The sequence below is a fragment of the Flavobacterium sp. 1 genome, assembly GCF_002797935.1.
GTDB lineage: Bacteria > Bacteroidota > Bacteroidia > Flavobacteriales > Flavobacteriaceae > Flavobacterium.
The window spans coordinates 4,729,049-4,844,391 of sequence record NZ_PGER01000001.1; the positions used below are offsets into that span (position 1 = coordinate 4,729,049).

The 115,343-nt window shown below is 35.1% G+C and carries 85 protein-coding genes and 2 pseudogenes (2 of these 87 running past the window's edge); 64 read left to right on the plus strand and 23 right to left on the minus strand.

The genetic code is table 11. The features are described 5' to 3' along the window. From CLU83_RS19225 to CLU83_RS19265, 9 genes are all read left to right on the plus strand, one after another. On the plus strand, positions 1-463 hold the 3' end of the coding sequence (locus CLU83_RS19225; protein WP_369828785.1) for a dihydropteroate synthase. 1,625 nt of this gene lie to the left of the window's left edge; 463 of the gene's 2,088 nt are visible here — the last part of the coding sequence; its start codon lies beyond the left edge, outside the window; its stop codon occupies positions 461-463. Between the two features lie 101 nt (positions 464-564). After that, on the plus strand, positions 565-1,482 hold the full coding sequence (locus tag CLU83_RS22700; protein WP_369828810.1) for a vitamin B12 dependent-methionine synthase activation domain-containing protein: 918 nt from the start codon (positions 565-567) through the stop codon (positions 1,480-1,482). A 95-nt stretch (positions 1,483-1,577) separates the two neighbouring features. After that, positions 1,578-1,934: a four helix bundle protein gene (locus CLU83_RS19235; protein ID WP_100433100.1), complete on the plus strand. Its 357-nt coding sequence runs from the start codon at positions 1,578-1,580 to the stop codon at positions 1,932-1,934. Between the two features lie 65 nt (positions 1,935-1,999). After that, complete coding sequence (metF, locus tag CLU83_RS19240) at positions 2,000-2,956, plus strand: methylenetetrahydrofolate reductase [NAD(P)H] (protein ID WP_100433101.1); 957 nt, start codon at positions 2,000-2,002, stop codon at positions 2,954-2,956. 126 nt (positions 2,957-3,082) lie between these two features. Beyond that, complete coding sequence (locus tag CLU83_RS19245) at positions 3,083-3,730, plus strand: hypothetical protein (protein ID WP_100433102.1); 648 nt, start codon at positions 3,083-3,085, stop codon at positions 3,728-3,730. 549 nt (positions 3,731-4,279) lie between these two features. After that, entirely contained in the window at positions 4,280-7,345 is a 3,066-nt protein-coding gene (locus tag CLU83_RS19250; protein WP_157802148.1) for a T9SS type B sorting domain-containing protein, read from the plus strand. A gap of 72 nt (positions 7,346-7,417) precedes the next feature. Further along, entirely contained in the window at positions 7,418-8,830 is a 1,413-nt protein-coding gene (locus CLU83_RS19255) for a pyridoxal-dependent decarboxylase (RefSeq protein ID WP_100433104.1), read from the plus strand. 79 nt (positions 8,831-8,909) lie between these two features. After that, entirely contained in the window at positions 8,910-10,037 is a 1,128-nt protein-coding gene (locus CLU83_RS19260; protein ID WP_100433105.1) for an AraC family transcriptional regulator, read from the plus strand. A gap of 83 nt (positions 10,038-10,120) precedes the next feature. Next, positions 10,121-10,885, plus strand: a complete 765-nt coding sequence (locus CLU83_RS19265; RefSeq protein WP_100433106.1) for a hypothetical protein — start codon at positions 10,121-10,123, stop codon at positions 10,883-10,885. A gap of 84 nt (positions 10,886-10,969) precedes the next feature. Here the strand turns inward: CLU83_RS19265 and gldA are convergent, their stop codons facing one another. Next, positions 10,970-11,866 carry a gliding motility-associated ABC transporter ATP-binding subunit GldA gene (gldA, locus tag CLU83_RS19270; protein WP_100433107.1) on the minus strand — a complete coding sequence of 299 codons (897 nt, stop codon included), beginning with the start codon at positions 11,864-11,866 and terminating at the stop codon, positions 10,970-10,972. Positions 11,867-12,049: 183 nt separating this feature from the next. On the opposite strand from gldA, the gene CLU83_RS19275 reads away from it, so the two are divergent. From CLU83_RS19275 to dtd, 9 genes are all read left to right on the plus strand, one after another. Continuing rightward, on the plus strand, positions 12,050-12,658 hold the full coding sequence (locus CLU83_RS19275; RefSeq protein WP_100433108.1) for an outer membrane beta-barrel protein: 609 nt from the start codon (positions 12,050-12,052) through the stop codon (positions 12,656-12,658). A gap of 279 nt (positions 12,659-12,937) precedes the next feature. After that, positions 12,938-13,153: a hypothetical protein gene (locus tag CLU83_RS19280; RefSeq protein ID WP_100433109.1), complete on the plus strand. Its 216-nt coding sequence runs from the start codon at positions 12,938-12,940 to the stop codon at positions 13,151-13,153. Beyond that, complete coding sequence (locus CLU83_RS19285; RefSeq protein ID WP_100433110.1) at positions 13,150-13,977, plus strand: prephenate dehydratase; 828 nt, start codon at positions 13,150-13,152, stop codon at positions 13,975-13,977. Before CLU83_RS19280 ends, CLU83_RS19285 begins: the two co-directional genes overlap by 4 nt. A 63-nt stretch (positions 13,978-14,040) precedes the next feature. Next, positions 14,041-15,186, plus strand: a complete 1,146-nt coding sequence (locus CLU83_RS19290; protein ID WP_100433111.1) for a pyridoxal phosphate-dependent aminotransferase — start codon at positions 14,041-14,043, stop codon at positions 15,184-15,186. 122 nt (positions 15,187-15,308) lie between these two features. Next, complete coding sequence (locus tag CLU83_RS19295) at positions 15,309-16,166, plus strand: prephenate dehydrogenase (RefSeq protein WP_100433112.1); 858 nt, start codon at positions 15,309-15,311, stop codon at positions 16,164-16,166. A 66-nt stretch (positions 16,167-16,232) separates the two neighbouring features. Beyond that, complete coding sequence (locus CLU83_RS19300; RefSeq protein ID WP_100433113.1) at positions 16,233-17,312, plus strand: bifunctional 3-deoxy-7-phosphoheptulonate synthase/chorismate mutase type II; 1,080 nt, start codon at positions 16,233-16,235, stop codon at positions 17,310-17,312. 116 nt (positions 17,313-17,428) lie between these two features. Then, on the plus strand, positions 17,429-19,084 hold the full coding sequence (locus CLU83_RS19305; RefSeq protein WP_157802149.1) for a hypothetical protein: 1,656 nt from the start codon (positions 17,429-17,431) through the stop codon (positions 19,082-19,084). Between the two features lie 145 nt (positions 19,085-19,229). Further along, on the plus strand, positions 19,230-20,207 hold the full coding sequence (gene rsgA, locus CLU83_RS19310; protein WP_100433115.1) for a ribosome small subunit-dependent GTPase A: 978 nt from the start codon (positions 19,230-19,232) through the stop codon (positions 20,205-20,207). 86 nt (positions 20,208-20,293) lie between these two features. Further along, positions 20,294-20,746 carry a D-aminoacyl-tRNA deacylase gene (dtd, locus tag CLU83_RS19315; protein ID WP_100433116.1) on the plus strand — a complete coding sequence of 151 codons (453 nt, stop codon included), beginning with the start codon at positions 20,294-20,296 and terminating at the stop codon, positions 20,744-20,746. A gap of 150 nt (positions 20,747-20,896) precedes the next feature. Here the strand turns inward: dtd and CLU83_RS19320 are convergent, their stop codons facing one another. The 5 genes from CLU83_RS19320 to CLU83_RS19340 form a co-directional block, all read right to left on the minus strand. Further along, positions 20,897-22,702 (minus strand): prolyl oligopeptidase family serine peptidase, encoded by a 1,806-nt coding sequence (locus CLU83_RS19320; RefSeq protein ID WP_232727191.1) that lies wholly within the window; start codon positions 22,700-22,702, stop codon positions 20,897-20,899. Continuing rightward, positions 22,686-25,694, minus strand: a complete 3,009-nt coding sequence (locus CLU83_RS19325; RefSeq protein ID WP_100433806.1) for a sugar-binding domain-containing protein — start codon at positions 25,692-25,694, stop codon at positions 22,686-22,688. Before CLU83_RS19325 ends, CLU83_RS19320 begins: the two co-directional genes overlap by 17 nt. Before the next feature lie 10 nt (positions 25,695-25,704). Beyond that, a complete protein-coding gene (locus CLU83_RS19330) occupies positions 25,705-27,045 on the minus strand; it encodes a right-handed parallel beta-helix repeat-containing protein (RefSeq protein WP_100433117.1) in 1,341 nt (446 codons plus the stop codon). A 72-nt stretch (positions 27,046-27,117) separates the two neighbouring features. Beyond that, positions 27,118-28,242 carry a glycoside hydrolase family 88 protein gene (locus tag CLU83_RS19335; protein ID WP_100433118.1) on the minus strand — a complete coding sequence of 375 codons (1,125 nt, stop codon included), beginning with the start codon at positions 28,240-28,242 and terminating at the stop codon, positions 27,118-27,120. A gap of 12 nt (positions 28,243-28,254) precedes the next feature. Continuing rightward, positions 28,255-30,993, minus strand: coding sequence for a glycosyl hydrolase (locus CLU83_RS19340; RefSeq protein WP_100433119.1), 2,739 nt, complete (start codon positions 30,991-30,993; stop codon positions 28,255-28,257). Positions 30,994-31,344: 351 nt separating this feature from the next. Here CLU83_RS19340 and CLU83_RS19345 point away from each other — a divergent pair, with 351 nt between their 5' ends. The 15 genes from CLU83_RS19345 to CLU83_RS19415 all read left to right on the plus strand — a co-directional run bounded on the left by CLU83_RS19345 (position 31,345) and on the right by CLU83_RS19415 (position 59,989). Next, positions 31,345-34,512 (plus strand): TonB-dependent receptor, encoded by a 3,168-nt coding sequence (locus CLU83_RS19345; protein ID WP_100433120.1) that lies wholly within the window; start codon positions 31,345-31,347, stop codon positions 34,510-34,512. A 43-nt stretch (positions 34,513-34,555) separates the two neighbouring features. Then, positions 34,556-36,658 (plus strand): RagB/SusD family nutrient uptake outer membrane protein, encoded by a 2,103-nt coding sequence (locus CLU83_RS19350; protein ID WP_100433121.1) that lies wholly within the window; start codon positions 34,556-34,558, stop codon positions 36,656-36,658. Between the two features lie 499 nt (positions 36,659-37,157). Then, the gene (locus CLU83_RS19355; RefSeq protein WP_100433122.1) at positions 37,158-40,301 is read left to right on the plus strand and encodes a TonB-dependent receptor; all 3,144 of its coding nucleotides are present in this window, start codon (positions 37,158-37,160) and stop codon (positions 40,299-40,301) included. A 24-nt stretch (positions 40,302-40,325) separates the two neighbouring features. Continuing rightward, positions 40,326-42,281, plus strand: a complete 1,956-nt coding sequence (locus CLU83_RS19360; RefSeq protein ID WP_100433123.1) for a RagB/SusD family nutrient uptake outer membrane protein — start codon at positions 40,326-40,328, stop codon at positions 42,279-42,281. A gap of 144 nt (positions 42,282-42,425) precedes the next feature. Next, positions 42,426-43,931, plus strand: coding sequence for a sialate O-acetylesterase (locus tag CLU83_RS19365; RefSeq protein WP_100433124.1), 1,506 nt, complete (start codon positions 42,426-42,428; stop codon positions 43,929-43,931). A gap of 11 nt (positions 43,932-43,942) precedes the next feature. Further along, positions 43,943-44,974: a family 43 glycosylhydrolase gene (locus tag CLU83_RS19370; protein ID WP_232727192.1), complete on the plus strand. Its 1,032-nt coding sequence runs from the start codon at positions 43,943-43,945 to the stop codon at positions 44,972-44,974. Positions 44,975-44,978: 4 nt separating this feature from the next. After that, the gene (gene rhaM, locus CLU83_RS19375; RefSeq protein WP_100433126.1) at positions 44,979-45,302 is read left to right on the plus strand and encodes an L-rhamnose mutarotase; all 324 of its coding nucleotides are present in this window, start codon (positions 44,979-44,981) and stop codon (positions 45,300-45,302) included. A 372-nt stretch (positions 45,303-45,674) separates the two neighbouring features. After that, on the plus strand, positions 45,675-46,964 hold the full coding sequence (locus CLU83_RS19380) for a DUF4861 domain-containing protein (protein WP_100433127.1): 1,290 nt from the start codon (positions 45,675-45,677) through the stop codon (positions 46,962-46,964). Positions 46,965-46,997: 33 nt separating this feature from the next. After that, positions 46,998-48,326, plus strand: coding sequence for a glycoside hydrolase family 105 protein (locus CLU83_RS19385; RefSeq protein ID WP_100433128.1), 1,329 nt, complete (start codon positions 46,998-47,000; stop codon positions 48,324-48,326). Positions 48,327-48,338: 12 nt separating this feature from the next. Next, positions 48,339-49,679: a hypothetical protein gene (locus tag CLU83_RS19390; RefSeq protein WP_100433129.1), complete on the plus strand. Its 1,341-nt coding sequence runs from the start codon at positions 48,339-48,341 to the stop codon at positions 49,677-49,679. 28 nt (positions 49,680-49,707) lie between these two features. Continuing rightward, positions 49,708-51,036: a glycoside hydrolase family 28 protein gene (locus CLU83_RS19395; protein WP_100433130.1), complete on the plus strand. Its 1,329-nt coding sequence runs from the start codon at positions 49,708-49,710 to the stop codon at positions 51,034-51,036. Positions 51,037-51,369: 333 nt separating this feature from the next. Next, positions 51,370-54,534: a SusC/RagA family TonB-linked outer membrane protein gene (locus tag CLU83_RS19400; RefSeq protein ID WP_100433131.1), complete on the plus strand. Its 3,165-nt coding sequence runs from the start codon at positions 51,370-51,372 to the stop codon at positions 54,532-54,534. Between the two features lie 6 nt (positions 54,535-54,540). Continuing rightward, complete coding sequence (locus CLU83_RS19405) at positions 54,541-56,082, plus strand: RagB/SusD family nutrient uptake outer membrane protein (protein ID WP_100433132.1); 1,542 nt, start codon at positions 54,541-54,543, stop codon at positions 56,080-56,082. Positions 56,083-56,180: 98 nt separating this feature from the next. Next, positions 56,181-57,560 (plus strand): sulfatase-like hydrolase/transferase, encoded by a 1,380-nt coding sequence (locus CLU83_RS19410; protein ID WP_100433133.1) that lies wholly within the window; start codon positions 56,181-56,183, stop codon positions 57,558-57,560. 158 nt (positions 57,561-57,718) lie between these two features. Next, complete coding sequence (locus tag CLU83_RS19415; protein ID WP_232727193.1) at positions 57,719-59,989, plus strand: glycosyl hydrolase 115 family protein; 2,271 nt, start codon at positions 57,719-57,721, stop codon at positions 59,987-59,989. Positions 59,990-60,449: 460 nt separating this feature from the next. Here the strand turns inward: CLU83_RS19415 and CLU83_RS19425 are convergent, their stop codons facing one another. From CLU83_RS19425 to CLU83_RS19440, 4 genes are all read right to left on the minus strand, one after another. Next, positions 60,450-61,046 carry a hypothetical protein gene (locus CLU83_RS19425; protein WP_100433136.1) on the minus strand — a complete coding sequence of 199 codons (597 nt, stop codon included), beginning with the start codon at positions 61,044-61,046 and terminating at the stop codon, positions 60,450-60,452. Between the two features lie 140 nt (positions 61,047-61,186). Beyond that, complete coding sequence (locus CLU83_RS19430; protein WP_100433137.1) at positions 61,187-62,704, minus strand: rhamnogalacturonan acetylesterase; 1,518 nt, start codon at positions 62,702-62,704, stop codon at positions 61,187-61,189. Positions 62,705-62,758: 54 nt separating this feature from the next. Next, on the minus strand, positions 62,759-65,623 hold the full coding sequence (locus tag CLU83_RS19435) for a glycoside hydrolase family 2 TIM barrel-domain containing protein (protein ID WP_100433138.1): 2,865 nt from the start codon (positions 65,621-65,623) through the stop codon (positions 62,759-62,761). A 20-nt stretch (positions 65,624-65,643) separates the two neighbouring features. Then, positions 65,644-67,005 carry a rhamnogalacturonan acetylesterase gene (locus tag CLU83_RS19440; protein WP_100433139.1) on the minus strand — a complete coding sequence of 454 codons (1,362 nt, stop codon included), beginning with the start codon at positions 67,003-67,005 and terminating at the stop codon, positions 65,644-65,646. A 324-nt stretch (positions 67,006-67,329) separates the two neighbouring features. Between CLU83_RS19440 and CLU83_RS19445 the strand changes: the two genes are divergently transcribed. The 9 genes and pseudogenes from CLU83_RS19445 to CLU83_RS19475 all read left to right on the plus strand — a co-directional run bounded on the left by CLU83_RS19445 (position 67,330) and on the right by CLU83_RS19475 (position 80,080). After that, positions 67,330-70,926 (plus strand): DUF4450 domain-containing protein, encoded by a 3,597-nt coding sequence (locus CLU83_RS19445; protein WP_232727194.1) that lies wholly within the window; start codon positions 67,330-67,332, stop codon positions 70,924-70,926. Further along, positions 70,927-72,000, plus strand: a complete 1,074-nt coding sequence (locus tag CLU83_RS19450) for a glycoside hydrolase family protein (protein WP_100433141.1) — start codon at positions 70,927-70,929, stop codon at positions 71,998-72,000. Between the two features lie 10 nt (positions 72,001-72,010). Then, on the plus strand, positions 72,011-74,155 hold the full coding sequence (locus tag CLU83_RS19455) for a hypothetical protein (protein WP_100433807.1): 2,145 nt from the start codon (positions 72,011-72,013) through the stop codon (positions 74,153-74,155). Between the two features lie 108 nt (positions 74,156-74,263). Further along, complete coding sequence (locus CLU83_RS19460; RefSeq protein WP_304529160.1) at positions 74,264-76,123, plus strand: rhamnogalacturonan lyase; 1,860 nt, start codon at positions 74,264-74,266, stop codon at positions 76,121-76,123. Between the two features lie 1,081 nt (positions 76,124-77,204). Then, a complete protein-coding gene (locus CLU83_RS22590; RefSeq protein ID WP_232727195.1) occupies positions 77,205-77,471 on the plus strand; it encodes a hypothetical protein in 267 nt (88 codons plus the stop codon). A gap of 12 nt (positions 77,472-77,483) precedes the next feature. Next, positions 77,484-77,660, plus strand: a pseudogene (locus tag CLU83_RS22705) (phage integrase N-terminal SAM-like domain-containing protein); the annotation flags it as partial. A gap of 51 nt (positions 77,661-77,711) precedes the next feature. After that, complete coding sequence (locus CLU83_RS19465; RefSeq protein WP_369828811.1) at positions 77,712-78,248, plus strand: tyrosine-type recombinase/integrase; 537 nt, start codon at positions 77,712-77,714, stop codon at positions 78,246-78,248. Between the two features lie 642 nt (positions 78,249-78,890). Next, on the plus strand, positions 78,891-79,454 hold the full coding sequence (locus tag CLU83_RS19470; protein ID WP_157802150.1) for a hypothetical protein: 564 nt from the start codon (positions 78,891-78,893) through the stop codon (positions 79,452-79,454). A 140-nt stretch (positions 79,455-79,594) separates the two neighbouring features. Next, the gene (locus CLU83_RS19475; RefSeq protein WP_100433143.1) at positions 79,595-80,080 is read left to right on the plus strand and encodes a hypothetical protein; all 486 of its coding nucleotides are present in this window, start codon (positions 79,595-79,597) and stop codon (positions 80,078-80,080) included. Positions 80,081-80,300: 220 nt separating this feature from the next. On the opposite strand, the pseudogene CLU83_RS19480 reads toward CLU83_RS19475, so the two are convergent. After that, a pseudogene (locus CLU83_RS19480) lies at positions 80,301-81,415 on the minus strand (IS91 family transposase). Further along, positions 81,394-82,122: a tyrosine-type recombinase/integrase gene (locus CLU83_RS19485; protein WP_232727197.1), complete on the minus strand. Its 729-nt coding sequence runs from the start codon at positions 82,120-82,122 to the stop codon at positions 81,394-81,396. Before CLU83_RS19485 ends, CLU83_RS19480 begins: the two are co-directional and overlap by 22 nt. Positions 82,123-82,586: 464 nt before the next feature. On the opposite strand from CLU83_RS19485, the gene CLU83_RS19490 reads away from it, so the two are divergent. Continuing rightward, on the plus strand, positions 82,587-82,982 hold the full coding sequence (locus CLU83_RS19490) for a lysozyme inhibitor LprI family protein (RefSeq protein WP_100433144.1): 396 nt from the start codon (positions 82,587-82,589) through the stop codon (positions 82,980-82,982). Between the two features lie 280 nt (positions 82,983-83,262). Here CLU83_RS19490 and CLU83_RS19495 read toward each other — a convergent pair whose 3' ends face one another. Beyond that, complete coding sequence (locus tag CLU83_RS19495) at positions 83,263-84,264, minus strand: IS110 family transposase (RefSeq protein WP_100433145.1); 1,002 nt, start codon at positions 84,262-84,264, stop codon at positions 83,263-83,265. Between the two features lie 390 nt (positions 84,265-84,654). Here CLU83_RS19495 and CLU83_RS19500 point away from each other — a divergent pair, with 390 nt between their 5' ends. From CLU83_RS19500 to CLU83_RS19520, 5 genes are all read left to right on the plus strand, one after another. After that, positions 84,655-85,272, plus strand: a complete 618-nt coding sequence (locus CLU83_RS19500; RefSeq protein ID WP_100433146.1) for a class I SAM-dependent methyltransferase — start codon at positions 84,655-84,657, stop codon at positions 85,270-85,272. Between the two features lie 287 nt (positions 85,273-85,559). After that, positions 85,560-86,234 (plus strand): hypothetical protein, encoded by a 675-nt coding sequence (locus tag CLU83_RS19505; RefSeq protein WP_100433147.1) that lies wholly within the window; start codon positions 85,560-85,562, stop codon positions 86,232-86,234. Positions 86,235-86,700: 466 nt separating this feature from the next. Beyond that, positions 86,701-87,237 carry a hypothetical protein gene (locus CLU83_RS19510; RefSeq protein WP_100433148.1) on the plus strand — a complete coding sequence of 179 codons (537 nt, stop codon included), beginning with the start codon at positions 86,701-86,703 and terminating at the stop codon, positions 87,235-87,237. Positions 87,238-87,609: 372 nt separating this feature from the next. Continuing rightward, positions 87,610-87,792, plus strand: a complete 183-nt coding sequence (locus CLU83_RS19515) for a hypothetical protein (RefSeq protein ID WP_100433149.1) — start codon at positions 87,610-87,612, stop codon at positions 87,790-87,792. A 10-nt stretch (positions 87,793-87,802) separates the two neighbouring features. After that, positions 87,803-88,183: a hypothetical protein gene (locus CLU83_RS19520; RefSeq protein WP_100433150.1), complete on the plus strand. Its 381-nt coding sequence runs from the start codon at positions 87,803-87,805 to the stop codon at positions 88,181-88,183. 1,073 nt (positions 88,184-89,256) lie between these two features. Here the strand turns inward: CLU83_RS19520 and CLU83_RS19525 are convergent. Together CLU83_RS19525 and CLU83_RS19530 are read right to left on the minus strand one after the other, a co-directional pair. Next, positions 89,257-89,514, minus strand: coding sequence for a hypothetical protein (locus CLU83_RS19525; protein WP_100433151.1), 258 nt, complete (start codon positions 89,512-89,514; stop codon positions 89,257-89,259). A gap of 99 nt (positions 89,515-89,613) precedes the next feature. Beyond that, positions 89,614-90,024 carry a helix-turn-helix domain-containing protein gene (locus CLU83_RS19530; RefSeq protein WP_100433152.1) on the minus strand — a complete coding sequence of 137 codons (411 nt, stop codon included), beginning with the start codon at positions 90,022-90,024 and terminating at the stop codon, positions 89,614-89,616. Between the two features lie 180 nt (positions 90,025-90,204). Between CLU83_RS19530 and CLU83_RS19535 the strand changes: the two genes are divergently transcribed. The 5 genes from CLU83_RS19535 to CLU83_RS19555 all read left to right on the plus strand — a co-directional run bounded on the left by CLU83_RS19535 (position 90,205) and on the right by CLU83_RS19555 (position 94,476). Continuing rightward, a complete protein-coding gene (locus CLU83_RS19535) occupies positions 90,205-90,765 on the plus strand; it encodes a hypothetical protein (RefSeq protein ID WP_100433153.1) in 561 nt (186 codons plus the stop codon). Positions 90,766-90,800: 35 nt separating this feature from the next. Next, positions 90,801-91,652, plus strand: coding sequence for a hypothetical protein (locus CLU83_RS19540; RefSeq protein ID WP_100433154.1), 852 nt, complete (start codon positions 90,801-90,803; stop codon positions 91,650-91,652). Positions 91,653-91,654: 2 nt separating this feature from the next. Then, positions 91,655-92,416, plus strand: a complete 762-nt coding sequence (locus tag CLU83_RS19545; RefSeq protein ID WP_100433155.1) for a hypothetical protein — start codon at positions 91,655-91,657, stop codon at positions 92,414-92,416. Positions 92,417-92,448: 32 nt separating this feature from the next. Then, entirely contained in the window at positions 92,449-92,838 is a 390-nt protein-coding gene (locus CLU83_RS19550; RefSeq protein ID WP_198512314.1) for a hypothetical protein, read from the plus strand. A 735-nt stretch (positions 92,839-93,573) separates the two neighbouring features. Further along, entirely contained in the window at positions 93,574-94,476 is a 903-nt protein-coding gene (locus CLU83_RS19555; RefSeq protein ID WP_100433156.1) for a transposase, read from the plus strand. Between the two features lie 364 nt (positions 94,477-94,840). On the opposite strand, the gene CLU83_RS19560 is transcribed toward CLU83_RS19555, so the two are convergent. After that, positions 94,841-95,152 (minus strand): hypothetical protein, encoded by a 312-nt coding sequence (locus CLU83_RS19560; protein WP_100433157.1) that lies wholly within the window; start codon positions 95,150-95,152, stop codon positions 94,841-94,843. A 47-nt stretch (positions 95,153-95,199) separates the two neighbouring features. Next, the gene (locus tag CLU83_RS19565; protein WP_100433158.1) at positions 95,200-95,889 is read right to left on the minus strand and encodes a nucleotidyl transferase AbiEii/AbiGii toxin family protein; all 690 of its coding nucleotides are present in this window, start codon (positions 95,887-95,889) and stop codon (positions 95,200-95,202) included. Positions 95,890-96,088: 199 nt separating this feature from the next. On the opposite strand from CLU83_RS19565, the gene mobA reads away from it, so the two are divergent. From mobA to CLU83_RS19585, 3 genes are all read left to right on the plus strand, one after another. Further along, entirely contained in the window at positions 96,089-96,520 is a 432-nt protein-coding gene (mobA, locus tag CLU83_RS19570; protein ID WP_100433159.1) for a conjugal transfer protein MobA, read from the plus strand. A 273-nt stretch (positions 96,521-96,793) separates the two neighbouring features. After that, the gene (locus CLU83_RS19580) at positions 96,794-97,090 is read left to right on the plus strand and encodes a helix-turn-helix domain-containing protein (RefSeq protein WP_100433161.1); all 297 of its coding nucleotides are present in this window, start codon (positions 96,794-96,796) and stop codon (positions 97,088-97,090) included. Further along, positions 97,087-97,392: a helix-turn-helix domain-containing protein gene (locus CLU83_RS19585; protein ID WP_100433162.1), complete on the plus strand. Its 306-nt coding sequence runs from the start codon at positions 97,087-97,089 to the stop codon at positions 97,390-97,392. The genes CLU83_RS19580 and CLU83_RS19585 overlap by 4 nt, the downstream gene beginning before the upstream one ends. A 95-nt stretch (positions 97,393-97,487) precedes the next feature. Here the strand turns inward: CLU83_RS19585 and CLU83_RS19590 are convergent, their stop codons facing one another. Further along, positions 97,488-98,738 carry a site-specific integrase gene (locus tag CLU83_RS19590; RefSeq protein WP_100433163.1) on the minus strand — a complete coding sequence of 417 codons (1,251 nt, stop codon included), beginning with the start codon at positions 98,736-98,738 and terminating at the stop codon, positions 97,488-97,490. A 371-nt stretch (positions 98,739-99,109) separates the two neighbouring features. Between CLU83_RS19590 and CLU83_RS19595 the strand changes: the two genes are divergently transcribed. Further along, positions 99,110-100,441, plus strand: a complete 1,332-nt coding sequence (locus CLU83_RS19595; protein ID WP_100433164.1) for a BNR repeat-containing protein — start codon at positions 99,110-99,112, stop codon at positions 100,439-100,441. Between the two features lie 124 nt (positions 100,442-100,565). On the opposite strand, the gene CLU83_RS19600 is transcribed toward CLU83_RS19595, so the two are convergent. From CLU83_RS19600 to CLU83_RS19620, 5 genes are all read right to left on the minus strand, one after another. Beyond that, positions 100,566-101,123, minus strand: coding sequence for a hypothetical protein (locus CLU83_RS19600; protein WP_100433165.1), 558 nt, complete (start codon positions 101,121-101,123; stop codon positions 100,566-100,568). 2 nt (positions 101,124-101,125) lie between these two features. Beyond that, positions 101,126-101,527 (minus strand): DUF2809 domain-containing protein, encoded by a 402-nt coding sequence (locus tag CLU83_RS19605; RefSeq protein ID WP_100433166.1) that lies wholly within the window; start codon positions 101,525-101,527, stop codon positions 101,126-101,128. Positions 101,528-101,720: 193 nt separating this feature from the next. After that, entirely contained in the window at positions 101,721-102,305 is a 585-nt protein-coding gene (locus CLU83_RS19610; protein WP_100433167.1) for a hypothetical protein, read from the minus strand. A gap of 279 nt (positions 102,306-102,584) precedes the next feature. Continuing rightward, a complete protein-coding gene (locus CLU83_RS19615) occupies positions 102,585-104,276 on the minus strand; it encodes a glycoside hydrolase family 28 protein (protein WP_100433168.1) in 1,692 nt (563 codons plus the stop codon). A 21-nt stretch (positions 104,277-104,297) separates the two neighbouring features. Next, positions 104,298-105,338, minus strand: a complete 1,041-nt coding sequence (locus CLU83_RS19620) for a GntR family transcriptional regulator (RefSeq protein WP_100433169.1) — start codon at positions 105,336-105,338, stop codon at positions 104,298-104,300. A gap of 522 nt (positions 105,339-105,860) precedes the next feature. Between CLU83_RS19620 and rhaT the strand changes: the two genes are divergently transcribed. The 7 genes from rhaT to CLU83_RS19655 form a co-directional block, all read left to right on the plus strand. After that, a complete protein-coding gene (gene rhaT / locus CLU83_RS19625; RefSeq protein WP_100433170.1) occupies positions 105,861-106,910 on the plus strand; it encodes an L-rhamnose/proton symporter RhaT in 1,050 nt (349 codons plus the stop codon). Positions 106,911-106,945: 35 nt separating this feature from the next. Continuing rightward, positions 106,946-109,087, plus strand: a complete 2,142-nt coding sequence (locus CLU83_RS19630) for a bifunctional aldolase/short-chain dehydrogenase (protein ID WP_100433171.1) — start codon at positions 106,946-106,948, stop codon at positions 109,085-109,087. 114 nt (positions 109,088-109,201) lie between these two features. Then, positions 109,202-110,476 (plus strand): TIM barrel protein, encoded by a 1,275-nt coding sequence (locus tag CLU83_RS19635; protein WP_100433172.1) that lies wholly within the window; start codon positions 109,202-109,204, stop codon positions 110,474-110,476. A gap of 3 nt (positions 110,477-110,479) precedes the next feature. Continuing rightward, a complete protein-coding gene (locus CLU83_RS19640; protein WP_100433173.1) occupies positions 110,480-111,850 on the plus strand; it encodes an FGGY-family carbohydrate kinase in 1,371 nt (456 codons plus the stop codon). 86 nt (positions 111,851-111,936) lie between these two features. Then, positions 111,937-112,677, plus strand: a complete 741-nt coding sequence (locus CLU83_RS19645) for a (Fe-S)-binding protein (protein WP_100433174.1) — start codon at positions 111,937-111,939, stop codon at positions 112,675-112,677. A 5-nt stretch (positions 112,678-112,682) separates the two neighbouring features. Further along, a complete protein-coding gene (locus CLU83_RS19650; RefSeq protein WP_100433175.1) occupies positions 112,683-114,053 on the plus strand; it encodes a glycoside hydrolase family 28 protein in 1,371 nt (456 codons plus the stop codon). 10 nt (positions 114,054-114,063) lie between these two features. Then, positions 114,064-115,343, plus strand: the 5' portion of a protein-coding gene (locus CLU83_RS19655; RefSeq protein ID WP_100433176.1) for a lactate utilization protein B. The gene runs 124 nt beyond the window's last position; only the first 1,280 of its 1,404 coding nucleotides appear in the window; it begins with the start codon at positions 114,064-114,066; its stop codon lies off the right edge, out of view.

Here is a 115,343-nt window from a genome sequence, read left to right on the forward strand (position 1 = left end):
TCACAATAGAAAAATTTACGCAAGCGATATTCGTGCCGATTATGATGCGTTTAGAGAAACATTCTTGAACCGTTCTCGAGACAAGAATTTCCTAACGATCGAGCAAGCGCGTAAAAATAAATTACAATTGGATTGGAGGCATTTTGAGCCTGTAAAACCAAAAGTTATCGGGGAACAAATTGTCGAAGTAGATTTGGATGTATTGGTTCCGTATATCGACTGGACTCCGTTTTTCAGAACTTGGGAATTGTTCGGAAAATATCCGGCGATTTTGACCGATGAGGTTGTTGGAGAACAAGCGACTTCTGTTTTTGCAGATGCACAAGCAATGTTGGAAGTGATTTTGAAAGAGAAAAAATTACAAGCCAAAGGAATCTACGGAATTTTCCCTGCAAATCAAATCAATGATGATGATATCGAGTTGTACGAAGCCCCCCCGCCCCCGAAGGGGGAGCTACTTTGATAGTAGAAAAACAGTCTTGGGAAACAGCAAGTCCTGTTTTGTATGATGTTTTAAAAGAACGAGCTAAAGAGATGAGAAACAAACCAACTGAGGCTGAAAAAATGCTATGGAATGTCTTGTCTAACAAAGGAATTGAAGGTTTTAAATTTAGAAGACAGCACATAATAGGAGAATATATTGTTGATTTTGTGTGTTTAGAAAAAAAGTTAGTTATTGAAGTAGATGGCTCTATTCATAATTTGCCCGAACAAATTGAAGAAGATAAAGAGAGAACTATTTGGTTAGAATCAAAGGGTTTTAAAGTACTAAGATATACAAATCAGCAAGTTTTGAATAATTTATTTGAAACGATTGAGAATATTGGTAAAGAATTATTGAAAAAGGAGGAAGTTCCCCCTTTGGGGGTTAGGGGGCTATTCTTGACTTTGCGTCAGCAGTCACAAAAAACAAAAGGTGCGCCAAACATCGCATTAGCTGATTTTATCGCTCCGAAAGAGAGCGGGAAAGTGGATTATATGGGAGCATTTTGTGTAACCACCGGTTTTGGTGTTGACGAATGGGCAGCTGAATTCGAAAAGGATTTGGACGATTACAATTCGATTATGGTTAAAGCTTTGGCTGACCGTTTCGCAGAAGCATTTGCCGAATATTTACACGAAAAAATCCGTAAAGAAATTTGGGGTTATGCAGCCGATGAGGTTTTGAGCAAACAAGCACTTATCGAAGAAGATTATAAAGGAATTCGTCCAGCGCCGGGTTATCCTGCCTGTCCGGATCACTTGGAAAAACCAACTATTTGGAAACTTTTAAATGTAGAAAAAGAAATTGGAGTAACCTTGACCGAAAGTATGGCAATGTGGCCGGCTTCTTCGGTTTCGGGATATTATTTCGGAAACCCAGAAAGCAGGTACTTTGGTCTTGGAAAAATAAAAGAAGACCAAGTTATTGATTACGCCAAAAGAAGAAGCGTTTCAACAGATGTTGCCATGAAATGGCTGAATCCAAATATTGCAGATTAGGTTTTAGTTGTCAGTTGATGGTTGTTGGATTTTATAGTAAGCTGATTCAATGCATTCCATCAACCAATAACTACCAACCAACAACTAAATAAAAAATGGAGTACAGTAAATTAGAGGTTTGGATAGAAGCTAGAAAATTGGTGAATTTGTTATATGATTCAACTAAATTATTTCCAAAAGAAGAATTATTTGGTTTAACAAATCAAATGCGAAGATCGGCAGTTTCAATACCTTCGAATATAGCAGAAGGTTGTGGACGACAAACTTCTAAAGAGACATTGCACTTTTTGCATATTGCAAGAGGTTCTCTATATGAATTAGAAACACAATATTATTTAGCTTTAGATCAAAAATATATTATCGAAAATGATTTTAATATTGCTTTCGAACAGATGCAAGGATGCAAAAAACTATTAAACGGGTTTATAAACTATTATAAAAATAAAATTTAGTTAATGGATATAGTTACTGGCTTTCAACCATCAACCATCAACCATCAACTTTCAACTAGAAAAAAATGAAGGTAACACAGCATATAGAAAAAGCCAAAGGAAATACATTATTCTCTTTCGAAATTATACCGCCTCAAAAAGGCAAAAGTATTCAGGAATTATACGACAATATCGATCCATTGATGGAGTTCAAACCGCCATTTATTGATGTAACAACTTCTCGTGAGGAGTACATTTACATTGATAAGGGAAATGGTTTATTGGACAAAAAATTAACTAGAATGCGTCCGGGAACGTTGGGAATTTGTGCTTCCATAAAACACAAATACAATGTAGATACTGTACCACACTTGCTTTGCGGAGGTTTTACCAAAGAGGAAACCGAATATATGCTTGTAGATTGTCATTATCTTGGAATCAATAACGTGATGGCTCTTCGCGGTGATGCCATGAAGGACGAACAGTCTTTTGTTCCAAAAGCGGGAGGAAATAATTTTGCTGTAGATTTGGTTGCTCAGATCAATCAATTGAATTGCGGAAAATACCTTCACGATGTTATGGACATTGACAACAAAGCTGATTTTTGTATTGGAGTGGCTGGTTATCCAGAGAAACATTTAGAATCTCCTTCTTTAATGTCAGATTTAAAAAGACTGAAAGAGAAAGTAGATGCAGGTGCCGATTATGTGGTGACTCAAATGTTTTTTGACAATGCCAAATATTTTGAGTTTGTTGCCAAAGCAAGAGAAATGGGAATTACAGTTCCAATTATTCCGGGAATCAAACCTATAGCGGTTCAAAAACATTTACAGATTTTACCGCAGATTTTCCGAATCGATTTACCGGAAGATTTAATAAATGCTGTGGAAAAGTGCAAGAATAACGCAGAAATTCGCCAAGTGGGTATCGAGTGGGCTATTCAGCAATCCATTGAGTTGAAAGCAGCTGGAGTTCCTGTTTTGCATTATTATTCAATGGGAAAATCAGAAAATATCAGACAGATAGCAAGCCAGATTTTTTAGAACCATTCAACATATTTTATACAAAACCAGTCTTTTTAAAGGCTGGTTTTTTTTTGAAAGCCTACTGTTATTTTTGAGCTTAGCATTAAAATGCTATATTTGATTTTAATATTATAGCTTTTCCCCATGAAACCCATTTATTATACTTTCTTAGCCACTGCAATTACAATAGTTTCTTGTAAAAATAATGAAGAAACGACTAAAGCTGTTCCTAAGGTAATTACACCTTTTACGCAGCAAACTTTAGCAACTGCACAAACTGAACAGCAAGTTGCTCCACAACAACATAATTTATTTCACGAAAATAATGCTGTTAGGACACCATCAGTGGCAGCAGGAATAAATCCCGCACACGGACAACCTAATCATAGATGTGATATTCCAGTTGGAGCACCACTGAATTCTCCAGCTAATGGAACAGCAGTTACACAACAGCCTAATCAGGTGCAAATGCAGCCACAAGTGCAAACCATAACACAAGCTGCAGTTGCAAAAACAGTAACTCCAAAAGGTATGAATCCGCCTCACGGACAGCCAAATCACCGTTGTGATATTCCAGTTGGAGCGCCATTAAATTCAAAACCTGCAGCAGTAGCTACACCTGCACCATCTTCAGGTGAAATAAGCAAAAATATTACGGTACAGCCTCCAGTTCCAGCGTTATTATCTACAAGTTCAGCAAATGTTGTGACTCCAGAAGGAATGAATCCACCACACGGACAAGCAGGACACCGCTGCGATATTGCAGTTGGAGCACCTTTGCCAAAAACTTAGTTTTTTGAGAATATGATTTAGTCAAAAAATAGTGATATTTCCAAATTGTCTTTTTTTTAAAAAATAAAATAATTTTAAAAAGCCATGAATTTGGCTTTTTTTGTTGCAGAATAATTGTATTTAAATCAAAAAAAGCATCTGTTGAAAATTTAACTGCAATACAAATTTTCTTTGCAAAGGTTTCTTATTGGCTTTTTAGGAATGTTTATTTAATAACATAAACTCGATTATTAATTTTTGGAGCAGAAAGATTAGGCATTTTCAGCAAGTATCGTCCCGCTATCCGCTATAATCTTGTGATCCGAACCCCGGCTCACAAGGATTTTTGCTTCTATCGGAGCTAAAAGTAAATATTTTGTCTTTTTGCAATCATTAAAAAAATAAGACTTAACTATATGTCAACGGTTGAAATCGCTGGAGATAATAATAATCAAGTTCAGGTTAATAGATAAGGATTTAATTTTCATCGATTGATAGTAGTGACTGGTATAAGATTTTTGAGAATAAGTTTGTTATGGGGTAGTTTTACTTTAAATAAACTACTCTATTTTGAATCTAAAACATCTTATTACACTGCTGATTAGCGTTTTTTTATTCCCACAATTGCATGCCCAGCTATGTACAGGCAGTTTGGGCGACCCTGTTGTTAAATTAGATTTTGGCTCAGGAACATCGACACATGGCTCGGCTTTAGGAACGGGAATTACAAGTTATGCTTGGACAACGGCTGATTTTCCGAGTGATGGTTCTTATACGGTTGAAAAAACTACTAATACTGCTGGCACTTGGTGGACGACTACAGATCATACAGGCGGAGGTTATATGATGGTGGTGAATGCCAGTTTTTCAACCACTGATTATTTTTATAAAAATACGGTTTCAGGCTTGTGTGCAGGTACTACATATGAGTTTGCCGCTTGGATTATGAATCTTTTGAGAAGCCAAGACAATAGTCCTCCCAACATTACTTTTACAATTGAAGATACCAGCGGGACTATTCTTGGAACATATAATACAGGAAATATTGGGCTTTCAAGCAGTGCCGTATGGAAGCAATACGGATTTTTTTTCACCACGCCATCAGGAGTTTCAACGGTTGTTATTCGAATGCGGAATAATAAAGCAGGTGCCGCTCCGGGTAATGATATTGCTCTGGATGATATTACTTTTAGAGCCTGTGGACCCACTGTAACTTCGGAAATTGTAAATCAGTCAGTAACGAATCTGGAAGTATGCGAAAACGAATCAAAATCAATAACTCTTAGCGGATCCGTTTCGTCTTCTGCTTATACAACGGTTGGCTATCAATGGCAAAACAGTACTGATGGAGGGCTAACATGGACTGATATTTCGGGAGAAAACAAAGCCACTTATACTTTTGTCTCAGGTGCTGTGGGCACTTATAAGTATAGATTAGCAACTGCTGACAGTTCTAATATCAGTTCGAGTAATTGTCGCGTTTTTTCTAACAAAATAACAATCAATGTAAAATCAGGACCAATTCAGTCTACTGCAGAAACGATACAGCCCAATTGCGATGTGCCTTCGGGAACGATTACGGTTACAGCTCCAACAGGACTTTTGTATAGCGTAGATGATGTTAATTATCAATCCTCGATGGTTTTTTCAGGTTTGGCAGGAGGTGATTATAAGGTAACTTCCAAAAGGTCCAGTTGCGTTTCGAGTCCAGTTATGGCTCATATTAATTTGACAGCTATTTCTAGTGCAACTCCAATAGTAGATATTATCCAACCAGTAATTTGTAATAATCCTTATGGTACGATCACGGTTACCAGTTTGGATGCTGAGTATAGTTTTGATAATGGTTTAACTTGGCAGACCAGTAATGTGAAAACAGGATTTGTTCCAGGGGATTATTTAGTCAAAACGCGAAACAGCAGTTTATGTGAAACCACACCAATTAGTGCAACAATTAGTATCCCGCCAGGATATCCGCCAACACCTACTGTAAGTATTACTCAGCCGGATTGCAGTACACCAACCGGAACGGTGATCGTTTCAGATAATGCAGCGTCATATAGCTTTGATGGAGGTCAAAATTGGACAGCAAGCAATACTAAAACTAGTTTGGTTCCGGGAATCTATCAAGTCTTGATAAAAAATACAATTGGCTGTATTTCGCTTGTAGCAAATGCTGCCGAAATCAAAGCTTTTGTAAATACAGAACCGCTTCCGGTTACAACAACACCACAAATTTTTTGTGTGCAGCAAAATGCTACGATTAGCGGCATTGTGATTTCAGGAACAAATATAAAATGGTATGACGCTGCCACAAATGGAAATCTGCTGTCGAGTACAACAATACTGCAGAACAAAACGTATTATGCTTCGCAAACTGTAGCTTCCTGCGAAAGTTTGCGAATCCCGGCAGTAATAAATATTCAAAACACTTCAGTACCAACGGGTGACTTGGTGCAGAATTTTTGCACCACACAAAAAGCAACTATTGCCAGTTTGTCAGTTACTGGAACAAATATTATTTGGTACGACAATGCCACAAATGGTACTGTTTTGCCAAGTACAACTGCTTTGGTAAATGGCGTAACTTATTATGCTACGCAAACGGCAAATGGTTGTGAAAGTGTAAACAGATTGGCTGTTTTGGTATCAATAGTCATTCCAAGTTTGACAGTAAATGATATTGCAGATTTTATTTGTGACGATGCGAGTGATGGTTTGGAACTAGTGGATTTAACGGCTTATAATTCAAAAATAGCTTCTTGCAGTACCTGTGCTTTTACGTATTTTACATCATTATTTGGTGCAGAAAATCAAACTACAGCCGATCAAATTACAACATCAACAAACTATAATTTGGTGTTAGGAACTTCTATAGTTTATGTCAGAATTGATTCTAATGATAAATGTTATCAAGTTGGCAAGTTGAGTCTGACACTGATGAGTGAGCCTGTTCTTTCAATTCCTGAAAGTATTGCTGTCTGCGAAAATCATGATGTTACCATAAATGCGGGTTCAGGTTTTGACAGCTATTTATGGTCAACTTTAGAAACCGCACCTTCAATTACAGTTTCAAATGTTGGCACTTATTCGGTAACAGTAACCCAAAATCATGGAAGTACAGTTTGTACAGCGACCAAAAGTTTTTCGGTAGTGTTGTCAAATGTTGCTGTAATTTCGACCGAAACTCAGGATTGGACTGATACTGAAAATGTAATCGCAGTTTATGTTTCCAGTTCAAGTGTAGGGAACTACGAGTATTCACTAGACGGGATTACCTATCAGGACAGCAATACTTTTTCGGGATTAATTAGTGGCGATTATATGGTTTATGTTCGAGACAAAAATGGCTGCGGGATTGCCAGTCAGGAAGTTTATATTTTGAATTATCCAAAGTTTTTCACACCCAATGGAGATGGATATAATGATACTTGGGCTATTCGTTTTTCCGAATCAGAACCAAAACTCATGGTTAAAATATTTGATCGATATGGTAAATTTATTAAAGAATTAAATGCTGTTTCAGCTTGGGATGGCACTTATAATGGACATGAATTGCCTTCCACCGATTATTGGTTTGTTGTGACTAGAGCCAATGGCAAGGTATATAAAGGTCATTTTGCTATGAAAAGATAGATGAATGTTTTTTGTAAGTCAAGTTAGATAATTCAGTATATTCGAAGATTAAATTTTCTAACTAAAATTGAAATGAATCCAACTCTTCAACAAGATTTACAAGATATTGAGCATATTCTTGAACAAGTAAAACAACATGGAATTGATTTTCTGAATGCTATAGATACAATTCCAACTTCCACACAAAATACTATTGATACAAACGCAAATTTGAATGATTTTGGGTTAGGATCATTGTCTGCTTTGGAAGTATTCAAGCAGCGATTGGCTCCATTGATGGTTTCACAAGCTGGACCAAGATATTGGGGATTTGTAACTGGAGGTGCTACACCAGCTTCTATAGCCGGCGATTGGCTCACAACTATTTATGATCCAAATGCACAAGCAACAAAAGCACAGGGAGGAGTTTCGGCATTGATCGAAATAGAAACTATTAATAAATTGCTACAATTATTGGTTTTGCCAAAATCATTTTTGGGCGGATTTGTAACAGGTGCAACGATGTCAAATTTTACTTGTTTGGCCGTGGCTCGACAATGGTTCGGAAAAGAATTGGGTCATGATTTTGCTAAAAACGGAATTACAGGGCCCTTAAATATTTTGACAGCAGCGCCACATTCTTCTTCGGTAAAATGTTTGGCAATGTTAGGAATTGGAAGCCAGAATTTCACTAAAATAAAAACAGTTGAAGGAAATCGGGAAGCTATTGATATAGCCGATTTAGAACAAAATATAAAGAATTTAAACGGTCAGCCATTTATTTTAATATCAAGTGCAGGAACAGTCAACTCAGCCGATTTTGATGATTTTATTGCGATTTCAAAACTGAAAGAAAAATATAATTTTTGGTGGCATATTGATGCTGCTTTTGGAGGTTTTGCAGCTTGTTCTCCAAAATACAAACATTTGGTAAACGGTTGGAAAAACGCAGACAGTATTACGATTGACTGTCATAAATGGCTCAATGTTCCTTACGAAAGTGCTTTTTATTTGGTGAAAGAACAACATAAAAATCTTCAAGTTGAAACGTTTCAAAATTCGAATGCTCCTTATTTGGGAGATCCGTTGGAGAATTTTAGTTATCTGAATTTCTTGCCTGAGAATTCCCGACGCCTGAAAGCTTTACCCGTTTGGTTCTCATTATTGGCGTATGGAAAGCAAGGATTTAAAGATATAGTAGAAAATAGCGTTGCAAGAGCATTGCAGTTTGATGCTTTTATAGCTAATGATGAAAGTTTTGAATTATTAGCACCAACTCGCCTTAATAACGTTTGTTTTACTTTGGAGGGTGACCATAATCAGGAAAAAGTGAATTCATTTTTGATGCATCTCAATGATAAAGGCAAAGTGTTTATGACTCCAACAGTGTATCAAAATAGAAAAGGAATCCGAGCTTCGTTTGTGAATTGGAGAACAAACGAATTGGATGTTCAGTTGGTAATTAAAGTGATGAAAGAGAGTGTTTTGGAATTGGAAATAGAATAGTTATTTCTGAATCAATACCTAAAATGCTTTATATTTGAGATTGTTCTAGCAATACTATAAAAGCTATAATTATTTTAATATGCTGAATTTTCCAATCATAATGGGTATTACATCAGGAGCTACATTTTTGTTGGGCTTTTTGCTTCTTGCTCATTCTCGAAAAGTAAACCCGATTGCTAACAGATATCTTGGATTATTTGTTCTTACGCTTGGATTGGCAATGCTCGAAATTCCTTTGTTTTACCAAAACTTCCATTTAAAACATCCCAATATATTTGAATTGATAGGTTTGGTACGGTTTCTGACAGCTCCTTTTCTTTATATCAGTATTTTATATTTTACATCATTGCAGAAAAAGTTTGAAAAGAAAATTTTATGGCACTTTTTACCCTTTCTGATTTTTCTGCTTTTCAGATTTCCTTTTTTTATTACAGGAAAAAATTTTGAATTCAGTTATGCAGTTGGGAGAGTAGTGTTTTTTATTTTGCAAACAGCATTACCGCTTCAAGCTATAATTTATTGGTATTTGTCTTTTAGTAAATTACAAAAGCACATAAAATATATACGTCAGTTCTCGTCAGCAACCGAGGAAATAGACTTGTCTTGGTTAAGATATTTTTTATTGGTTTTGATTCTAATTATAGTTGCGTGGTTCAATCTTGTCTTTTTCGACTTGCAAAATTTAACGCAGCTTACTCCATTTTTATATCTTTCCTGTATCTTTTTTCTAGCTTATTTTTCTTTGCAGCAAAAAGAAGTTTTTGATTTTAATAAAAGTGACTTAAATGAGTTAGCCACTATTGAAATAAGCAAAAAGGAAAATCCAAAACGTGTTTCAGAAAACCGATTGAACGAATTAGACAAAAAATTGCAGGCGCTTATGAATTTGGAAAAAGTGTATTTAGAAAATGATTTAAGTCTGCCAAAATTAGCAAAAAGCATGAATGCCAGCTGTAATGAAACGTCGTTTGTAATCAACGAATTGTACCGTGATAACTTTTATAATTTTATAAATAAATACCGAGTAGAAGAAGCAAAAATACTATTGCTGTCTGAAAAATACAGTCAATTAAATATTCTGGGAATTGCTTATGAATCTGGATTTAATTCTAAAACTACTTTTAATACCACTTTTAAAAAACACACTGGTCTTTCTCCAACCGAGTTTGTGAAATCAAATATATTCTTAGAAAAAAAAGAAGCCTAAATACGTTCGAACGGATACATCGGAACATTTGACATTTGATTTATAGCCAATTTTGAGGCATATTAATTCAAATGAAAAACACCATGTTAGAACAATCAACTTTAGAATTTTCAGATTCAATTTTAAAAAAATTAGGCACTTCTATAATACTTGGATTTGTGCTTACTGCTTTAATATTAATGCTTGGTAACGGCGGAAATGTTTTTTGGCTTCCACCAATATTAGTTTTTTCCTTAGTTGGAATTGCTTTATTGAGTGCTATACTGTTTCCGTTTATCTGGCATTATTTAGAAAGAAAGCAAAAAATTAACAGCACAAAAATTTATGGATTTTTATATAGCGGAATTCGATATGCTATAGCTTTTAATATTGCCAGTTTTGGTTGGAAAAAATTTTATGGACTCCAGTTTATTGTGCCTGCTGAAATTGCAAATTTGCCTATGAATCAGCAATCGGGTGAGTGGCTGACTTGGTTTTATTTTGGCCACTCACATGCTTTCGGAATCATAATAGCAGTAATTCAGCTAGTTGGAGGTTATCTATTGTTGTTCCGAAGAACATTGCTGATAGGTTCCATAATTTTGTTTGCGCTGCTCTCTAATTTGACTTTAATTAATATTTTTTATCAAATGAATGCTGGTGCATTAGTGCAGTCTGTAGTATTGACGATTGGTGTTTTGTTCTTGATTTTATTAGAATATAAAAAGCTGGTTTTCTTTTTTCTTAAAACAAAATCCAATTTGCCTTCATTGAACTTCAATAGTGTTTTTGTAAAAAATAGTATTCGTCTTTCGGCAATAGTATTGTCGTTATTATTTACAATCTATTTAAAATCATTGGTAAAATAAAAAAAGAAAGCTCGTTTAAATTGGATTTAAATGAACTTTCTTTTTTTATCTGCAAACTGAAACTGCAAACTAAAATCTGCAAACTTATTTTGTAATTTCCCTAAACACAGTTTCTAAATTTTTGTTCTTCTGGTTGAGCTGCAAAGTCTTCAATCCATTATCGTAAGCAAAGTCAAAAACTGTTGGTCGCATATCTTTATCAGAAACAAAAGTAAGTTCCCAAGAAAATCCATGACTGTTTTTGAAAGATTTCAAATGAGGAATTTGAGCAATAAGATCTTCTTCCGCTTTTTTGTCAAATTCTACTTCGATTACCTGTTCTTTATCGGCGGAGATTAAGTTATCTAATTTTTTATCAGCGACGATGTGTCCTTTGTCAATAATAATCACTCGATCGCAAATCGCTTCTACTTCCTGCATAATGTGAGTCGAAAGGAAAACCGTTTTGTCTTTACCAACGTTTTTAATCACATTTCTGATTTCGACCAATTGATTTGGATCTAATCCTGTTGTAGGTTCGTCTAAAATTAAAACATCGGGATTGTGTAATAATGCATTTGCAAGACCTACTCTTTGACGATAGCCTTTGGATAATTGGCCAATTTTTTTATGGCTCTCGGTTTGTAAACCCGTTAGCTGAATCACTTCTTCGATTCTTGATTTAGCTACCTTATATACATCGGCGTTAAAAGCCAGATATTCTCTAACGTATAAATCTAAATACAAAGGATTGTGTTCCGGCAGATATCCAATAGAAAGCTGTACCGATTTTTCTTGGGTGTTTACATCAAAGTCATTGACAAGTGCCACACCAGAATCTGCATTGATGTAGGTGGTCAATATTTTCATCAAAGTCGATTTTCCAGCACCATTGGGCCCTAGAAAACCAACAATTTCTCCCTTTTTAACAGAAAAGGAAATATTGTCCAATGCTTTTTGAGCACCATAACTTTTCGAAATGTTTTTTACTTCTATTGACATAAAACTTTATTTGATGCAAAAGTAATTAGAAAATATATAGTTCTTCATTAATCGGAAAAAATTATGTTTTAATTGACAACGAACAAAAGGCTTAGATAAATAAAAATTGTATGAAAATTATTCAAAAACTGGCACAGTTCTTGTTAAGTGATTACTAATTTTTAACAAATCAAAAAACAAACTATGAAAAAAACATTAGTAATTCTTGCACTAGCTATGATAAGCTTTGCAAATGCTCAAAAGGGGACGTACTTGGTATCAGGAAACATGAGTTTTTGGTCTAACAAAGACTCTAGTCAAGGGAGTGAATCAAAGGATAGAAACTTTAATTTTTCTCCAAAAGTGGGGTATCAGTTCAAGGATAATTGGACAGTAGGGGTTGAAACTGGATTTTCATCTTCTAAAAATGAATACACTTATCTAGAAAATGCATCGAATAATCAGGAAAGAATAACTAAAAACTTTTCAGCAGGAGCTTTTGTTAGGTATTCAAAATCATTGAGTCAAACGTTTTTGCTATATGCTGATTTAGGTGCAGGTTACAAGAATAGTAAAGAAACTTATACTTATTTATTATACCCCGAAAATAATTCAAAAACTACTTTTGATGGTATTTATGCGAGTTTTGCACCTGGTTTGTTTTTAAATATTAAAAATAATTTTGGGTTAAATTTTGGTATTGGAGGTTTGTCATATTCAAATACAAAGAGTGATCAATATAATAGAAGTAATAGCAATTTTTATTTCAATTTTGGACAGTCATTTAATATAGGAATTTCAAAAAATTTCTAATGCCTAATTGTATTTAATGATTTCAAAAGCACTCGTTCATTGAGTGCTTTTTTGTTTTATAGTAGTGTTGTAAAATTATAAATATTTATTTTGTTTTGAAATCAATAATTTTAATCACTCAAAAATCTTTTTTTTTATGGAATAGCAATTTTAAAGCTAGTTTAACAAAGAAATCTCTTTTTGTTAAACAAAATATTATTTTTATTTTGGGCAAGCCGAAATAAGTTATACATTTGCATCAAATAATTGAAACCCACAATAAAAAAGCTTTTCTATCAAATGAAAAAAAAGTGGGTTCCTGACAACAAAAATTTAAATCCTTCTTCGGAAGAAACACAAACAATACAATGTCTAATAACCGTTTTTATTTTAGCAACTCTTTTTATTTCTTCTTTAGGAAGTAAGGGATTGTGCTATGGTTATTTGAAAAACAAGAAACAAATAAAACTAATATACAATCCTGATGAAAATCAGGATTTTTTTTTGACCCAATGAGAACGAAAATTGCAATACAAGGAATTATAGGATCTTTCCACCATCAAGTGGCTCAAGACTATTTTTATCAAAATATAGAAGTAGACGAATGTCTGTCTTTTGAAGAATTGGTAGCTAGTTTATTGTCGGGGAAATCAGATCAAGCAGTAATGGCCATAGAAAATTCCATCGCGGGACCAATAATTCCAAATTACGCACTGATTGACAAAAACAATCTTCACATTATTGGAGAGCATTATTTGGATATTCATCAAAATTTAATGGCACTCAAAGGTCAAAAAATAGAAGATATCCAAGAAGTGCATTCACATCCGATGGCTTTATTGCAATGTATGGAGTTTTTGAAAAAATATCCAAACATAAAATTGGTAGAAGACAAGGATACTGCCGAAACTGCCAGAAGAATTCACGAAAAACAATTAAAAGGGATTGCTGCAATTGCAAGCAAAACAGCATCCGAAATGTATGATCTGGAAATTCTGGCTCCCGAAATCCAAACGATAAACAATAATATGACTCGTTTTGTGATTATCAAAAAAGAAAAAGAATATGCAGAAGAAACCGAAATCAGCAGAGCTTCGATAAAATTTGAATTGGATCACAAAAGAGGAAGCCTTGCGGCAGTACTGAATGTAATGAGTGACTGCAAATTGAATTTGACTAAAATTCAGTCGCTGCCAAAAATTGAAACGCCTTGGAAATATTCGTTTTTCGTAGATGTAACTTTTGAGAAATACGAAGACTTTGCTAAAGCAAAATCACTATTGCAGATTATGGCTGAGTATTTTAAAGTATTGGGAGAATATAAAAACACCAAACCCTAAAAAAGGGAAAATAATAAAAAACTAAATTACAAATTCCAAATAGGGAACATTAAATAAATTGTCATGATTACAACAGCAAAGCGTCTCGATATCATTGAAGAATACTACTTCTCATCTAAGCTGAGAGAAGTGAGACAATTAGCCTCCGAAGGAAAACCAATTATTAATATGGGAATTGGAAGTCCGGATTTAAAACCATCACAAGCGGTGATAGATGCCGTAGTTTTGGCAATGCAGGACGAAAACGCACATCAGTATCAAAGTTATCAAGGATTGCCGGAACTTAGAAAAGGAATGGCTGATTTTTATCAAAATAATTATGGAGTTGCCTTAGATCCTGCTGTTGAAATTTTGCCGTTAATTGGTTCCAAAGAAGGGATTATGCATATTTCTATGGCTTTCCTGAATGAAGGAGATCATGTTTTGATTCCAAATCCAGGATATCCTACTTATAGTTCGGTGACAAATCTTGTTGGAGCTATGCCAGTTTATTATGACTTGAAAGAAGCAAATAATTGGGAACCTGATTTTGATGCTTTGGAAAAATTAGATTTGGCAAAAGTAAAAATCATGTGGCTGGGATATCCGCACATGCCTACAGGAGCAAGAGGAAGTTTGGAATTGTTTGCAAAATTAATAGCATTTGCTAAAAAGCACAATATATTATTAATCAATGACAATCCGTACAGTTTTGTTTTGAATGATAAGCCAATGAGTCTGTTGCAGGTAGAAGGAGCCAAAGATGTTGCATTAGAATTGAACTCTTTGAGTAAAACCTTTAACATGGCTGGCTGGAGAGTTGGAATGGTTTTAGGAAGCGCATCACTTATAGATGCTGTTCTAAAAGTAAAAAGCAACATGGACAGCGGTATGTTTTACGGAATACAAAAAGGAGCTGTCGAGGCTTTGAAAAGCGACAAGTCTTGGTTTGACTCGATGAACGAGGTTTATAAAAAACGTCGTGCGCTTACAGAACAATTGGCAGAGAAACTGAATTGTGAAGTATATAAAGAAGGAGTTGGATTGTTTGTTTGGGCAAAATTGCCTGAAGGAATAACATCGGCAGAGGATTTTATAGACAAGATATTATATGAGAAATCTATTTTTATCACTCCGGGAACAATATTTGGTTCTAATGGAGAAGGCTATATCCGATTTGCGCTTTGTGTGAAAGAAGAGAAAATAGAAGAAGCAATTAGTAGATTTTAAATCGAAAAGTTCTAAAGAAACGGGAAGCCCTAGCCCTGATAGCAGTGGAAATCCTTTTGTGCTGGGGTTCAGCACAAAAGATTGAAACGGATAGCAGGATTAGCTTCAAATAAATTTAAAAAATGAATGTACACGTAATAGGAATAGGATTGATTGGAGGTTCATTGGTGCTGGATATCAAGGGACTGTATCCTGAAGCGACTATTCACGGAATTGATACTAACGAAAAACACGTTCAAGAGGCAATTGCTTTGGGAGTGATTGATAAAGAATCCAGTTTTGAGGATTTGGCAACTGCTGATTTTGTGATTGTTTCAGTGCCAGTAGATGTGGCGATGACGATTTTGCCAAAAGTATTGGATTCTGTAGGAGAACAAACTATTGTTTTTGATGTGGGTTCTACTAAAATACCAATTTGTGAAGCATTAGCCAATCATCCGAAAAGAAGAAATTTTATTGCCGCGCATCCTATTGCGGGAACTGAGTTTTCAGGGCCTTCGGCAGCTATAAAAGGGTTGTTCCAAGGGAAAACGAATATTATTTGCGAAGTCGAAAAAACGACTTTCAAGTTGCAGGAAAAAGCATTGGAACTGTTTAAAGAACTGGGAATGAGAATTCGCTATATGGATCCAAAATCGCATGATAAACATATTGCTTACGTGTCGCATTTATCGCATATCAGTTCGTTTATGCTTGGAAAAACAGTGATCAATAAAGAAAAGGACGAGCAGGATATTTTTGACATGGCGGGTTCCGGTTTTGAGAGTACCGTTCGTTTGGCCAAAAGTTCACCGGCAATGTGGACGCCAATTTTTAAACAAAACAAAAAACAGATTGTCAAAACATTAGAAGAATATATTGCTAATTTATCTAATTTTAAAGAGCTTTTGGTAAATGATGATTACGAGGCGATTTATAATGAAATGCAAAGCGTAAATAAAATAAGAGAAATATTAAACGGAATGAATGCTAAGAAATAGCGCATTGCGTAGGAGTCAAAAAAAGAAAACTAAAATAATTAAATTAAAAGAATAAAACTAGAAAAGATGGAAAACAAGAAAGAAATGAGAGATTGGTTGAACGAATTCAAATTGTCTCATCCATTCGTAATTGCAGGACCTTGTAGTGCTGAAACTGAAGAGCAGGTGTTGAAGATTGCTCATGAATTGAAAGACTCAGACGTTAGTGTTTTTAGAGCTGGTATCTGGAAACCAAGAACTCGTCCAGGAGGATTTGAAGGTGTTGGGGAAATTGGATTGAAATGGCTTAAAAAAGCTAAAGCAGAAACTGGTTTGCTTATGGGAACTGAGGTAGCAACTGCTGCTCACTGTAAATTAGCTTTGGAAAATGATATTGATGTTTTATGGGTTGGTGCTCGTACAACTGCAAATCCTTTTGCGGTTCAAGAGATTGCTGATACATTGGCTGGAACAGATAAAATTGTATTGATAAAAAACCCGGTAAATCCAGATATGGCTTTATGGTTGGGTGGTGTAGAACGTTTGTATGCTGCTGGAATCAAAAAATTAGGAGTTATCCACAGAGGTTTTTCTACTTACGAAAAAACGAAATACAGAAACATTCCAGAATGGCAGATTGCTATCGAACTGCAAAATAAATTCCCTGATTTACCTTTAATCATCGATCCTTCGCATATTACAGGAAACCGTGATATGATTCTTGAAGTGACTCAGGAAGCTTTGGATTTAAATTATGACGGTATGATCATCGAAACTCATAATGATCCAGATAATGCTTGGTCTGATGCAGCGCAGCAAGTTACTCCAGATGCTTTGAAACAAATTTTCAAAGATTTGAAAGTGAGAAAAGTGAGCGGTGACAATGATTTTGATCAAAAAATGACCAAATTAAGAGCTAATATTGATGTGCTTGACGCTAATTTATTAGACTTATTAGGAAAAAGAATGAAAGTGGCTGACGAAATTGGACAAGTAAAAAAAGACAATAACGTAGCTATTCTTCAAAATAACCGTTGGAATGAAATCCAGGAAAAAATGATTGCCGAAGGTGCTAAAAAAGGACTGACAGAAGAATTTATCGTAAGATTATTCAAAGACATTCACCAAGAAAGTATCGAACACCAAGAAAAAGTATTAAACGCTTAATTTTAAAAAAATAAGTATTAATATTGTTAAATAAAATGAACCTTCTGTGTCATGCAGAAGGTTTTTTTATGTTATTTAAAAAAAAATATCTTATTAGTATTATTAAAAATTTAAAAATGAAAAAAATTACATTTGCTTTTTTATTGTTTGGTTTGTCTTGTATGAGTTTGTCTGCGCAAAACAAAATTGATAAACTGAATATGACTTATGGTGAAGAGTTACCAGACGATAATCAAAAAATCGTGAAAATTATTGGAGAATCCAATGATAAAATTTATGCTTTAGCGATTGCAGGCAAAGAAGATTATTTTTTGAAGATTTTCGAATCAAAAACAATGAAAATAATTTCTTCAAATCCTATTGTCATTCCTAAACTTGAAGACAAAGAAGTTGATTTTGAAGAAATATATTTATTAAACGAAAACTTATATGCTATTGGGAGTGTTTATAATAGAAAGGAAAAAATGTTTAATTTGGTAGGAGTACCAGTATCAGATAAAGGTGTTTTAGGCGAAAAATCAATCCTTTTATTTAACTCTGTTGTTGAAAAAAAATCAGAAAAAGGAATGTTTTATTTTAAGCTTTCACCTGATGAAAAAAACTTGTTGGTTATGCATACCTCTTTATTCTCGAAAGAAGATGCTGTTCAATACGAAGTGAAATTACTAGACAATAAATTAAATGTACTTTTTGCAAATGCTGAAAAAGTAAAGTTTGATGATAGTAAAAAAGATTATGAATTTACTATTTCAGATTTTGAATTAAATTTTCAAAATGATGTTTTTTTAGTTATTAATGAAAGTTATAGAGATTCTAAAAAGAAAGAGCAAATTGAGAAATTTCAGATTCATACTTTCAAACAAGCAAATGCTTATAAAAAAGAAGTTGTTGATATCAATATAAAAGGAAAAGAAATCATTAACTGTAAAATGATTTCTACATTAAAAAACACATTAAAACTTGTTGGATTTTATTCGAGTGTCCGCGAAAATGGTAAAGCGAATAAAGAGTTAAAAGGAGTTTATAATGCAACAATAGATTTTGCAAGTTCAGTAACTCCCAAAGTAATATTTAATGAGTTTGACTATGCTACAAAAGTTAAATTATTAGGGGAGAGAAGAGCAAAAAACGGAAAAGATGTGAAGCCACTTTATAATATTACAACATTAATTGAAAGAAATGATGGGGGTTTAATTGTTCTATCAGAATTACAACTTGTGTATTATGGTAAAAGTGCTGGATTTGGACCATTGCAATTTACACCGGTAACCTATATCAAAAACGAAATTATAGTAACGTCTTTAAATCCTGATGGGTCATTGGATTGGGGTAACGTTTTGCCAAAAGAACAAGTGGCATCAATTACTACAATGTCTTTGTCATTAGGGGCTATAGGAGGAAATGGGAGTTTTACTGTTGGAGCATCTTTAAACATACCATTAGTTGATTTAGGAAAAGGACCTGAATATCTTGGAGCAATTCCAATGTATCGTGATGGTAAGTTGAATGTGATTTTTAATGATAATATTAAAAACAAAGGAATTACTGATATTGAAAAAATAAAAGCACTAGGTAATTATAATAATTCAGTTCCATCTCTTTTTATATTTGATGATAAAGGTGCGATTACCAGAAAAGACCCTGAAGAAGTTGTAAAAAATGAATTAGTACTTCGTCCAGGAGTTTATTATAGAAAGAATGAAAGTGAATTTATTTTGTATTCATCAAGAAAAAAACAAGATAAACTGGGAAGGTTAATTTTAGAACAATAAAATTTTAAAAGGTTGTGATTCTTTCACAACCTTTTTTATTAAATATTTGCATGCTTTTAAATATTTAAACCTAAAACAAACTGATTATCTTTGCAAAGTCTTAGGTGTCTAATCTAATCTAAAATTTAATTTCTTAAATCAAATAATGACAGGACTCGTTTATAAATCTACAGGAAGCTGGTACACCGTAAAATCCGAACAAGGCGATTTTATAGAATGCCGTATGAAAGGGAAATTCCGAATTAAAGGGATTAAAAGCACCAATCCAATTGCTGTGGGCGATATTGTCGATTATGAACTTGAAGAAACATCAGACACTGTTACTGGGACAATCCATAAAATTCACGACAGAAAGAATTATATCGTTCGAAAATCGGTGAATCTGTCGCATCAAATGCATATTATTGCTTCGAATATTGATCGTGTTTTTCTTTTGGTAACCATAAACAATCCTCCAACTACTTTTAATTTCATAGACAGATTCTTAGTAACTGCCGAAGCCTACGGAATCGAAACGATATTGGTTTTTAATAAAATCGACACTTTTGATGACGCTACATTAGACGAACAGCTGTATATGCAGCACGTTTATCAGGAAATTGGATACCAATGCCTGCGGGTTTCCGCTACTGCAAATAAAGGAGTAGAGGAGTTGAAACAATTGATGATTGGAAAAGTGACTATGTTCTCAGGTCATTCGGGAGTTGGAAAATCAACTTTGGTCAACGCTTTAGAACCTTCTTTACATCTAAAAACCAAAACAATTTCTGAAGCCAGTAAGCAAGGACAGCACACTACGACTTTTGCCGAAATGTATGATTTGAGTTTCAATGCTCGAATAATTGATACTCCGGGAATCAAAGGTTTCGGGATTGTTGATATGGAAAAGGAAGAAATCAGCGGTTATTTTCCAGAGTTTTTTAAGTTGAAAGACCAATGTAAATTTAATAATTGCCTGCACAAAGAAGAACCGCATTGCGCCATAAAAGCAGCTCTAGAAAAAGATGAAATCGCTTGGTCTCGTTACAACAGTTACCTTAAAATTTTAGAAGGAGACGATGAGCATTACCGCGTTGATTCTTATGATGAAGAGCGAAAAGCAAGTGATGAAACTAGGAAATAGTTGTGAATTGTGAATGTCAATTCGGATAAAATAATAATTGTAGAGATGCACAGCAGTGCATCTTTTTGTTATAATTGAATTTTAAAATGAAAACAGTAATCCAAAGAGTTTCCTCTGCCTCCGTAACCATCGATTCTAAAATTGTAGCCGATATTCAAAAAGGATTATTGGTTTTGGTAGGAATTGAAGATGCAGATACTCAAGAAGACGCTAATTGGCTTTGCCAAAAAATAACTAATCTTCGTGTTTTTGGGGATGAAAACGACGTGATGAATCTTTCGGTAAAAGATATTCAGGGCGATATAATCGTTGTCTCTCAATTTACTCTTCATGCTTCCACCAAAAAAGGAAACCGTCCATCATACTTAAAAGCTTCAAAACCTGAAGTTGCCATTCCGATGTATGAAAATTTCGTAAAACAAATCGAAAAGGAATTGGGCAAGAAAGTTCAAACCGGAATTTTTGGTGCCAATATGAAAGTGGCATTACTCAATGATGGTCCAGTTACAATTATCATTGACAGTAAAAACAGGGAGTAATAAAAGGTAAAACAATTTAGTATTGTTTTAATTTTTAACCATTAAGGCATTAAGGAAATTAAGGTTTAAAAGATTTCTTAATTAATCTTAATATCTTAATGGTTTGATAAAAATTTATGTTCACAGCATATCCTGCCCCCGATAAATTAATTACTCTTTTTTCAGATTGGCAATAATTTCTGGACTAACCTTAATTACAGTTCCGTGGCGCGTTCCCTGTGGGAATGAGATTTTATCTGAAATATCATCCCAGCCCGTTTCAGTTTGCTTTATAGCTCCGTATTTTTTCTGGGTGTATTTGTCAAAATAAACAACCCAATTGTTATCAATTTTTATTGCTGTTGGTCCTTCAGCCCAGTAATTTCCAGTAATTGGAGCGCTTGCTTTTGTGTAAGGTCCAGTCAGATTATCGCTGTATGCTGCTTTAAGATTCTTTTGGACAGGTACTTTTGTCTCATCTTTTAAAAACATTACATAACCTTTGTCTTGTTTTAAAATAGTGGCATCAATCACATTAAATCCAGGCTCGTAAAGCAGTTTTGTTTTGCTGAATTTTTTAAAATCTTTTGTTGTTGTATAATAGATTCTGTGATTGTATCCTTTCTCTTCTTCGGATTTAGTTTCCAAAAATTTACCGTCAATTGTAGAAGCCCAATAGATCATGTAGGTTTTTGACTTTTCATCGAAAGTGATTTCGGGAGCCCAAGTATTACGTGTGCCACTTTCGTATTCCATTACAGGCAGAAACTCCTGTTTAGACCAATGAATTAAATCTTTGGAGGAAGCATATCCAATTCCTTTATCTGTCCAGCTCACTGTCCATACCATATGAAACAATCCGTCGCCGCCTTTAATAACGCATGGATCTCTCATTAACTTGTCTTTTCCAACTTCGGGAGTTAAAAAAGAAGTATCATTTTTCAAAGATTGCCATTCGTAGCCATCTGTACTGCAGGCAAAATGCAGTCCGTCTTCTCCGTTTCCTTTAAAATAAGAAAATAAATAAGTTGGCTTTTCGTCTAAAAATTTATTGGCTATCAGCCATTTTTTGCAGGCAGTCGGCCAATCCGTATTTGTTCCTTTTGTGCCCAAACCAAAACCATGACCTCCATTTTGATACAAATGCATCTCGGCAAGAACTTTATTTTTTTTCAAAGCCAAATAATAATTAATGCTATTTTCTACAGGAACAGCGTGATCATCTGTTGCATGAACTAAAAATGTTGGAGGCGTATTTTCGTTTACTTCTTTTTCATTTGAATATTTAGCAATCAGTTCGGCAGAAGCTGTTTTCCCTAAAAGGCTTTCTTTGGAACCATTATGAGTGATTCCTTCTTCCATTGAAATTACTGGATAGATGAGCATAGAAAAATCAGGACGTGCGCTGATATCTTCTTTACTGTCGTATACTTTATCTAAATAATGAGTGGATGCGGTTGAAGCCAAATGACCTCCTGCCGAAAATCCCATGATTCCAATTTTAGCAACATCTAGATTCCATTTTGCCGCATTTTGGCGTAATGTTCGTATTGCTTCTTGTGCATCTTGGAGAGGACCAACGGTTTTATCTGTCATAATATCATCCGAAGGCAGGCGGTATTTAAGCACAAAAGCAGAAATTCCTATCGAATTAAACCATTTTGCAACATTTATTCCTTCTTTGTCAATCGACAAAACACCATAACCGCCACCTGGACAAATGATAACTGCAGCATTTTTGCCTAAATTATTTTCGACCAAAAAAGGCATTAAAGTTGGCTCAGTAACTTTTCTGATTCCTGTTCGAATTCCTTGAGCGTCCAGTCGAGGCTCTTCTTTGTAAGCTTCATTTTTAATAGCTCCGGGAATTTGATTCCATAATGGGAATGCTGCGCTTTCCTGCGCAAAACTATTGATGGACAATCCTAAAAAAAGTATTGATCCAAAAAGTATCATTTTGTTAATTCTGTTCATCATTCTTTTTATAAAATTCTATTTCTACAATACGCAGCTGTCCTTTGGTTTTCGCTGCTTCTTTATCTTTAAATAAATCTAATTCTTTGTTTGGATCTACTTCAACAATAGTTTCGAAACCATCTTTTTCAGAATTAGATCCTGTCAGTTCAATTGTTATTTCTTTTGCCAATACTGGTTTTAACGGAATAGTGATATAGCCCAAACTCTGTTCTGTATTGCCCTGATACACTTCTTTTCCATTTGCCAATATACGAATTGGATAGCTTTTACTACGCCAGCCTGTAAATTTTACTACAGTTTCATTTACTATAGCTGGTTCGGCTAAAGTATAGATGATTTTCCCAGTGCTGATTTTTCCGTCATTGGCCCATTCAGTCAATTCATTATCATCATAGCTTTTATTCGCATCATCGGCATTTGCACTTGCTGTTGCGCTACTAATAAAAACCGGCGTTCTTTTTATAGTATACGAAGGCGTTTCCGGTGTTGCGCCTCTGCCTAAATAAGAAGGCGTTTTATCACTAGGCAATTGTTCTGTAAGTCCGTCTTTGGTTAAGAAAGGTTTTGATTTCAAAATAACTTTAGCGGACTGCAGCCCTTTAAATTTAGCCGAAACAGTAATTTCGCCAGCATTCAAAGTAGAACGAATCATAATTCGGTTTACGCCATTTTCCACAGGTAAATTTTTAGATAAAATATAATTATCTGGACCTTGAGCAATTCCGCCCAGCCATTCAGCATTTCCGTTTAAATAAAATTCGATTAAACTGTTATCGAGAACACAGCGATTTCCTTTTTTATCCACCACTTCGACATCTACCAAAGCAACATCAGCGCCGTTTGCCAGTAATCCTTGTGTACTGGTACGAGGAGTTAATCGAATTGCAAAAGGTGTTCCCGAAGTTGTTTTCTGATCTTCACTCAGCACTTTATTATTGGCATCATAGCTGACCGCTTTCACTGAACCGGATTCCCAATGAATGTTTTCGAAAGTAAATAAAAATTGTGTGCTTTGCCTGCCAAAACCTTTGGATTTACCATTAACAAAAAGCTCCACTTTAGCTCCTGAAGAGACCACATAAATATTTTTGGTAACTTCATTAGTATAATTCCAGTGTCCGATAATATGGGTTCTGTATTTTTCGATATCTACCCAGCCGTCCCACATTACCTGATGTGCATAGAAACCGTCTTTTGGAATTCTCATTGCATCAACTTCTCCGCTTCTTCTGTAATTCTCTGCACCTCTAAAATGAGTGTTGCTATCCGAAAAAATAATATTTACGCCACCAGAATTTACTCTTTTTCCAGTTCCTGGACGTTCTCGATAATAGTCAAACCAGCGCGTTACATTTTCGATGGCATGTGTATCTTGATTATGGTTATATGAACTGGCATCTGCCACTTTTGATCCGTTAACATTGGAATGGTTTGTACCGCCTGTTCCTTCTTTATGGAAAGGAGGAGAGAATTCGTCCCAATATTTCCTCAAGCCTTCGTCTCGGGAATATTCGGTTGCCCAAAGAGGTTTGCCGGCACTTTTGTTAATATACAGCATTTCACCGCCGTACTCTGCTACTTTGCTGTCCAGCATTTCGCGAGAACCGATAGCTCTTCCGCCAAAAGGATCATAAGTATCGCGCAAACTTTTCATCTCGCGCATGTGTTCTTCGCTGATTACTTCGTTTCCTGATTCATAAAATAAAATACTCGGATTATTTCGATTGTAAATTATGGCATCGCGCATTAAATTAACGCGCTGCGTCCATTGTGCTCCTTTTGAATCTTTTTCGGCATCACCAGCAGGCATGGCTTGGATTAGACCAACTCTATCGCAAGATTCTACATCTTGTTTCCAAGGCGTAACGTGCATCCATCGTACTAAATTTCCATTGCTCTCTACAATCATTTGATTGCTGAAATCACTCAGCCAAGCTGGTACAGACATTCCGATTGCAGGCCATTCATTGCTGGTGCGCTGTGCATAGCCTTTCATTTGAAGCACACGGTCGTTTAACACCACTTCACCATTTCTAAAAGCAGTTTTTCTAAAACCGGTTTTGGTAGTAACGGCATCAATTTCTTTACCGTCAATTTTCAAAATGGTTTTTACAGTGTACAAATACCCATAACCCCAACTCCAGAAATGCAGATTCTGTAATTCTTTTGATGCGTTAATAATTTTGGTTTCACCAGAATTTAAAATTGTTTTTGATCCTGAGAAATCAGCTGTTTTTTTACCTTCAAGGTCAAAAACCTGTACGTCATAAGTGAAGGTTTTAGCTGTAGGATATTCATTTTTAACTTCGGTTTCTGCGGTTATTAAAGCTGTTTTTTTGGTAATATTTATGTCAGAAGCATAAACATAAGTTCCAATTGTTTTTAGAGTAGAATACAACGGAAGCGTTTGGTATAATTTACCCGTTAAATGAAGGTAAACATTCTTTGGAATTCCTCCATAATTGGCATTAAAATTATTATTATTCCACTGAAAAGTAGATCCGGTTTCCTGTTCTTTATACTTCCAGTCATTATCAATACGAAGAGCAATAGTGTTTTCGGCTGGGTATGGTTTTACTAATGCTGAAATGTCATATCCAAAAGCCATTACTCCATTTTCGTGAAGCCCGACTTTTTGCCCATTGACATAAATAGTGCCACCTTGACGAACACCTTCGAATTCGACAAAAACTTTTTTATCATTTGCGTCTTCTGGCAGTTTGAATTTCTTTCGATACCAAACAATTCCAGTAGTTAGCTGTGTAATGTCTTTTTTGAAAGCTTCATTTTCATTAAAAGCATAGGGAAGCGTTACGGAAGTCCAATCGGCAGTTTTATAATCAATTGCTTCTGCTCCGTTTAGGTCTTCTGCCTTGAATTTCCAATCCGAATTAAAATTGTATTTCTTTCTGCTGAATTCTTGGGAATAAGCAGAAAAACAGAAAACTAAAAATAACGAAACACAAAAAAAGCGTTTTAAAACATTTATCATAGGTATTATTTTATTGTTTATTTTTTTCAAAACATCCTAAAGCAGGAGCTTTGCCATTAAATGGAAATCCAATATTGGTTCCTGCATCTATAAGTTTGCTTGAAGGTGCTAACTTTAAAAAGTCATTATTAGGAAGACTTCCGTCTGCTTGTCTTGGTGCGGTCAGCAAAGCTTCATCAAGGCTTAAGAAATCAGAAGCAGTAACTGAATTATCCGCTAAATCAAAATAATTGTTTTTCAACACGCAGCGTGATTTATCAATGTTTCCTAATTCCTTTACTTTAGCAGCAAAGCCTAAGTTGTTTGCCAATTCGTGATTCCAGCCTGGACCATCAGTTCCAAAATCGGTTGGGTTTAATGCCAGACAGTTAAGCATATCATAGTTTACTCTGTTTTTATAAGCCGTATTATTGTGCCAATAATTTCCCTCTAAATGATGATTGGCATAAAAACCGCCTTGTTTATTTCCAACAGCCAGAGAAAAGCGGATTGTGTTTTTGGGAATTGGAGTAAAATTAGCAATAAGGTTGCTATAAGGATTTCTGCCTTTGGCATAACCGCCGGATTTAAATCCGTTTCCATCAGCACGGCTTACAAAATCTGAAGAGTAGCCATTGTAAAAAGCCCAGCAGTTTTCGATTAAAACAGGTTCGGCATTATTTATTAAATCGAAACCATCGTCGCTATTGAACCAAGCACGACAGCCTCTAAAAACATTATTGATGCTTCCTTTTTTAAGGTGAGCGCCAAAACCATCAGTATTTCCGCCTTTACCTCCTTCGGAAACAGAGTCCCAGTTATTGTAAGAATCACAATTTAATATCAGGTTGTTTGAACCTGACAGCATATAAACTCCGATTGCCATATTTTCGTGCATTTTTATTTGTTCCAATGTATTATTGTTTCCTCTAATTTCGAAACATTCTGATTGGGTGTGTTTTTGAATGGTTACCTGAATGCCTATTGCTTCAATGCCTTTTATATGAATGTTATTACCGCTTAGCAAAAATGCCACTATTCTATAATTTTCGGGTTTAATATTTTTATAATCAAATACCGGAATTTCATTTTTATAGGCAAAATAAGAAATACCGTTTTTATCCAAATTAGTAACATAAGCCCAAATGCCTTTTTTTTCAGCAATCTGCTCTTCTCTCATTGCGTAAAGTCCGCCTCTTATATAAACAATATCTCCAGAACTGGCTAATTCCTGCGCTCTTTTTATAGTCTCGACGGGTTTAGTTATGCTACCATCATTAGTGTCATTTCCTTGAGGGGCAACATAAAATTCTTTGGCCGACAAAAGGAAGCTATTCAAAAAAATGAGGACAAGTAAAAATCTATATTTCATAATGATGTAAATTAATATTTATTAAAAAGGGAAGCCACTAAACTTCCCTTTTTACTATTTTAATCATTAGTACTATTTCATCTTATAAATTTCGGATCCTGCTAACAGGAAACAACCCAATCCATAATCTTCAAAATCTGGAATTTTATCATAGTTTAATGGCTGACCGTCTTTTGGCTCTTTTCCAGTTGATTGTAAAAAACCTAAGAATCCATCTGTATGCAGACTCTCTATTGTTAATGCTGTCCAAGCTTTTTGGATAACTGGCAAATAGATTTTTTTATCTAAAATTCCGCTGTTGATTCCGTAAGTGATGCCATAAACGAACAAAGCGGTTCCAGAAGCTTCTTTTTCTCCAAAATTAGCAGGATCATGTAAACTCACATTCCAGAATCCATCTGCTCTTTGAATTGGCACTAAGGCTTTTGCCATCGCTTGTAAATCTTTTACATATTGATCTCTATGAGGAGCATTCTTTGGGATTATTGTCAGCACTTTTGCAAGAGCGGCAATTACCCAGCCGTTGCCGCGACTCCAGTAGCAATCTTCTCCGTTTGGTTCTTTGTAGGGAGCATCGAAATCAGCATCTCTCCACCATAATCCGTCTTTTGCATTAAACAATCCATGATCGCCATGATTATTTCTAGAGAACATGTACATTTCATACATTTTCTCGAAATATCGGTTGTCTTTTTCCAGCACACCCATTTTTGCAAAAACAGGCATTCCCATTTGTATTGCATCAATCCATGACCAATCATTATTTTGAGGCGTATTGAGCAGCATTGCAATATTTGCTCTAGTATTTTTTAATTTTTTTGCATCTGGCTCTAAATTATACAAATCGATATAGGTTTGTGCAGCACAATAATTATCGGCATTTCTAGTTGTATTCCCGCCATTAAAACCCCATTTATGAAATTCTGACCAATCGTAAGCATAGTTATAATAGATGTCTTTTGGGCAGATTTCGTGTAATGCCATCAATCCTTCATAATACACGCTACGAGTCCAGATGTTACTGGGACGCTCTTTGTTGGTAATAATGGTTTTTCCAGTATCAGGCCATTTGTCCATAAAATATTTATTAGCCAATTCCATTTGAGATAAGACTGTTTTTTTGTCAAATGGTTGTTGTGCTTGTGCAACAGTGGTATAGGCTAAAATTGCCGTGATAAATAAAACTATTTTTTTCATTTTTGGTAATTTTTAATTCTTGATTTCATTTTTTAAAGGAGTAATAGAAACTGGACCTAACAATCCAGAAGGAGTTGGATCCCATTTGGTTGCGTCAAACTTTTTATAATCTTTGTCGACCATATTGATTTCATAAAATATTTTCCATTCAATCCCTTTGAGTTCCATATCGCGAATTCTATTGGCTCCCAGATTAGTGACTTGAATTTTAAGTTCGTTTTTTCCGGGTTTCAGTTTGCCAATATTTAGTTTATAAGGGACAGACCAAGCCGTGCCAATATAAGTGCCGTTTAACCAAACTTTTGCGCTTTCGCGAACATCACCAAGGTTTAAACTCCAATTGTCAGCGGTAACTTTTGGACTGTCGAATTGTAAAGTATAAGTAGCAGAACCGGAAAAAGCTTCGGCTTGCGGAGATAATTTTGCCCAAGATTCCAGGGTTGTTAAAGTTGCAGGCTGTGGAAGTTCGGGTCCTCCTTTGTCAAAATTCAATTGCCATTTTCCATCTAAAGGAATTGCGGTAGCTGCCGTTTCCCAATAGTTCCATTTTTGTGCACTTGGTGCATTCTCTGTAATTAATATCAATGACTCTCCTGCTTCGATATGTAATTTTACCAGTGTTTGATTATCCGATTTTTGAACGATTGCATTACCGTATTGATTCGTTAACGGGTCATAAATAACTACTTCTTTATTGCCAATTTGCAATGGGATCATTCCGTCAATAGTTTTGTTGGTATGATTTACTAAATAATACAGTTTTTCATTGTCAAGGGTTCTTCTTGTGAATTTTAGCCCTGTATTAACTAAGCTTTCAGGGTTGATGTTTTCTGAGCTCAAACTTTGTAAAATATCTGAAGTAGGTTGAGTCAAGTTTTTATTCTCAGCTATTAATTTTTGAAGCTCTGCATTTTGTTTTTCATATTCATTAAATCCAGGAACTGATTCTGGGAGTCCTTCAAAAATAATTTTGGCTCCGTTTTTCTTTAAATCGATTAATTTTTTTAATGTTTCCAAAGGCATTGTTTTGCAGACAGGAACAACCAACGATTTGAAACTGCCCCCTGGTAAAACAATTACACCGTCTTTTACAATCGCTTGTTTTATAAAAGCATCCGAAATAAAATCGACACCATATCCTTTGCTCATTAAATTTTTAGTAGTATCATAAAATGAAGTTCCATAAAGCCATTCGGATAATGAGTGAATTTTGAATTGCATAAACAAAGAGCCTTTGTCGTATTTGTTCCAAACATCATAAATAGGCCAGTACAATAAAATTTCGTTATCCGGTTTTCCTTGCTGCAGTAAAGATTGGCAATTGGCGATATAAGAGAATAAACTAGAAGTATCTTCCCAAATGGTGTTGTTGCTGTTAAAATTTACGGAAGCATAAAACTCCCATCCCGGCCATGCTGCTCTAGTTGGAGAGTAAGTAGAACCGTGTAAAAAAGCATGGTTGACTCCGTTTAAAAATAAATCTTCTACTTCGGGCTTACATTGTGATAAGGCAGTCTTGAAGTGTTCTCTCAACCATGTAAATGATTCTGAAGAGACTAATGGTTTTCCAGAAATGTGTGCGGCAGATGATGAAAATTTTAGCATTACAGGATCGGCATCGCCTTCACGGATATCTTGCTTTTCACGTCTAAAACCCGGAATATCATAAGGCATAGAGCCAAAGGTTTCGCATTCTGGAATATCTGCAGAAGCGTATAAATCGATTAAATTTCCAGGGGAGCCATGTGCCTGTAATTTGGTTTTGTAATTTTTGCTGTTAGCCCATTTTGTCCAAGGCAGATCAAATTTATTCAGTAATAAATCAGAAATAGTTTCCCTGTAATCACTTTTTATTCTGTTGCCTATTTCATTGTCGTTGTCACTTAACAGTTCCGGAAGGTGCTTTTTTAAATCATACCCTCTGCGTTTCTCAAATTTCTGTAGAAACAAAGGAGTGAAATCGGTTCCATATACTTCATAGCTATCGTTAAAAATGGCTCGTAACTTTCCTTCAAATCCTGTTAATGCTTCGTCAAAAGGAACTATATAAGAATTAAAGGCAATTTCTGAATAATGATCTAAGGTATATCCTTGACCGCCTGGCGCTGCTCGTTTTACCTGCTGTCCAGTTTTGCCGGCAAAAACGGCATAAAGAGTATAGTTTTTCTTTTTTGCTTTCCAATTCAGGATATTTCCTTTTAATTGATTTGTTAAATCGAAATAAGATCCATCAGCGCCATAAGCTAAAACCGATAATAATTGTGCGGGTATTTTCTCCTTTTCGGGATCTGTTTTTATTTCTTTATTAAACAGTTCATTTTTTTGAACTTGGTATTTTTCAATGACTAATTTAGTTGCCGCATAAGGAAGTGTAACCTGCGGACCTCCATATGGCCAGCCCGTTCCAAGAACCATATCTACCTGCATACCCAAGCTGTCTGCAACTTTTACGGTATAACCTAACATTTCCATGTACTTTGGCGACAAATAATCAATGAAGTTATTCTCTTCGCCTTTTACGCCATATATGGGAGTAATCTCTACACCGCCAATTCCTGCTTTGTGAAAATCTATTAAGTTTTTTTTGAGATTGGGTTTGTCTACGGCACTTCCCATCCACCACCAGCGAGCCCAAGGCTGATTGGTATTGTTTATTTCCTGCAGACGAAATTTAGATACTGTTTGTGCAGAAGCTACAGCAATAAAAGCTACAGTTATGACTGTAAATAAACTAGCTTTTCTGAGTATCATATATGGTTAATTAGTGTTTGATTAATTATGGATATTTAGAAAAGTAAAAATAGAATTATGTGTTCTAATAGGTGTCCTGTTGCGTCCTGTTTGATAGAATTAGATTTTTTCTAAAATTCATTTTTTTTATGATTTTTAATTTATAAAATAAATAGAAAATTATTCCTTTTTTCGAACAATTCTAAATAGCGCTTAAGTAGTTTGTTATGAATAATTTAACATTGAGTTTGTTTTGTTATGAATTTTTATAAAGAAAAATCTTGTCATCCTGCAGGATACAGCAGGATAGTAAGGATAAATAGTATAAATAATTTTGGGCATTAATAATAATTAACCAATATTTAACTTTTTATGAAAAATAAATCAAGTGTTTGGGTTTTTATGGTTTTGTTTGCCTTGCTACAAACGGTAACTTATGCGCAAAATAAAGCTATAAAAGGAGTAATTACAGACCCTGCTGGATTACCAATTCCTGGAGCAAATGTGAAAATTAAAGGAGCTGCGAAAGGAATAAGTTCTGATTTTGATGGCCATTATTCTATTGACGCTAAAACTGGGGACGTTTTAGTTTTTAGTTTTACTGGAACAAAAACAGTAGAAAGAGTCGTTGCAACTTCAGATGCTTTAAATGTAACTTTAAGAGAAGAGAGTGCAGTCCTTAATGAAGTTGTAGTTATTGGATATGCTGCTGTTAAAAAGAAAGATGTAACAGGATCAGTATCGAGTATTAGTTCAGAAGCTTTAAATTCTAGACCTGTAAATAATGCGATTGAGGCCTTACAAGGTAAAGCTGCTGGTGTGGATATTACATCAAATCAGCGTCCAGGTACTGTTGGAACAATTCGTATTCGTGGTAAGCGATCTGTAAGCGCAGGTAGTGATCCACTTTATGTAGTGGATGGAGTGCCTTTGATGTCCGGTTCTGGCATCGAAACGCTTAATCCAAAAGATATTGCAACCATAGACATCCTTAAGGATGCTTCTGCAACAGCTATTTATGGATCTCGTGGAGCTAATGGGGTTATTATTGTTACTACAAAACAAGGTAAATCTGGTCAGTTCAGCTTGAATTATTCGGGAACGATTACTACATCTGATATTGTTGACAGATCACCTTCAATGAGTGCTGAAGATTTTATAAATTTTAGACGTACGGCCGCATACAATCTTAACTCAACAACTTATGCAAGCCCGGATGCTCCTACGTTAGCAAACGACAAATTGATTTTTGACAGTGCACTCGATGGACAGACTTCAAGGGATAATGTATTGAAAGGCTGGGCTAGTGGCACTTGGGATCCATCTAAAGTAACGAATACAGATTGGACAGATTTTGTAACCCAAACAGGAATTACAACTGAACACGTTTTGAGTGCTAGTGGTGGATCAGATAAAGTGAACAGTTATGGTTCATTTGGTTATTTGAATAATGAAGGTACTCAAAAAGGGCAGTCATATAAGCGTTACAGTGCAAAACTTAGCACTAATATTACTCCTGTTGACTGGTTCAAAATGTCTTTATCGTTGAATACGTCTTGGAGTGAGCAAGATTATGGTATGTCAACTTTGGGAGCAAGCAGTACTTCGGGACCTAATTCAATCTATTTAGCTGCCAAATCAATTTATAACATGGCGGTTCCTTATGATGCAAATGGTAACTTATTAATCAATCCTGGAGGTGAAAGCACTATTTATAGTATTATGGATGAATGGAGCAAAAGTACTCAATTGTCACAAACGATGCGTATTTTAGGTAGCTTCTCTGCTGCTGTAAATATTGGCAAGATTTGGGAGCCATTGAAAGGGCTTAGTTATAAATTAAATTTTGGGCCTGATTTCCGTCATTGGAGAGAGGGTGTTTATATTGATGGAACATCTGTAAATAAAATGGGGGCGGGAGGAATTCCTGGCTCAAATTATGCAAGGCTTCAAAACCGCCGTGATTTTTCATGGACTTTAGATAATATAATAGCGTATGACCGTACTTTTGCAGAGAAACACAATTTTGGCGTTACACTTGTACAGTCTGCATCATCTTGGAATTATGAAAATTCATCGATGAATGCCAATAATATACCTTATTCAAAATTTACATGGAATGCTTTCGGTACTGTAGATGTTACTAATGCTGCTAATAAAGTAGGTATTAGTTCTGGAATTACTGAGCGCCAATTGACTTCCTACTTGGGTCGTGTGAGCTATGGATATGATGATCGCTACTTGTTGACAATGTCAGGGCGTTATGACGCGGCTTCTCAGTTGGCAGAAGGATTTAAATGGGACTTTTTTCCATCGGCTGCACTTGCGTGGCGCATCAATAAGGAGGATTTTTTTAAAGATGTAAATTGGGTTCAAAACCTAAAACTTCGCTTAGGTTTTGGTTCAACAGGGAGTGCAAGTGTAGATCCTTATGCATCAAAAGGCTCCCTTACTTCAGTGTACGTTCCTTTCAATGGGATGCCTAACGAAATAGCTTATACTACTAACGAACCATATTATACAACTCCAACGAACTTAGTTGCAATGGCTAATAAGCAGCTTGGATGGGAAATAACAACGCAATATAACTTGGGTATTGATTTTGGTATCTTGAGCAACAGAATTAGCGGTAGTATTGAGGCCTATAAAACTTATACAAGTGATTTGCTTTTGAATGTGCCTATTTCTACAGTAACAGGTTATCCTTCAACATATGACAATATGGGCAAGACAAGTAACAAAGGTGTTGAGCTTACACTTAATTTAATTCCGGTGCAGTTAGAAAGCGGATTTAGTTGGGAAACTAGTTTGATTGGTGCTTGGCAAAAAGATAAAATAGAAGAATTGGCTTATGGAAAAAATGACATGGTAGGCAGTAAATGGTTTATTGGTAAATCTATTGATGTTCAATACGGTTATGATAACCTTGGAATATGGCAAAACACTCCTGAGGATCTTGCTGAAATGGCTAAATGGAATGCTGTCCCTGGCGGAGATAGATTTACGGTAGGTAATGTTCGCCCTAAAGACCAAGATGGGGATTACAAAATGACAGAAGCTGATAGAGTAGTTCTTGGAAACAGCAATCCTAATTGGACAATGGGCTGGAATAACTCATTTAGTTATAAAGGTTTTGAATTGGGTGTTGAAATGTTTGGTCGTATGGGATATACCGCAAATTTAGGAGGAGAAGCGTTGACAGCTCATTCGAATCAGCGTGAAACGGATTATTGGACACCAACAAATACAGGTGCAGAGTTCCAAAAGCCTATTCTTGGACAGGCTACAGCCGGTTCAAAGGATGCATACTCTGCGCTTCTTGGATTCAAAGATGCAGCATTTGTTAAGCTTCGTAATATTTCTTTGGGTTATAATTTCCCTAAAGATCTTGCTTCTAAAATTGGTTTAGCAAATATGAAATTATATGCTCAGGCAATAAATCCTTGCAATATTTATCAGTCTTTGAGCTGGTACGATTTTGATGTAAATGCAACATTTTATAACAGAAGTTTTGTTATGGGACTTGAAGTTGGATTTTAATAAATAATAAGTTATAAAAAACTAACATTAAAATAATTGGAAAATGAATAAATTTAAAAATATAGGAATCGTTTTTTTAGCAATGATGGGACTATTGTCTTCCTCATGCTCAAATGATTTCCTTGACGAGGAACAAGTAAGTAAATATCCGACGAGCTATTTTGACACAGCTCAAGGACTTACAGATCTGACAGAGTCTCTTTATGGTAATATTAGATGGCATTTTGGGTATGAGTGGGCTTATGGAATCAATCTTTATGGTACTGATGAGTTTACAAACGCAAATGACTTGACAAATGAAATGTGGAATACTTATGGTAGCAGTTTGGGGCCATTAGGAGCAACTAAATCTACAGGTGCGGCCAACGATAATGCGACTTCTCCAGCTGCACTTTGGGATGAGATGTATTATGGTATTGCATCTGCTAATATGATCATTGCAAAAGCACCAACAGTTATTACTGATGTAAAAGTTCGTAATCGTTGTTTGGCTCATGCTTATTTTTTGCGTGGCTATAATTATTATCGTCTTACGGCTCAGTATGGCGGTGTAGTTCTTCAAACTGTACCTATCATCGAAACGGTTGTCCGTAATTTTACTCGTTCAAGTGAAGAGGATTGTTGGAAACAGGTTATATCTGATTTACGTAACGCTTATGGTCTTTTTGAAGGTGAAGTTTTTACTTATGGTAAAGGGATTACATGGACTAAAGCTACTGCTGCTCATTTCCTTGCAAAAGCATTATTGTTCCGTTCTTCTGAACGTAATAATGCTTGGAATAGTGCTTATAAAACGGATGATTATAAAGAAGCAGTAGATGCCTGTAGTTATGCTATTAGTTCTCGCGGGGCTTTGACGCCAAATTATAGTGATTTGTATGCTAACTGGACTGGTATTGATTGTCCAAATGAACAGCTGAATGAAATATTGATGGCAGCTGGATTCAACGGAGATGCCGTGGCAGAAGGCCGTTACGGTAATCAAACTTATAATTATTTTGCTCCTCAATTTTCAAGTTTTGCAGGAGGTTGGGTAGCTCGTGGTATCTGGATTGGATCGATGGACTTTCAGCGTTGTCGCCCTACTGAGTATAGCTATGGTGTTTTCGATCACGTAAATGATGCTCGTATGTGGAAAACATTTAAGACAGTTTACGGAGTAAATACTGTAAAGACTCCTAATCCTAATGCTGTAAAGCTTGGTGATCCGGGTATTGTAATGATTCTAAATGACAAAAATGATAATACTTATAATGGATTTACCTTTGGTTGCTTTAGTCAAAACCCAACATGGAAGGATAATGCAGGTCGTTTACCTGAATGGAGTATTGCTGGCCGCCAAAAAGCTACATCTGGATCTTTGACAAGCAAAGTGGGACAATTTGTTCCAAATGCGTCGGTTTTGTATCAAAATGGTGTTTATGTCGCACCTACGTTTAAAAATCAAAATGTTTGTAATTTCTTTGCTGGTATTAATAAAACAGATGATGGATCGCGTAACGCTGAAAAAGGAAATGCTCATCGTGACGTAATCATGGCACGTCTTGGTGAAACTTATCTTTTGCGTGCTGAATGTTATGTTCGTCTGGGACAATTTGGTGACGCAATGAATGATATTAACGTTGTTCGTAGCCGTGCTCAATGGAAAAGTGGTGAAAATAGATCTTATTATAATGATGGTTCTCAAGCATTTGAAAAGAATCCTCTAAATACAGGTGCTGCGGCAACAAATTATATTAATTCAAACTTAAATATGAATACGTATTATTTGTCTAATCCAGGGGTAGCGGTTACCACTGCGGCATCTGACTTGACATTAAAATCGTTTCCTGCTAACTTACCTGCAGAAGATGAAGCAGTTATTGCTAAAGTTGGAGCTTCAAGTGATATGGAACGTGCATTGAATTTTATTCTAAACGAACGTACCCGCGAATTGTTGGGTGAATGGGATCGTTGGGAAACATTGTCTCGTACTGGAACTTTAATAAAACGTGCCAAAGCATTTAATCCAGAAGCCAAATTTATTACTGAGAATAAGCATGAACTTCGCCCAATTCCTCAAACGTTTATTGATGGTGTATTAAATAAAGATGGATCTAACTTATCTACTGCACAAAAAGCGGCTTGGCAAAATCCAGGTTATTAATCTTTTTATTTTTTTTCCAATAAAAAAAGGCTGTCTATTTTTTTAGACGGCCTTTTTTATTGATCAATTGTCCCGTCCTGAAATAGCCTTTAAACCATTTAAATTTTTAAATGGTTTTTTTAGTTTGTGCTTACTTCAAAACCTCTCCAATGAAGTAATTAATTTCTCAATAATCTGCAAACTTATTATATGTGCCACTTTGAAAAAATGTAATAAATTTTAATTAAATTTTTAGTATGATATTTTTTTATGATTAAAAAAACATAAGTAATTTAAAAATGTATAATTTTTTACGAATTTATATTTTTTTAACATATTTTTTGGTATTTTACTTCAATTCAATCGATTGCACACTGTATAAAAGATAAAAATATAATAAAAATGGTGTAAATACTTGGTAATTATGAACGTGTAAATGTTAATACAGGACAGTACAGGATAGTGTAGGGAAGTGTTCTGGATAAATTTGGATTAACTAATTAACTAAAATTTAACTTTTATGAAAAACAAATTTATTTTTCTGCTTATTATTGCGGTGATTTCGTTGCTGGATTCATCTCTTTATGCGCAGAATAAAACTGTAAAGGGTACAGTGAAAGACGCATCAGGAATTCCAGTGCCAGGAGCAAATGTGAATATTAAGAATTCTAAAAATGGTACAAGTACTGATATTGATGGATCATATTCCATTGATGCTCCAAAAGGATCTATCCTTGTTTTTAGCTTTATCGGTTTTAAGGCAGAAGAAAGAACTGTTGGAGATGCAGCAACTTATGATGTATCATTAAAAGAAGTTGATAATACTTTGAATGAAGTTGTGGTTGTAGGTTATGGAGTAAGAAAGAAAAAAGATCTTACAGGTTCTATTGTTAGTGTGAATGCTGAGGAAATTGCTTCAAGACCTGTAGTGAATGCCGTGCAAGCCATGCAGGGAAAAGCTGCTGGTGTAGATATCTCTTCTAACGAACGTCCTGGACAAGTAGGAAGTATGACTATTCGTGGAGCACGTTCTATTTCGGCTTCTAATGCGCCTTTGTATGTAGTTGATGGTATTCCGCTGAGTTCAAGACTTGTTACCGATTCTGCAGGGAAAATTAGTGTTGATCCAAATTCAGGTGGAATTGACTTCTTGAACCCTACAGACATTGAGACGATTGATGTCCTAAAAGATGCTTCTGCTACTGCTATTTATGGTTCTCGCGGTGCAAATGGTGTAGTTATTGTTACAACCAAAAAAGGTAAAAACGGAAAGTTTACTTTAAATTATAGTTCTTCTATTGTTACCGAAGAGATTCATGAGAATGCTCCAAACATGAATGCGGCAGATTATATCGAATTTCGTCGTTGGGCAAAATATTACTCTAATCTTCCAAATACAAATACCTTTCCGAGAGGAGATCAGCCAACTATTGCAAATGATAAGACTATTTTTTCAGCTACTGCCGATCCATATGCTTGGGCAAACATTGAAAAAGGATGGAAAGACGCTGACGGAAATTTAACTACAACTTGGGATGGTTCTAAAGTAGCGACTACCGATTGGACTAAATTTGTTACACGTACTGGTATTACTCAACAGCACACCATAGGTGTTAGTGGTGGTACTGAAAAAATGAAAGCTTATGGGTCTTTTGGATATTTGGACAATACCGGGACACTAAAAGGACAAAGCTACAAACGCTACAGTGGTACTGCCAATGTTGACATTACGCCAACGAAATGGTTCTCTATGGGAGTAAGCCTTAATACAAGTTATGGGATAAACGAATATGGTCAATCCAATACAGGAAGGACTGCCGTTACAAGCTCTACTGGTATATATGCAACAGCGCGTACGAATCTTCCTTATGCAGTTCCTTATGACAATAATGGAAAACGAATTGATAATCCAGGTGGGGATTCGGCTATTAGAACTCCAGTGGACGAAGATTTATACTCACAAGATCAACGCATCACAATGCGTGCTTTTGGTAGTTTATATACTCAGTTTGATTTAGGGGCAATTTCTTCTGTACTTGACGGTTTAAAATACCGCGTAAATTTTGGTCCAGATTTAACATCATTTCGTGACGGAGTATATTTAGATGGCAAATCAGGTATTCGTGCTGGAACAAGCTTTGCTTCATTGGCTAAAGAACAAACTATCTCATATACTTTGGATAATTTAATTTTCTACAACAAAACATTAGGAAATCATAACTTCGGGGTAACTTTATTAGCGAGTCAAACGCAATACCAAAATGAAGCAAGTTCTATGTCGGCCAATGATGTTAAAAATCCAGAGAATAAATGGAATGCGCTTACTCCTTCTAATGTAACCCTTGCTGGATATTCTTCTGGTCTGACAGAAACAGGATTGTTATCTTACATGGGCAGGGTAAATTATGGTTATGCAGATAAGTATCTTATTACGGCATCTGGCCGTTATGATGGAGCTTCTCAATTGGCACCAGGGAATAAATGGGCTTTTTTCCCGAGTACTTCCTTAGCATGGGTTTTGAATAAAGAAAAGTTTTTGGAAAATGTAAGTTGGCTCGACCAATTAAAAATGAGAGTTGGGTACGGGGTTACCGGAAATGCCGCGGTTCCTGCTTACGCGACACAGCCTTCATTGATAGGAATTGTTTATCCAACTGGTTCTGGTGTGACAAATAATACTTCTTTGGGGAATATAAATTTGGGATGGGAGCAAACTTCACAGTTTAATTACGGTCTTGATTTCTCTATGTTTAACAGTAGAGTATCAGGTGCTTTAGAGTATTATACTAGTAATACTACTGATTTATTATTAAAGAGCAGCGTCCCAACACCATTGGGTGTTAAAGATACCTATCAAAACGTAGGGGAAACAGAAGGAAATGGAGTTGAGCTTACTTTGAATACAGTGAATATTAGAGCAAAAGATTTTGAATGGACTTCTAGCTTTAGCGGTTCGTATCAAAAAAGCCACATCGTTTCCCTGCAAAACGGAAAATTTGATGATATTAACAACAACTTATTCATTGGACAAGCGCAAAATGTGATTTATGGTTTCGAATCAAATGGAATTTGGAAACCTGAAGATGCAGTAGAAATGGCAAAATTTAATGCAGCTGCTGGTACTACCGTATTTACAGCTGGTAATGCAAGACCTGTTGATCAAAATGGTGATTATAAAATTGATGCCAACAATGACCGTGTCATAATAGGCAGTAAAGATCCAAAATTTATTGCAGGATTGACAAATACTTTTGTTTATAAAAATGTTGAATTCTCTTTCTTTGTATATGGGAAAATGGGATATTTTTATGATACAGGAGGTGAAAACCAAGGAGCAAGACTAAGTCAAAGAGAAATTAATTATTATAATGAAAACAACATCAATGCTGAATATCAAAAACCAATTGCTTCTGCAGGAACTGGGGATGCTTATTATCCAATATTAGGATATCGCGGAGGATCATTTCTAAAAATGAGAAACATCTCTTTGGGGTATAATTTCACAAACGAATTAGCAGAAAAAATAGGAGTTTCTAAATTGAGATTGTATTTGCAGGCAAATAACCCATTTATGATTTATTCAAAAGTTGAATGGACTGATCTTGATACACAAACAACAGCTTCAAACAGAGGGTTCACTATGGGATTAAATGTCCAATTCTAAAATTGATTTTAATTAAGATAAACTATGAAAAATTATAAAAAACCATACATAAATTTGTTGTTTTTAGCTGTATTAGCTCTTAGCAGCTCATCTTGTAATCAAGATTTTCTAGAGGAAGACTTGACGACAGCATATAGTAAAGAATATTACAAAACCGATGCAGGAATTCAAGCCTTGGCAATTGGGACATATTATCAAGTGTTAGCTGCTGAATTTGTTGGAGAAGTTCCTCTTGCGGTTTCAGAATCTGGGACAGATGAATTTCATGCTGGAGGAGATTCTTCAAACTGGATATGGAATTCGTATTCTTCAGGTTTCAAAGCTTTCGTAACAGTACAAAATGCGAATACTGTCGCTGCTAATACTAATTGGGACAACTTGTATATTGGAATTGGTAATGCTAATCAGTTAATTGAAGCCTCATTAGCAAGTACATCTACCAATGATGCTATTAAGAAAACTGCATTAGGAGAAGGATATTTTTTGAGAGCTTTCAATTATTTAAAATTGGTAAGTCAATATGGTGCAGTGCCTTTAGTATTAAAGACTTACTCAACTGTTGAATTGGAATTTACAAGAGCAGCTCCAAAAGATGTTTTAGGTCAAGTGATTGCCGACTTTACACAGGCTTATAATTTATTAAGCAACGCAGGTTATCCAGCTAAAATAACAAAAGATGCCGTAGCTCATTATTTGGCAAAAGTTTATTTGGCTCGCGCCAGTGAGATTAATGACTCATGGAATTCTACTACAAAATCTGCTGATTTACAACAGGTGGTTACTTTGTCTGATGAAGTTATTTCTCATCATCCGCTCGCTGTAAACTATGATAATTTATGGAAATATACCGTTGCCGATGATGCAAATGAAAAATTGCCAGAATTAATTTTATCAGCTCAGTTTAATGCTAGTACATTGACTACGGGTGGTAATCAGCAGCATTTGTATTTCCTTTCGACTTACGATCAGTTGCCTCAAATGAAGCGTAACTTGGCAGGAGGAAGACCATTTAGCCGTTTGGCACCTACTTATTTTATGTATGATGTATTTGATAAAGTAAATGATTCTCGTTTTTGGAAAAGTTTTCAAACAAAAAGTATTGTTAACAATGCATCGACGGTAGCGCCTATTCTTAATAAAAATGGTGATTTAGGTATTATGTACGTTATGAATAATCCTTCGGACACCCGATTTGCAAAAACTAAAAATGTAAATGTTATAATCGATCCAAAAACTGGAAAAACTATTCCAAGTGTATATGTGGCTTATGCAACTGATAAAGTTGGCTTAATGGCAGATGTAAGATTTCCGTCTTTAAGTAAATACATGGATGGGAACAGGTTAGATTTGAGTAATATAAAAGGATCACGTGATATAGTATTAGCACGTTCTGGAGAAACTTATTTAATGGCTGCTGAAGCAAAAATACGTTTGGCAAAAGCAGGAGCAGGGTCATTTAGCGACGCATTAAATTACATTAATATTGTTCGTACTCGCGCAGCATATAAATCTGGAGAAAATCGTGCAGCTTATGCTGATGGTTCAGCTGCATACACTACTACAGGACAAGCAGGAATTCCTATCTCATATATTCCAGAAAATTCATATTACGAATCTAATAATATTGCAGTTGCAACTACAGCTACAAGTTTGATTATTTCTAGTATTGGTGCCTTACCTGCTGAAGACATGGCTGTAATTGCAAAACTAGGATATAGCAGTGATTATGATCGTATGCTATGTTTAATTTTGAATGAACGTGCTAGAGAACTTTGTGGAGAGTTTCACCGTTGGGAAGATTTGAGCAGAACTCAAACATTGGTAGCTAGAGCAAAGGCTTATAATATTGAAGCAACTGCAAATATTCAAGCTTATCATAATTTGCGTCCAATCCCTCAAACTTTCCTTGATGGTATATATGCAAGTGGAAAGCCATTGACTGCAGCCGAAAAAACAGCAATGCAGAATCCAGGCTATTAATCATTTTTGTTATTTAGTTTATGTTTTAAACCGTCTCATATCATTATGAGACGGTTTGTTTTTTTATAATCAGGAGAGTACAGGACGCTTATTCAAAAGTTGTCCTGTATTTTTAAATCCTCTACTCAATGTAAAAAAGAAGATATGAAAATAGTTAAAAAAGAACTGCTGCTTTTCTGTTTTATAGCTGCTTGCCAATTGTTGCAGGCACAGATAAAATTACCGGCTCTTGTAAGTGATAATATGGTTTTGCAGCAAAAAGCAAAAGTAAACTTGTGGGGTTGGGCCGCGCCAAATGAAATTATAAAAATTCAATTGGGTTGGCAAACGGATTTAGTAGAAACAAAAGCAGATGCTAAAGGGAATTGGAAAGTTGAAGTTTCAACTCCTAAAGCAGACGAAAAAAAATATACCATAACGTTGCAAGCTTCCAATAAAATCACACTTAATAATGTTCTATTGGGTGAAGTTTGGATTTGTTCAGGACAATCCAATATGTTTTTCCCTGTAGGAAAACAAGAAGGGACTTGGAAAACAGGAGTTAAAAATTATGAAGAAGAAGTCAAAAATGCTAATTTCCCATTAATCCGATTATTTACGGTAATGACTGTCGCTTCTGAGAAGCCATTGGATGATGTTAAAGGGAATTGGAAAGAATGTTCTCCAGAAAACGTATATGATTTTTCGGCAGTAGGGTATTTTTTTGGACGTGATTTGTTTCAGAATATCAAAACGCCAATTGGTTTGATTTCTACTTCTTGGGGAGGTACTAAAGCAGAAGCTTGGACGTCAGCAAAAGTTTTAGAAGAAAATAAGGACTTAGTTCCGATTCTGATAGAAAATGTTCAAAAAGAAAAACAATATTATACGGACTTAGAAGCGTATTATACTAATTTGAAAAATGGAACTGCAGCTGCAGAACTCAAAAAACCAAAGAAAACGGAGGAGAATAAATATCCGTATGTTTTGTATAATGGCATGCTGCATCCAATAATTAATTATACGATGAAAGGGGTTATCTGGTATCAAGGGGAAAGCAATGCCGAAAAAGCATTGCTGTATCAAACGCTGTTTCCTGCAATGGTGCAAAACTGGAGAGACAACTGGAAACAAGGTGATTTCCCATTTTATTATGTTCAGATTGCACCTCATAAAGGTCAAAATCCATACATCCGTGAGGCACAGCTGCTTTCTTTGAATAAAATTAAAAATAGCGGAATGGCGGTTACAACGGATGTTGGGAATGAAACCAATATTCATCCGATAGATAAGCAGACGGTTGGTTACAGACTGTCACTTATTGCTCGTGCTCAAACTTATAATGAAAGTAAATTAGCGTTTTCTGGACCTATATACAATCACATGGAAGCGGATAAAAAACAGATAAAATTGTTTTTTGATTATGCAGAATCTGGACTTTCTCAAAAAGGAGATGTTTTGAAAGAATTTGAAGTTGCCGGCGAGGACAAAGTTTTTTATCCAGCTGTTGCTAAAATTAAAGGAAAAACAGTAGTTGTTTCTTCTGAAAAAGTGAATAAGCCGATAGCGGTTCGATTTGCTTGGAAAGCAGTTCCTGATCCAAATTTATTCAATGCCGAAAATTTACCGGCATCACCATTTAGAACAGATAATTGGGAAAATCAGAAATAGTATTTTGCCAAATGAATTACACATTTATGAGTATTATAAATAAAAATATTTTTTTCGGAATTTTGTTGTTCTTCTGTCATTTCGTCAACGCTCAAAATGCTGAAAGTAAGACTCAGAATATAGCTGGTAAACCATTGTTTCGTGATCCTGTTTTTGACGGAGCGGCAGATCCAGCAGTTATTTGGAACAAAAAACAGAAAAAATGGTTTATGTTTTATACCAACCGCAGAGCAAATGATTCTACGGCTAAAGGGGTTAGTTGGGTTCATGGCACTCGAATTGGAATTGCAGAATCAAAAAACGGCGTAAATTGGACATATAAGGATACTTGTAATATCGGATATAAATTACCGCAAATTACCCATTGGGCACCCGATGTTATTGAGTATAAAGGTTTATACCACATGTATTTGACGATTGTCCCGGGTATTTTTGACGGTTGGTATTTTCCGCGCTATATTATTCATCTGACGAGTAAAAATTTAATGGATTGGAAATTTGAGTCGAAACTAAAATTGGCTTCTGAGCGATGTATTGATGCTTCTGTTTTTCGATTGCCAAATAGAACTTGGCGAATGTATTACAATAATGAAAATGATGGAAAATCTATTTATTATGCAGATAGTCCCGATTTATACAATTGGACAGATGCTGGCAAAAAGATTGTAAAAGAGCGTGGCGAAGGACCGAAAGTTTTTCAGTGGAAAGGTAAAAACTGGATGATTTGTGATACTTGGCGCGGACTAAGCGTATATTCTTCAGAAGATTTTATTAATTGGAAAAGGCAGCCAAAAAATATACTTGAAATTCCAGGGACAGGAATTGACGATCAGGTTATAGGTGGACATGCTGATGTAGTTGTAAATGGAGGGAAAGCTTATATTTTTTATTTTACACATCCCGGAAGAACTCCCGAGAATAAAGGGAAAGACAATTACAAGACTAAAAGAAGCTCGATTCAGGTAGCCGAATTAGAATTGGAAAATGACGAGATAGTTTGCAACAGGGATAATCCTGTTTATATAAATTTAAAACAGCCATAAAAAAATGAAAAACACGCATAGAAATGCATTCAAAATGAAATTAAAAAAAGGTTTTGAAGCGGAATACAAAAAAAGACACGACGAAATTTGGCCAGAATTAGCATCCTTACTTTCCGAATCAGGGATTCAGGATTACAGTATTTTTTTAGATGAAGAAACACTTGTTCTTTTTGCAGTTCAAAAATTAAGCCCTGATTTTGATGAAGCATTTTTGCCTAATCATCCTATTGTGAAAAAATGGTGGGCGTATATGGGTGATATCATGGAGACTAATCCAGATAATTCACCGCTTTCGGCTTCGTTAAAAGAGGTTTTTCATTTGGATTAATTTGTTGATTTTATAAAAATTGGTTTGTAGCAGTATACAACAGGATACTCTTACCTGCTTTAATAGATATATTTGAATCAATGATAGGTTAATAACTCTCAAGGTTGTTTTTGGTTTGGTTAGTGGTTTTAAATTTTTTTAAAAAGAAAGTTAATTCTATAAGTGTGAGTTTTTACAAACCTTCTTTTTAAACGCTATAATCTTTATGGTTTAGCGTTTTTTTTTTGTGAATTAATTTAAAACAAATTAAAAGGATCATACTGCAGTATTTCGATGGTTTTTTTAATGGAGTAAAAAAGAAAGCTAAATTTGTGAAAGAGAAGATTTTTGAACAATAGTTCCAGTATTTTTTTTAATAAATAAGTAAATAAAATGAAAAAAAGTATTCGATTTGGTTTAACAATAACAGCTACTGTACTATTATTGAACAGTTGTAAAGCTCAAAAAAACGAAACCGCAACAAAAATTGTTCTCAAAAACACTTCGGATATTGTTTTGCCTCAAAAGGCAGTTGAAATTAAACGAAGCGCTTTTCCTTTTATAAAAAATGCATCCAATTATCCAATCATCCTGCAACAAAAGGATACTATTCCTGCCCAGCTAAACGATCTTGATGGCGATGGAAAATGGGATGAAATCTTTTTAATTGCTGATTTTGCACCCAAAGAGAAAAAAGAATTAGTGTTAAGATGGTCTGCAACTGATCCTAAATTTACGGTACGCACAAGTGTTCGTTTTGGAAAAAGAACTGGAAAAGACGAGCCAGTGAAACCCGCAACCGAAGAGGTAATGCCAGCCAATGAAGTGCATACAGCATTGGGATATCAGCGTTATCAGACAGATGGTCCATCTTGGGAAAATGATAAAGTAGGATTTAGGCATTATTTGGACGGAAGAAATGCTAAAGATGTTTTTGGTAAAAAAATCCCAGCCATTACTCCAGAAAATGTAGGCATAAACAGTAAAGGCGGTGTGGAAGATAATTACCATCAAATGTACGATTGGGGAAGAGATATTTTTCCAGTTGGAAACTCAGCAGGTTTGGGAGGTTATGCTTTATTGGTAAATAATGAAATAAAAAGATTAGGAATTACCGCAAAAGAACCTTTAAATAATATTGAAACAACAACGTTTAAAATTGTAAGTGAAGGACCTGAGAATTCGGTTTTAAGTTATAACTACCATAATTGGGATATTAACGGAAAAAAGTATCAGGTGCAGGAGACGACTTCAATCTGGCCGGGAATGTATGGATATAAAAATACAGTGACGGTAAATGGCCTTCAAGGAAACGAAGTGTTTTTAGCCGCACTTTCTAATATCAACAATACTAATCCATTAATAGAAATTAATTCGGGCGATTTTGTTTGTTTGATTCAGCACGGGCATTTAACTTATGAAAAACAATGGATATTAGGAACGGCAATTTTAGTTCCTAAAAAAATATACAATGGATATATAGAAGCTCCCAAAACGGGGCAGTTAACCGATTCGTATTTGGCTAAATTAACAGTCAAAAATAATGCCCCGATTAGTTATTATGCAGTGGCGGGCTGGGAGTTAAGCGCTGATGCAAATTTTAAAGACGCCGCTTATTTTACGAAATACGTTACTACTCTAGCGGAACAGCTTTCAGCCAAAGTTGATGTTGAAATAAAATAATGCATTTGACAAAAACAATTTAATTTAAGAATTATGAAAAAACTAAACCAAATTTTCGTTTTGCTTTTTTTGGGAGCATTTGCAGTAGCACAATCTCAAACAACTGATGCTACTGCTCCTTTGCATTTGCTACAGCCAGAATACCCTACTCCGTATGTTATTCCTGAAAAGGCAAACGTAAAAGCAGTTTTGGATAGAGTTTATACTTTTTTAGAAGCGAATACTGCTTCAAAAGTTGTAAATAAAAAGGATAATTCGGAGGTTACTAATTTCAAAAAAATTGACGGTAATATTGCTTTTGAGAAAGGTGCATTTAGGCTTACGAGTTACGAATGGGGAGTGACTTATGCAGGAATGCTCTTGACTGCAAAGGAGACTTCGGATAAAAAATACGAAAATTATGTAAACAAAAGACTGCAGCTGATTGCGGATCTTTATGCCAATACAGATGAAAAAAACATTGAAAATTCTCCAATACATTCGGTAATTAAACCACATGCTTTGGACGATGCCGGAGCGTTATGTGCTGCCTTTATCAAAGCAAAAAAAATGGGTTTAGCAGCAAACATCGATCCAGTAATCAATAATTTAATTACATTCATTAGTCAAAAACAACAGCGTTTGAGTGACGGAACTTTGGCACGAAACAGACCTCAGATGAACACGCTGTGGCTTGATGATATGTTTATGAGCGTTCCTGCGCTTGCGCAAATGGGAGGTTATACAGGAGATGTAAAATATTTTGATGATGCTGTAAAACAAGTGATTCAATTCTCGCAAAGAATGTTTAATGCCGAAAAAGGTCTTTATATGCATGGTTGGGTAGAGTCAATGCAGGTTCATCCTCAATTTCATTGGGCAAGAGCAAATGGCTGGGCGGTTATGACTATGGTCGAATTGTTGGAAACATTGCCGAAAAATCATCCAGGATATCCAAAAGTATTGGCGCAATTACAAGCTCATATTGCTGGATTGCAAAAATATCAAGATGGAACTGGTTTTTGGCATCAGTTAATTGACAGAAATGATACGTATTTAGAAACTTCTGCGACAGCAATATATACTTATGCCATCGCAAGGGCAATAAATAGAGGGTATGTAGATAAAATGACGTATGCTCCAACTGTTTTACTAGCTTGGAATGCAGTAGCTTCAAAAGTCAATGACAAAGGTCAGGTTGAAGGAACCTGCGTAGGTACAGGAATGGGCTTTGACCCGGCATTTTATTATTACCGTCCGATAAACATATTTGCTGCTCATGGTTATGGTCCAGTTTTATTGGCTGGTGCCGAAGTGATTGCGTTGTTAAATAACAGTCAATTTGAGATAAATGACAGTTCTATACAATTAAAAAAGGGATAATATTTTAGAAAGATGAAGTTAAAAACAGTATTTATATTATTTTATATTTTCTGTACAGTTACAGTTTTTGGTCAAATAGGACAGCGGTTTCCATCTGAAAAAAAGATTGTCAAAGATCCGGTAACAGGCTATGAAATAACTTTTTTGACAAGTAAATCAAAAGGAGATTCCAAAATTTATCCAACTCATCCACAATGGACTTCTGATGGTAATTGGGTTCTATTTCGCTCACATCGCGTTGAGGGGGAAATTATGGCGGTTAATGAAAAATCAGGAGAAATAGTTCAGGTTACCGAAGGCGGTTATTCAGGGACGTTTTGTATTGCTCAAAAATCGATGAAAGTCTATTTTATGCGCGATGCAGCTGAAAAGGCAATGCAGATTATAGAAGTAGATCTGGATAAAGTTTTTAAAGACAGCCAAGCGGGAAAAATGCAGGCTGTCACTGCTTACGAAAGAGTTTGCGGAAAAAGCCCGTCAGAAATGGAAGCTTCCGGAGATATGGCATTAGATGCCGATGAAGATAAAGTATATTTTAGAGTCGGTAAAACGGAAGCTTTTAAATATTTAGATAAAAATGTTACTCTCGAAAAGAATTTTGGTCCTAGAAATATGGGAGCTGGACCAGGAGGTATTTCGAGCATGAATTTGAAAACGGGAGAGTTTAAACATGTAATTTCAGTTCCTTTTCAAATAGGTCATATTCAATCAAATATATGGAATGCTAACGAAATTATTTTTTGCTGGGAAACAGGAGGTAAGTCACCACAGCGTACTTGGGTAGTTATGGCAGATGGTTCGGGTTTACGACCGTTATATCCCGAAGCTTCTTACGAGTGGGTTACTCATGAAGCAGTAATTGGAAAAGATGAGGTTGCCATGGCAATAATGGGACACAGAAAAGTTGACATTCAAAAAGAAACTCCTGCTCAAGTAACCGATAGTAAAGAAGTTAAAAACCCAGAAAACCCTGGGCAGGAAAGTAATTGGGGTGCTTCTGGAACCCGTGAAAAACCTACAGGTTTAGCAATAGTTAATCTAAGAACAAGAGAAATGATTATTGCAGGGCAAACAAATAGCGGGAGCGGTTTTTGGCATGTTCATGGTTCATCTGATGGGAGATGGGCGACAGGAGATGATTTCTCTAGAAGCTTATATCTAATAGACAGAAAAACAAAAGAAATCCTAATGCTTACTACTGGGCATAAAGAAACGGCACAAGACCATATTCATCCAACTTTTAATAGAGAAGGAACTAAGATACAATTTGAATCGGCAATGCTTTCGGAGGATAATAAAACGATGAATATTTGCATTATAAATGTGCCTGAAACATGGCTAAAAAGAAAGTAGAAAAACAGTTGAAAATTAAATTTATATAATGAAAAAAAGTATCGCATTAATTATCATGGTTATCGGATTTTGTCAAATTTCGTTAGCTCAAAAAAACGCTAAAAATGTTTTTCCTGACGGAACAAAAATCCCGGGTTGGTTTAATGATTCGTCTAAAATCAAATTAGAAAAATTAGGAAAACAATATGTTATTACAGATTATGACGTAAAAAACGACAGTACAGTAATTCAGACTGCAGCCATTCAAAAAGTGATCGATAAAGCTTCTGAAAATGGTGGAGGAGTAGTAATTATTCCTAAAGGAGTCTTCATGAGCGGAGCCTTATTTTTTAAGCCCAAAACACATTTGCATGTTTCCGAAGGCGGTGTATTAAAAGGTTCTGATGATATTTCTAATTATCCAATTATGTCTTCGCGTATGGAAGGTCAAAACTTGGATTATTTCCCAGCCTTAGTCAATGCTTATGGTTTGGACGGATTTACTATTTCGGGAAAAGGAACGATAAACGGTAATGGTTATAAATATTATGAAGCTTTTTGGGCAAGACGTAAAGAAAATCCAAAATGCACTAATTTAGAAGTTTCAAGACCGCGATTGGTTTTTGTTTGGAATTCTAAGAATGTTCAATTTCAAGATGTGAAGCTGATTAATTCGGGTTTTTGGACAAACCATTTTTACAAATGTCAAAATGTAAAATTGATTGATTTGTATATTTTTTCTCCGCATGAAAAAGTGAAAGCACCAAGTACAGACGCTATCGATATTGATGTATGTTCGAATTTTTTAGTAAAAGGATGCTATATGTCGGTTAATGATGATGCTATTGCTTTAAAAGGCGGCAAAGGACCTTGGGCAGATACTGAAGAAGGAAACGGGGAAAACACAAATATTATTATAGAAAACTGTACTTATGGATTTTCGCATTCAGCATTAACGAATGGCAGTGAATCTATACATAACAAAAATGTTATCATGCGTAATTGTTCGGTTACAGATGTATCGCGTTTATTGTGGTTGAAAATGAGACCGGATACTCCTCAAAAATACGAATACATTTTGGTCGAAAACATTAAAGGAACTGCCGTAAAAGGATTGGTTGTTTATCAATGGAATCAGTTTTTTGATATGAAAGGACGTAAAGATACTCCAGCTTCTTATGGAGAGCATGTAACTTTACGTAATATCAATTTAAAATGCGATAAGTTTTACGAAGTGCAAAAAGATCCGAACATATTTTTAACGGACTTTACTTTTGAAAATCTGAACATTGAATCCAAAAATGGTGAAATTGATAAAAGCGCCATTAAGGGAGTTACCTTCAAAAAGGTATCTGTAAATGGTAAATTAGTGGATTAGTTATCATAAATAGTTAAAAAAATTACAGTTATTTTTTTAACTGTAATTTTGTTTTTATTCAAATTCCGATCCTTTATTAAATTTATTCTTTTGAAATATTTTTAATAAAGGATTTTCTATTGCGAAATAGTTATGATAATTGATGTGAATTATGAATATTGTGCCAATAATGTAATTATAAATTACGCAGATTATTTGGTTAATTTTTAATAAATATAAAAAAAAATAGCATAAAACAGGATGCGACAGGATACTGTGTCAGGGGTAGTTCTATAATTTTATAAAAAATTAACGATTGTTTCTTTTACAAACTAACGAACCAAAATTATGTTTATGGAATTAAAATTTAATTGTCAAAAATCAGCAAGTAAAATAGTTTTGCTGTTTTTTATGTTTTTTTCCTTTGGGTATATCGGAGCTCAAAGTAAAATTAAAGGTACAGTAAAGGATGTGGCAGGGTTAGGTATTCCTGGCGTTAGCGTGACCCAAAAGGGGACAAAAAATATGGTTGGCACCGATATGGATGGGAATTACAGCATCGATTTAAAAGACAACGGACAACATGTTTTGGTTTTCACTTCGATTGGTTTTAAAAGAGTCGAAGAATCTGTTCAAGGAAGAACTACGATTAATGTAGCTTTAGCAGAAGATAATCAAGTTTTAGAAGAAGTAACCGTGATTGGTTATGGTACTCAAAAGAAAAAATTAACTACTGGTGCAATGTCGTCACTTAAAACAGAAAGTTTTACAGAAAGACCTATTTCAAGAGTTGATCAGGGATTAATTGGACAAGTAGCCGGGGTGAGAGTAAAAACAACATCAGGTTTGCCAGGTCAGCCTTTTAGTGTTGAAATTCGTGGAGGTGGATCCATTACGGCTGGAAATGAGCCATTGTATGTACTAGATGGTTTTCCCATTTATACAGAACCATCAAATGCCAATGGAGGTTTTTCAAACGGAAGCCCATTAGATAACATCAACCCAAACGATATTGCTTCCGTTGAAGTGTTAAAGGATGCGGCGGCGGCTTCAATTTATGGTTCAAGAGCCGCTAATGGGGTTGTTTTAATTACTACTAAAAAGGGGAAATTAGGAAAAACAAAATTCTCTTTTAATACCTATGGAGGAATTAATAAAGAGGCTAATAGAGTAGATATGCTGTCTTCTCAGCAATGGATAGACAGATCAAAAGTAATGCTTGATGCGCAATGGGCAGCTTCTGGAATTTCAGGTGCTTCAGCTTCTCAAACAATGCCAGAAAGGATTGCAACTTATAATTTGACAAACCCCACTACTCCATTAAACCCAACTAATACAAAGTATTATTCTTATATCTACGATGCAAGATGGGATATTCCGGGACATCCAGGTTTGGATTACATTGACTGGCAAGATAAAGTCTTCCAAACAGGCGAATTTACTAATTGCCAGTTTACGGCTTCGGGAGCTACAGATGCTGTTAACTATTATGTGTCTGCTAATTATCAAAAAAACACAGGTTATATAGTAGGTACAGATTACACCGTTTTTTCTGCTAGAGCCAATGTTGATATTAAGTTGTCAGATAATTTTAAAATGGGAATTAATTTAGCTCCATCATATTCGATTAAAAATGATCCAGGAGTAGAAGGAAAGGATAATACATTGTTTAAGGCACTTACAGCGACTCCAGTTTTTGAAAGTACTTCAAATGCTGCAGGAGAAAAATATACTACTAGATATGCATGGGGCAGCAGTACGACCAATATGCTAAACGCATTAAACAGAACTGGTAAAAATTCAATGTATAGAAATTTAATTTCTACGTATGCTACTTATCAATTTGTAAAAGGATTGACTTGGAAAAGTACTATTAACTTTGATAACTCAGATAATACTTTTGAAGGATATACTCCAAATGATGTAATATCTAGTATTAGAGGTACTTATAATACTTATAGAAGGCAAAATATTGTAAATGAAAACACATTAAATTATGATAAATCTTTAGGAAATCATAATTTTAATGTGCTTTTGGGGCAATCTTTCAACTCTTATGAAATTATGAAGTCTACTTTGACATCAGGAGCTTTGTATAATAGTTCTAGTATAGAAACACTGCCTGCAGGATCGATTGGAAGTACAAGTGGAGAGAAGAATACACTGCTTTCTTATTTTGCAAGATTACAATATAATTACAAAGAGAAATATTTACTTTCTTCTAGTATAAGAAGTGATGGTTCTTCGAAATTTGGAAGCGAAAGACGTTGGGGAACATTTTATTCTTTGGCTTTAGGCTGGAGAATCAAGAAAGAAGCATTCTTGGACAATGTTGATTGGTTAAGTGATTTAAAATTGAGAACAAGTCTTGGAACTAATGGCAGCAATAATATTGGAAGCTATGCCTGGCGTTCTACATTGGCAACATATAACTATTCTATTGGCGGTGCAGCTGCAATAGGACAAGGAGTTTCAGGAATTGCAAATCCCGAATTGCATTGGGAAGAATCAAAAAGTATTGATTTTGGTTTAGATTTTTCATTCTTAAAAAACAGAATTTCTGGAACTTTTGAAGTGTATAGAAAAGACAATAGTGATTTGTTGCTAAGAGTTCCTGTACCAACTGCATCAGGATTCCCTAGTTATCTTACCAATATTGGTGAAGTGCAAAATCAGGGATGGGAGTTTGAAATAAATACTGTAAATATTACTGCAAAAGATTTTCAATGGAAGACATCGGCTAATATTAGTCATAACGAAAATAAAGTGTTAGCATTAGGTCCAGACCAAACTAAAATTGAAATTAGTAATGGTTTTGATGGTGGAGTGCCATTTATAAAATTAGAAGTAGGTAAACCAATGTACACTATTTTTGGATTACAGCAAAATGGTGTTGTAACACAAGCTGATATTGATAAAGGAGGGACTACCATTGGCGGTAAAAGCTTAGTTTTAGGAGATCCTAGATATATAGATCAAAATGCAGATGGAAAAATAAATTCAGTAGACCGTGTTGATTTGGGGAATCCAACACCAAAATTCACTTGGGGTATAACCAATGACTTCAAATACAAAGACCTTGATTTAAGCATATTGGTTCAAGGTCAAAATGGGGGTACTGTTTATGGGTTAACAGGAAGAGCTATTGATAGAACTGGAATGGGGCAAGTTGAGAATTCATTAGACGTAGATCCTGCTGTAAGAGGTAACTGGAGAACTACTTTTGGATATCAAGCGAATTCGGATTGGTTGTATAAATCAGATTATATTAGTGTTAGAAGCATATCTGTAGGATATAATCTAAAAGAAGCAGTGAAAAATATAAAGCGTATAGATAATATTAGACTTTATGTTACAGGAGAAAATATATTCTATAGAAACAAATATAAAGTAGGTTTCAATCCAGAAGCAATAAATACTTCAGGAAGTTCAAATAATGATTTTGCAGTTCCTGTAGATTATGGAGGAACTCCTTTGGCAAAATCAGTTGTTTTAGGTGTTAACATTAATTTTAATTAAGATAAAATGAAAAAATATATTTATTTAGTGACAAGTGCTTTGCTGATATTTGCGCTATCATCCTGCGAAAATCAATTGGATCAAGTTCCATTGTCTCAAGGGACGACAGATAATTTTTATCAAACTCCAAATGATTTTATCCAGGCTCGAAATGCTACTTATTCGTATGCTTTTCATGGTGCAAGCACTTATGGCTATGCTAATAGAGTACTAAACTTAAGTGAAACTAGATCGGATAATTTGTATGCCACAACGACTGCTTCTAGAGATTGGGAGGGTATTAATGGGTTTTTTAGTTCCATTAGCTCCAATTCGATGGTAGCTGAGGCTTATACAACTAATTATAGTGCCATTTATAAGGCTAATCAATTAATTGAAAAAATTGCAGAAAAAGGAGACCAAATTTTTACAGTTCCTGCTGATAAAGCGTCGATGCTTGCCGAAGCACGCTTCCTTAGAGCATTCTGTTATTTTGACTTGATACGCTGGTTTGGAAAAGTTCCGTTAATTGATAAAACCATGACAGCACAAGAAGTGGCAAAAATTGGCAGAGCTCCAATTGCAGATATTTATAAATTAATTATCTCTGATTTAGAATTAGCCATTCCAGATCTTAGCCCGTCTTATGATGCTCTAAATTATGGGCGTGTATCAAAATATGGAGCTAAAGCATTATTGGGATTAGTATACATGACTCGCTCAAGCCCTACTTACGGTATTGATGGTGCAATGCTTGGTTTAAATGAATGGGATAAAGCGTATCAACAATTAAATGATATTAAAGCAAGCGGGTTATTCGTATTTGGTACTGATTATGCAACAATTTTTAAAACAGAAGGAATTGCTAATAAAGAAAATGTATTAACTATTCCTTATACACAAAGTATTTCTACTTCAGTTGGAGGTAACTTTATGGTAGAAGTAGGATATGAGCCTTATTTTGCTTCAGTAGGAATATCATCTGCACAAGGTTCATTAGAAGGCAGACCAATATCAACAGAATTTTTAGCAAAGTTTGATGCAACAGACAAAAGAAAAACAGATTGTATAGCAACAAGTTATACGGTAGCTACTGGCACTTATAAAGGAAGTTATACTTTTCCTGTATATAAAAAATACATTGACCCTACTAGATATGGAACTGGCGGGCGTGAAGACTGGGGAGTCGATTTTATGGTAATTCGTTATACAGATGTTTTAATGCTGATGGCAGAATGTACGCTTCACGGAGGCGGAGGAACTCAAGCAGAAGTTGATGCAATTGTAAACAAAGTAAGGGCTAGAGCAGGAATAACTGCTGCTGCAGCTAATATTACTTTGGACCAATTATTTGCAGAAAGAAGAAAAGAATTCTTTTCTGAAGGAACTAGATGGTTTGATTTAATTAGATCAGGAAATGCAGTAACTATAATGAACGCGTGGAGAGCTACAGAAGACGCGGCTAAAAGAATTCAGCCTGTAACTAATAATTCATTATTATATCCTATTCCTTTGCAAGAACTTTTGGCAGTTCCCGGATTATATGAGCAAAATGTAGGTTATGATTAATGATTGATTTTTTTATTGAATAAAATAATAATTTATAAAGGCTGTTTCCTATTTTAGGAACAGCTTTTTTGTAAACTGATTCGACTGTAAATTTTTCAATGATGAATTTAAAAAAAGTATTTATTTATACAGCCTTCTTGTTTTTATGTAATGCAGGAATATACGCACAGCAAAAAAAAACAGCTAAAGAACGAAAGCCTAATGTTATCGTTATTATTGCTGATGATATGGGTTGGAATGATGTTGGTTACAATGGATCGGAAATCAAAACCCCAAATGTTGACAATTTGGCTAAAAATGGCGTGCAGCTTAATCGTTTTTATGTGAGTCCTACTTGTTCTCCTACACGAGCGGCATTGCTTACGGGCAGACCTGCAAGCCGTATGGGAATTTTAGCCCCAATAAGTGATAAAAGCGAATTGAAACTGCCGGATTCAATCCCTACTTTACCTCAATTATTGAAGAAAAATGGATATGAAACCGCACTTATTGGCAAATGGCATTTAGGTTTACAATTGAGCAGCAGTCCAAAAGCTTATGGTTTTGATTATTCCTATGGCTTTTTGCACGGACAAATTGATCAATACACACACCGATACAAAAACGGTGATCAAAGTTGGTATAGAAATGGAAAGTTTATTGAAGAGAAAGGCCACACAACCGATCTGGTAACTCAAGAATCTATTAAATGGCTTTCGGAAATTCGTAATAAAAAGGAGAATTTCTATTTGCAGGTGGCATACAGTGCGCCACATTTTCCTTTGCAGGAAGAAGAAAAATGGAAGATACCTTATAACAAAATAGCTAAAGATAGTTCCCGCAGAGATTATGATGCAGCAATGGCGCATCTAGATCACAGTATTGGAATTTTACTCGATAATTTAAAAAAACAAAAGTTAGACGAGAATACGCTTATTATTTTCATGAGTGATAATGGCGCCATGGAAAATTGGGATTCCAGAAAAGAATATGGAGGAATACATCGATCAAATACAACCTTGGGGGACAATACACCATTGCGCGATTGGAAAACTTCCAATTACGAAGGTGCTGTACGAGTGCCTTGTGTGTTGAATTGGAAAGGCCATTTAAAAAAATATAAAAATTCGGACTACATTTCGGTGATTGATTTTTTGCCTACCATTTTAGGATTAGCTGGGGTTGAAAAATTGCCACAAACGGTAGAGGGGCAAAATATATGGAAGGAAATTTCAGATAATAAGGAAATTAAAGACCGTTCTCTTTATATTCGAGGACATTTACAAGCTTGTTTAATTCAGAAGCCTTGGAAATTGGTTCAAAATTTACCCTCTAAAAAAGGCAAGGATGATTATGAACTGTTTAATATCGAAAAGGATCCAGAAGAAAAGAACAATCTTTTATCTCAAAATGAATCAATTTTTGTGAAATTGAAACAAGAATTGGATATCCAAATTAAGAAAGATCCAAAAATAAAAACGACAAACAAATCAGAATAATTAGGTACAATGTTCAAAAAACAACTCTTTTTTTTATTGCAATAATTGCTTTTTTAACCAATACAGCTTTTGGTCAAAATGATAGAGCAATTGATTTTCCTATTGTAAAAGCTAATGAAAGCGCAACAATTTTTATTGATTCCAAAACAGATAAATTAGTGATTTGGGCGGTCAATGAGCTGGTTTCTGATGTGGAAGAAATAACAGGGAAAAAATTAAACGTTGTTTCCACAAACAAAATTTCTCAAAACGGAATCTATATTGGTCAGGCTTCAAGTTCTTTATTTCAGTCCAAAAATATTCAAAAAGAATTAGCCAATCAATGGGAGAAATTTTATATCAAAAAAGAAGAGAAAAACTTAATAATTGCAGGTAGTGATGTTAGGGGAACTGTTTTTGCCATTTTTGAAGTAGCCGAACGATTAGGAGTTTCCCCTTGGAAATGGTGGGCTGATGTAAATCCGATTGCCAAAAAAGAACTGGTGCTTCAATTACCGTTAAGAGGAATAATCGAAAAACCATCAGTACAATACAGAGGAATATTTTTGAATGATGAAGACTGGGGACTACAGCCGTGGGCAGCAAAAACTTTTGAGCCAGAAACAGGAGATATCGGTCCAAAAACGTACGAAAAAATATTTCAATTGCTTTTGAGATTAAAAGCCAATACAATTTGGCCTGCGATGCATCCGTGTACCAAAGGTTTTTTTACGATAAACGGAAATAAGGAAATTGCCGAAAAATATCACATGATAATTGGTTCTTCTCATGCAGAACCCATGCTTCGAAATAATGTCGATGAATGGAAAAAGAACTATGGAGATTATAATTATTTTACAAACAGTGCTCAAGTAAATAAATATTGGCAGGATCGATTAGACGAAATAAAATCGGCTAATAATGAAGTGGTCATGACATTGGGCATGAGAGGGGTTCATGACAGTAAAATGGAGGGAGCCAAAAATGTAGAGGAATCCATTTCTATGGTTGGAAAAATAATTGGGATTCAGCGTGAAATGTTATCGAATACATTTAAAAAACCGTTAAATGAAATTCCGCAGGTTTTTGTCCCGTATAAGGAAGTCCTGGAATTGTATGATAACGGACTGAAAGTGCCGGATGATGTCACTCTTGTTTGGCCAGATGATAATTACGGCTATATCCGTCGTTTAAGTAATGAAAATGAGCAAAAAAGAGCCGGAGGCGGCGGTGTTTATTATCATCTTAGTTATTGGGGACGTCCTCATGATTATCTTTGGTTGAGTACTACACAGCCAGGTTTAATTTGGAGTGAAATGTCTAAAGCATATCAAAACGGAGCTAAAAAAATGTGGATCGTAAATGTGGGAGATATCAAGCCAGCCGAATATAACGTGGAGTTTTTCATGGATTTGGCATGGAATATCAACAGTATTCCGTTTGATGGAATTAATAAGAATCTGGAACAATGGGTTTCAAGAGAATTTACGCCTGCAATTGCTAGCGAATTAAGCTCTGTTATTACCGAATATTGCCGTTTGGCTTTTATCAGAAAACCAGAATATATGGGCTGGAGCCAAACTGAACCCACCACTTCGATTAAACCTTCTGATTTCTCCAAAGAAGAAATGGAGGAAAGAATAAAAGTTTATGAGAATTTGGTAAAAAAGATAGATTCTTTATCTTCTTTTATCCCGAATGAGCGTAAAGACGCTTGGTTTCAATTGGTTGTTTATCCTGTGACAGCGGCAGCAAATATGAATTTTAAATTTCTGTATTGGAATTTGGAAGCAACTGTCAATGATGAGACTCAAAAAGAAAAATACCATAAGCAGGCATCTGAAGCTTATGAGAAAATAAAAGAGCTTACGGAATTTTACAACACGAAAATGAGTAGCGGGAAATGGAATAAGATGATGTCAATGCGTCCTCGAAATTTACCTGTTTTCGATTCGGTAGCCAAAAATTTAAAGACCAAAGAAATCGATACTAAAATAAACAACACTATTGTAATTCAGGCAAACCAATTTATAGCTTCAAAAAACAGTGAAAATTACAAATGGCAACCAATTAATGGTTTAGGTTTTAGTAACAATGCCATGACTCTTTTTCCTTTAGATCAGCATTATTTTAAAAAAGAAAAAGCTGCTGTTTCGTATGAATTTGAAGTTCCAGAAACTGGGAATTATGAGGTTGAAGTGCATTTTTTGCCAACCCATTCGAATAATTTTGATCAGGAAGTTCTAATCAAAATAAATGAAAATGAATCGAAATCATTTTTAATTAATACCAAAGACCGCGATACTACTTGGAAAGAAAATGTATTGCGAAACAGTGCGATTGTAAAAGTTCCTTTTTCTGTTACTAATCCCAAAAAACAAAGTATGACTATTTCGGTAAACCAAACAGGAATTGTTTTAGACTATATTTCGATAAAAAGAAAATTATAATAGATTGAATTTTGAAAAGCAATTTTCAGCAAGAATCTCTGTTATAGAGAAGTAGAGGTGAAACAAAGTTGAAATTTGGTTCGTTTAAGAATAATTATATAAATTATGCACGAGAAAAAAACAATAAAGATTATATATTCAATTATTCTTTTTTTGGTTACGCTAATGATTTGGGACGAAATTTATGAAGCTCAATTCTTGGCTTACGATGAAAATTGGGGAAACTTAATTGCTGCTTTTCTTATTTCGTTTTGCTCAATTTTTGTTTTGATTTTTATATGGTTAAATTGGAAAAAAATAATTCTTGCCTGTAAATGGCAAACATTGCTTTTCTTGCTGTTAGCATCACCAACAACTGTTGTTTGTGTTGTTTTAAATTATAAAAGGTTTTTCGGAGTTGTGTTGAAAGTTTAAAAAAACCGCCTTTGACTCAATCCAATTTTTATATCCACTAATGGTATTATTCTTTAATCAATACAATTGTAGCTTTATAGCCAGTGCCTACATTCCATTGACTTGACGAAATAACAGCTCCTTTATCATCATAAACCTCAAATTGGGCGGTATTTGGCGATGCAAAACCTTCGTTCAAAGCTTCGAAATCAATTTTGTTTATGCCGTTTGTTAAGTTTATTTTGAACCCTTGAAATTCGCCGCTCAAACTAATTTCGGGCTGAATCAATTTATCATTCAAATATACCTTTATCTTATCGCCGTCTACAAAGGCAGCATCTCGAAATCGAATAGTAGAAGTAAATGTTTTCGTTTTAAAACTTCCTAAATATTGATTTTGTCTGTAAAAAATACCTTCCGAATTGTTGGGTTTTTTATACAGATAAGGATTTTTAAAAAGTTCTTCAGGATTGATCTGATAAGGGTCTGGTTTTTTTACAACAGCCAACTCTTCTTTTTTTGGCGTAATTTCTCTGGGAGGAATAATTATTTTTTCTTCCTTGTTTTTTGGAGGAATCGGTTTGAATTTAGATTTATGCCCATCCTGAGCATATCCTGTCAGAGAAAGACTCATCACACTAATAAAAAACAATATCCTTTTCATAAGCTATAAACAGTACTAATTAAAAACAGTTGTATCTATATTATATAACATTTAAATGCAGTGTTTATTGCTTTTATTCCATAAAAAAAGTGCGACAACAGATTATTGTTATCGCACTGGATTTTAAATGAAATTTTATATTATTCCTTCTTTTTCGGAATTTCAATATAATCCCTCAAAGCACATTTTTTTAAGCTTTTAATGCTTTCCGCAACAGTCAGCGCGTTAAGAGTAGCGCCTTCAAGACCAGTATGTGTGTGGTCTTTTGGAAAAAAGGACTTTACTTTTTCTTTGCCTAAAGCTTCATATTTTTTGGCTATAATTACATTCAGATCTATGAAGTCAACTCCTTGATTTTCGGCAGCAGTCTTTGACCAGCTGTTATAGCTGTCTTCTCGAAGTTCTACTTTGTCATTTGGCCATTCGTTTCTTGGCGTTTGGCTCATTACAATCGGAATCGCTCCTTTTTCTTTGGCTTCTTTGATGTATCTTTCTATATAAGATCCAAAAGTACGCACCGTTTCTTTAATACTGTCAGCGCGGTTTACAATTTGTGTTTCGGTACCATTTCCTTTCAATGAACCTCTGTATTTGTCTTTATCAACAGCTCCGGCATCATTGTGTCCAAACTGAATAATGACAAAATTCCCAGGCTGTAACTGGTCTCTAACTTCTTTCCATAAGCCTTCAAATTCATAAGTACGGCTGCTTCTGCCGCCTCTGGCTTTGTTGATGACATCAATTCGTGTCGTATCACAAAATTTAGGGAAAGCAACTCCCCAGCCTACAGCATTTTCATTGTTTCCATTGTTTGCCATCGTAGAATCGCCAATCAAAAAGACTTTTTTCTTTTTTGGAAGCTTAATTTTCGGATTTGCCACAACATATTTGCTGAATGAATTATTGCTTTTTTTGAGTTCAGCTGCAATTACCGAAGCGGATAAAACTGCTCCTTTTGCAGAAGTATGAGTGTGGTCTCTTTCATAAAAATAAGTTCCCATCACTTTGGATTCTCCGATTTTTTCTAATTCCAATGACATTTTATCATTCAAATCAATAAAAGCCACTTTTTCCTGCTCAGCAATCTGTTTTGCCCATAAACCATACGATTCGTTATTGCGAAGCACTTTTCCGTCTTTCCAGTCGTTTCTTGGAATTGGTGAAAAAATTACAGGAATAGCTCCTTTTGATTTGGCATCCTGTACTAATTTTCGAATGTACCAGCCATACGTATGTACGATTTCGTGTTTGTGAGTTAGCAGATTGTCAATTTCTTCGGTTTCGTTACCAATTCCTTTGATTGTTCCTCTGGCTCTTGTTGTATCATTTATGGCACCATTATCATTATGACCAAATTGAATAAAGACATAATCACCTTTTTTAAGCTGTTTAAAAACAGGTTCCCACAAGCCTTTGTACTGAAAACTTCGGCTGCTGGTTCCTCCCAAAGCATGGTTTTGTATAGAAACTTTGGTAGTGTCCAAGAACTGGCCAATAAAATCGCCCCAGCCCCAAAGACCGCCGTCTCCTTTACCGCTTCCGTTTTTTACAGTAGAATCGCCAACTATAAAAAGGGTTGGTTTGGTTTCTGTTTTTTGGGTGAAATTAAAAAAAAGTACTGCTATATACAGTAAAGCCATTAATCGTATAACTTTCATAATGTATTTGTTTTTATTGGTATCAGACAGAGATTCTTGAACTCAGCTTATTTCTTAATTATTATTATTTCTAAAATCAAACCACAGATTCATTGATATTCCGTCATCTCCTTTTTTGATTCGGATATTCGTTGGCTGACTTTCCGGACCCTGCTGTTCCAATGGCTTGAAATCTCTCATTGCCGGAATTTCATACATAAAGGAAATATCTCCTTCAGGGAAAGCGGGCTGCGGGTTACTTCCCGGAAAACCATTTTTTGGTAAATCGGGAGTGAATAATCTTAGAAACAAATTATCAGATTCGCTAAAAACTTTAAATGACGATGCACCTGCTTTTAGATTGGCTCCCAATAAATTGGCGTGATAGCCTTTGAATTCCGGATAAACCAAATTTTCAAAACTTTCGCCTGTTATAGTGGTGTTATAGTTTTTTTCCCAGACACCATAAGTAGTTCCTTTGATTCTGTTTTTCCAAACGTGGTAAGGGCCTCTTCCAAACCATTTTATTCCCGTAACTTCTTTTTCAGGGAAACTGAATGTGATTCCGAACGAATTAATTTTATCTTCAAAATAAGCGCCGTCAAAACCGCCTGCGTTTTCAGCATTTTTCAAGGCGAGCAGTTCCATTTTAAACCTTCCGTCAGGATACATAATCCATTTTATGGTGTTTAATCCGCCGGAATAGGTAACGGTGCAGACTGCATTTTCTCCTTCCTCCGAAAGCTGAACATCTTTTAGTTTGGCTTTCATCCCGATAGGGCGCGGACCGTTCGTTAACGGAATTATCGAAGTTCCGTTTTTTACCGTCAGGATTTCTCCAGTGGTACTGTCCAAAGTTACAGTAACATTGTCGCCGCTTAAAACAACCTCATTTCCGTTTCGGGTGGCAGCGGTTTTAGTTTTAACTGTTTTAGAAACTAAAAATTTAGAAGCAAAATAGCTGGCTTTATGAATAGGCCAAGTCCAGGTATAGATTTCTTTACCAAATTGATCATTTGCAGTAATAGACAAAATATCTCCCTCTGCAAAGTTCGCAGGAACAGCAAATTTAATTTTGCGGGTTTCGCCGGGTTCAATACTTGGGATTTCAATTTTACCTGAGCTTACTACTTTTGAAACGCCGGCTGTATAAAGAATATCAGCATCCGATTTCATTATTTTATATTCCATTTTACAGGAATTCAAATTGCTGAACAGGTAATCATTGGTTATCAAAAAGGAGCCGTCAAAACCATCAGTCACTTGTTTTGGAGCAAACTGAATGGGTGCCCAAACTTCTTTTACCGTATAATAACTGCCTTCTCTTTCGCGGTGCGGACCTAAAATTCCGTCTGCTGCCAAAGAGCCTTTGGAGTCAAATTTTACATCGCCTTTCCAGTCCGAACGAAATACGGCTTCGTCTAGCATAGCCCACATAAATCCTCCGGCAAATAAAGGACTTTGTTTGTAGCGCGTCCAAAAATCTTCTAAAGCCGCACCGTGTCCGTTGTCGTAAGTTCCGTGCATGAATTCAGTTGGGAAAAATACGTTTTCGCCGCTGTTGAAACGGTGCATACCCGTTAAATAGGTAGGGTAGTGGTGTGTATCCCAGCCATTAAAATCTGACCAAGGATGAATTACAATTCTTTTTTGGGGATCATTATCGGCAAAAACTTTATCTACCTCATAATTCCAGCCGCCCTCGTTTCCGTTATCCCAAATAATTACCGAAGGATGGTTGACATCTCTGGTAATCATTTCGGTAGCTAATTTTGTTCCTGTTTTGGTGTCATAAGAGTTTTGCCATCCGGCTAATTCATTAAGGACAAATAATCCCAAAGAGTCGCAAACATCCAAGAAATGATCGTCTGGAGGGTAATGGCCACGTACAGCATTCATATTCATGTCTTTCAGTAACTGAACATCCAGCACACTGATGCGTTTGCTGGTGCTTCGTCCGCCTTCCGGCCAAAAGGAATGGCGATTGATTCCTTTCATTATGATTTTGGTGCCATTCACATAAATCCCGTCCTTTTTCTTGAATTCTAAAGTTCTGAAACCAATTTTTTTGTCCAATTTGTGAAGTACAGTTCCATTTTGTTTTAAAGACAGTTCTAGTGTATATAAATTAGGGGTTTCCGGATTCCAAGGTTTAACATCTTTCCATTGGGTTGCGATTGTTTCTTTAACGCTTTTTGCCTTAATCGGAAAAGTGAACGTTTGAAAGTTTTCACCGTTCAATCCTTTTAATGAGGCTTCTACAACCGTGTTTTTAGGAATGTTTTTAAGGTTCATGTCAATTGTGATCGAACCGTCCATTTTTGGGTTTACGGCAATATGCTGAATTTGAGTTTTTGGAGATACTTCCAGCCATACCGGACGATAAATTCCGCCAAACAGCCACCAGTCTGCTCTGCGTTCTGCGGCATTAACCGAGTTGTTGCTCGAATGTTTCCATACATGAACTTCCAGCGTATTTTTGACTCCAAATTTTAATAAAGAAGTAATATCATACTTAAATTCATAAAAACCGCCTTGGTGTATTTCCCCGGCCAATTTTCCGTTTATTTTTACTTCGGTATCGGTCATGGCGCCGCCAAAAGCAATCAGGATATCTTTGCCTTTATAATCATTTGGAACATCAAATTCGTATTTATAAAGACCTTCTTCTTTGCTAGGCTCTTTTTGGTTTAATTCTTTATACCATCTTCCATAAGTATATTCGCCAAAACCTTCTAATTCCCATTGAGAAGGAACATTGATGGTTGTCCATTTTTTACTGTTATTGCCATCGGTACAATAAAATTCCCATTGTACCGGATGTTCAAAATCTTTTCCGGAAAGGAAGACTTTTTCCGTTTCCTGTGCAGAATTGCTTTGTGCTGAAAAGGCAGTCATCGCAACAATAAAAAGAGATTGTAGAGTTTGTTGTATTTTCATTTTTAATGTATTCAAAAATATTAATTGCCGTCAGGCTTTGCTATTTCAAAACGGGTACTCATTGGTAACGTCCAATTTGAAATATAATTAGGTTGCTGCGGATTGTATTTTGGTGTTTGCTTTGAAATGTCTTTTTGTAAAGGTAAGTTCAAGTCACGAATTCCCTTAATTACACAAAGCGCAATTTCATTGGCTCCAAAACTATTAAAATGAGTATTGTCTTCTAAAGCTTTAGTTTGCCCTGGAAAAGTATTGGCTGGGTATTGCACAAAAGCTTTTCTGGAAGGATCATCTCCCCATTTTTCATACAATTGGGTAGTCATTGCGGTAATGTCAATAAGAGGCACATTCGTCTTTTTAGCTACGGCACGCATGGCATCGGGGAAATCTCCATGCGTTGCTTTTAAGGTTCCGTCGGTATTGAAGGCGCGACGTTGTGTAGGCGTAACTAAAATTGGAATGGCCCCTTTGTCTTTTGCGGCTTGGATAAATTCGACTAATAAATCTGAATATGATTTCCAGGCAGTATTTTCTGGGCCTTTTATTTTTTCATCATTGTGACCAAATTCAATGAACAAATAATCGCCGGCTTTAATCTGAGAACTTATTTTTTGCAGACGATTGCTGCTTTTAAAAGAACTCAAGGCAAGGCCAGAGCAAGCATAATTAGTTACGACAACATTGGTGTCAAAATACTGAGGAATCATTTGTCCCCAAGATGCCCATGGCTCTACGTCTTGATCGGTTACGGTAGAATCGCCTGCCAGAAAAATGGTAGTAACTTTATCAATTGGAATAATTTCAATTTTTTGAATATTTGCTGTTCCTAAAAATTCTAAGGTTAGTTTGTCATCCCAATTCAAGTCTCCTTTTTCACGGTCTTTTAATTTTATTGAATAGGAATCATTAATATAACTGTTGCGAACATTTACATTGAATTCTTGAATGGCAGATTTACCTTTTTTTAGCGAAAGCTGATCAATCATTATTCTACGGGACTCTGCTTTTACAGTAATATTGGAATCCTTATTATCGTTGCCCAAAGTGATTTTTACTTTGTAATTTCCTTCGAGAACTTTTACCGAAAAATAAATGTTTTTAGTAATGTTTAAACCTGCAGCTGTAAAGGTTGCATTGCCTGCAGTATCAAAATCAAAACCATATCCTGTATTTTCTTCATATTTAGCAGCAGAAAATACATTGGTGAATTTGTCGCCTTTTTTAGAAGATTCGAAATTAAAAACCTTTGGCTCAACGGGAGTAGTTGTGCTTTTTGAATTATTGTTTTTTTCAATATCAGCCACATCTTTACCCATTGATAAAAGCATATTTGAAGAACACAAAACCAATACAAGCAAAGTAAAGATTCTAAAAGGTTTCATTTAATTTAATTTTGGTTAATAGATTTTCAAAACTAACGGTTCGCTTTTTAAATACTATCCTGTACTATTAGGTTGCTTAAAATGTTAAATAAGTATTGATTTTATATAAATTACGGGTAGGTACAGGATAGAATAGTGTTTAAAAAGAAGCAATATTGCGTTATTAATTATTGAATTATGTTCATTTCTTTTTTTTATTGAATTTAAAAATTCTGAATTAATTTGAAGTTATTCATTTGAATAAAAAAATGTAAAAAAGTTTAATATTGCCTATACATATTTATGAAAATTAAACCGATTTCTCTGTTTTGTTTGTTTTTTATTATGTTTTCGACAGTTTTTTTTGGTCAAGAAAAAGAAATAAAAGCAACAGCTTCGCGTAAAATTCATTACGTTCCGGATGGAGATGGTTTTTTGCTTAAAAATGGCTCTCGAAAATTCAATCGTGCTTTGTATGGGTCAAATACAGCGTTTAGAGTAGAGGCTGGAGATTTACCCGAATTTGCGATGTACATGCCTGGAATGGGAGGTAATTTAAAGTTAGGTTTGTCCAATGGCAAGAACAGTAAATGGGTAACAGAAGCTAATTCAATTACGACCCGTTATGCCAACGGAAAAATGTTTTATGAAATCCAAGATGCTATTTTAGGAAAAGGAAAATTGAAACTTGAAATAGCAGCGCTGAAAGAAGAAGAAGGTTTTGTTTTGAAAGTTTCTGGCATTGATACCGATAAAAACACTTCTTTAATTTGGGCTTTTGGGGGAGCCAGTGGCAGAAAATTCAGCCGAGATGGTGACATTGGGGCTGATCCAGAATCGGTTTTTTATTTAAAACCAGAATATTGCATCAATAATCAATTTACGATAAAAGAGAATTCATTTTTGTTAGAATACGGCTCCGAAGTGAATAAGCAAAAGACAGGAAATGACAAAAGTTTGTTGGGAATGTTTCCATCATCTGAAGTTCATTTGGCCAATGCAAATCAGCAAAATTCGCCATTAGAATTATTTGCTTCAGCTCCCGAAAAACTGGATTTGATTGTAGGCAAAATTAGTTTGATTTCAAAAACAGATTTATTTTGGTCATTTAATACAAATATAAATTCAAAAGCAAAAAGTCAAGCAGATCTAGCTGAATTGTTTGTAAAAGCATCACAGCAAACACAAGAATTAGCCAGCAGAGTAAAAGTTACTACGCCAGATCCTTATATAAATACATTAGGTCCAGCATTGGCAATTGCCGCCGATGGAATTTGGGAAAGTCCTGCGTATTTACACGGTGCTGTGGCTTGGCGAATGCATTTAAATGCTTGGCGGGGAGCTTATGTTGCCGATCCATTGGGCTGGCATGACCGAGCAAAAACACATTTTACAAGTTACGGTAATTCACAGGTTACACAGCCATTAACGGGTCCTGTTGTTTTTGATGCCGAAAGAAATTTGGCACGTCAAAAAGAAGAAATGGGAACTTCAATGTTTAGCAGCGGATACATTAGCCGCAAGCCTGACAATAATACAATTGCCCATCATTATGATATGAATTTGGTTTTTTTCGATCAAATGCTGCGTCATTTTAAATGGACTGGCGATACTGAATTCATGAAAGAAATGTGGCCCGTGATGCAAAGGCATCTCGATTGGGAAAAACGAAATTTCGATGTAGATAATGACGGTTTGTATGACGCTTATGCATCCATTTGGGCGAGTGACGCTTTGCAATACAGTGGCGGAGGCGTGATTCATTCGTCAGCCTATAATTATTATTCAAACAAAACTGCTGCTGCAATTGCAAATGCTTTACAGCAAAATGCCGACCCGTTTACAGCCGAGGCAAATAAAATTTCCAAAGCAACAGCCAATAAATTATGGATTCCTGAGAAAGGTATTTTTGCCGAATATAAAGATGCTTTGGGCAAGCAGTTATTGCACGAGACTCCTGCGATTTGGAGTATTTACCATACTATTGATTCGGAACTTGCAAATCCTTTTCAGAATTATCAAATGCTTCGTTATGTTGATACTCAAATCCCCCACATTCCTATTCAGGCAGAAGGTTTGGACAAGAAAGATTTGTATGCTATCAGCACCACGAATTGGCAACCTTACGATTGGTCTCTTAACAATGTGGTTTTGGCGGAACAATTGCATACTTCGTTGGCCTTTTGGCAGGGAGGAAATGTCGAAACAGCTTTTAAAATGTGGGAAAGCGCTTTGGTTGAAAGTATGTATTTGAGTCCTTCACCGGGCGGTTTTGAGCAGTTAATGTATCAAGATGCGGTTCGTGGCGAATTGTATCGTGATTTTGCAGATCCAATCGGAATGACTGCAAGAACTTTGGTCGAAGGGCTTTTCGGAATTCAGCCAGATGCATTAGCGCATCAATTGACTATTAAACCGGGATTTCCAGAAAAATGGGATTCGGCTTCTCTGGAAATTCCAGATATTTCCTTTTCTTTCAAAAGAGAGAAAAATACCGATTCTTATGAAATCGCCAATCATTTAGCAGCGAAAATGGCTTTGCGATTCATCGTAAACAGTGCTTCAGAAAAGATAAGCAGCATTACAATTAATGGGAATAAAGCCAATTATAGGATTACGAAAAACGGAATTGGAAAACCCGAAATTGTAATTGAATCGCCTTATGCTGAAAAATATACTATTGCTATTAATTGGGAGGCGAAGGCTTTAGAAAAAATTAAAGTACTGGAAATTTACAATCCGAAAGATGCTTTTGTATTGGGAACTAAAAAAGCAAAAATCATTGAAGTCTACGATCCTCAAAAGGTTTTAAATTCAGTTTCAAAAACCGAAAATAAAGTTTCAGGAATTGTAAATAGCATTGGAGATAAAATACTGTTTATACAATTACAGCAAGGCGAAATGATTTGGTGGGAACCTATAGCTGTCAATTGTAAGCCAAGATTTGAAGTCACTGTAAAAGAAGTAAATTCAAATAATTTATTGCTTTCAATTCAAAATAATTCGGATAAAAATGGTGATGGTAAATTACTTTTTAATCCATTTGGGAAAGAAATCTCAGAAGCAGTTTCGATTAAAACAAATAGTACTGCAGTTATCATAATTCCGTTAAAGAATCTTATCACAGGAACAAATAATTTTAAATTACAGACTGCTGATGGTGGCAATTATCCATTATCATTTATTAGCTGGGATATTCCTGAAAACAAAATTTTAAAGGCAGAAACCGTTTCGTTGACTTCTTATTTTAATGCAAAAGTGACTGATATTTTTAAACAAAAATATGAGTCACCAAGACCGAAAACTCCAACTTTGCAATTGCCTTTGCAGGGAATTGGAAATTGGTGCTATCCGTTGATTAATCCAATAATTGATGATTCTGGTCTGCGTTCCAAAGCCAAAGCAAATGGAAAGATTACGACTCCAGAGGGAATTGTTTTTGAAACGCCATCGGATGGAAACAAGAATAATATTGTTTTTACTTCAATGTGGGACAATTTCCCTGAAAAGATATCCATTCCGTTAAGCGGGAAAGCTTCTCATTTGTATTTAATGCTTGCGGGTTCTACCAATCCAATGCAAAGCCGAATGGTAAATGGTAAAGTAATTGTCAATTATACTGATGGTTCATCAGAAGAATTGGAACTAAACAATCCTGAAAACTGGTGGCCAATAGAACAGGATTATTTTGTAGATGGATTGGCTTTTAGTACCAATGCTCCAAAACCGCCGCGCGTTTATTTGAAGTCTGGAATTGTTTCCCGCACTTTTGATGATTATAAAGCAATAAAAGGATTCGCTAATAATGGCATTGATGGCGGTGCCGGAACAGTTTTGGACCTTCCATTGAATACATCTAAAACCTTAAAAAGTCTTTCTATTCAAACCATTGCAAATGATGTTGTAATTGGACTAATGAGTGCAACATTAATACGAGAATAGATGGAAAGAAGAGATTTTATATACACTACTTTTTTGGCTTCGCTGACAGCGTTCATTCCTGCAGAGGCTCATAATTTTTTGGTTTCTGAAAAAGATCCAAAACTTTCTGATTTTGAAAAAAGGCTGACTCCTGTTGGAAGGGCATTAGAGTTTGAAGACTTTTATGTTTGGTGCAACAGTCCGATTGAAGGACCGGATGGCAAAATTCACGTCTTTTTTTCCCGTTGGTCAAAAAGCAAAGGAATGGGTGGCTGGCTAAATGGTTCCGAAATTGCTCACGCAGTTGCCGATAGACCCGAAGGCCCTTATGAATATGTGAATACAGTACTTGCGCCTCGAGGAGCCGGTTTTTGGGATGCTACCACATGTCACAATCCAAGCATTCATTTTGTAGATGGAAAATATGCTTTATTTTTCTTAGGAAATTCAAATGGGAAATTCGACACCAAACGTATCGGTTTGGCTACAGCCGATTCGCTTTATGGACCTTGGGAGAGACCAAATGAACCGCTATTGCAACCTGGAAAAGAAGGGGAATGGGACGATTTTATTACAACCAATCCATCATTTTTAAAGCACCCAAATGGAGAATATTGGCTGTATTATAAATCATTGGATAAAGAAGGTTATGTTCATCCAAAATTTGAAATAAAAGGCAATCGAAAATATGGTTTGGCTATTTCAAAATCGTTGCAAGGCCCTTATATGAAATACAAAGAGAACCCTGTGGTTGATTTTCATAAGATGGGAAATAATCAGCAATGTGAAGATGCTTTTGTTTGGTATGAAGATAAAAAATTTAGAATGTTAGCAAGAGACATGGGAGTTTTCGGAATTGATAAAGGCTTGTATATGGATTCTAAAGATGGAAAGCATTGGTCTAAACCGCAAATTGGGTATCAAGAACTTTCTAAATATATAGAACAGCCAATTGCTCCAAAACATTTAAATAGATATGGACGAGCAGAACGTCCTCAACTATTATTTCAAAAAGGGAAACCTACTTATTTATTTACGGCATCGCAAGGCGGTAAATATGAAACAGCGTCGGCATTTATTTTCAAAATCAATTAAATTATTATTTATGAAGACATTTTTTAGATTAAAAATCAGCATTATTTTTTTGCTAGGAATAGCAGTAAATTGTTTAGCCCAAGAAAAAATTGACCGTAAAGCAGTAGTGACAAGGCATGATGTAAAGATTACACAAATCGATACGTTGGCTTCGCTAAGTGTTGGAAACGGTGCTTTTGCTTTTACAGTTGATGCTACAGGTCTGCAGACTTTTCCTGAAAAGTATCAAAACGGAATTCCGTTAGGAACGCAGGCGGAATGGGGCTGGGACAGCTATAAAAATGTCAACGGATATAAGTTTTCGGAGACTTTGAAAGATGCGGAGCAGTATGGAAGAAAGATTTCCTATTCAACACAGATTAAAGAGCCTGCGCGTAAAAAAGAAGCAGTTGACTGGTTTCGCCAGAATCCGCATTTACTGCAGTTGGGAAATATCGGTTTTGAAATCACTAAGAAAGACGGCAGTTTGGTGAAACCCGAAGACATCAAAGCAATTAATCAGAAGCTGAATTTATGGACTGGAAAAATTGAAAGCTATTTTGAAGTAGAAGGCACTTCCGTAAAAGTAATAACGGTTTGTGACCAGACGAAAGATGCTTTAGGATTTCAAGTGACATCGGATTTAATCACACAAGGACGTTTGAAAATTCGTGTCCGTATTCCGTTTCCAACAGGGGATTGGGGAGATATGGGAACAAAATGGGAAGGAAAGCAGGATTACAAAAGCAATCTGAAAAGCAAAAATAATTCGGAAGCAATTATTACTCACGTAATGGATAGTATTTCGTATGATATTAATTTGAAATGGAAAGGAACTGGATCTGTGAAGGAAAAAGCAAAGCATTATTTTGTTTTGGAGCCTTCAAAAAGCAATACGATTGAATTGAGCTGTTTGTTCATTCAAACGAATAAAAATAAAGGCAATGTTCCATCATTCGCAGAAGTTGAAAAGAGTTCTGTTTCAGGTTATGACAATTTTTGGAAAAGCGGAGCTGCTATTGATTTTGCAGGAAGCACTGATACCAGAGCAAATGAACTGGAACGAAGAATTGTGCTTTCACAATATTTGACAAAAATACAATGCGCAGGTTCTATGCCACCGCAGGAAACGGGATTAACGTACAATAGCTGGTATGGGAAACCGCACTTGGAAATGCATTGGTGGCACGGGGTTCACTATGCGCTTTGGAACCGACCACAATATTTGGAAAACACATTAGGCTGGTATCAAAATGCATTTGATAAAGCTAAAAAGATTGCTCAAAGACAAGGATTTGAAGGAGCAAGATGGCAAAAAATGACAGATCCGGACGGTAACGAAAGTCCGTCGTCAGTAGGGTCATTTTTGATTTGGCAGCAGCCGCATTTTATTACCTATGCTGAGTTGCTGTATCAATCATCCCAATCGGAAGCTACGCTGAAAAAATACAGTGAACGCGTTTTTGCCACTGCCGATTTCATGGCTTCTTTTGCTTTTTATGATGCAACCAAAAAACGCTATATGTTAGGGCCTGGCGTTATTCCTGCGCAGGAGCGTTTTGTAGCGGCGCTGACTTTTAATCCAACTTATGAATTGGCCTATTGGAACTGGGGATTGAAAACGGCTATTGCTTGGAAAAAAAGAATGAAGCAAACGGTTCCCGAAAAATGGGAAGCGGTACTAAAAGATTTATCGCCGCTGCCAGTTCAAAACAATGTGTATCTGGCAACCGAAAGCGCTCCCGATTCCTATACTAATCCTGAATTCAAAACGGATCATCCATCGGTTTTGGGGACTTTTGGGATGCTTCCTGAGACTTCTTTATTGGATAAAAAAATAATGAAAAACACATTCGATTTGGTTTGGGATACTTGGTCTTGGCAAAAAACCTGGGGTTGGGATTTCCCTATGACTGCTATGTCTGCTGCACGTTTGGGACTGCCTGAAAAAGCTATTGACGCTCTTTTTATGAAAGTAACCACTAATACTTATTTGAAAAACGGACACAATTATCAAGCAGAAAGACTGACGCTTTATCTTCCTGGAAATGGTGGATTATTAACTGCGGTTGCTATGATGTGCGGAGGCTGGGAAGGTACGACAGAACCGAATCCAGGATTCCCGAAAGATGGCAGTTGGAAAGTAAAAAGCGAAGACTTCCAGAAGATGTTTTAAACCATTTGAACGGTTAATAGTCTACTATGTTGGGATTATCTTTCTAAAAAAAGAGGTGTCTCGCCACAGTTAATTTTTCTTATACTAATTAGTTTTAAAAAATAAAATATGTCAAAAGCTACGTTGCTAAAATGGAATATATTGTTGCTTCTAATCGGTTTTTCTGTTTTCGGTCAACGACAAATGGAAAATTTGGACAGAGGAATTATTGCTGTTAATCAGAATGGAAAATTTTTTATCAACTGGCGTGTTTTAGGTACAGATTCTGATGATTTAGCTTTTAATTTATATCGAAAAACCGGCACGCAAAATGCCATTCGGCTGAATGAAAAACCAATTACTGGAGCTGCCAATTTTAACGATGAAAAGGCTAATCCCGCAGAAAACAATACTTGGTTTGTAAAAACGGTTGTAAATGGCAAGGAAAATGAAACCAAAGGCAGTTTTACTATTGCTGCCAATGTAGCAATAAAAGACTATCTGTCTATTCCGCTGAAAGCGATAAAAGGATATACTGCCAATGATATTTCGGTGGGAGATTTGAATGGTGACGGACAATACGAATTAGTGGTTCACATGACGGGAATAGGAAAAGACAATTCCTTTTTAGGATTGAGCGATCAGCCAATTTTTCAAGCATATACTTTGGAAGGTAAATTTCTATGGGAAATAAATTTGGGTAAAAACATTCGAGAAGGAGCACATTATACGCAGTTTATGGTATATGATTTGGACGGAGACGGCATAGCCGAAATGGTTTGCAAAACAGCCGATGGAACTATTGACGGAACTGGAAAAGTGATTGGAGACGCTTCAAAAGACTGGAGAGATACCGATGAAAAGTCTCGAACTTTTGGTAAAATTTTAAAGGGTCCTGAATATCTTACCGTTTTTGACGGACGAACAGGAAGTGCCATTACAACGGTAGATTATATTGCAGAAAGAGGTGATATTGGCGCTTGGGGAGGCAGAGGCGGTAATGGAAGAAACGATTCAAGTGGAAATAGAGCTGATCGTTTTACGGCTTGTGTGGCTTATTTGGACGGCGTTCATCCAAGCGTGGTAATGTGCCGCGGTTATTATGGAAGAATTGTTTTGGCCGCTTGGGATTTTAAAGACAAGAAATTAACTTCCCGCTGGGTTTTTGATACTAAAGACGGCAAGAATCCCTATTCCGGAATGGGAAATCACGGACTTTCGGTTGCCGATGTAGACGCTGACGGAAAGGACGAAATTATTTATGGTTCGATGTGCGTCGACGATAATGGCGAAGGATTATACACAACTGGTTATCGTCATGGAGATGCTTTGCATGTGAGTGATTTGGATCCTGAAATTCCCGGTTTGGAAGTGTTTGGGGTTCATGAAATTGAAGAAGGGACAAAAGGTCCTGGTGTTGTTTTGTTTTCGGCAGCAGATGGAAAAACATTATTTACTGCAATGGAGGATGAAGATGTAGGCAGAGGCGTAGCGGATAATGTTGACAGTACTAGAGTTGGTGCGCAAATGTGGTGGTCCGGGTCTAAATTTTTATATGATATTAAAGGAAAACAAATTGGGGAATCTCCAAAATCGGCTAATTTTTTAATTTATTGGGATGGAGATACGTCTCGAGAAATTCTTAACTCTAATTATATTGACAAATACGGTAAAGGAAGATTATTTACTGCCGAAGGCACACAATCGAACAATGGAACCAAATCGACTCCAGGTTTATCGGCTGATATTTTGGGCGACTGGAGAGAAGAATTGATTTTACGCAGTACAGATAATACCGAATTGCGAATCTATAGCACTGCAATTCCAACGGATGTTAGACAGTATACTTTAATGCACGATCCGCAGTACCGCTTAAGCATCGCTTGGCAAAACGTAGGCTACAATCAACCGCCGCATACTGGTTTTTATATGGGCAAAGGAATGAAGACTGCTCCAAAGCCAAATATTGTTTTGGTAAAAACACCTTAGAAAATTTTTAAAATTCTCGTTTTACTTTTCTAAAAACTGGTTGGTACTGGTTTGTATTTAATTGTTCTGTTCTTATATTTGTTATTAAGCTGAGCTCGATTGCATCTAAATAATAACAAGTAGGCAATATGTTTGTCTTTAGCCCTGATCGTAACGCATCCTTTGCTTTTTTTCTTTAAAGTTTTTAGAAAAAAGCCTTATCGGTTGAATACAGGGCTTTTATAGAGATTATAAAAGTAATAGGGTAACGATTTGGTAACGGTGCTTATTGCTTTGTATTTCAATATGTTTCCGTTTGCTCCTGACAAATATACAAAAAAATATTTCTGTAAAATGTAGTAAGCTTTTTTAACACTCCTAATACTGTTTTCGACCATCTAGGGATAAGTGGATCTTGTGAGTGTCCCTGAAAACCAATTAAAGAAATAAGAAATGGATGTTATGCTTCGCTTAATAAGAAGTATCGATTACCTACAATGCTGGATATCTTATCTCACAATGCTAGAAAAAGGAGGAAAAAGGTTATTTGACATATAAAAAGAGGAAAACCTTTCGGTAATCCCTTAAAGTGGAGTATCAGGGTTTACAATCGAACACTTGATACCTGTTTTAACATTTTTTGATAACTTAAAATAGATTCACTTTTGGTTCGAATCCCACCGTGGTCACAGAAATTAAAAAGTCGATTGGATTAATACTTTTACAGTTACAGTCATTAGTTTTAAATGTGACCCTGATGGTACAGAATTCGAACCTTTTATTAGAGGATTTGAAAATTTTGAATGAAATATAAACGCATAAATTCTTTTACTCGCTACGGGAGCTATTCAAAAATATTACCAATTTATTGAAGATTATTATGGTGTTATAGCAGAAGCATCTTAATATTAATTGCGGAAGATAACGATAATATGTTTGAAGAAAAAATTAGACGCTTTGCTGTGAAATATAAAACTATTGAAAGAATTTGATAAATTCACTAATTACAAAAATGTAGTTTAATTTTTTTTCTGCTTTTGTCTGCATACTCATATGAAGAGCGATCTTAATTTACTATTTTAGTAGTTAAAATCGCATAGATATGAATTTGGAAGCAAAAATTATTACGGATAAAAAGGAAAAACGAATTGCTGTTTATTTTAAAAAAAATGCCGAATTGATAGCTAGAATAAAAAAGCTGGAAGGTTCTCGATGGAGTCAGACTTTGAGGCTTTGGCATCTTCCTGACACGGTTGAAAACAGAGAACGGTTTCATTTGATTCCATCAGCTCATTCTTTACCATCGGCAGAAGGTATCGAGCAAATTGAAAAATTCAAACAGTGGCTTCGTTCTAAACGCTATAGCTAAAATACAGTCAGAACTTATAGTGAAGCATTGAAATCTTTTTTGATTTTCTACCGAGAAAAACCCATCACCGAAATCTCTAATGAAGATGTGATTGTCTACAATAACGAGTATATATTGAAAAATAATCTTTCGGATTCCTATCAAAACCAAATTGTTAATGCTATCAAACTATACTTTACAACCATTCGAGAGACAAAAATTGAAATAGATAGGATTCACCGACCAAAGCGATCTAAAGTATTGCCTAACGTTTTGAGTAAAGAAGAAGTAAAATTGATTTTGAATGCGCATAGCAACATCAAACACAAAATGATGCTGAGTTTGATTTATAGCTGTGGTTTGCGCTGTGGTGAATTATTGGCACTTCGACCCATTCATATCGATTCTAAAAGAAATATTGTACTGCTTAAAAACTCCAAAGGAAAGAAAGACAGAATTACTCCTTTATCTCCTAAAATTTTAGAAATGCTTCGAGAGTATTACACCACATTTAGACCCACAACCTATTTGTTTGAAGGACAAATCAAAGGGCAACCTTATGATGATAGAAGTTTGCAACAGGTTTTGAAACAAGCACTAAAAAAAGCATCAATAACAAAACCTGTTACGCTGCATTGGTTGCGTCATAGTTATGCTACCCATTTACTCGAAAGTGGCACCGATTTAAGATACATACAAGAATTATTAGGACATAGTAGTAGCAAAACCACCGAAATATACACCCACGTAAGTACCAAAAGTATTCAACAAATAAAAAGTCCGTTTGATGATTTGTAATAAAAATATTATTTCTATATTTGTTAAAAAAGCGCTACTTAATAGCGACTATACATCCAAAATTGGGAAGATTGTCGCTAGTTTGTAGCGAGTATATACAAGTTGGACGTAATTGGCACGTAGACTACGGAGTTTCTTGCACAATAAATTTTCGGGATATTTTTTTGGGATGTTTAGAAGAATAAAGGATTTAGTCTTCAAGTCTTTCGATTGGGAATCGTAGAAAGTTCACTTTCAATACGTCTGACAACGTAAAAGACTCGGCTAAGTTATCAAAAATAAATGACAAAGTCAAGAATTGAATTTATTTTAGAGAACTTAAACATCGCAAAAAAAACAGAGCCCAAAAACCCCAATTATTGACTTCGCCTAGCAGGTTTGCTAAGCGCAATAAATAATTGGTTTCATTGATTTGGATTGTGGTAAAAGAAAAAGATAAGAGTAGTCTATCCAACTCCGTTACTGATAAAATATAGATTGTAAATAGTCAGTAACTACGCCCAACAGCGGCTATGAGAAATGCCTTCCGCTCTTTTGGATAAAATAGTACAAATTAAAAAATTTGGCTATTTTAGCTTTTATAAGTGAGCGGCGGAGAGAAGGCACTTCTCATAGCCGCAAACGTTGTACCCAATTTTATAGATGAAAGAACGAAAGAAGATTAAATACGGAATACTATCAATTTTACTCTTACTGACTTTATGTTTAAACATTCACTTTGGTGATTTCTGCGAAGGAATGTCCAAAGGATTATTATTTGCTTTTTTAAGTATAATTTTTATTCTCTGTTTTATAATAATTGAAATTCGAGATTTGTTTAAATTGGTTGACAAAGGAGAAAAATTTGATTTTATTCCTTTATATCTCTTTATTTTGTTTGTTGCCTTGAATAGTTTTTTATTTGTTGCTAATGAAAATAAATTTTGGAGGGAAATTAAATATGAAGGAATTATTGAAGACGAATACGAGAGAGCTTGGATAGTATTGTATGAAAACAACTCCTTTGAAGTAACAAGGTCGTACATTGAAAATCGATGCACATTTATTGGAAAATATCATATCGAAAAGAATATAATTGTTCTTGACGATGAAAATATAGAAAGTAAAACCGACCAAAAAATCACTAAAAGATATTTAATAATTTCGGATAGTATTTTGCAACCCTTAAACAAAAAATATAGCAGAATTAAACTAAATCATAAATAAAAACTGGGTACAACAGCTACAACGGATTTGGGTATTAGACTTAATGGGAAAAATAGTTTGTATTTGGGATGATTTGGCAAATCCGAATAATGGGCTTAATTTAGTCCCAAACCCGCTGTAGTCCCAGAACATTATGCGTCATGTTAACAAACTCTGATGAAGAAAGAAAAATAAAAATGGCTAACAGAAATACATTATTACTTGCATTTGGAATTGTAATTCTAAATATTATAATAGACCATCTATTTGCTCCAACAGGATTGATGTTAACTCCTATAATTTTGACATTAGGTGCGTTTTTAATAGCTTTTATGACGGTAAAAATCAAACCTATATGGAAAAGTATTTTGACTATTGGACTTGTCGTATTGCATGATGTTGGTATTAAATTATATGGTGGTGGTTCTCATGATAGCGAAGGACAAGGATGGATTCATTTGTTACTATTCATCGGGTTGTTACCTACATTTGGAATTTTAACGACAACAATTTTGCGAGATAAAAATGAAAGCATTTTAAATTTAGTTATTTCAATATCAATCTTTCCAATACTTATTTTTATTTACCTTCATTTTTTTAGCGCCCTTGGAATTGGAAGATACTATTGGTATGATTGGAATAAATAAAAACACGACGCATAACAGCAAGGGTTTCGTTGGGTGCGTAGCACCAACAATGAAACCCGTGTTGAACGGAACCGCTCTACATCCATCCCTATGGGTTTTTCAATAATGAGTTATAAGAATTTCCAGAGGCTACTGGACCTCTTTTTTTTTGAAGTAGTTTTAAGCGTGGTTTTCTAGTGTTTTCCTCACTTTGTGATCACAAGTTCCCTTACCCGCAAAATCAATTTTTACAGGGATACGAGTTTTGGCTACCGCCAAGATACCAAGGTGGCGGACCCCGCTGGTCGAAGACCGCTATTCTATGCAAATTGCCTGTTTTACAACAAGGGCATTTAGGCAAGAAAGGCTTCTTTTCTACTTTTTCCAATATTTTTACATGAAGCTTCTCCTGCAAAAGCTTTAGCTTTTGACGCTTCCAAGTACTGCTCAGAAAACCATAATGCCGGATTTTTACAAAACGCTTGGGCAAAATATGCAATGCAAACCGCCTGATAAATTCCTGATGCGTGAGGGTCATTTGTTTTTGGCTCCCGCCACTCGATAATCCTAGTAATCAAAAGTCACGTTTTGGGCATCAATATTCCTGATTCGATGATTGCTAATGGCGATTTTATGAGTGTATCTCCCTAAATATTCCACCACCGATTTGGGATTTCCAAATGGACGTTTGGCAAAAACTACCCACGGTTTTTGCCATAATTCCTGTCTGATTTGCTCATAACCAATCGGATTTTTTGCTTTGAGCTTTTCGCAGTATTTAGCTCTGAATACCTTCGATAATGCCTTGACCGGAAACAGAAATTTTCCGTTCGTTCTACTGTTTTTCCACAGTCCTTCTTTGTCCACGCCTCCGCCTGGAACAATACAGTGCAGGTGCGGATGCAGACTCAATTGCTGTCCCCAAGTATGCAAAACGGCAATCATTCCCATTTGCATTTCTTTGGCTTTGCCAAAACTTTGAAGCGTTTCCCAAGCGGCTTCAAACAAGGTGTCATACACTATTTTAGGCTGGTGCATCGCCAGAGAATTGATACTGTCAGGCAAGGTAAAAACTACATGAAAGTATGGAACAGGCAAAAGCTCCGTGCTTCTGGCCTGTATCCAATCCTGGCGTTTGTTGCCCTGACATTTGGGACAATGCCGATTGCGGCAAGAATTGTAACTAATGGTAAGATTACCACAGCCGTCGCATGCATTGATATGCCCACCTAATTCGGCTGTTCGGCATTTTTTTATGGCGTAAAGCGTGCGAAGCTGCCAAGTATTCAATCCATAGTTTTCAATTTTTGAGCCAATCTTTCGCAGTACATCGGCTACTTCAAACTGCGGCTGCATTTTGCAAATAGCGTATCGAGTGGACTAAAAATGCGTTGGCTCTCGAGTTGGGCAATATGCAAATACTCTAGCGTAGTTTCTATGTTTTGGTGACCCAAAAGATCTTTGAGCGTCATAATATCCATTCCATCTTCGAGCAGATGAGTGGCATAACTGTGCCGAAGCGTGTGGGTGTGAACTTCTTTTTTTATACCTACTGCTTTGGCTACTTGCCTGACCGCCCACTGAACCCCACGTTGGGAATAACGATTGTCAAAATCTCCGCCTGCTCCATTGACCAAAGGCTGACCGTTGAAAAGATAATCTTGAGGTTTTTCGGCTTCTATATATTTCTTTAAACCCCTTATTAAGTGTTCCGATAAAGGAACGTAGCGGTCTTTTTTACCTTTTCCCTGCACCACTTTGAGCTGTTTTCTATCTAAATCCAAATCCTGTAAACGAACAGAGCGGGCTTCCATACAGCGGAGCCCGCAACCATACAGCAGGCCAATTAGAATTTTATGCTTGAGCAGTTTAGCGCCTTGGAGCATTGCCCAAACTTCTTCTTTGCTCAAAACAACAGGGAGTTTTTTCTCGTATTTTATTGAGGGCAAACACAGGAATTCATACGGCAATCCTTCGGATTTCAGTAAAAAACGAAGCCCGTAAACACAGTGTTTAAAATACGTTTGCGAAGGAGTTTTGGACTTTTTTTGTTGGTAAAACAAGTAGTCCTGCACTTGCTCGGGATCAAGCTGGGTGGGAATTTTGCCAAAATAAAGCGAAATCGCCGCCACATGGCGGGAATAGTTGTTAAATGTACTCTGGCTTCGACCCAAGACCGAAACTGTACGCTCAAATCGAGCTAGTAATTCTTCAAAATCTGGAACTTTCCGTTTGGCTTGATTCAGGATTTTGTTTTCTCTTAAATCTTCTGGATGCTTTTTTTTGTTACCATTATTTACGATTTTTATTTATCTTAGTAAGGTACTAAATCATGTTGGTGCTACCGAAGGTTTAGTTCAACAGGTACTACAACGGATTTAGGCAATTGGCATAATGGAAAGTTGGTTTTGTGTTTGGGATGATTTGGCAAATCCGAAAATAGGGCTTAATTTAGTCCCAAACCCGCTGTAGTGCCAAGACGTTATAAGCAAGTTTAAATCACATTAAATAAACAAAAATAAATTAAATGAGAACTTTTATAATTGCATTGGTTTTATGCATTTCAACAAATTTCAGTTTCGCCCAAACTCAATTAGAAATGAATACCGAAGCGGGAAATAGCTTTCTAAAAGCAGATAAAGAATTGAATTCTATATATGCTAAGATTTTAAAAGAATATAAATCTGATACTGCTTTTATAAAAAATTTAAAAACCGCCCAAAATATTTGGATAAAATTTCGTGATGCTGAAATGATGATGAAATATCCTGATAGAGAACCTGGTTATTATGGAAGCATTCAACATGTATGTTGGTATAACTACCTAGAAGAATTAACAAAAAAAAGAACTAAAGAACTAAAAATTTGGCTCACAGGAATTGAAGAAGGTGATAGTTGTTCTGGCTCAGTGAAAACGAAATAAAAACCTGCTTATAACAGGTACAACGGATTTAGGCATTAGGCTTAATGGAGAGTTGGTTTTGTATTTGGGATGGGATGATTTGGCAAATCCGAAGAATGGGTATTATTTAATCCCAAACCCGCTGATTACTATGGTATTACCAAATAAAAATTCGTAAAAAAGCCATCTGTTTTTTGCGAATAATTAATAACTTTGGTTTAGGAAAAACAAAAAAGTCTTGCGAAGGGGAAGAGCATTTTTTTCTCTTTCCTTTCAAAAGAAATTTTATTTAATGTTTTTTTTACGCTACTTGTCTTTTTTCAAACATTTTGTTTTCTCTTATGCATGCACATACTCTATGTACAAGTTTGTTCCTAACATTGTTTATGATAAGCATCTTGTTTTTACCTTCTTCCACCTTTCGATTAAAATAATTTTTTAATTCAGGATCACTGGTAATTGCTGACAAGGCACACATATGAAGCTGTTTTTTTAATTTTTTGTTAGCCACATAATGGACTTTTGGTTTTGAGCGAATACTTTTCCCCGAGGTATGTTCAAAAGGTACAACACCTGCATAACAAGCCAGTTGGCGAGGAGTTCTATACATTGTAAATTCGTTTGTAAAACAAATCAAAAACAAAGCCGTTACTTTTCCGATGCCAATAACAGATGTGACAAGAGTGAAAATTCTAGAAATATTTTCATCGTCATTTATTGTTTTGTCCAATTGTTTTTCAATGTTTTTTAGATCCAAATCAATTCCCTTGATGGTGCTTTTCTGTAGTTTTTCAGAAAGTCTGGCTACTTCCAAATCAAAGGCTTTGAGTTCTTTTACATTTCGCAACAAAGAAGCTTTTGTTGCAACTAATTTTTCCCGCAGGGACAAAAGATTTCTCATTTTGTTGATTTCCATTCTCGGAGCATTAAAAATAACTGCTTCCTCCACATTTTTCATGGCATAAAAAGCAATTCTTTGGGCATCAACTTTGTCGTTTTTGCCTCTTTGAACCCCAATGCTGCGAATAATTTTCAGTGACATTTCGACCCAAAGTGAGAACTTTTCAATCATTAGACATTTGATTATTAACTTGCCGTACATTCCTGTGTGTTCTAAACAAACAAGCGTGTTTTCAAACGTGGAACCTTGTTCCTTGAGCCATTTGCAAAGGGACTTGATTCCTTTGTAATCATTTACAAACTGGCTGTGAATTGATTTTTCTTTATTTCTATCCAAAATTACTACGGCATCAAAATATTCTTTTGACACATCAACACCTAAAAAATGTTTAAATTTGCTCATAAGAAAAGATTTTAAGGATTAGCAACCAAATTATTGAACACACTCGTAACCTTGATAATAGGCCTTAAAACCTGAATTACTATTTGATGCTTGTTCAATATAAACTGACAAAGTCCTAATCAGCGGATAAGTCTAAAAACTTTGTAGTACCAATGGTGTACTTTGTCAGTTTGGCTGTTAATTTAAATTTACGAATAATTTATTATGCAAATCTAAAGGTAGTAACAGAACGTCAGGCTGTGAAAAAACTACTTCAAATTTAGAAAGTATTCGGAGGGCTACCAAAGAAAAATCTCAAATATGAGATTCTCAGGAGGCTAATTTTAGTTTTTTCACAGACTGACGTTGGCAGAAACCCTAAAAGAGACGTAACTAAAGAAAATAAGAAAAATGGAAGAAAATAGAAAAAATCATTGGGAAACAGTTTACGAAACTAAAAATCCGAACGAAGTAAGTTGGACGCAAGAAATTCCGAAAACTTCATTAGATTTTATAAAATCTTTCGACTTAACGAAAAACTCTAAAATCATTGATATTGGTGGCGGAGATAGTAAACTCGTAGATTTTCTAATCGAAGAAGGTTTTGAAAATATAACTGTTTTGGATATTTCTGCAAAAGCAATTGAGAAAGCGAAAGAAAGATTAGGAACAAACGCTGAAAAAGTAAATTGGATTGTAAGCGATATAACAGAATTTGAACCAAATGAAACTTTTGAAGTTTGGCACGACAGAGCAACATTTCATTTCTTGACGAGTGAAGAGCAAATTCAAAAATATATGGAAACTGCAAGAAAATCAGTTTCAGGATATTTAACAGTTGGAACCTTTTCTGAAAACGGTCCGAAAAAATGTAGCGGTTTAGACATAAAACAATATAGCGAAGAAACATTAACCGCCGAAATGGAGAATGGATTTGAAAAAATAAAATGTGTAACCGAAGACCATACAACTCCTTTTGAAACAAAGCAGAATTTTATTTTTTGTAGTTTTAAACGACAACTAAACTAACCAAAAGGGCTATCTGCCAACACACGCTACAAGCAATTGGGGTTTTAGGCTTAATTTGAAAACGGTTTTGTACTTGGAAAATTAGTCATTATCCGAAGATTTAGGCTTCCTTAATCCCCAACTGCTTGTAGCGCGAGAACGTCAGGCTGTGAAAAAACCTCCTCAAATTTAGAAAGTATTCGGAGGGCTACCAAAGAAAAAACTCAAATATGAGATTCTCAGGAGGCTGATTTTAGTTTTTTCACAGACTGACGTTACCAGCAATTTTAAAAAACCGAAAACTAACAATGAAAAAACAATTTGAATTTACTACTGAAACCATTTTCCCAATTATAGTTATTTTGCTTAGCTTAATTAATATATCTAATCGAACAGAAAATATTTTTTCTTTATCTATCTTGGTCTCGTTAATTGGAATAATTGGAACAGTTTTATATTTCTTTAAAAATCCATTTTCAACCAAACTAATCTACATTTGGATTATTGCTCAAGTAATAATTATTGTACCCTTTTTAGACCTTAGTCAAGGTTTTAGTTTTAAATTCGGCTTTAGTTTTGCAACTTCAGATGAAGTTGTAGGTGTGAATTTTAATTTATTAGCTATATTGTTATTAGGTTTTATAAAAATACTTGAAGCTTCAAATCTTGTTGGAAAAAAAGTGACACTTAAAGAATTTCGTCAAAGTAATCTTGGTGATATTTTTCCAATAAATGGAATTATAACTAAACGAATTAATCTGAATAATGAGAAAGATTGGCTTTTGGTAGAATTGGAAAAACCATTTATTTACAATGGTCATAATATTAATCAGTCACTAATCAAAAGAAAAGAAGACAAAGCAATTAAGCTAAAAGAAAAGAACCAAATAATATTCTTTAGACTTGTTTATAACGAGAAAGATCTAGAAAACACACTTGACAAATCTAAATTCCCTTTTATAGATTGGGTTTTATGCGAATAAAAAAACTGCTGGTAACAGCTACAACGGATTTGGGCAATTGGCTTAATGGAAAGTTGGTTTTGTATTTGGGATGATTTGGCAAATCCGAAAATAGAGCTTAATTTAGTCCCAAACCCGCCGTAGTACCAAGACGTCAGGCTGTGAAAAAACCTCTTCAAATTTAGAAAGTATTCGGAGGGCTACCAAAGAAAAAACTCAAATATGAGATTCTCAGGAGGCAGATTTTAGTTTTTTCACAGACTGACGTCAGGCTGTGAAAAAACCTCCTCAAATTTAGAAAGTATTCGGAGGGCTACCAAAGAAAAAACTCAGATATGAGATTCTCAAGAGGTAGATTTTAGTTTTTTCACAGACTGACGTTATGTGATAGCTATGAGAAAATCAGACGTAAATACAACATATAAAAGGTTTTAGATTTAAAATTTGGCTAAAAAAAAGTAGAAAACTGAAAGTTAAAATATATTTTATGAATCTGTTTAGAAATAACATAGAAACACATTTTAAAAAAATTTCAATTAATGGAAGAATGGCTTTTGGTATTAAATGTTTAGAAGAATATTTGACTGAGAATAAAATAAAAAATATTTGGACAGAAAGATTAATAAATACTTTATGGGAATTCACATCAAGCCAAAATCTTCCTGAATGGGATACAAAAATTTCAGATTTAACACCTGAAGGTATTTTAGATAATCACCCGAAAAACATTGCTAAAAATTATAAATCTCTAAGTGAATCCGAATTTAAAAGTCTAAAAGATTTTTATTTGAAAGTTGACGATAAACTAATTTTTTTAATAAACTTAGTGATTGACATTGGCACAACTGATTTATATGGAACAACAGGAAAGCATAGTTCAAATACATTAAAGTCAACGATGGAAGTTTATAAATTTGCTAAAAAAGAACTCCATGAATTACCAGATTTGAATAAATTTAATTTTACAAAGTTTTCCGAAAGTAACGGTTGGGGAAACCGAGTTAATAAGGAATTATTCAAATAAAAAACTCATTTCAACAAATTGAATTAGAAAAGCAGAAACTTAAAAATTGTATTTGGAAAATGAAATGGAATTTAACGGAAATAAATACGTAAATAGCCGTCACATAACAGGTACTACTACAGCGGATTTTGGCAATAGGCTTAATGGAAAATTGAGTTTGTATTTGGCATGATTTGGCAGATCCGAATAATGGGCTTAATTTAGTCCCAAACCCGCTGAGTACCAGAACGTCAGGCTGTGAAAAAACCTCTTCAAATTTAGAAAGTATTCTGAGGGCTACCAAAGAAAAATACTCAAATATGAGATTCTCAGGAGGCAGATTTTAGTTTTTTCACAGACTGACGTTATGCCTCATGCTAAAAAAACCGACAGATGAGCGAAAGAAAAAATCGTAAACTAAACAAAGAAATAAAAGTTGAAGAGGTTGAATTTGATAGCGATGAAAATTTTGCTTTTATTGTGGGATACACTTCTGGTGGCGCATCCTATGGCATGACACACGAAGAGATGAATGAAATTGAAAAAGAAAACAACGAAACTAACGATATAATATAAAAGAAAACAAATGTCATCTGGAGAAGCACATACAATTTGGTTTCCTGAATTAAAGCAGCTTTTGCAAGAGAATTGGAAGACTAATTTGACAATTCGAAAACAGTTTAAACTTGTGGCTGACTTAGATAATAAACTGAACCAAATTAGAACTGAAAGAAATATTCAACCCCCAATGATGTGGTGTCCGAAATGCCAAGAAAGACATCGCTCAAAGTTTAGGTCAATTTCTATAACTGCAATGTATTTTGCTTTAAAAAAATTTGATAATTGTACCGAAATTGAATTTAAGGAATTAATAAAGAATTGGAAAGTATATTCAGAAGAGAAAAATATTGACATTTACGGAAAAGAAATGGCTAAAAGCAATTTAACACAAAGTACGAAGGCATAACACTTGCTACATTGCTTTTCACACAATATTTTTACAAAAAAGAGTTTCTTATAAGGAATTCTTTTGAATATTAGTAAGTTAAGAAAGACCTTATTCTCTTTATCAAAAAACCTTTCTCTGGATTTAATCCAACACACCATAAGAAATAAGAAGCGTCGCACTTGTTAATAATAAATGCGTTAATTTCACATCCCACATATTTGTTTTCAGATTCCTGTTTCCAGCGATACTTATTTGTCTTTGGAATTCTAGATTTTAATTCATCAGGAAGGTTGTCAAACAGCCCATTTCTAATATAGTGTTTAACATTAGTATCCCATGAATTACGCTTGATTGAAGAAATCATATAATATTATTAAGGCTATTTTTATAGTAGAAGCAGGTAAAAATAAAACACTTTTGATCAACTTATAATAATTATGATTGAAGATTTTTCGAAGTTTTATTCTGCTTCTTCTAAGACTCTAAATCTTTCAGTTTCACTGCCCACGAGTTCCGAGTGAATGGGCAGCAAGATATTGGTTGTTTAACAACCGGACATCTGGCCGATTGCAGGAACGTTGCAATCTTCCAGCTTTTTAAAAGTCAGGCACTAATTTATGATGGATAAAAGACATAACTTATCTTAGGTAAATATTAGCTATGATAACAGAGGGATGATTTTATGAAATGAATAGGTTGAAACCGCTAAAGCCTAAATCACTTTCCAAAAGAAAAAGGAAAAAAAGAAAGCAGATTCGAAATTGGACAGTTAGGCAAACTGAGTGCTATAAGTCCCGAAGGGTGACAGGGCGAGGAACGAGACTTGTCATTATGCGCACGTAGTTGCCTAACTGTCCAATACCTTGGCTGATTTTTTCTCCTTTGGGTGTAGTTATTTTAAACTTTTAAAAAGCTTGAAAAATTATTTTTTAATGTCTTTTGAAAGTGTACGCTTCTCAAAATCAAATGAAAAAATTGAAAAAAGAAGCGTACTTTTTCAAACAATATACTTTTAAAATCCGCAAAATTCTGACTATTTTCAGGAAGATTTTCGCGGATATCTTGGAAAAATTAGAGCAATCAAAAACTGTTTAATTCTTTGTGCTAACTAGAGTAATAGTGTCTGCAAGATTATTGTTTGAAATATAATCTAATATAAAATCTTCAGCCTCTTTTTTATGGTCAGGAGAAGTCGAAAAGGAGTTGAGATAAAAGTCTTCATTTTCATCTGCAATATGAATGATTTCAGTGTAGCCTTTGGTAATTAAAGAACCTTTTAGTTTTAATATTTTAAGTTCAATATCTCTGTCAACATCTCTTTTTACTCGGAGGTTTATAGTTTTATTCATGTGATATTTTTTTGGTAATGTAGTAGAGCAAATAATGTTTCAAAACAAAAAAGAGACTTTTCGAGTCTCTTTTTGGAATTAATATATCTTTATAAAAGCTTATTTCTCTTTTAGTAATTTTTCCAAAACCTTAATCTGTTCATCTTTAGCTTTAATAAGTTCTAAATTTAACCGCTTAATTTCTTCTAAAGCCTCTATCCCTTTTTCTATTGGATTTACATTAAATGTTGCACTATGACCTGTATTCAAGAAAGCTCCATTATCAAATGTATTCGAAATAATATTTATTGCCTGATCCTCGTCAAAGTTCTGAAACGCTTCCACAGGAATTTTTAATGAATTCGAGATTTGATTTAGTATATCATCTTCAATTACATCTTTTTGCTCCAGCAAAGAAATTTTCTTTTGATTCCAGTCATTTCCCAGATCAAAAGCCAATGCCTCTTGTTTGATTCCAAGCATTTCTCTGAAGCGTTTTACGTTTCTTCCCTGATGTATTTTCTGTTCCATAATGAGTATCAATTTTCTGAAGGCTCAAAGATAAAGCCATTTGGATTAAAAAATTTGAGTTTCAAAGATAAAAAAATATCCTGTAAAATATCCTTTTTATCAGATATTATATCCGCTTTTCGAATAGATTATCCTTTTTAAAGAATGGAACTTCGCTTGTGAATTTAAAATCTTCCCACTATGAAAAAGAATAAAATATCCTTCGAAACAAGATTTTGGGCAGGGTTTGTGGCAGGAAATCCATTTGAGGCATTTGACGCCATTTTTGACTTTGCACATCTTGATTATTATAAACAGAATTTAAGTGAAGCAGTACTTCACTGCTATAAGAGAAAAGTCTACAAGCAGGATGCTCCTTGCAATGCTTTTGTCTTTTATACTGCTATATGCTCTTTTCTCAAAGTCTGTTACTGCCTGAAGGTGAAAGACAAGAAATGGAAAGTGAAAGAGTCTTCCCGCTCCGAAACGGTATTTCATCTTTCTTCTCTGACCAAGGAAGAATACGACAATCCTTTTTTGGTGCTTCAAAGTGCATTTGAAGAGAGAACACTTCAACAGTTTGAATTTTTCTTAAGTGAAATCACAGAGCTTTCATTGTCTCCATATTATGTAGATCCTGACTCAGACCTTACAACACCTTATATTCATTTAATCAAAATGCTCGATGCAGGGGAACTGATGAGAGAAAGAGGCGTTGAGAGAATCAAGAAAACTGATCAGATTGAACCTGTAACGGAATAAAATATCCTTTATCTAATCTTCAAAAACACAGTATTATGAAAACTTCAGAAAAACTTTTATTTCCAAAACTCGAAAACGAGTTTTTAGAAAATATCCTCAGACAGTTGGTCAACCAGCATACTATCATTCAGATGTTTTTTACCAAACAGCCTTCTTCCGTGTATTCATATCTTATTATCCATATCGAAAAAAATATAGATGCCGAGCAGCTACAACAGAACAAATGGGTAAATAAAGTTAGAAATCGCTATCAGATCGATGTCTATTTTATCTACTCTCAAAAACTTCATCATCTATTTTCTTTAGGACATCCCTTTATTGAATTTTACTGCCAGCCTTCGGCTCTTATTTACAAAGATGAAGAATGTGAAAATCCGCTTATCATTACACGGGACTGGAAGAAATACAAGAAGAGATTTACCATGTTTCAAGACCATTTTTATCACGATCACGATCTTCACAAGTCACAAGTCCAAAATCTGATTTCAGAAGGTTCATCAAACAGTGTTTTTACATCGTATGCAAGATTGATTGAATATGATCTTGAATATTTAGAAGAATTGTATTCAGGAAATAAATCAGCTTTGTTGAGTTTAGATGAAAGGATCAATAATCTTATAGAATACATTCCTGAGATTCAAAAATACTTTGTAAGAAACAGTCACAACAAATATTATCTCACTGATTTATTCGCAAAAGCAAAAGAAGCAACCGCCGATGATGATGCAATCTATAGAAATGAAATGTATGAAGCAGTTGGAATTGCCGAAAAAAGTCTCTATCGTCTTATCGAAGAACGGCTTGACGAATTAAAAAAGCTGATTAAAAAAGGATTATATAAAAAAACGAAGTTTCATGTCAAATTAACGACAAACGTAAAGATATAATTGTGGAGATTGCAATAGAAACCATATTAAACTCGGTTGAAGTCGAACAGATCTACTTATATCATCAAATTACCTACGGTGAAAAAACGACCTATTATCTGATGCTTATAGCTGTGGGGGTAGGTAATGAAAAATTAAGATTAATCACTGATTCCCTAAAAAGCAAAATAGGCGGAAAATATGATTTTGTTTTGTTGAGCCACAGCCGTTACTCAATACAAACTAACCTATATCAACATCAAAATTTCTTTTCCAATATTATACAAGATAAATACCTGATATATTCATCCAGCAATTACCATCCAGAATTTCATTGGGAGATTCCTCACAATCCTTATCACGCTGATCTACATTTTTATTATAAGCCGACCAAAGATATTGCCTTGCAATTTTTTGCAATAGTCAATACTACTAAAGAAAACTATCAAGGTTTAGATTCCCTTTTTACATTATTTTTTATGTCCTTTTGCAGGACATACATTTTTGTAAAAACCTATTACCTCCCTAATTATCTGTCTAATCAAACATTATGGCAATTATGTATCTATGCAGATGCCGACATACGAAAGTATAATTATTTAATAGAGCAGTTCTGGACTGATTTCTTTCCTTATTTAGATAGACACATGACCCTTCATCATAAGCTGTCAAAACTCAACAAAGAAGAGGTTGATCAGATGAATGTTATTGTTGAGAAACTGATGTACGAACTGTATAATTTGGTTATTGAGGGCAGATTGCTATTGAGTTTTGAGCAAGATTAATAAATGAATTAATCGATTTAAAAATAAATATCATGGAAACAGATGAAATTGAAAAGCTAGAAACTATAAAGAGATTGACCTCCAGTTGTCTCAGTACTTTGCGACCAGTTGATAATAAAAATAGGATTCACAGTGCTGAAATAAAAGTATATGATTATTACGAACTTGCCTCAGTCATAAGAAACCTGATGAAATTATGTGTTGTGGCGCTGGATCATGATGGAGCTGAAGTTCCTGTTACAATAGAAAATCGGTCAATTGATGTTGGGCTTATACTAGGAATTGCCCTGCAGTTATTTCCAATCGATGAATTCGAACTGTTAAATGAAATAAGCATATTATTTCCTGTAGATCATGATCAAATGATAAATGAGAAGACTGAAAATCAGAAAGAAAACTTCAAAGATACTTCTGAAAAATAAAGCATATAAATTACATTTAGCTCATGCTTTCATGGACATATTATGACCATCAATATTATAAAAAAGCATATTATCTTTGTAAAAGCTGAGAACGAAACCCTTTATCATGGACAAATTTTGCTTATGATATTCAGTGTTTTAGATTCTATCTTTGTAAAATAAACATAACTAAATGCTGTAATTTGTTAGAAGATCAATTTTTAACTTCTGCAAAAAAGACCTGACTTCGGAAGGTGTTTTCAGCTCCCAGCAGGGCAAGTTGTTTTGAGGCACTAATCAAGTTTCGAGTGCCTCAAAACACAACTTGCCGTTGTCCTGCGACAACTTTTTTAGAAATGGTTTTAAATTGAAAGGGCTTGATGCCCTTTTTTTGTTTTTTCGGTAATTTAAAAAGTGATTCACCCTCAAACACGCTTAAGCTTACAAATAGTTTCGAGGATGATAATAAGTTCCTTTTGTTTAAGGTTGTTAAAAACACCTTACCAATACACGCAGTATTGTTTGTTTTTGCAGTTTGTTAGCTATTGAATTGTGTAAGGTATCTGCAAAACTATAAAACTATAAAAGCAGTAAGGCTGTTTTTACATACATATGCTTTTACATGAATACATGCGAATCAAGGGTTGAAAATCAATTGGCAAGGCGACAAAATAAGAAAGAAATAACTTTCAAATAATTTGTTTTAAAGTCTGGAAATCAGTACATTTAAGGTGTATTCAACGCACTTTTAAACATATGATTAACCAGACTAAAGTCCTAAAATTAGTACATATTTATTTAACAATCTGTGATAGATTTGAAAAAGATTTAAAATATACTTGTGAGCGATTCAGCAACAACGATAAGCCGGATTTAACAGATGAAGAAATTATGACCATTTATTTATTTGCAATTGAGGAAGAACAACGATTTACCGTAAAACAAATTCACAAATTTGCCGGTGACTATTTGCGTCTATGGTTTCCAAATCTAGGCTCTTATTCTGTATTTTCAAATAGATTAAATAGATTATCAGAGTCTTTCAAACACTTAGCCGCTAACTTGATTTCAGAACATTACCCCCAAGAATGCTATTCTGACCAAAGCTTACTGGACTCAATGCCTATTATTACTTGTTCGGGAAAGCGTTCTGGAAAAGTTGCCAAAGACATTACAGATAAAGGATATTGTTCTACAAAAAGCATGTATTACTATGGGGTAAAACTTCATGCGTTAGCTTTTAGACGAGAAAATAGAATTCCTTTTCCCGAGGAGATACAAATTACCCCTGCATCTGTCAATGATTTAACCGTATTCAAAGAAGTATGGTCAACTAAAGAAGATAGAATCTTTTTTGGTGATAAAATCTATCAAAATAAAGAGTTCTTTTCTGATTTTGAGAAAGAAAAAAACTCTGTAATGATGACACCAGTTAAAGCAATAAAAGGAGAATGTCAAGAAATCAGAAATAGAGATAAAGCTTCAAACGACTTGTATTCAACAGCGGTATCAAGAGTTAGGCAACCTATTGAATCCTTTTTTAATTGGTTGATTGAAAAAACAAATATTCAAAGAGCAGGCAAAGTTAGATCCACTAAAGGACTATTAGTACATCTATTTGGGAAGATCGCAGCTGCCTTTATAAACTTAATATTTTAACCCTTGATTCGCATGAATACGCTTTTATATGCAAATGCTTTTACGCATAGGCAAGAATACATATTTGAACACAGGCAAATATTTGCATGTAAATATTTAAGCTTTCAAATATTGCTGTATGTTCATATTTAAAGCCATAAATTTAAATTCAAAAGAAAACAGAAAAACCGTAAAAAAGAAAAAGAAAGCAATTTAACAGGGCTGGCATTAAACTTAGCAAAAGGAAACGGAATAAGTCCCGTAAGGGTGGATTGTGAGGAATGAGCAAGACATTATGCCGTAGTCTTTTGCTAAGTTTAATGCCAGCCCTAACTTCGTTTTCTTTTTATTTATTTGTTCGTAAGAATGGCTTATAGTCTAAAAACTAGATCCAGTGGTAGGGTTTATCCTTACGGTTAAGATAGCAATACATCTCTTCCTTTTTTAGTTCGGGAAAGAATTTAAGAGCATTCTCAATGGCATAGTTGGGAAGAAAGAAAATCTCGTCACGGACAGCCTTTATAACTTTTTCACGACCATAAAAACGGACGATTTCGTCAATTTGATCCTGACCTCCACGCTCAACAATACGGGCAATTACCATTTTATATCCACCATCCCAGTCAATACTGTCGAATCTAAAATCCCAGAAGAATTTAGGGTGAAGATTAGGTATATGTTTGGTTAATGGCTTCATTGTTTTTTTAATTGAATTAGTATCAAATATAAGTATTTTTCACTGAATTACCTGCGAAATCCTCTCTTTTTGTTGGGATTAATCGGTAAGTCCTGGCTTTCTGATTTAAATTTATACAAAGGATTTTTTACTGCCAGTTCCAACCGTTTTTGGATAATTTTCCAGTTTTGCTCTTTTTCTTTCAGCATATCTACGCCTTCAAAGGTAGTAATCTTGTCATATGTATTCAGACCTATGGAAGCCCAGTACGGATCTTTATCATATTTTCTCTGATAGGCTTGAAGGTAGAACTTTAATGGTTCTCGTTCAAGCATAAAGTACATGTCGACAAAATCTTTGTACCTGTCTCCGCTCTGATGAATAGCATGGAGTTTCATTGCTCCAATATCTTCATTGGAAATCATGCGGACTCCTTCAGCTGTTTCCACGGAATTCAGAAGAGGGTAATTGTGTGTAACAATATCGACTTTTATATCATCAATGTAGGTAAGAACAGTGTTCGGGAAGGACTGGCTTTCCTTTTCATTTACATCGTAAGTGTCATGTAGATATTTGAGCATCATCTCCGAATTAAATTTTTTTGTTGTAAAAAGATCTAGATCTACCGATAAGCGGTGTCCCAATCGTAAGGCTAGCGCCGTACCCCCGACCAATATATGTTCTTTTCGTTTTTCGTCTTTCATAAGCCTTTGGAGAAGTTCCCACATCTCCTGAGTAACTGTTTCTTTGTGGAGCATAATTTCATGTTTTCAGAAAATTAATCCTGAAAAAGGCCTATTCTTTTAAAGTGTCTAGTGATGGCTTTACTTGACAGCAGATGTCCAATCTTAAAGGTTTAAGACTGGGTCAGGCGCAAATAAGCCAAATACTTCCAAATTAGAGTGTAAGTACTGATTATAAGATATATTAGTTTTTAAGTAATTGAAATATGAAGTCATGGAAAATGAACAAAAAAAGAACCCGCATAAAGGAGGCAGACCTTCCAAAATAGATCCCGCAGTCCACCGCTATTCTATCAGTCTTACTGCGGAAGAAAATGTCCGCTTCCTCACTCTTTTTGAAACATCAGGAATGCATGTAATGGCTCATTTTATTACAGCGTGTGTTTTTCAAAAAGGGATAAAAACAGTTAAGATCGATAAAGCGACAATGGATTATTATATGCGCCTGACCTCTTTTTACAGCCAGTTCCGTTCAATTGGGGTTAATTACATTCAGGTTGTTAAACTATTGTATAGTCGTTTTTCCGACAAAAAGGCATCTGCATTTTTATACAAATTGGAAAAACAGACAACTGAAATGGCGGTATTGTGTCAAAAAATAATTATTCTGACAGAAGAATTTGAAACAAAACATCTTAAAAAGTAAGACATTCAGAGTTTTGGATATTTTTTCATACCAAAGACACTGTGAAATAGAAGAAAAGGGGTTCTTTTATACAATGAAAGAGGATGATTTTTCGAGAATCCTTGACAAAGAAAGTGTTGTGGCGTCCGTCTTAAATTTGATTGGTTTTTATTCTTTTTGGAAACATTATTCAAATACTCTATTTGGCAACTGCGTGCCAAACAAGGCAACAGAATACAATATCGGAAAGTTCTAAATAAATAGTTTTTATTTTCGAACTTAAATGACGTAGATATGGAAATAACATTTTTAGATATTCAGATTTTAGGGGCACTACATAAGGAAGTAAAGCAAGTTTCTAAATTGATCCATGAAATCACTTCTCCTTACAAGGCATTGCAACAGGCTACGAAGTGGCTCGACCAGCAGGAAACTTGCCAATTGCTTAACATCAGTAAACGGACGTTACAGACGTACAGGACAAAAGGTATTCTTGGGTCAACGCAAATCAATCGGAAGACTTATTTCAAATTATCAGATGTGGAATTACTCATACAGGGAGAACGACGATTAAAAAAGCAAAAGAAATGAAACCTATTGGAGATTCAAACGAGGACATGATTGTCCTGATTGAAGCAGTGACTAGCATCAAAAACGAACTGCTATATATCAGAGAATATTTCCACCCACTCTTAAAAGGGGAAATTTACCTGTCAGGCGAACAAGTTTGTCAGATGCTACATGTCAGCAAACGGACGTTGCAACAGTACAGAGATGACGGACAGATACCCTTTATCAAACTCGAACGGAAAATCCTGTTCCGAGAATCGGATATCATCAAGGTATTGGAAAATAATTATCAGCGTCCGATTGAAATCAAAAGAATACTTTAAAATCGCAACCTAATCAGGATAGTAAAAAAACAGCCCTTTGTTACACTTAAAACAATGGGCTGTAATGTTGTATCATGGAAACAACGTTATCCTTCTTATAAGCTTGCCACAAAGGAACGTTCCATAGCTTCAAACTTCTGCGATACCTTTTGCATATCTTTTCCAACTTTCTCGTTGAGTACCTTTGCATAAATCTGTGTAGTGGCAATGTTTTTATGTCCCAACATTTTACTCAAACTCTCTAAAGGAACGCCTTCGCTTAAAAAGAGGGTGGCAAAGGTATGGCGTGCCAAATGAAAGGTTACTTTCTTCTCTTTAAGGCATTCGATAAGTTTGGATATACGCCTTAAGCTACTATTACAGGTAGGATTTGATGGTACCGAAAATATTTTCCCGTCCTTTGACAATCCTGCATACTTCCCGATAATCATTTTAGGTATCTCCAACAGCATTACATTGGATGATGTAGCCGTTTTTTTCCTGCGGATGATAATCCACTTATTCCCGTCAAAGAACTCTTGAATATTACTATTTTTAAGTCCTTTTATATCCGAATAGCAAAGCCCTGTAAAGCAACTGAAAACAAACAGGTCTTTGACCAATTCATCATTTCTTTTTTCACAATTGAATGTTACAAGAAGTTCCAACTCGCTACGCAACAGATAACCTCTGTCTTTGTCTTTTTTTGTGTTCTTGTATTCACTCAGCGGATTAAATCCAAGGTGCTTTCTACCGATTGCCAATCGACAAACCGCTGTAAAGCCAAGCATGTAAATCCAAACGGTGTTGTGCGTTAAACATAGATCATCACGCAGGTAATAATCAAAGTCCTGCACAAAATCAGGAGTAAGGTCGTTAAATGATACATCGGAACAAGCGTATTTTTTAATAACAAAACTTCTAAGATGCTTCAAAAGCGCTCTGTACTTACCACGTGTGCCATTTACCCGAAGTCCGTTGTTGACTTTTTTATCAAAATCTAAAAGAAACTGTTCGAAGAATTTGAAAAAGGTCAGTTCTTCGCTTTCCATACCGAGAAAGGTATTTTTGAGTTTATCACTATTTACAGCTCCTTCATTTTTCAGTATTTTAGAATAACATTCCTCAATATCCAAACGGATTCTATCAATTTTGTTGTTTACGCCTTGGGCTTCATGGCTTTTTCCTAAAATCCTACCATACTTCAAGTCCCAATTCGATGCTGAAACATCCATCTTTGTACTAAATGCAGACTGTTTACCATTTACGGTAATCCTGCACATAACCGCAACCATTCCATTTTTCTTTGGGGCGTTCTTTTTTAGGTAAAACAATACCTTAAACGTTGATTTTTTTGTCGTTTTCATACTCACAATTCTTAATGTTAAAATTAAACCTATGTGAGCTACGAAACAATATGAAATACAGTGCAATATCTTGAAAAACAACCGTTTAAATCAATTGTTTTGGTTTTTAAAAGTAACGTTTTGGTAACCTTACTTTTTCCAAACCTTGCTTTTTACTGCTTTTCATTTCATTACCAAAAATCACAAAATGACTGTAAAGCCTTCATTTTACTATCGTTTTGCCTGTTTTTAATTTTGATGTATTTTTGTAAAAACTTTTCTTTAAAAAAGCAAAGATATAGTGGAGAGCAGGAACCATATAACCAAAAATGCCTGATGTTGTTGCTCCAAAATAAATAATAGAATTCAGAGTATTAAGTTTATAAAAATATATGCCACAGAAAGCCACCGATAGTTTGTACAGATTTAGATTTAGCCGTGAAATTTTAGCTTTATTGATGCTGTTTTTTTGTGCAGTAGTCCATGCTCAACTTGAAACTAATGAAAGCGAAGTTGGTTTGGGATGGAGCAGCAATTCTGTCAACACTGTTATTTTTAGAAATAGTGCTTTGACAACTTTTAAAAATTGGCAATTTACCGCTTATTACAATCCTGAAGGGAAGATGGTTTTGGCAAAGCGCAATTTGAATTCCAGTCAATGGCAAAAAGTAATTACGCCTTATAGTGGCAATGTAAAAGATGCTCATAATAGTATCAGTATTGCAATAGATGCGGATGGTTTTCTTCATGTAAGCTGGGATCAGCATGATACTCGTTTGCGATATGCGAAAAGCAAAATGCCTTTTAGTTTAGAGTTGGGTGAGGAGCAATCCATGGCTGGCAATGATGAAACCAAGGTGACTTATCCAGAATTTCATAATCTGCCAAACGGGAAGCTTTTGTTTTGTTACCGTTCGGGCGCTTCGGGAAGAGGGAATATGATTGTGAAAACGTATGATGTGAAAACTCAAAAATGGACTTACTTGCAAAATAATTTAATTGATGGCGAAAACCAGCGCTCTGCTTATTGGCAAATGTGTGTAGGCCAAAAAGGCATTTATATTTCGTGGGTTTGGCGCGAGAGCTGGGATGTTTCGACTAATCATGATATTTGTTACGCTTTTTCGGCAGATGGCGGACAAACTTGGGAGAAATCTTCAGGAGAGAAATACAATTTACCAATAACGAAAAGCACAGCAGAAATTGCTTGGAAAGTGCCTCAAAAGAGCAGTTTAATCAATCAAACTGCGATGACTGTCGATGCGCAGGGAAATCCGTATATTGCAAATTATTGGGATGATAATGGAGTGCCGCAGTATAAAGTGGTGTATTTGGATAAGGGAAAATGGAATAAAATCAATACTGATTTTCATAACAAACCTTTTTCTTTAGGAGGCGGAGGAACGAAAAGGATTCCAATTTCGCGACCTGAAATTTTGGTCAATAAATCGATGGTTTACCTGATTTTTAGAGACGAGGAAAGAGGGAATAAGATTACTTTGGCCAGTGCCAATTTGAATAAAAAGCAATGGAAACTTGCTGATATTACGGATTATTCTGTGGGGCAATGGGAACCTAACTTGGATAAAGAATTGTGGAAAGATAAATCGCAGCTGCATATTTTTTCTCAAAATGTGAGTCAGGCTGATGGAGAAGGATTGGCAGATGCAGAACCTCAAGCCGTGCGGGTTATTGAACTGAAAAAAATGCCTATAACTAAATAGCCGTATCGAGTTACTTGCATGAATACCATTCAGAAATTAAGCGTCATTAAGCTTAATAGACTTAATTTCTTAATGGTTAATTTTTGATCTTACCATTTCATTATTTAACTCGATAAAAGTAAGCTTAATGAATAGTATCACCACGAATTATTATTTCGTTTGATTTTTTTATGTTTCCCTCTGATTTACTCAGTACTTTTATGAGCGTTACATCTGGAGTTTCAAGTTTGTTTACTATTATTTTTAGGATATAATTTTTGTCGACTAAATACGTCTGGGGATCTCCATCAACTATTTCATTGTCAACTTGAAAGATTACTGAGTTTTCTTGGACAGTTGTATATTTTTTTCTTAATTCATTTAAGGAAATTAAATTAGGCTTGTAATTATTTTTGGTTTCAATAGTTATTTTGCCTGCATATTTAGTATTCTCTATTTCAATGTCTTCTTTTTCAACTTTGACATTTTCAATTTTATTTGGGTCTAAAAAATTTAGGATACTTTGATTGATAAGTTCTCCATTTAGAAAGTAAGCGGGTTTTTTTCCGCCTTTATATTTAATTACATGAACGACTTTGATAATAGTGTCTTGTTCAGAAATTGCCTGTAAATTTTCAGTTTTCTTTTGGCCAAAAGCATTAGCTGTCAAAATTGAAACTAATATGATTATAAATTTTTTCATTTTTACGTTTTGTTGGTAACTATAATATTGTCTTCTATTTTTCGCAAATTCTTTTCTGCAATAAGAACAATAATAATTCCCGCAATATAGCATACTAAATCAATCCAAGCAAATGAGGTTCCAATAACAGTTCTAGCCAATTTTGAATTTTGCAGCCCCAGTTTTTCGACAATATTCAAATACTGAAGAAATTCTATGCCAAAGGAAAACAGCAGAACAAATAGTGCAACAGGCAAAACTGGCAATTTCAAAAACGATTTTATAAAACAGTAAATTAGAATCACAACCAATACATCGCCTATATAGGGGCGAATGATAGTATCATGAACAAATAGTGCAATTAAAACTTCTATGACAAAAATCAGAATTGTTAAGCCGAAATATTTTTTGTTGAATGTTAGCATAGTTTTTAGTAGGGGTAAAATTAACTGTTTCTTGTTACAAGATGTTTGTAGTTTAAAAAGCCTTGTTTTTTGAATTAGCCTAATCATCCCAAATACAAAACTAACTTTTCATTAAACCAATTGCCCAAATCCGTTGCAGTAGCTTTTACCAGTTGTGTTTTTATGTGTTTTAGTTTCTTATTTGTTCGGTTGTTTAGTTTTGTTTGTCGTATAACAAAGTTAGATTTTTTTTAAAAGAAGGATTTGCAATTTTTATGTACCAATCAATTTCTATTGATTTAATATTTTCACTTAATCTGCTTATGAATTGAAACCAACCGCTCGTTGATTCAGTAATTGTAAATTTCTTTTGGTCAATAGTGAAAACGGCAATACAAATTTCGTCATAAGCCAGTAAATCTACTTTGTAACCATAAACAGTTTTTATTTCGTTCCATTCATAATTAGCAGTACTGTTTTCTATGCTTATTTTAAATCCATTTTTATTATATTCAAATATTCCATTATCATTTTGGTCAAGTTCGATCCGTTCGGTTAATATTTCTTTTCCAATTTTCGATTTTGGTGTTACAAAAATATTTTTGGGATTTAAAAATCTAACTAACGTAAGTATTCCTCCTAAGCCAAATAAAACTATTGTAACCCAAAACTGGACTTTTTCGATATCTCTAATCCACAAAGCAATAAATGCGAATAGAAAGCAAATTAGAATTCTGAAAACTTGTTTAGTTTTGCTTTCCCAAATAATATTTTTTCCTTTATATCTTTCGTTTCTCATAAACATAACTGGTAGCTTGCTTGTATACGCTGACCATAAAATGACTCCAATTTGCCCAAATTAGCTAGCTTTGCGTCATAAAATAGCTTTTTTATTATATTTGCTAATATATAAAAAAACAACTACAAATAATTCAAATATCTTTTGTCAGGGAATTTTTATTATTGCTGAGAAGCAGAGAACGTCTTTAGTTTTTGAAAGTTTTTTAACATAAATGAGAAAAGGCAATTCTACCCTTTGGTAAAATTGCTTTTTTAAAATTTATATAAAGTGAGATACTTACATTTTTACAGCACCTTTAGCTACTTTTTCACCAACGGTGGTTTTCTTGCTAAAGTCAGTTTTAGCGTTCGAAATCAATTCGATGTTTTTGCTGGCTTCACCATCTATGCTTACTGCTTTTTGAGAATCTGAATTGAAATTGATGTTTTTTAGAGACATATTTTTCCCGTTGTAAATTTCAAAAATTGTACTGTTTGCAATGTCTAGATTGATGTTGTTAAGTTTAATTCCGTTAGCGTCAATGATAGAAAAACCTTTATCGGCTTTACCGGTTAAATTAGAAATTTCGATGTTTTCTAAATTCATTTCAGGTAAGCCTTGTAAAAATACAGCCTGCTGTGCTCCATTTATAAAAATATTTTTTATAAAAATGTTTTTAAACTGCGGTGTTTTTTCGTCTACAGGAACGGCTGCACTTACAGTGTTGTTTTCTCCATCTGCCAATTTTTCGGCTATCGATTTTCCTCCATAATACAAGTCGAAAGAAATGGCCTGCGATGGAATATTATTCATGAAAATATCCGAAATAAAGATGTTTTCTACCACACCTCCGCGTCCGCGGTTACTTTTAAATCGCAGACCAACATCTGTTCCCATAAAAGTACAGTTGGAAACATGCATGTTTTTTACGCCGCCAGACATTTCGCTTCCTACGGTTACACCGCCATGACCATGATACACAATGTTATTTTTAATAATGATATTTTCGCAGGCAACGCCACGATCGCGACCATCTTTGTCTTTCCCAGATTTGATGCAGATTGCATCATCACCAACGTCAAAACTAGAATTTTCTACCAAAACATTTTTACAGGATTCTACGTCTAGTCCGTCACCGTTTTGAGAATACCAAGGGTTACGAACCGTTGTGTTGCGGATAATCAAGTCTTCAACCATCAAAGGATGGATGTTCCAAGCCGGTGAATTTTGAAAAACAGGACCGTCGAATAAAACGCGTTTACTATTTTGAATGCTGACCATTACAGGACGAAGAAAATCGCGGATTTCTTCAAATTGTTCTTTGGTTTTTAAATCAGGACGAACATTTTGATCAGCGTTCTGGTTTCCTTTCACATATTGTTCTGATGGATACCAGCTTGTTTTTTTATCGTTTAATACTCCTCCAGATTTTACAAAACTATTCCATTGGTCTTCGGTTAATTTACCTTTTTTTACCATTCTCCATACTTCGCCCGAACCGTCATAAACACCATTTCCGGTAAAGGCTACGTTTTCAAGGTTTTTTCCGTAAATAGGTGAGATACAACGCCAGGTGTTTAAGCCTTCAAAACTGGTTTGGATAATAGGATATAAATTTTTGTCTGTAGAAAATTTAATCAATGCACCTCTTTGTGCATGCAGTTCGATATTACTTTTTAGAGTAATTGGTCCAGTAAGCCAAATCCCTGGAGGAATGATTACTTTTCCGCCGCCTTTTTTAGAAACAGCATCTATGGCATCAGCAAAAGCTTTGGTACACAAAACGGTTCCGCCGTTTACAGCACCAAAATCGGCAATATTTACGGTATTGTTTGGGATTTTTGGTTCGTTTATTTTGTTCATTTTAAATTCAATGCCACTATAGGAATCCTTTGATGAACCAGTATTCTGAGCCGTAATGTTCATCGAACAGTTTGAGAATGTGATTGCAAATGCAAGAAATAATAATTGATTTAATTTAAATTTCATTGTTTTGTAAAGTGTTATTGTTTAAATAGATTTTCGATAGATGAAATTAAACGGAACTTTTACTTGCCCGATTTCTTTGTTTAAAATCATTTGAGCAGCCGTTTCTCCCATTATTTTGAAATCCGTTGATATTACGGTAATGCCTAATAATTCTTTTAACGGTGTGTCATTGTACGAGATGACGCCAATATGCTTGCCTAATTTCATTTCGGTGTCTCTGATTTGTTTCACTAGGTTTACCAAATCTGATTCTTCGATGGTGATGAATAAATCCCCTTTTTTCAGCACAATGTCATCATATATTTCATCTATAATTTCATAATTGATTCCAAATTCGACACAAAACTTCTTGAAACCATGCAGAATTCTTCTTGGATATGGATACACGGCTTTCTCAGGATATACTAAGATTATTCGGGTGTATTGTTTTATTTTTTCTAAACCTTCTTTTAGGGCATTATAAATGTCGTTTTCAAAATCCTGATAAATTTTAATAACATCATTATTTATTCCTAATTTGATATTATCCATAATAATGAGTTTTTCTTTAGGAATTTTATTAATGGCATCAATAACCGCATCAGTATAACTGCTGTGTTTTAAATCTTCGGTTTTAAAATGAGTAGTGATAATATAGTAATCGTAAGCGCCTTCATATTTGTCAAGCAGATTCAAAAAAATTGTTTCATCGCAGTGATAAATCTGCAGATCGGTGTGGGCGTTGGCTCCAATGGTGTCAATGAACGAATTATAAGTTGCCATTTTATAAGAACTTAATTTGTTGTACACAAACAGCACGTTTACTTTCGAAATCAATTTGGTTTGGGTGATATAATATCCTTTTCCACGGATTGATGTGATGATTTTTCGTTCTTTTAAGATGTTATATGCCTTTTCAACAGTGTCTCTCGACATATAAAACTCTTCACTAAAACTATTAATTGAAGGAATTTTTTGATTTATTCTTAAACTTCCATTGCTGATATTAGTTAAAATAGAATCAACAATTTGCTTGTATTTTGGTACACGTGAGTCCTCGTCAATTTTAATAATCTTTATCATAGCTTTCGCTTTTAGATGTTTTTTTTCTTTAAAATGTATAAAGAAAACGAAATTTAAATTTGTTTTTTATCCTGTTAGCCAATGACTAAAAATGGTATTTATGGATTCATTTGAGTAATCAGATTGTTTTAAAGATACGCAATAAATGTATTAGAAGTATTGCAATATCTAAATAAAATCAAACATGTAATCGATTGCACAAATATATATCTTAAAATTAGTAATTAGTAATAATTACCCATAAAATTTTAATGATTATTTAAAATTAACACTTAAAAATTTAAAGTAAAATAAAATAAGGTTAAAATATCATTATTAGTGCTGAAGGGCTTTTTTTGGGCAGTATTTTATTTTGAATGAAGGTTTTAAAATTGCGTGATATTTTTCTAAAAATTAAAAATTTATCCGATGATAATAAAAAATCATTAGTTTAAAGGATAGTACAGGATAGTTATCTTTTAGGTATTCTATTATTTTACAATCCTTAATCATAACCAATTAACCAAAAAACATTTTTAATCAATGGAATCAATACTCGGAATTCTTTTTCACTCTATCGGAGGATTTTCATCAGGAAGTTTTTATATGCCTTTCAAAAAAGTTAAGGGTTGGGCATGGGAAAGCTATTGGCTGGTAGGAGGTTTTTTTTCCTGGTTAATCGTTCCGCCAATTGCAGCTTATTTAACCATTCCAAATTTTACTGAAATTATTAGTGTGGCTTCACCTTCTATAAAAGCGCTTGCTTTTTCGATGGGATTGATTTGGGGAATAGGAGGGCTTACTTATGGTCTTGGTGTGCGTTACTTAGGAATGTCATTAGGCAATTCAATAGTGTTGGGTTTTTGTTCTGCTTTTGGAGCATTAGTTCCATCTATATATTATAATTTTTATCCATCCGAAGGAAAAATTTCTTTTACAGATATGCTTGCTACTTCTGGTGGCAAATTGGTTTTACTGGGGGTTTTGGTTTGTTTGATTGGAATTGCTATTTCTGGAAAAGCTGGAATGCTAAAAGAGAAAGATTTTGCGGTAGGACATGAAGATAAAGACAGGGAATTTAGCTTGGTAAAAGGTTTGATCATTGCGGTGATTTCTGGAATATTGAGTTCTTTTTTCAATTTTGGAATAGAAGTAGGAAAGCCTTTGGCAGAAGCAGCGGTGGTTAGTGGCTGTAATCCTTTATTTCAAAATAATGTAACTTATATAGTTGTGCTTTGGGGCGGATTGACTACCAATTTTATTTGGTGTATGTATCTTAATTTCAAAAATAAAACTTTTGGGGATTACACCAATAAGGCAACACCAATAAGAAAGAATATTATGTTTTCAGCTTTGGCAGGAACTATGTGGTTTTTACAATTTTTCTTTTATGGTATGGGCGAAAGCAAATTAGGCAATGGTGCCAGTTCTTGGATTTTGCACATGGCAACAATTATTTTAACAGCTAACTTTTGGGGATTTTATTTAAAAGAATGGTCTGGGGTTTCCAATAAAACATTCAATACTTTTTTAGTAGGAATCGGATTAATTATGCTGTCAATTGTTTTAGTAGGAATCGGAAATTCATTATAACAATACATATAATAAATACATAAATAATATATATAATGTCAAATATAAATACTGAAAATATGACTTTTAAGCACGTAAGTTATCTTTGGGATGAAGCTAAGGCACAAGAATTAGCTGGGGATGAAGTAGCGCTTTTTATTTATCGCTCTAACATATTAGGAGCTGATTTAAGATTAACAAATTATGGAGGGGGAAATACCTCAGTTAAAATTACTGATAAAGATCCTTTGACGGGTGAATCTTCGGAGGTGATGTGGATTAAAGGTTCGGGTGGAGACATCGGAACATTAACAAAATCAGGTTGTGCAGCCTTATATTTAGAAAGACTTCGTAATCTTGAAAACGTATACAGAGGTATTGAATTTGAAGATGAAATGGTAGAATTATTCAATCACTGTATTTTTGATTTGGCTTCAAAAGCGCCTTCAATCGACACGCCTTTGCATGGATTCCTGCCATTCAAACACATTGACCACTTGCATCCGGATGCGGCTATTGCTATTGCTGCTGCAAAGGATGGAAAACAAATTACAGAAGAATTATTCAATGGAGAAATTGGTTGGGTAGGATGGCAGCGTCCTGGCTTTGATTTGGGGCTTCAATTGAGAGCATGTCTAGAAGAAGCTTCGCAAAAAGGTAAAAAATTGCGTGGTATTATGTTAGGCTCCCACGGTTTGTTTACTTGGGGAGACACCTCTTATGAAAGTTATGTAAATACGCTTGAGGTAATCGAAAAATGTGCCGAGTATTTGGAAAGCAATTATGGAAAAAAACGCCCAGTTTTTGGAGGTCAAAAAATAGAGAGCTTAAATTCGGAAGCGCGTCAGCTGCAAGCATCAAAAGTAGCTCCGATTTTAAGAGGTTTCTGTTCATCTGAAAGAAAAATGATTGGTCATTATACTGATGATGCCAGAGTTTTAGAATTTATTAATTCTAATGATTTAGAGAAATTAGCTCCATTAGGTACTTCATGTCCAGATCATTTCTTGAGAACAAAAATCAGTCCTTTGGTTTTAGAATTAGATCCAAATGAAGATTTGACTGATTTGACTGCAATCAAAGCAAAATTGACACCTGCATTTGAAGCTTACAGAAAAATGTATGCTGCTTATTACGATACTTGCAAAAAAGTTAATTCACCAGCAATGCGTGACCCAAATCCAGTGGTAATTTTATACCCAGGAGTAGGAATGTTCACTTTTGCAAAAGATAAAACAATGGCTCGTTTGGCATCTGAATATTATGTCAATGCCGTAAATGTGATGAAAGGTGCCGAAGCTGTTTCCGAATATACCTCATTGCCACGTCAGGAAGCTTTTGATATTGAATATTGGTTGTTGGAAGAAGCTAAATTACAGCGTATGCCAAAACCAAAAGCATTGTCTGGAAGAGTAGCCCTTGTTACTGGTTCAGGTGGTGGAATTGGTAAAGCTATTGCTAAAAAATTCGCAGAAGAAGGTGCATGTGTTATCCTCAATGATATTGATGAAGAACGTTTAGCTGGTGCTAAAGCAGAATTTATCAAACTGTTTGGAAAAGATGCAGTAGATAGCACAGTTTTAAATGTAACTAGCGAAGTTAGTGCTGAAAAAGCGTATGATGCATCAGCCTTGGCTTTTGGAGGTGTAGATATTGTGATCAATAACGCAGGGATCAGTATTTCAAAATCTATTGCAGAACATTCACTTGAAGAGTGGGACAGATTATATGATATTTTAGTTAAAGGACAATTTATTGTTTCTAAAGCTGGAATAGAAGTAATGCGCAAACAAGGTTTTGGCGGAGATATTGTAAATATTGTATCTAAAAATGCAGTAGTTGCAGGACCAAACAATCCTGGATACGGATCGGCCAAAGCGGCTCAAGCACATTTAACCCGTTTAATGTCTGCTGAATTAGGAGCTGATAAAATTCGTGTAAACACTGTAAATCCAGATGCGGTAATCTCTGATTCAAATATTTGGTCAGGAGGATGGGCAGAAGGACGTGCTAAAGCATACGGTGTTACTGTAGCAGAATTGCCTGCATATTATGCTAAACGTACATTATTAAACGAAATTATATTGCCTGATGATATTGCTAATGCTTGTTTTGCATTTGTTGGCGGCTTGTTGAATAAATCAACTGGAAATGCCTTAAATGTAGATGGCGGTGTAGCGATGGGCTTTTATAGATAATATTGATTTGGTTGGTTTATTGGTTTAACCAGAAGTAGCTAACGTTTGGTGGTTTCAAACGTTAGTTTACTTTAAAATCACGTAAATTGCAAACTTTAATAATACAAAAAGATTATGTTAATAGAATCACACAAAATAGCTTCACATAATGACGATTTATTAAAAAGTCATTCCAATAAATTAATTTTCACCGTTTCTGAGATTGCGGATAGCGAGGCAATTATTCAAAAATTAATTGATTTTCAAATTGCAATTCCATCTTGGGCATTAGGAACAGGAGGTACTCGTTTTGGCCGTTTTGCCGGAGGGGGAGAACCGCGCTCATTAGAAGAGAAAATAGAAGATGTAGGTTTGCTGCACGCACTTAATAATGCTTCGGGAGCAATCTCATTGCATATTCCGTGGGATATACCGCAAGATCATAAAGCTATAAAAGCTTTAGCTGCGCAGCATAATTTATTGTTTGATGCGGTTAATTCGAATACTTTCCAAGATCAGGCAAATTCGGAGCATTCATACAGATATGGTTCACTGCAAAATGTAAATAAAGCTGTTCGTAAACAAGCGGTAGATCATAATATTGAAGTTATTAAACAAGGAATTGAATTAGGATCGGAGTCATTGACCGTTTGGCTGGCAGATGGGTCAAATTTCCCTGGACAGTTAAATTTTAGAAGAGCTTACGAAAATACTTTAGAAAGTTTACAGGAAATTTATGCAGCACTTCCATCAGACTGGAAGCTGTTTTTAGAATACAAATGTGCTGAGCCTAATTTTTACTCTACTACTGTTGCCGATTGGGGACAATCGTATTCGTATGTAAAAAAATTAGGAGATAAAGCAAAAACTTTAGTTGATTTAGGGCATCATTTGCCAAATGCAAATATTGAACAAATTGTATCTTTGCTGCTAATGGAAGATAAATTGGGTGGATTCCACTTCAATGATTCGAAATACGGCGATGATGATTTAACGGCTGGAGCTTTGAAACCATACCAATTATTCTTGATTTTTAACGAATTGGTTGAGGGTATGGATGCCAGAGGAATGAATCACGCCAAAGATTTAGGCTGGATGATTGATGCTTCGCATAACATAAAAGATCCTTTGGAAGATTTATTGCAGTCTGTTGAAGCGATTATGATTGCCTATGCTCAAGCACTTTCTGTAGACAGAAAAGCTTTGGAAAATGCACAAGAAGAAAACGATGTGGTAAAAGCTCAGGAAATTTTGCAGAATGCATTCCGTACCGATGTTCGTGCCTTAGTTGCCGAAGCTCGTTTACGTAACGGTGCAGCAATAAATCCAGTTGCATTGTATCGCAATTTGAATGTAAGAAAAGAACTTATTGGAGAAAGAGGACTTAAAACAATGGCTACAGGCTTATAAGTTATGATTAAGGTAAATGCAGTATTTGATATTGGGAAAACCAATAAAAAGTTTTTTCTTTTTGACGAAGACTATAATGAAGTATATCGCGATTATGTAAATCTTCCGCTTACGGAAGATGAAGATGGTTTTGAAACCGAAGATTTAGAAGCATTAAGGCATTGGATAAAAAATACTTTTGATTCCATTTTAGAGGCCTCTGAGTATGATGTAAAAACATTAAATTTTTCGTCGTATGGAGCAAGCTTAGTACATCTGGATTATAAAGGCAAAGCATTAACGCCGCTTTATAATTATATAAAAGAAATTCCTCAGGAAATTTTGGATGAATATTATAAACAGCATGGAGATCCTCTTACAATAGGAGCCGAAACGGCTTCGCCGCAATCAGGGATGCTAAATTCGGGTTTGCAGCTTTATTGGATTAAGAAAACGAAACCCGAAATATTTGCTCAAATAAAACATAGTCTGCACCTGCCACAATATCTTTCTTATTTATTTACGGGTATTCCGGTAAGTGAATATACTAGTATCGGTTGCCATACTAATTTATGGAATTATGAGCAGGAAGATTATCATAAATGGGTGCATGATGAGGATATTGATAAGATATTGCCTCCAATTGTTCCTACTTCTGCCAGTATCAATACAATATACAGAGATAAGAAGATAAAAATAGGAGTAGGAATCCATGATAGTTCATCGGCCTTGTTACCTTATATTTTAAGTAAGAAGAAACCATTCCTTTTACTTTCTACAGGCACTTGGAGTATTGCTCTAAATCCTTTTAATTCAGAAAATTTAAATAAAGAAGATATTTCAAATAATTGTTTGAATTATCTGCGCATTGACGGCAAAAGAGTTAAAGCTTCCCGTTTTTTTATGGGTAATGAATACCGTTTGCAGGTTGAGAAACTTTGCGAATACTATAAAAAGGAATACGGCTATCACCGCGAGGTAAAATTCGACCAAAATATTTACTTGAATTTAATTGAAAAACCAGCTGTTTACTTTAAATTTGAAGGGATTTCTTTGCAGCGCCTTCCACAAAAAACAGAATTGAATTTATTCGATACTTTTGAAGAGGCTTATCATCAGTTAATGATTGAATTAATGGAGCTGCAGGTGGATACTATCAATAAAGCTATTGGGAACAGTAAAATTAAAAAGATATTTATTGACGGAGGATTTACAGATAATGATGTCTTTATGAAATTGATGTCACATCATTTCAGTTCATTTAAGGTTTTATCGACACACTCACCATTAGGCTCAGCTTTAGGAGCGGCAATGGTTATTTCAGACAAACAAATTACATCCCAATTTCTTAAAGAAAATTACAGGATGAAAAAATTGGTTCCTTTATTATTTTAATATCGGAGACAATAAAATTATAAATCTCTATGAGATGAATCTTAAGAAATATCGTTGTGCGGTATTTTTAAAAAAAGTATTTCCTTATGAAAGTTGGACTTTTTATTCCCTGTTATGTAGACCAGTTTTACCCAAAAATTGGTATTGCTACACTTGAGTTACTGCAAAAATTAGGCTGTGATGTTGATTTTCCAATGAAGCAGACTTGTTGTGGACAGCCGATGGCTAATAGTGGTTACCAGCATTTAACCGAGGGATGCGATGCCAACTTTATTGCCAATTTCACCGGTTTTGATTATATCGTCTGTCCTTCGGGAAGTTGCGTAATGCACGTAAAAGAGCATTTACACAGCGATACTGACAAAGAACTGGCTGCAAAACTTAGAGCAACTGTTTACGAGTTAACTGAATTTATTACTGATGTTTTAAAAATTGAAAGTATTGAAGGTGATTTCCCGTTCAAAGTAGGAATGCATCAAAGCTGTCATGGGCAGCGGGGATTGAAGCTTTCGCAAATGAGTGAATTAAATGCTCCGTTTTTTTCAAAACCGGGGCAATTATTAACCAAAATTAAAGGGATAGACTTAGTATCCCTGTCCCGAAAAGATGAGTGCTGCGGTTTTGGAGGAACTTTTTGTGTTACTGAGGAAGCCATTTCTGTAAAAATGGGGAAAGACCGTATCAAAGACCACGAAAACCATCACGTTGATTATATTACTGGCGCAGATATGTCTTGTTTAATGCATTTGGAAGGGATTTTGCGAAGACAAAAAAGTCCAATTAAAACTATTCATATCGCAGAAATTTTAAACACTTTAAAAGGGTAAACACAATGAAAAAGATCATTTCAATTTTATTTATCGTTTGTGCCTTTTGTTTTTTTTCATTTAATGCTGAAAAAGAAACGGTTACTTTAACTGGAATAAAAGTGAAAGCTCCATTTGAAATGCCTATGATTTACATTCCAAATTTTAAGAATTGTAAAAAGTTAATCATTACCGATTTTGGTGCGGTACAAGGTGACAAAAATAAAAATTCACAAGCTATAGCTAATGCCATTGATAAAGCAAATAAAATGGGAGGCGGTATTGTAGTAATCCCAAAAGGCGAATGGATTACAGGTAAAATTCACTTCAAAAGCAATGTCAACCTGCACTTAGAAAAAGGTGCTGTTCTTTTATTTTCAGATGATCCTAGTGATTATCTGCCTGCTGTACATACTACATGGGAAGGACTGGAATGCTATAATTATTCGCCGTTAGTTTATGCTTATAACTGTAAAAAAATTGCAATTACCGGTGAGGGTGAATTAAAAGCAAAAATGGATGTATGGGAAAAATGGTTTGCAAGACCGAAAGCTCACATGGAAAGCTTAAAGCGTCTGTACTATTTGGCTGGCTATAACAAACCAGTTGAAGAACGCCAGATGGTTAATGATACGGCTAATTTTCGCCCGCAATTTATTCAGTTTAACCGTTGTGAGAATATTTTAATGGAAGGCGTTAAGGTAACTAACAGCCCGTTTTGGACTATTCATCCATACTTGTCCAAAGATGTTGTGATTCGAAATATTCAAGTATATGCTCATGGACATAATAATGACGGCGTTGATCCCGAAATGGCACAAAATGTATTAATCGAAAATTGTATTTTAGACCAAGGTGACGATGCTATTTCAATTAAATCTGGCAGAGATCAAGATGCTTGGCGTTTACATACTCCTGCAAAAAATATTGTTATTCGAAATATTACTGTAAAAAACGGTCATCAATTACTGGCTTTAGGAAGTGAACTCTCTGGAGGAATTGAAAATGTTTTTATGGATAACTGCCATGTTGTTGATGGAGCAAAATTGAACCATCTGTTATTCATTAAGACCAATGAACGAAGAGGCGGTTATGTAAAAAATATTTATACTCAAAATATCACATCTGGAAAAATTGCCGAAGGAGTTTTGGGTATTGAAACCGATGTTTTGTATCAATGGAAGGACTTGGTTCCAACTATTGAAGTAAAATTAACACCTATACATGACATTTATTTAGAAAATTATAAGGTTAAAGATGTGAAATTTATCGCAAGAATACTGGGGCAGAAAGAATTGCCTGTAGAGAATATTTTCCTTAAAAACATTAAGGCTGATATTATTACCGATAAAAAATATATTACCGAAAACGTATTGAATTTTTCTGATAAAGAATAAAACAAGCAAAATGAGTTCAAATAAAACGATTCCGCATAGTGAAGCCGCAGCCCTTTTTAATAAAAATGAGGAGCGCGTCAATTGGCACGATGAAACACTTTGGTTTGTTCGTGAAAAAAGAGATCGGTCTGCACATCAGATTCCAGAATGGGAATTGCTTAGAGAAACAGCATCACAAATAAAATTCAACGTACTTTCAAATATTCATGATTATTTGGTTGAATTTGAATCCAATGCTCAAAAAAATGGAATTATTGTTCACTGGGCCGCAAATGCCGAGGAACACAATGTTATTGTTCATTCGATATTAGAAAAGCATAACATCAAACAAATGGTGAAATCAAAATCGATGCTTACCGAAGAATGTCATTTGAATGATTATTTGACGAATCGGGGCATTGATGTTATTGATTCTGATTTAGGAGAACGTATTGTACAGCTTCGAAACGAGCCTCCGAGTCATATTGTTTTGCCGGCGATTCATCTAAAAAAGGAAGATGTAAGTGAAACTTTTCATGAGCACCTTGGTACCGAAAAAGGGAATATTGATCCGCAATATTTAACTGAATCGGCCCGCCAGCATTTAAGAGATGTTTTTTTGACGCGCAAAGCCGCCTTGACAGGAGTAAATTTTGCAGTTGCCGAAACCGGCGAATTTGTAGTTTGCACCAATGAAGGAAATGCAGATATGGGCGCGCATTTAGCCGATGTTCATATTGCGTGTATGGGATTTGAAAAATTAATTCCGCAGCGCGAACATTTAGGTGTTTTCTTGAGATTACTAGCAAGAAGCGCCACTGGGCAGCCAATAACTACTTTTTCCAGCCATTTTAAAAAACCAAATGACGGAAAAGAGATTCATATTGTCATAGTTGATAATGGAAGAAGTGAGCAGTTAGGGAGAGAAGATTTTAGAAATTCATTAAAATGCATTCGCTGCGGTGCCTGCATGAATACTTGTCCAGTGTACAGACGAAGCGGTGGACATAGTTATCACAATGCGGTTGCAGGACCAATAGGTTCGATTTTGGCTCCTAATCTGGATATGAAAAAAAATGCCGATCTGCCTTTTGCCAGCACTTTATGCGGTTCCTGTACCAATGTTTGTCCTGTAAAAATTGACATCCATGATCAGTTATACAAATGGAGACAGGTTTTGGTTAAAGAGGGTTATACTCCAAAAGTTAAGACAATAGCTATGAAAACAATGGCTACTGTTTTAGCCAATCCAACAGTGTTTGAGATTGCTGGAAAAGCGGGCCGTTTTACAATGAAGAATTTACCTGGTTT

What these genes read in the sequence shown, in the direction of transcription:
- CLU83_RS19430 (WP_100433137.1), bottom strand. Translation starts at nt 62,704, where the DNA reads ATGAAAGTTATACGATTAATGGCTTTACTGTATATAGCAGTACTTTTT.
- CLU83_RS19490 (WP_100433144.1), top strand. Translation starts at nt 82,587, where the DNA reads ATGAGAACTTTTATAATTGCATTGGTTTTATGCATTTCAACAAATTTC.
- CLU83_RS19345 (WP_100433120.1), top strand. Translation starts at nt 31,345, where the DNA reads ATGAAAAATAAATCAAGTGTTTGGGTTTTTATGGTTTTGTTTGCCTTG.
- CLU83_RS19295 (WP_100433112.1), top strand. Translation starts at nt 15,309, where the DNA reads ATGAATGTACACGTAATAGGAATAGGATTGATTGGAGGTTCATTGGTG.
- CLU83_RS19355 (WP_100433122.1), top strand. Translation starts at nt 37,158, where the DNA reads ATGAAAAACAAATTTATTTTTCTGCTTATTATTGCGGTGATTTCGTTG.
- CLU83_RS19525 (WP_100433151.1), bottom strand. Translation starts at nt 89,514, where the DNA reads ATGAATAAAACTATAAACCTCCGAGTAAAAAGAGATGTTGACAGAGAT.
- CLU83_RS19380 (WP_100433127.1), top strand. Translation starts at nt 45,675, where the DNA reads ATGAAAAAAAGTATTCGATTTGGTTTAACAATAACAGCTACTGTACTA.
- CLU83_RS19585 (WP_100433162.1), top strand. Translation starts at nt 97,087, where the DNA reads ATGAAACCTATTGGAGATTCAAACGAGGACATGATTGTCCTGATTGAA.
- CLU83_RS19520 (WP_100433150.1), top strand. Translation starts at nt 87,803, where the DNA reads ATGTCATCTGGAGAAGCACATACAATTTGGTTTCCTGAATTAAAGCAG.
- CLU83_RS19455 (WP_100433807.1), top strand. Translation starts at nt 72,011, where the DNA reads ATGAAGACATTTTTTAGATTAAAAATCAGCATTATTTTTTTGCTAGGA.
- CLU83_RS19530 (WP_100433152.1), bottom strand. Translation starts at nt 90,024, where the DNA reads ATGGAACAGAAAATACATCAGGGAAGAAACGTAAAACGCTTCAGAGAA.
- CLU83_RS19600 (WP_100433165.1), bottom strand. Translation starts at nt 101,123, where the DNA reads ATGAAAAAATTTATAATCATATTAGTTTCAATTTTGACAGCTAATGCT.
- rsgA (WP_100433115.1), top strand. Translation starts at nt 19,230, where the DNA reads ATGACAGGACTCGTTTATAAATCTACAGGAAGCTGGTACACCGTAAAA.
- CLU83_RS19425 (WP_100433136.1), bottom strand. Translation starts at nt 61,046, where the DNA reads ATGAAAAGGATATTGTTTTTTATTAGTGTGATGAGTCTTTCTCTGACA.
- CLU83_RS19275 (WP_100433108.1), top strand. Translation starts at nt 12,050, where the DNA reads ATGAAAAAAACATTAGTAATTCTTGCACTAGCTATGATAAGCTTTGCA.
- CLU83_RS19290 (WP_100433111.1), top strand. Translation starts at nt 14,041, where the DNA reads ATGATTACAACAGCAAAGCGTCTCGATATCATTGAAGAATACTACTTC.
- CLU83_RS19560 (WP_100433157.1), bottom strand. Translation starts at nt 95,152, where the DNA reads ATGAAGCCATTAACCAAACATATACCTAATCTTCACCCTAAATTCTTC.
- CLU83_RS19605 (WP_100433166.1), bottom strand. Translation starts at nt 101,527, where the DNA reads ATGCTAACATTCAACAAAAAATATTTCGGCTTAACAATTCTGATTTTT.
- CLU83_RS19630 (WP_100433171.1), top strand. Translation starts at nt 106,946, where the DNA reads ATGTCAAATATAAATACTGAAAATATGACTTTTAAGCACGTAAGTTAT.
- CLU83_RS19645 (WP_100433174.1), top strand. Translation starts at nt 111,937, where the DNA reads ATGAAAGTTGGACTTTTTATTCCCTGTTATGTAGACCAGTTTTACCCA.
- CLU83_RS19580 (WP_100433161.1), top strand. Translation starts at nt 96,794, where the DNA reads ATGGAAATAACATTTTTAGATATTCAGATTTTAGGGGCACTACATAAG.
- CLU83_RS19540 (WP_100433154.1), top strand. Translation starts at nt 90,801, where the DNA reads ATGAAAACTTCAGAAAAACTTTTATTTCCAAAACTCGAAAACGAGTTT.
- CLU83_RS19610 (WP_100433167.1), bottom strand. Translation starts at nt 102,305, where the DNA reads ATGAGAAACGAAAGATATAAAGGAAAAAATATTATTTGGGAAAGCAAA.
- CLU83_RS19620 (WP_100433169.1), bottom strand. Translation starts at nt 105,338, where the DNA reads ATGATAAAGATTATTAAAATTGACGAGGACTCACGTGTACCAAAATAC.
- CLU83_RS19535 (WP_100433153.1), top strand. Translation starts at nt 90,205, where the DNA reads ATGAAAAAGAATAAAATATCCTTCGAAACAAGATTTTGGGCAGGGTTT.
- CLU83_RS19440 (WP_100433139.1), bottom strand. Translation starts at nt 67,005, where the DNA reads ATGAAACCTTTTAGAATCTTTACTTTGCTTGTATTGGTTTTGTGTTCT.
- CLU83_RS19505 (WP_100433147.1), top strand. Translation starts at nt 85,560, where the DNA reads ATGAAAAAACAATTTGAATTTACTACTGAAACCATTTTCCCAATTATA.
- CLU83_RS19450 (WP_100433141.1), top strand. Translation starts at nt 70,927, where the DNA reads ATGGAAAGAAGAGATTTTATATACACTACTTTTTTGGCTTCGCTGACA.
- CLU83_RS19400 (WP_100433131.1), top strand. Translation starts at nt 51,370, where the DNA reads ATGGAATTAAAATTTAATTGTCAAAAATCAGCAAGTAAAATAGTTTTG.
- CLU83_RS19550 (WP_198512314.1), top strand. Translation starts at nt 92,449, where the DNA reads ATGGAAACAGATGAAATTGAAAAGCTAGAAACTATAAAGAGATTGACC.
- CLU83_RS19265 (WP_100433106.1), top strand. Translation starts at nt 10,121, where the DNA reads ATGTTAGAACAATCAACTTTAGAATTTTCAGATTCAATTTTAAAAAAA.
- CLU83_RS19255 (WP_100433104.1), top strand. Translation starts at nt 7,418, where the DNA reads ATGAATCCAACTCTTCAACAAGATTTACAAGATATTGAGCATATTCTT.
- CLU83_RS19340 (WP_100433119.1), bottom strand. Translation starts at nt 30,993, where the DNA reads ATGATACTCAGAAAAGCTAGTTTATTTACAGTCATAACTGTAGCTTTT.
- CLU83_RS19470 (WP_157802150.1), top strand. Translation starts at nt 78,891, where the DNA reads ATGAAAGAACGAAAGAAGATTAAATACGGAATACTATCAATTTTACTC.
- CLU83_RS19260 (WP_100433105.1), top strand. Translation starts at nt 8,910, where the DNA reads ATGCTGAATTTTCCAATCATAATGGGTATTACATCAGGAGCTACATTT.
- CLU83_RS19300 (WP_100433113.1), top strand. Translation starts at nt 16,233, where the DNA reads ATGGAAAACAAGAAAGAAATGAGAGATTGGTTGAACGAATTCAAATTG.
- CLU83_RS19590 (WP_100433163.1), bottom strand. Translation starts at nt 98,738, where the DNA reads ATGAAAACGACAAAAAAATCAACGTTTAAGGTATTGTTTTACCTAAAA.
- CLU83_RS19475 (WP_100433143.1), top strand. Translation starts at nt 79,595, where the DNA reads ATGTTAACAAACTCTGATGAAGAAAGAAAAATAAAAATGGCTAACAGA.
- CLU83_RS19330 (WP_100433117.1), bottom strand. Translation starts at nt 27,045, where the DNA reads ATGAAATATAGATTTTTACTTGTCCTCATTTTTTTGAATAGCTTCCTT.
- rhaM (WP_100433126.1), top strand. Translation starts at nt 44,979, where the DNA reads ATGAAAAACACGCATAGAAATGCATTCAAAATGAAATTAAAAAAAGGT.
- gldA (WP_100433107.1), bottom strand. Translation starts at nt 11,866, where the DNA reads ATGTCAATAGAAGTAAAAAACATTTCGAAAAGTTATGGTGCTCAAAAA.
- CLU83_RS19385 (WP_100433128.1), top strand. Translation starts at nt 46,998, where the DNA reads ATGAAAAAACTAAACCAAATTTTCGTTTTGCTTTTTTTGGGAGCATTT.
- CLU83_RS19335 (WP_100433118.1), bottom strand. Translation starts at nt 28,242, where the DNA reads ATGAAAAAAATAGTTTTATTTATCACGGCAATTTTAGCCTATACCACT.
- CLU83_RS19235 (WP_100433100.1), top strand. Translation starts at nt 1,578, where the DNA reads ATGGAGTACAGTAAATTAGAGGTTTGGATAGAAGCTAGAAAATTGGTG.
- CLU83_RS19510 (WP_100433148.1), top strand. Translation starts at nt 86,701, where the DNA reads ATGAATCTGTTTAGAAATAACATAGAAACACATTTTAAAAAAATTTCA.
- rhaT (WP_100433170.1), top strand. Translation starts at nt 105,861, where the DNA reads ATGGAATCAATACTCGGAATTCTTTTTCACTCTATCGGAGGATTTTCA.
- metF (WP_100433101.1), top strand. Translation starts at nt 2,000, where the DNA reads ATGAAGGTAACACAGCATATAGAAAAAGCCAAAGGAAATACATTATTC.
- CLU83_RS19615 (WP_100433168.1), bottom strand. Translation starts at nt 104,276, where the DNA reads ATGAAATTTAAATTAAATCAATTATTATTTCTTGCATTTGCAATCACA.
- CLU83_RS19635 (WP_100433172.1), top strand. Translation starts at nt 109,202, where the DNA reads ATGTTAATAGAATCACACAAAATAGCTTCACATAATGACGATTTATTA.
- CLU83_RS19285 (WP_100433110.1), top strand. Translation starts at nt 13,150, where the DNA reads ATGAGAACGAAAATTGCAATACAAGGAATTATAGGATCTTTCCACCAT.
- CLU83_RS19515 (WP_100433149.1), top strand. Translation starts at nt 87,610, where the DNA reads ATGAGCGAAAGAAAAAATCGTAAACTAAACAAAGAAATAAAAGTTGAA.
- CLU83_RS19565 (WP_100433158.1), bottom strand. Translation starts at nt 95,889, where the DNA reads ATGCTCCACAAAGAAACAGTTACTCAGGAGATGTGGGAACTTCTCCAA.
- CLU83_RS19500 (WP_100433146.1), top strand. Translation starts at nt 84,655, where the DNA reads ATGGAAGAAAATAGAAAAAATCATTGGGAAACAGTTTACGAAACTAAA.
- CLU83_RS19390 (WP_100433129.1), top strand. Translation starts at nt 48,339, where the DNA reads ATGAAGTTAAAAACAGTATTTATATTATTTTATATTTTCTGTACAGTT.
- CLU83_RS19445 (WP_232727194.1), top strand. Translation starts at nt 67,330, where the DNA reads ATGTTTTCGACAGTTTTTTTTGGTCAAGAAAAAGAAATAAAAGCAACA.
- CLU83_RS19435 (WP_100433138.1), bottom strand. Translation starts at nt 65,623, where the DNA reads ATGAAAATACAACAAACTCTACAATCTCTTTTTATTGTTGCGATGACT.
- CLU83_RS19495 (WP_100433145.1), bottom strand. Translation starts at nt 84,264, where the DNA reads ATGAGCAAATTTAAACATTTTTTAGGTGTTGATGTGTCAAAAGAATAT.
- mobA (WP_100433159.1), top strand. Translation starts at nt 96,089, where the DNA reads ATGGAAAATGAACAAAAAAAGAACCCGCATAAAGGAGGCAGACCTTCC.
- CLU83_RS19370 (WP_232727192.1), top strand. Translation starts at nt 43,943, where the DNA reads ATGAATTACACATTTATGAGTATTATAAATAAAAATATTTTTTTCGGA.
- CLU83_RS19555 (WP_100433156.1), top strand. Translation starts at nt 93,574, where the DNA reads ATGATTAACCAGACTAAAGTCCTAAAATTAGTACATATTTATTTAACA.
- CLU83_RS19325 (WP_100433806.1), bottom strand. Translation starts at nt 25,694, where the DNA reads ATGATAAATGTTTTAAAACGCTTTTTTTGTGTTTCGTTATTTTTAGTT.
- CLU83_RS19595 (WP_100433164.1), top strand. Translation starts at nt 99,110, where the DNA reads ATGCCACAGAAAGCCACCGATAGTTTGTACAGATTTAGATTTAGCCGT.
- dtd (WP_100433116.1), top strand. Translation starts at nt 20,294, where the DNA reads ATGAAAACAGTAATCCAAAGAGTTTCCTCTGCCTCCGTAACCATCGAT.
- CLU83_RS19320 (WP_232727191.1), bottom strand. Translation starts at nt 22,702, where the DNA reads ATGATGAACAGAATTAACAAAATGATACTTTTTGGATCAATACTTTTT.
- CLU83_RS19365 (WP_100433124.1), top strand. Translation starts at nt 42,426, where the DNA reads ATGAAAATAGTTAAAAAAGAACTGCTGCTTTTCTGTTTTATAGCTGCT.
- CLU83_RS22700 (WP_369828810.1), top strand. Translation starts at nt 565, where the DNA reads ATGCTATGGAATGTCTTGTCTAACAAAGGAATTGAAGGTTTTAAATTT.
- CLU83_RS19640 (WP_100433173.1), top strand. Translation starts at nt 110,480, where the DNA reads ATGATTAAGGTAAATGCAGTATTTGATATTGGGAAAACCAATAAAAAG.
- CLU83_RS19350 (WP_100433121.1), top strand. Translation starts at nt 34,556, where the DNA reads ATGAATAAATTTAAAAATATAGGAATCGTTTTTTTAGCAATGATGGGA.
- CLU83_RS19650 (WP_100433175.1), top strand. Translation starts at nt 112,683, where the DNA reads ATGAAAAAGATCATTTCAATTTTATTTATCGTTTGTGCCTTTTGTTTT.
- CLU83_RS19395 (WP_100433130.1), top strand. Translation starts at nt 49,708, where the DNA reads ATGAAAAAAAGTATCGCATTAATTATCATGGTTATCGGATTTTGTCAA.
- CLU83_RS19305 (WP_157802149.1), top strand. Translation starts at nt 17,429, where the DNA reads ATGAAAAAAATTACATTTGCTTTTTTATTGTTTGGTTTGTCTTGTATG.
- CLU83_RS19360 (WP_100433123.1), top strand. Translation starts at nt 40,326, where the DNA reads ATGAAAAATTATAAAAAACCATACATAAATTTGTTGTTTTTAGCTGTA.
- CLU83_RS19405 (WP_100433132.1), top strand. Translation starts at nt 54,541, where the DNA reads ATGAAAAAATATATTTATTTAGTGACAAGTGCTTTGCTGATATTTGCG.
- CLU83_RS19410 (WP_100433133.1), top strand. Translation starts at nt 56,181, where the DNA reads ATGATGAATTTAAAAAAAGTATTTATTTATACAGCCTTCTTGTTTTTA.
- CLU83_RS19245 (WP_100433102.1), top strand. Translation starts at nt 3,083, where the DNA reads ATGAAACCCATTTATTATACTTTCTTAGCCACTGCAATTACAATAGTT.
- CLU83_RS19460 (WP_304529160.1), top strand. Translation starts at nt 74,264, where the DNA reads ATGTCAAAAGCTACGTTGCTAAAATGGAATATATTGTTGCTTCTAATC.
- CLU83_RS22590 (WP_232727195.1), top strand. Translation starts at nt 77,205, where the DNA reads ATGAATTTGGAAGCAAAAATTATTACGGATAAAAAGGAAAAACGAATT.
- CLU83_RS19280 (WP_100433109.1), top strand. Translation starts at nt 12,938, where the DNA reads ATGAAAAAAAAGTGGGTTCCTGACAACAAAAATTTAAATCCTTCTTCG.